Here is a 111,695-nt window from a genome sequence, read left to right as displayed (position 1 = left end):
AGGGGTCGAGCTTCTTGTCCTGCAACTGCATGATCTTGTACGCCTCGTTCAGCGATTGCAGCTGGCTGAAGCTGGTGCCGGCGCCGACATCGGTACCCAGCCCGACGCGCACGCCATGGGCTTCCAGCTTGTTCAGGTCGAACAGGCCGCTGCCGAGGAACAGGTTGGAGGTCGGGCAGAAGGCCACGGCCGAGCCGGTTTCGGCGAGGCGCTTGCACTCGTCGTCGCACAGGTGCACGCCATGGGCGAACACCGCGCGCGGGCCGATCAGCTTGTGGTGGTCGTAGACGTCGAGATAGCCCTTGCGCTCGGGAAACAGTTCCTTGACCCATTCGATTTCCTTGCGGTTCTCGGACAGGTGGGTGTGCATGTACAGGTCCGGGTATTCGCCCAGCAGCTTACCGGCCAGCTCCAGTTGCTCCGGTGTACTGGTCGGGGCGAAGCGCGGGGTGACCGCATAGTGCAGGCGGCCCTTGCCGTGCCAGCGTTCGATCAATGCCTTGCTCTCGGCGTAGCCGGACTCGGCGGTGTCGGTCAGGTAGTCCGGGGCGTTGCGATCCATCAGCACCTTGCCGGCGATCATGCGCAGGTTGAGCTTATCGGCCTGCTCGAAGAACGCGTCCACCGACTGTGGGTGCACGGTGCCGAACACCAGGGCGGTGGTGGTGCCATTGCGCAGCAGTTCCTTGAGGAAGATCGCCGCCACGTCGCTGGCATGGGCCTTGTCTTCGAACTGCCGCTCGGTGGGGAAGGTGTAGGTGTTGAGCCAGTCCAGCAGTTGCTCGCCGTAGGAGGCGATCATGCCGGTCTGCGGGTAGTGGATATGGGTGTCGATAAAGCCGGGGGTAATCAGCGCGTCGCGGTAATGCTGGATCTCGACGCCGGCCAGCTTCGGCAACAGCTCGGCGGCGGGGCCAACCTGGGCGACCTTGCCGTTTTCGATCAGCAGGATGCCGTCCTCGAAGTATTCGTAGGACTGCTCGACACCGACCTCGGCCGGATCGGCGAGGCTGTGCAGGATGGCGGCGCGGTAGGCTTTGGTATTGGTGGTCATCTGTTACGTCTCGATTGAGCGGGCAGTGCGGTGCGCCGTGCGCACCACGGATAATGCGGTGTTATTGGTGCGCGCGGCGCACCCTACTGGGCGCGGCGCGAATTCGTCGCGCCACGGCCCGGCCCGTAGGGTGCGCTGTGCGCACCTAGAGTCAGGACCGGCGCGAGGCCGGCAACAGCTTGGCGACGCTGGATTCGCCTTTCTTCACGTCCTGACCGAAGCTGGCGTTATAGGTGGCGATCACCTCGCCGGCGATGGACACGGCAATCTCCACCGGCAGCTTGCCTTTCACTTCGGGCAGGCCCATGGGGCAGCGCATGCGCGCCATCAGGGTGTCCGCGAAGCCGCGTTCGCGCAGGCGATGCTCGAACTTGACGCGCTTGGTCTTCGAGCCGATCAGGCCGTAGTAGGCGAAGTCGCCGCGTTTGAGGATGGCCGCGGTCAGCTCCAGGTCGAGCTGGTGGTTGTGAGTCATGACTATGTAGTAGCTGCCGGGCGGCATGTTCTCCACCTCGTCGACCACTTCGTCACCCACGATCTTCTCCACGCCGGCGGGGATGTGCTCGGGAAATTCGTTCTCACGCGAGTCGATCCAGCGCACCTTGCACGGCAGGCTGGCGAGCAGCGGCACCAGTGCGCGACCGACATGGCCGGCGCCGAACACGGCGATCTGCGCCTGGGGCTGACCCATGGGCTCGAACAGCAGCACGGTGGTACCGCCGCAGCACTGGCCCAGGCTGGCGCCGAGGGAGAAGCGCTCCAGGCGGGTGTCCTGGCTGCGGCTGGCGAGCATCTCGCGCGCCATTTCCATGGCCTTGTACTCCAGATGGCCGCCGCCGATGGTCTCGAAGATGCGCTCGGCGGTGACCACCATCTTCGAGCCGGCATTACGCGGCGTCGAGCCGCGTTCTTCGATGATGGTCACCAGAACGCAGGCTTCACCTTTTTGCTGCAGCTCGGCGAGGGCACTGATCCAGCTCATTTGCTCAGCCTCCAGGAAGGCGTGGTCTGTCCCGGGCGCGGCAGGCGCCAGTTGCTCGGCGACGGATCGAGAATCGGCTCCGGCGCCGGGCGAGCGGGGCGGTTATTCGGTTCGGTGTGTTTTGTCATTGTTCTACACCCATTCATCATTCATTCGCGGTTTGTGGGAGGCGCTTTAGCGGCGACAGTCGCGGCTAAAGCCCCTCCCACGGCGCCAGAGCCTTCAGTAGGGTGGGCTTCAGCCCACCAATACGGGCCGTCGATGTTGGTGGGCTGAAGCCCACCCTACGCTCCGACCGTTTCCATTTCGACGGCGCTTGTTCTGGCTTGCTTCAGCTTGCGCATCTGTTCCACACCCCAGAGCACGCGCTCAGGCGTGGCTGGTGCGTCGATCTGCGGTTGCACCTTGTAGTCCGCCAGGCTGGCCACGGCGTCCTTCAGCGCGCACCAGGCGGCGATGCCGAGCATGAAGGGCGGCTCGCCCACTGCCTTGGAGTGGAACACGGTGTCTTCCGGGTTCTTGCGGTTCTCCACCAGCTTCACGCGCAGGTCGATGGGCATGTCGGCGATGGCCGGGATCTTGTAGCTGGCCGGGCCGTTGGTCATCAGCTTGCCCTTGGCGTTCCACACCAGCTCCTCGGTGGTCAGCCAGCCCATGCCCTGGACGAAGGCACCTTCGACCTGGCCGATGTCGATGGCCGGGTTCAGCGAGTCGCCGACGTCATGCAGGATGTCGCCGCGCAGCATGCGGTATTCGCCGGTCAGGGTGTCCACCAGCACTTCCACGCAAGCCACGCCGTAGGCGTAGTAATAGAAGGGGCGGCCGGCCGCCTTGTCGCGGTCGTAATAGATCTTCGGCGTACGGTAGAAGCCGGTGGAAGACAGCGAGACCTGACCGAAGTAGGCCTTCTGGATCATCTCCTCGAAGGACAGGAAGTGGTCGCGCACGCGCACCTGGCCGTTGCGGAATTCCACATCTTCCGGGGTGACCTTGTACTCGCGCACCAGGAAGTCGACCAGGCGCTGCTTGATGGTCTCGGCCGCGTTCTTCGCCGCCATGCCGTTGAGATCGGCACCGCTGGAGGCTGCGGTCGGCGAGGTATTGGGCACCTTGTCGGTGTTGGTGGCGGTGATCTGGATGCGCGAGATATCGACCTGGAACACCTCGGCGACGACCTGCGCCACCTTGGTGTTGAGGCCCTGGCCCATCTCGGTGCCGCCGTGGTTAAGGTGGATCGAACCGTCGGTGTAGATGTGGATCAGTGCGCCGGCCTGATTGAGGAAGGTGGCGGTGAAGCTGATGCCGAATTTCACCGGGGTCATGGCCAGGCCTTTCTTCAACACAGGACTCTTGGCGTTGAAGGCGCGGATTTCTTCACGGCGCTTGGCGTACTCGCAGCTCTGCTCCAGCTCGGCGGTCATCTCGTGGATGACGTTGTGCTCGACGGTCTGGTGGTAGTGGGTGACGTTGCGCTCGGTCTTGCCGTAGTAGTTGAGCTTGCGTACTTCCAGCGGGTCCTTGCCGAGGTGGCGCGCCACGGCGTCCATCACTTCCTCGATGGCGACCATGCCCTGCGGGCCGCCGAAGCCGCGGTAGGCGGTGTTCGAGGCGGTGTTGGTCTTGCAGCGATGACCGTTGATGGTGGCGTTGCCGAGGAAGTAGGCATTGTCGGAGTGGAACATGGCGCGGTCGACGATGGAGCCGGACAGGTCCGGTGAGTAACCGCAGTTGCCGGCCAGGTCCATCTCGATGCCATGCAGCAGGCCGTCGTTATCGAAGCCGACGTCGTACTCGACATAGAAGGGGTGACGCTTGCCGGTCATGCTCATGTCTTCCATGCGCGGCAGACGCATCTTGGTCGGCCGGCCGGTGAGGTGCGCGATCACTGCGCACAGGCACGCCGGGCCGGCGGCCTGGGTTTCCTTGCCGCCGAAACCGCCGCCCATGCGGCGCATGTCGATGACGATCTTGTTCATCGGCACGCCGAGCACTTCGGCCACCAGCTTCTGTACCTCGGTGGGGTTCTGCGTCGAGGTGTAGACCAGCATGCCGCCGTCTTCGGTGGGCATCACCGAGGAAATCTGGGTTTCCAGGTAGAAGTGCTCCTGGCCGCCGATATGCAGGGTGCCCTGCAGGCGACGCGGGGCACTGGCCAGTTTGCTGGCCGAGTCGCCGATGCGATGGGTGTGGCTGGCGAGCACGAAATGCTTCTTGCGGTAGGCCTCGACGACGTCGAGCACCGGCTCCAGGTCTTCGTATTCGACGATGGCGGCCATGGCCGCCTTGCGCGCAGTTTCCAGGCTGTCGGCGGCCACCGCCAGCACCACCTGGCCAACGTACTCCACCTTGCCGTCGGCCAGCAGCGGGTCGCCGGCGACCACCGGGCCGATATCCAGCTGGCCCGGTACATCGTCCTTGGTGATGGCGATGGCCACGCCCGGAAACTCGTAGCAGGGGCGGGTGTCGATGCGCAGGATGCGCGCATGGGCGCGATCCGACTGGCGCGCATAGACGTGCAACTGGTTGGGGAATTCCAGACGGTCGTCGACATAGACCGCCTCGCCGGTGACATGCTTGTCCGCGCTCTCGTGCTTGACGCTGCGGCCGACGCCGCTGGTCATGCCGGCGCGGAACAGGGCGGCCAGCTCTTCCTGGGATTTGTGTTCGATATGACTGGACATCTTCGTCTCCAAAAAAATGCTGCGCGCTCAGGCGTAAGCCGTGACCCGGGTTTCGATTTCGGGTGACTGCTGTTCCAGGAAGAACTTGCGCAGCAGGTTCTGGGCAGTGAGCAGGCGGTATTCCTTGCTGGCGCGGAAATCCGACAGCGGGGTGAAGTCCTCGCCCAGCGCGTCGCAGGCGCGTTCGATCACACCCGGATACCAGGCCGAGCCGACCAGGGCCGCCTCGCAGGCGCTGGCGCGTTTGGGGATGGCGGCCATGCCGCCGAAGGCGATGCGCGCTTCGGTGACCACTCCGTCGACGATGGTCAGATTGAAGGCCGCGCAGACGGCGGAGATGTCGTCGTCCAGGCGCTTGGACACCTTGTAGGCGCGGAACGCCTGGTTGGCCTGCTTGCGCGGCACGATGATCTTCTCGATGAATTCGGCTTCCTGGCGGGCGGTCACCTTGTAGTCGAGGAAGTAGTCTTGCAGCGGCAGGATGCGCCGGGTGTTGCCCTGGCGCAGGGCGATCTGCGCGCCGAGGGCGATCAGCAGCGGCGGGGCGTCACCGATGGGCGAGGCGTTGCCGATATTGCCGCCCAAGGTACCCTGGTTGCGGATCTGCAGCGAGGCGAAGCGGTGCAGCAGCTCGCCGAAGTCCGGGTACTCGCGCGACAGGGCTTCGTAGCAGTCGGACAGGGCCGCGGCAGCGCCGATTTCGATGGCGCTGTCGGTCACTTCGATGCGCTTCATGTCCTCGATATGGCCGACGTAGATCATCACCGGCAGTTCACGGTGGAACTGGGTGACTTCCAGGGCCAGGTCGGTGCCGCCGGCGAGCAGGCGGGCTTCCGGGTTGGCGGTGTAGAGGTCGGCCAGGTCGGCGACTGTCAGCGGCACCAGGCAGCGCTTGTCGCCACTGTTGAGTTCGGCGGTCTCACGCGGGGCGATGGCCTTGAGTCGGGTCACGGTGTCGGCTTCGAAGGCGTCGAACTGGTCCGGCTGCTTCTGACAGCAGGCCTGCTCGGCGGCGTCGATGATCGGGCGGTAGCCGGTGCAGCGGCACAGGTTGCCGGCCAGGGCTTCCAGCGTGGCGCCCTTGTCGAAGCCGGTGGAGTTCTTCTGCAGGGCGAACAGCGACATGATGAAGCCGGGGGTGCAGAAGCCGCACTGCGAGCCGTGGCAGTCGACCATCGCCTGCTGCACGCTGTGCAGCTTGCCCTGGTGCTTGAGGTCTTCGACGGTGATCAGCTGCTTGCCGTGCAGGCTGGAGACGAAGGTCAGGCAGGAGTTGAGGGTGCGATAACGAACGCGCTCGCCATCGAGCTCGCCCACCACCACGGTGCAGGCACCGCAGTCGCCGGAGGCGCAGCCTTCCTTGGTTCCGGTCTTGCCAACGTGCTCACGCAGGTAGTTGAGCACGGTGACGTTGGGGTCCAGGGCATGCTCGGTGCGCAGCTCCCGGTTGAGTAAAAACTGGATCAAGGACGACCTCCAGGCACACTTTATTGTTATGACTCGGTTGGCTGGCCAGGTGATGCACGCACTGCAGGGCTCTGGCGCGGGCTGCCATGGGGCCAATCTAGAGTTTTCTGACTTCTGGGTCAACAAATATTTGACCCTGCGGTCAGTTGCTTGTCATGCAAATCGGTTATGAGCCTGCGGTCGGGAGTCATGAGGTCAGCGTAGCGACTTTCATGCCAGCGAAGGCGCTGCCAGGGAGTAGGGTGCGCCGTGCGCACCGCTGTTCACCTAAGCAGCAGGTGCGCACGGCGCACCCTACAAAGCCAAATCGCTGCATCAACAAGCAAATACGACATCGTTAAAACAAAACCCCGGGAGCCTGCGCTGCCGGGGTTGGCTGGGGAGGGTGGCTCAGGGCTTACGTCAGCTGCGATTCGCTCAGCTGATGTTCTTCGCCGGCATAGTAGGCACGCACCTTGGGGTCCATTACCGCGCGCCACAGCGGCGGGAAGAGGGCGAGTACGATCATCCCCGCATAACCATTGGGCAGCTGCGGGCTGTCATCGAAATGGCGCAGCACCTGATAGCGGCGTTTGGCGTAGGCGTGGTGATCGGAGTGACGCTGCAGGTGGAAGAGGAACAGGTTGGTCAGGAGGAAGTTGCTGTTCCACGAGTGATGCGGATTGGTGCGCTCGTAGCGGCCGTTGTCCAGTTTGCGCCGGTGCAGGCCGTAGTGTTCGACGTAGTTGACGATCTCCAGCAGGGTGAAGGCCATCACCGCCTGGCCGAGGAAGAACAGTGCGCCGAGCGCGCCGAAGGCTAGGGTGAAGCCGAGCAGGAACAGCGCGCTGATCGCGTACCACCAGATCAGTTCGTTGCGCCAGTGCAGGGCCGGCAGGCCGCGACGCCCCAGGCGCTCGGCCTCCAGCTTCCAGGCATTGAGGAAATTGTGCTTGTAGGCGTGCGGCAGGAAGGCGTACAGGCTCTGGCCGAAGCGCGAGGAGGAGGCGTCCTCGGGCGTGGATACGTGCACGTGGTGGCCGCGTACATGCTCGACCTTGAAGCCGGCGTAGCACACCGCCGCCAGCAGCAGGCCCCCGGTATTCTGCTCCAGGCGCGGGTCCTTGTGGATCAGCTCGTGGGACACGGTGATGCCGATGGCGCCCATCACCGTGCCGACCGACAGCACCCAGCCGAGCTGGCCGACCCAGCTCCAGGCCGGGTAGCTGACGAAAATCCAGCCGCTCCAGATCAGCATCGCCAGCAGCAGCGGCACCGTGGCCAGGCTCAGCAGGCGGTAGTAGCCCTGCGCCTCCAGCGCCGGTACTTCCTCACGCTCGTCCGGGTTGGCCGGGTCACGACCCACGACGAAATCCAGCAGCGGAATGACGCCAAACACCACCGTGATCACCAGCCAGGCCCAGGCATCGGCATGGGCGCTACCCAGCGACCAGTAGTAGCTGAGCGGTATGCCGAACACCGGGATCAGCCAGATCCAGTAGCCGACTTTCTTCAGGGCGATCATCCAGTGCGAGGGCAGGCGTTCGAACATGGGGGCTCCGCTTGATTCTTGTTATGAATGCGCTGGTATGATTGTAGGACAATCATGATTGGCGACTACCCTTGGTAGCCCGACCTTTCGAACGGAAAGCACCGCGTCCGGACGCTTGGCCCGGTAACACCCTGTGTTACACTCGCCGCCAGTTTTTCCTGCTCCCGCCCAGCCGTGGCGGGGCCCCCAGACTCGACCGCCTGCCCCTGGATCGACGCAAATAAGGAATGTCATGACGTTCAAGGCCCCGGACAGCCTCGCCGAGCAAATTGCCCATTACCTGGCCGAACGCATCATTCGCGGTGAGCTCAAGGAACGCGAGCGCATCCAGGAGCAGAAGGTCACCCAGGCACTCAACGTCAGCCGCGGTTCGGTGCGCGAGGCGCTGCTGATTCTCGAGCGCCGCCACCTGATCGTGATCCTGCCGCGCCGCGGCGCCCAGGTCAGCGAACTGACAGCGCATCACGTCGCCAGCCTCTACGCGCTGAGCATCGAGCTGTACGCCATGCTGGCCCGTGCGGTGATCGAGCGCTGGCAGGTGGAAGCCGATCTGGCGCCGTTCCTCGATATCCAGCGGCGTCTGCAGGACAGCCTCGAGCGTAGCGATATCGGTGCCTTCGTCGAGAGCAGCTTCGACGTGATGCGCGCCGCCTTCCCCTTCGCCGACAACCCCTACCTGCAGGAAACCCTGGAGAACCTGCTGCCGGCCATCAGTCGCACCTATCACCTGGCGCTGGAGCGGCGCAAAGGCGAGATGGGCCAGTTCATGAACACCTTCGCCAGCTTGCTGCAGGCGATCATCGCCCGCGATCACGCTCGCGCCCGCGAAGTGCTGCAGGCCTATGGCGAGCACAATTGCCAGCTGGTGCTGGCCACCCTGGCCGAGCGTTAACCCCAGATGCGCCTGAAAAGCATCAAGCTGGCCGGCTTCAAGTCCTTCGTCGATCCGACGACGGTGAGCTTTCCCAGCAACATGGCGGCGGTGGTCGGGCCCAACGGTTGCGGCAAGTCCAACATCATCGACGCCGTGCGCTGGGTGATGGGCGAAAGCTCGGCGAAGAACCTGCGCGGCGAGTCGATGACCGACGTCATCTTCAATGGCTCCAACACGCGCAAGCCGGTGACCCAGGCCTCCATCGAACTGATCTTCGATAACAGCGACAACTCGCTGGTGGGCGAGTACGCCGCCTTCGCCGAGATTTCCATCCGCCGCCGGGTCACCCGCGACGGGCAGAACACCTATTTCCTCAACGGCACCAAGTGCCGTCGCCGCGATATCACCGATATCTTCCTCGGCACGGGCCTTGGGCCGCGCAGCTACTCGATCATCGAGCAGGGCATGATCAGCAAGCTGATCGAGGCCAAGCCCGAGGAGCTGCGCAATTTCATCGAGGAAGCCGCCGGCATCTCCAAGTACAAGGAGCGCCGCCGCGAGACCGAGAACCGCATCCGCCGCACCCAGGAAAACCTGGCGCGCCTGACCGACCTGCGCGAGGAGCTGGAGCGCCAGCTCGAACGTCTGCACCGTCAGGCTCAGGCGGCGGAGAAGTACCAGGAATACAAGGCCGAGGAGCGTCAGCTCAAGGCCCAGCTGCTGGCCCTGCGCTGGCAGACGCTGAACCAGCAGGTCGGTAGCCGCGAGCAGGTGATCGGCGACCAGGAAGTCGCTTTCGAGGCGCTGGTGGCCGAGCAGCGCAGCGCCGATGCCGCCATCGAGCGCCTGCGCGATGGCCATCATGAACTCTCCGAGCGCTTCAACCTGGTACAGGGCCGCTTCTATTCCGTGGGCGGCGATATCGCCCGCGTCGAACAGAGCATCCAGCATGGCCAGCAGCGCCTGCGCCAGTTGCAGGACGACCTGCGCGAGGCGGAAAAGGCGCGCCTGGAAACCGAATCGCACCTGGGGCACGACCGCACCTTGCTCGCTACCCTGGGCGAAGAGCTGGAAATGCTCCTGCCCGAGCAGGAGCTGACCGCCGCTGCCGCCGAGGAGTCCGCCGCCGGCCTGGAAGAGGCCGAGGCCGCCATGCACGGCTGGCAGGAGCAGTGGGACGGCTTCAACCAGCGCAGCGCCGAACCGCGTCGCCAGGCTGAGGTGCAGCAGTCGCGCATCGCCCAGCTGGAGCAGAGCCTGGAGCGTCTGGCCGAACGCCAGCGCCGCCTGAACGAAGAATTGCAGCAGCTGGCGGCCGACCCCGAAGACGCCGCCATTCTCGAACTGAACGAACAGCTAGCCGCCGGCGAGCTGGAGCACGAAGCCCTGCAACTTGCCGAAGAGCAGCAGGCCGAGCGTCTGCAGCAACTGCGCGAAGAGCTGCAGCAGGCCGGTCAGGCCCAGCAGCAGGCTCAGGGTGAGCTACAGCGGCTGAACGGCCGTTTGGCGTCACTGGAAGCGCTGCAACAGGCCGCCCTCGATCCTGGGCAGGGGGCCGGCGACTGGCTGCGCGAGCAGAACCTGCTGCAGCGTCCGCGCCTGGCCGAAGGGCTGCGTGTGGAGACAGGCTGGGAGCTGGCGGTGGAAACCGTGCTCGGCGCCGACCTGCAGGCCGTGCTGCTGGACGATTTCGCCGGGCTGGATTTTGCCAGTCTGGAACAGGGTGAACTGCGTCTGGCCAGCCCCGCCAGTGGCGGCGCACGCCGTGCTGGCAGTCTGCTGGACAAGATCGAGTCGAGCCATGATCTGTCGCCCTGGCTGGCCAGTGTGCGCCCGGTGGAGTCGCTGGAGCAGGCTCTGGCGGCTCGCGCGCAGTTGGCCGAGGGCGAAAGCCTGATCAGCCGCGACGGCTACTGGGTCGGCCGGCATTTCCTGCGCGTGCGCCGTGCTGCCGAAGCTGATAGCGGCGTGCTGGCGCGCGGTCAGGAGCTGGAACGCCTACAGTCGGAGCGCGAGGAACGTGAAGCAGCCCTGGCGCAACTGGACGAACGCCTGACGGCGCTGCGCGACGAGCAGCGCCGTCAGGAAGAGCTGCGTGAGCAGCAGCGCCGTCAGGGGCAGGAACTGGCGCGGCAGTTGAGCGAGCTGAAGGCGCGCCTGTCCGCCAGTCAGGCCAAGGCCGAGCAGCTGGGCCTGCGTCGCCGCCGTCTGCAGGACGAACTGCAGGAAGCCGCCGAGCAGCGCGAGATCGAGCAGGAACAACTGGGCGAAGCGCGCCTGCAACTGCAGGACGCGCTGGATGCCATGGCGCTGGACAACGAGCAGCGCGAAAGTCTGCTGGCCAGCCGCGACAGCCTGCGCGAGCGCCTCGATCGGGTGCGTCAGGAAGCGCGGCAGCACAAGGATCACGCCCACCAGCTGGCGGTACGGGTCGGCTCGCTCAAGGCGCAGCACGACTCCACCCGCCAGGCGTTGGAGCGTCTGCAACTGCAGGCCGAGCGCCTGCACGAGCGGCGCGAGCAACTGTCGCTGAATCTGGAAGAGGGCGAGGCGCCGCTGGAGGAGCTGCGCATCAAGCTCGAAGAACTGCTCGAGCGGCGCATGGCAGTAGACGAGGAGCTGCGTCAGGCGCGTGTGGCGCTGGAAGATGCCGACCGCGAACTGCGCGACGCCGAGAAACGCCGCACTCAGGCCGAGCAGCAGGCGCAGATGCTGCGCAGTCAGCTGGAGCAGCAGCGCATGGACTGGCAGTCGCTCAACGTGCGGCGCAAGGCCCTGGCCGACCAGCTCGCCGAGGACAATTACGACCTGCACGGGGTGATCGCCACGCTGCCGGCCGAGGCCAGCGAGAGCGCCTGGGAAGAAGAGCTGGAGCGCATGGCCGCGCGTGTCGCCCGGCTCGGGCCGATCAACCTGGCAGCCATCGACGAGTATCAGCAGCAGTCCGAGCGCAAGCGCTACCTGGATGCGCAGGATGCCGACCTGGTCGAGGCACTGGAAACCCTGGAGAACGTCATCCGCAAGATCGACAAGGAAACGCGCAATCGTTTCAAGGACACCTTCGATCAGATCAATGGCGGTTTGCAGGCACTCTTTCCAAAAGTTTTCGGTGGCGGCAACGCTTATTTGGAACTCACCGGCGAAGATTTACTCGATACCGGTGTAACCATCATGGCGCGGCCCCCGGGCAAGAAGAACAGCACCATTCATTTGCTCTCCGGTGGAGAGAAGGCGTTGACCGCCTTGGCACTGGTGTTTTCCATCTTCCAGCTCAATCCGGCGCCGTTCTGCATGTTGGACGAAGTGGACGCACCGCTGGACGATGCCAACGTCGGACGCTATGCGCGGCTGGTCAAGGAGATGTCGGCGACGGTGCAGTTCATCTATATCACCCACAACAAGATCGCCATGGAAATGGCCGATCAGCTGATGGGGGTCACCATGCACGAGCCGGGCTGCTCGCGTCTGGTGGCAGTGGATGTCGAGGAGGCGCTGGCGATGGTGGAGGCGTGATGGCAGAGCGCCGTGGGATTAACCGAATATAGGCACAACCTTAATGTTGCTCCCTGTGTAAAGTTGCCTTTCGTCGTGCTAGCTTATTGCCCACTTTTGTTACACGCGGAAAACGTCAGACAGAACATGGAGTTGGCGCCGCGTTTTATAGTCGAGTTGTGATCCGGTTGATTGGATCTTTTTTTCACCAGAATTTTTAAGGGTCAGGTATTTCATGGAATTCGGTCTGCGCGAGTGGCTGATCGTTATTGGCATCATCGTTATCGCTGGCATTCTTTTCGACGGCTGGCGCCGTATGCGCGGTGGCAAGGGCAAACTCAAGTTCAAGCTCGATCGCAGCTTCGCCAATATGCCCGACGACGACAGCGATCCGGATCTTCTCAGCCCGCCACGGGTAGTGCAGCGCGACCACGATCCTCAACTGGACGAAGATGATCTGCCATCGATGAGTGCCAAGGACCTGCCGCGTCGCTCGCGTAACGAGCCGCAGCAGGGCGACCTCAACCTGGCGGTCGACGAGCCGGTTCCGACCCTGCTCAACCCGGTCGATGAAGTCGAGCCGAAAGAGCCCAAGAAGCCCGCCAAGCCCGCCGCTGATGCTGCCCCCGTGGAAGAGGTGCTGGTGATCAACGTGGTGGCCCGTGACGATTTCGGCTTCAAGGGCCCGGCGCTGCTGCAGAACATTCTGGAAAGCGGTCTGCGCTTCGGCGAAATGGACATCTTCCACCGTCATGAGAGCATGGCCGGTAACGGCGAGGTGCTGTTCTCCATGGCCAACGCGCTCAAGCCCGGTACCTTCGATCTCGACGATATCGAAGGCTTCAGCACTCGAGCGGTGAGCTTCTTCCTCAGCCTGCCTGGCCCGCGTCATCCCAAGCAGGCCTTCGACGTGATGGTCGCGGCTGCACGCAAGCTGGCCCACGAGCTGGGCGGCGAGCTGAAGGACGACCAGCGCAGCGTGATGACCGCGCAAACCATCGAACACTACCGCCAGCGCATCGTCGAGTTCGAGCGCCGGCAACTGACACAGAAACGTTAAAACGCAGCGGCAAGCTGCAAGCCTCAAGCTGCAAGCCACGCGCTTGGCTTGGGGCTTTTTATTTCGTTATGTCTGACGCTGCCCTGATTGCCGGATCGGGGCAGCGGCAGACCGTAGGGCGGGTGCAACCCGCCAGTTTCGCCATGGCGGGTTGCACCCGCCCTACGCGCCAACCCATTCCGAGTGAAACAAGTAGCGGATACCCGATCTTCTGTTTTCTTGTCGCTTGAGGCTTATTTGCAATGACCGACGTCGCCCAACGAATCGCCGAGCTGCGCAACGAACTGGATGCGCATAACTACCGCTACTACGTGCTGGACGAGCCGAGCGTGCCCGATGCCGAGTACGACCGCCTGTTCCGCGAGCTGCAGGCGCTGGAAGCCGAGCATCCGGAGCTGGTTACGCCCGAGTCGCCGACCCAGCGTGTCGGTGGTGAGGCGCTCAGCGCCTTCGGCGAGGTGCGCCATGAGGTGCCGATGCTCAGCCTGGGCAACGCCTTCGAGGAGGACGACCTGCGCGCTTTCGATCGCAGTGTGCAGCATGGCCTTGGCGTTTCGGGCGGCGATCTGTTCGGCGGCGGTGCCGAAATCGAGTACAGCTGCGAACCCAAACTCGACGGCCTGGCCGTCAGCCTGCGCTACGAGAATGGCCAACTGGTGCGCGGTGCCACGCGCGGCGACGGCAGCACCGGCGAGGACATCACCAGCAACGTGCGCACCATTCGCAACGTGCCGCTCAAGCTGCAGGGCAAAGGTTGGCCGCAGGTGCTGGAAGTGCGTGGCGAAGTGTTCATGCCCAAGTCGGGCTTCGAGGAGCTCAATGCACGCCAGGCCGAGAGCGGTGGCAAGACCTTCGCCAACCCGCGCAACGCCGCTGCCGGCAGCCTGCGCCAGCTCGACCCGAAGATCACCGCCAGCCGTCCGCTGGAATTTTGCTGCTACGGTGTCGGTCAGGTCAGCGGCGAGCTGCCGGGTACCCAGGTGGCCATGCTGCAGCAGCTCAAGGCATGGGGAGTGCCCATCAGCCGCGAGTTGAAACTGGCCAAGGGCGTCGAGGCCTGCCTGGACTACTACCGCGATATCGGTCAGCGGCGCATGAGCCTGGCCTATGACATCGATGGCGTGGTGTTCAAGGTCAACAATATCGAAGACCAGCAGCAGCTGGGCTTCCGCGCGCGCACGCCGCACTGGGCCATCGCCCACAAGTTCCCTGCGCAGGAAGAGCTCACCGAGCTGCTCGACGTGGAATTTCAGGTGGGCCGTACCGGCGCGGTGACCCCGGTTGCGCGCCTGAACCCGGTCAAGGTGGCGGGGGTGATGGTGGCCAACGCCACCCTGCACAACATGGACGAAGTGGCGCGCCTGGGTGTGATGATCGGCGACACGGTAATCATTCGCCGCGCCGGGGACGTGATCCCGCAGGTCATGGCGGTGGTGCCCGAGCGTCGCCCGAGAAACGCCCGCCCGGTGCACATTCCCGAGCAGTGCCCGGTGTGCGGCTCGGCGGTGGAGCGCACGCAACTGGTCAAGCGCAGCAAGGGCAAGGAGTCGGTCAGCGAAGGTTCGGTGTACCGCTGCGTCGGTCGCCTGAGCTGCCAGGCACAGCTCAAGCAGGCCATCATTCACTTCGTCTCGCGCCGCGCGATGGACATCGAGGGGCTCGGCGACAAGACCATCGAGCAACTGGTGGACGAGAAGCTGATCGGCTCGCCGGCCGACCTGTACAAGCTGAGCTTCGAGCAGATCATCGGTCTGGAAGGCTTTGCCGAGGTTTCCAGCAACAAGCTGCTGGCAGCCATCGAGAACAGCAAGCGGCCGAGCCTGGCGCGGTTCATCTATGCCCTGGGCATTCCCGACGTGGGCGAGGAAACCGCCAAGGTGCTGGCCCGCTCGCTGGCCTCGCTGGCGCGTGTGCGCCAGGCACTGCCGGAGGTGCTCACCTACCTGCCGGATATCGGCCTGGAAGTGGCCCACGAGATCCACAGCTTCTTCGAGGATGCGCATAACCAGCAGGTGATCAGCGCCTTGCTCGGCGAGTGCGGTCTCGAATTGCAGGACGAGGGTGAGCTGAGCGCCGAGTTCTCCGCCGTGGCCACGCTCGGCGGCATGCTCGACAAGCTGAACATTCCCACCGTCGGCCCAGGTGCCGCGCAGAAGCTGGCCGAGCGCTTCGGCAGCCTGGAAGGCGTGCTGAATGCGGACTGGCTGGACATGCGCCAGGCACTGCCCGAGAGGCAGGCCAAGGCGGTGCGCGAGTTCTTCGACCAGGCGGCCAACGCCCAGCGTGCCCGCGCCATCGAGCAGCAGTTGCGCGAGTTCGGCATGCACTGGCAAAGCGAGAAGAAAGTCGCCGAAGGTCTGCCCCTGGCCGGCCAGACCTGGGTGCTGACCGGCACCCTGGAAGTGATGAGCCGCGACGTCGCCAAGGAAAAGCTGGAAAGCCTGGGCGCCAAGGTGGCCGGCTCGGTGTCGGCCAAGACCCACTGCGTGGTCGCCGGCCCCGGCGCCGGCTCGAAGCTGGCCAAGGCCGGTGAGCTCGGGGTGAAGGTATTGGACGAGGCGCAGTTCCTCGACCAGCTCAAGGCTTACGGCATCGAGGCGTAGGACGGGTGAAACCCGCCATTGGCGCGCTGGCGGGTTTCACCCGCCCTACGTTCTACAGAGGCAGACGAAGGTCCGCCGATCTTGTAGGAGCGGCTTCAGCCGCGAAGCTGCCAGCGTGGGGCTAGCGAACGCCCCCGGATTGCACCCGGGCTACGATCCGCTGGGGGTGAAGGTATTGGACGAGGCGCAGTTCCTCGAGCAGCTCAAGGCTTGCGGCATCGAGGCGTAGGGCGGGTGAAACCCGCCATTGGCGTGCTGGCGGGTTTCACCCGCCCTACGTTCTACAGAGGCAGGCGAAGGTCCGCCGATCTTGTAGGAGCGGCTTCAGCCGCGAAGCTGCCAGCGTAGGGCTAGCGAACGCTCCCGGATTGCATCCGGGCTACGATCTGAGCGATGCGACCCGGTGCGCACGGCGCACCCTACCTCCGTCGACACCAACCGTAAGGTGCGCCATGCGCACCTTGGCCTCTGCGATCCTCAAGCGGCGAAGCGCTGATCCAGATAGGCGATGATCGCCTTGGACTCGTACAGCCAGGTGCTCTGGCCATTTTCCTCGATGCGCAGGCACGGCACCTTGATGCGGCCGCCTTGTTGCTCCAGGGCCTGGCGGTGCTCGCCGTCGTGTTTGGCGTCGCGCAGCTGCACCGGCAGGTTGAGGCGGTGCAGGGTGCGCCGTACCTTGACGCAGAACGGGCAGGCGTGGAACTGGTACAGCGCCAGGTTGGCCGTGGCTCGCTCGACTTCGGCTTGCGCCTCGGGGCTGCGCTTGAGCTTGCGCGGACGGCTGACCCAGTCGGCGAACACGACCAGCTGGCCCAGGCCGATACGAAGGGCTTTGATCAACATCTTTCTAACTCCTGAAATGCCGACGGCCGTTCACCAAAGTGAGCGGCCGTCGTCTTGAGCGGGAATCAGCGAACCAGATTGAGGAATTCGCCGCGGGTCGCCGGGTTGCTGCGAAATTCGCCGAGCATCACCGAAGTGACCATGGAGGAGTTCTGCTTCTCCACGCCGCGCATCATCATGCACATGTGCTGCGCTTCGATGACCACCGCCACGCCGAGGGCGCCGGTGACCTGCGCGACCGCTTCGGCGATCTGGCGGCTGAGGTTCTCCTGGATCTGCAGGCGCCGGGCGTACATGTCGACGATGCGTGCCACCTTGGACAGGCCGAGTACCTTGCCGTTGGGCAGGTAGGCTACGTGCGCCTTGCCGATGAACGGCAGCATGTGGTGCTCGCACAGCGAGTAGAGCTCGATGTTCTTGACCAGCACCATTTCGCTGTTGTCGGAGCTGAACAGCGCGCCATTGGTCACTTCCTCCAGCGTCTGCTGGTAGCCGCGGCAGAGGTACTGCATGGCCTTGGCGGCGCGCTTGGGCGTGTCCAGCAGGCCTTCGCGGGATACGTCCTCACCAAGCTGGCCGAGGATCGCGGTGTACTGTTGTTCCAGGGACATGGAAAATCCTGTTGGGTGTCGAATGGGCGCAGGGTAGGGCGCCGACAGGGGCCTGGCAAGAGTGCCAGGTTCTCTGATTACTCGTCGCGACCATCCATCATGGTGCGCTTGAGGATGATGTAAACCGCGCCGGTACCACCGTGTTTGGCCAGGCAGGAGCTGAAGCCCAGCACCTGCGGGTGTTGGCGCAACCAGGTATTGACGTGGCTCTTGATCATCGGTTTGCGCCCGTCCATGCGCACCGCCTTGCCGTGGGTGACGCGCACGCAGCGAATCTCCAGCTTGGTGGCCTCGGCGAGGAATTCCCACAGCGTGTCGCGCGCCTTCTCGACGCTCATGCCGTGCAGGTCGAGGCTGCCGTCGAAGGGAATCTGGCCAAGCTTGAGCTTGCGCATCTGGCCTTCCTGCATGCCATTGGCCGCCCAGTACAGGGCGTCCTCGGCGCCGACATCGATGACGAACTGGTCGGACAGGCCATCCACCTTGATCTCGCTCTGGCTGACGGTCGCAGCCTGGCGCAGGGTGTTGAACTGCTTGCGATCGGGTTTGGGTTTGCCGGTGTCGGCGCGGTCGTGCTTGAGCGGCTTGACGCCGCGCAGCTCGGCCTGGAACAGGGAAAAGTCGTCGTCTTGCATCGGTGGCTCCGCGAAACAGACGGGTATTTTACCCAAATGCCGGCCAGGTAAGCGCAGAAAGACGCAAGCGTAGCAGTCGCTCAGTCGCGCCTCTTCAACAACGATGGCGACAAGCTAAGGTCGCTGGGGCGGCGCAGACGCCTGCGGCAGCGCCGCCAGAAGGCGATGCCGGCCCACAGCAGGAACAGGCCGAGCAACAGCAGGGCGATGGCTTCGCCAATGGAGTCGTTGAGCCCCCCCAGGGCCGGCGCTCGCCCGACCAGCGAAGCGACGCCGGCCATCGCCAGGAGAATGCCGAAAGCGGCGAGCAGGGCGCCCAGCGCGGCACCTATGCGCAGGCGCCAGCTTCTCGGCTGGCGAGGGCGCAGACGGCGTGCATCGAAATCGTCGGACAGCTTCATTCCGATTTCCTTTGGCTTATCGGCGGTATGACCGGTCGGTTTCGCCGGGGTTCCGCTGCTCTGGCACGAGCTGGATCAGATCAGCGATTTGGCTTGCGGCACCAGGGTGGCGAAGTTGTCGCCAAGGGCGATCATCTCGATGCGATGCACTTCGGCAGCGGCGATCACGCTGCCGTCCGGCGCTGGCAGGTCGCGGGTGGCGCAGGCGGCATCGACCAGGGTGCAGCGATAACCATAGTCCTTGGCGGCGCGTACCGTGGTGCTGACGCTGGAGTGGGTCATGAAACCGCAGACGATCAGGTCGAGATGGCCGAGGGCCTGCAGGCGATCATGCAGCTCGGTGCCGGCAAAGGCATTGGGCAGGCGTTTCTCCACGATGATCTCGCCAGCCAGCGGTGCTGCTTCCGGCAGGTGGCGGCCGCGCGGGCCGCTGGGGTCGAGCAGGCCGCCGGGAATGCCCAGGTGCTTGACGTGAACGATGTCGCTGCCGGCTGCTCGGGCGGCGGCCAGCAGGCTGGCGATCTCCGCCAGTGCAGGGGCCAGGCCGGGAAGCGCCAGTACGCCGCTGCGGTACTCTTCCTGGGCATCGATGATCAGCAAGGTCGCATTGCTCAGGCTGGCCGGTGCGTGGCCACGACCGGTGAGCTGGAACATGGTTTGCGGATGGGACATCTCGGGCTCCTGGCTGATGGTGATGATGTGCCATTGTCCGCTTGCCAGCGCGGTCTGTGAACCTCTATCTGCGCCAATGCTTGCCCAGTGCCTTGCGCCGGAGCAGAATCGGAACTGCCCCGAAGGAGTTGGGGTCGTACGCAAAAGGAGTTGCCATGTCACTTTTTTCGCAGCTATCCCCGCATTTCTGGCTCTTGTTTTCCATCGCCGTGTCCGTGGCGGTGCTGCGCGAGTTGCGCCGCCCCGACGAAGGGGCGCCGCGGCGCAAGCGAAGAGGTTGATGAGCGCTCGTCAGGCGCTCGTTCATGCGCTGACCACCTGCACTGGGCTAAACTTCCGCACTTTTCATCCGGAGGCCGCCCGTGACCGCTCTCTCTACCCGTTTACGCACCCTGCGTGATTACATCCGTTGGGCCGTCAGCCGTTTTCAGGCCGAGCAGCTGTTCTTCGGCCATGGCACCGACAACGCCTGGGACGAGGCGCGCCAACTGGTGCTCGGCGCATTGCACCTGCCCTGGGAAATCTCCGACGCCTACCTCGATTGCCGCCTGGAAGACGACGAGCATGCCCACCTGCAGGCATTGCTCAAGCGCCGGATCGAAGAGCGCGTCCCGACCGCCTACCTGCTCGGCGAAGCCTGGTTCTGCGGCCTGCCGTTCGTGGTCGATGAGCGCGTGCTGGTACCGCGCTCGCCGATCGCCGAGCTGATCGACCGTCACTTCTCCCCGTGGCTGCCTGCAGAGCCTGCACGCATTCTCGACCTGTGCACTGGCTCCGGCTGCATCGGCATCGCCTGCGCCTACGAATTCCCCGAGGCAGAAGTGGTGCTCGGCGACCTGTCGTTCGATGCGCTGGAGGTGGCCAACCTCAATATCGAGCGCCACGGGCTGGAGGAGCGGGTCTACTGCGTGCAGGGCGATGGCTTTGCCGAGCTGCCGGGGCAGCGTTTCGACCTGATCGTCTCCAATCCGCCCTATGTCGATGCCGAGGATTTCGCCGACATGCCGGCCGAATACCAGCACGAGCCCGAGATGGGCCTGGCCTGTGGCGATGACGGGCTGGATCTGGTGCGACGCATGCTGGCCGAAGCGGCCGATCACCTGACCGAGCGTGGCGTACTGATCGTCGAAGTGGGCAACAGCCAGGTGCACGTCGAGGCGCTGTATCCGGAGGTGGACTTCACCTGGCTGGACTTCCAGCGCGGCGGGCATGGCGTGTTCCTGCTGGCGGCCAAGCAGTGCCGTGAGCATCAGGCGCTGTTTCGTTCGCGAGTGAAGGGCTGATCGATATTTTTCGCGGCTGAAGCCGCTCCTACAGGGGCGCGTAGTTGCGTAGGGCTGTAGGAGCGGCTTCAGCCGCGATGAATCAGCGCGTGGCGATCCAGATCAGCAGCCCCGCCTGAAACAGGCTGAACGCCACCAGGCAGGTGATGGTGAAGCGCAGGCCGCTGTCTTCGCGCTTGAGGCGCTCGAGCCGATCTTCCAGCTTGCGCAGCTTGACGTCCTGCTCCTGCAGCGTCTGGTCAGCCTGCTGCAGCATCGCCGCGGCGTCTAGCAATTCGACGATCTGCACCTTTTCGGCATGCCAGTCGCCGTGCAGCGAGCTGACCCGCGGCGCGCTGTAGAAGGGCTTGAGCTGCAACGGGTCGCTGTACTCAATGGTGAAACCCTGCGCCTTCAGCGCGTGATCACGACGGGCGCGAGCGGCCTCGTTGAAGTTGTCCTTGGTCGGCAGGGCGCCGCCCTCGACCTGATAGTGCGCGTACTGCTTGCGCGCCCAGGCGATGCCCTGCGCCATGAGAAAACGTCCCAGGCCGCGGTTGGCCGGCTCCACGCTCAGGCCCTTGTCCGGGCCGAAGCGAACTTCCTTGCGCTGATGATCGGCCCAGACTTCCAGCAGGTTGGTCTGACGATGCAGGCGCTGGCCAGGCACCTGGATGGTCAGACGCAACAGGCTGGTGTCCCTGGCGTGCCGCTCCACCCGGCCGAGCTGGACGAAGCGCAGCGGCCGCGGCCCGGTTTCCCGGTCCACGGGCAGCGGCGCCAGGCGCAGCAGGCTGAACTGCTCGGCTGGCAGGTCGGACCAGGGGTGCGCTGCTGCAGGGGTTTCGCCTGTGCCGGTTTCGGCGTCGGCGGTTTGCGCCTGCGGGGCTGGGTTCTCGCTCATGGGCGTCCTGTGTACGGGGCGGTGGCCTTCAATGCGTTATCGGCCATTTTCCTCGGCACTGGAGCGAATGAAGGCAACGATCCGCTCGCCCAGCGCACGGGCCAAGGGTAGCTGCGGATCGTCATAGGACGCCAGCTGTTCGTTCCAGGGCGCAGGCGTGATGCGCATGATGTGATTCATGTCGGGGATCAGCGCCAGTTCGGCATCGGGTTTGGCCTGCTTGAGCACCTCGGCGTTGTCCGGGCTGACCTGCGCGTCGTGGGTGCCCTGCACGATCAGGGCGGGCATTTGCAGCGCTGCGAAGTTCTCCGCCGGGTCCTGGCGCAGCAGGCTGATCAGGTAGGGCTGCACGCTGGGGCGATAGATCGCTTGCAGCTCTTTCGGGACCTGCGGCTGCAGTTTGCCGCGAATCAGGTTGGCGAGTATGTGGCGGCTCTCGGCCAGTAGCTGTGGCGGAAGGCGCATGGCCAGTTGCATGTCCAGCACCTGGCCGATGGGGTAGGCAGGGCCGGCGATGGAAACCAGTGCATCGGCCTGGCTGGCGGGCGCGGCCAGACTGGCGATCAGCGCGCCCTCGCTGTGGCCGATGAGAATCAGCCGGTCGAAGCGTGGATCGTCCCTGAGCAGCCTGGCCCAACCTTCGGCGTCGGCCACGTAGCGCTCGACGCTGAGGTCCTTTTCATCCGGCGTCGCGGCACGGCTGGCGGCCACGCCGCGCTTGTCGTAGCGCAGGCTGGCGATGCCATTGCGCGCCAGGACCTGGGCCAGCTTCTTCAGCGCATCGTTATGACCGCCCTCGGGATTGTTGCCGTCGCGGTCCGTGGGGCCGGAGCCGGCGATCAGCAGCGCCACCGGCAGCGGCTTGTCGCTTTGCGGAACGAGCAGGCTGCCGTACAGGGTGCCCTGGTCGGTATCGAGGCTGATGGGCTGTTGGCGGGTGGTGCTGGCCTGGGCCAGGCCGGTGATCAGGGTGAGGGACAAGAGCAGGGCTCGCAGCATGATGAGGGTAGGGTAGTGGCAGGTTGGCATTGGACGCATCCGAACGAGCAAGGTTCGGGGTGAACTGCAAGTAGGTGGCAGGTATACTCGCCCACCTTGTGATTCGGGCCTGCGCAGTGCCGGGCCTGAGCTGAATCTCGCGGAGCGTCTTCCCATGTCCGGCAATACCTACGGCAAGCTGTTCACCGTCACCACCGCTGGCGAAAGCCATGGCCCGGCGCTGGTCGCCATCGTCGACGGTTGCCCGCCCGGTGTCGAGATTTCCCTGGAAGACCTGCAGCGCGACCTCGACCGCCGCAAGCCCGGCACCAGTCGCCACACCACGCAGCGCCAGGAAGCCGACGAGGTGGAAATCCTTTCCGGCGTGTTCGAGGGCAAGACCACCGGTTGCGCCATCGGTCTGCTGATCCGCAATACCGACCAGAAGTCCAAGGACTATTCGGCGATCAAGGATCTGTTCCGTCCGGCGCATGCCGACTACACCTACCACCACAAGTACGGCATCCGCGACTACCGTGGCGGTGGCCGTAGTTCGGCGCGCGAGACCGCCATGCGCGTGGCGGCCGGTGCCATCGCCAAGAAGTACCTGGCCAGCCAGGGTATCGTCATCCGCGGCTACATGAGCCAGCTCGGCCCCATCGAAATCCCGTTCAAGACCTGGGATTCGGTGGAGCAGAACGCCTTCTTCAGCCCTGACCCGGACAAGGTACCGGAACTCGAGGCCTACATGGATCAGCTGCGCCGTGACCAGGATTCGGTCGGCGCGAAGATCACCGTGGTTGCCGAAGGAGTGACGCCGGGGCTCGGCGAGCCGATCTTCGACCGCCTCGACGCCGAACTGGCCCATGCGCTGATGAGCATCAACGCGGTCAAGGGCGTGGAAATCGGCGCCGGCTTCGCCTGCGTCGCCCAGCGCGGCACCGAGCACCGCGACGAACTGACCCCGGAAGGTTTCCTCTCCAACAACGCCGGCGGCATTCTCGGTGGCATCTCCAGCGGCCAGCCGATCGTCGCCCGCCTGGCGCTCAAGCCAACCTCCAGCATCACCACACCGGGGCGCTCGATCGATGTCGACGGCAATCCGGTGGACGTCATCACCAAGGGCCGTCACGACCCTTGCGTGGGTATCCGCGCCACCCCGATCGCCGAGGCAATGATGGCCATCGTGCTGATGGATCACCTGCTGCGTCACCGCGCGCAGAACGCCGACGTGCGCGTCACCACGCCGGTGCTGCCGCAGCTATGAGTGGCAAGCTGCAAGCTGCAAGCTACAGGCCGTCATCCCGGCTTCCTGAAGCCTGCGGCCTGTAGCCTGTGGCTGCTCTTCCTTACTGGCGGCTGTCCGCTTTCTACTTCTTCTACTTCGCCCTGCTCGGAGGGACGGCGCCCTTTCTGGCGCTGTACTTCGATCACCTGGGCTTTTCCCCGGCGCGCATCGGCGAGCTGATCGCCATTCCCATGCTGATGCGCTGCGTGGCGCCGAATCTGTGGGGCTGGCTGGGCGACCATACCGGCCAGCGTCTGCTGATCGTGCGTCTCGGTGCGCTGTGCACGCTGCTGTGCTTTGCCGGCATCTTCCTCGAGCAGAGCTACGCCTGGCTAGCGCTGATCATGGCCACCCATGCCTTCTTCTGGCACGCGGTGCTGCCGCAGTTCGAGGTCATCACCCTGGCCCATCTGCGCGAGCAGGCGGCGCGCTACAGCCAGATTCGCCTATGGGGCAGCATCGGTTTCATCGTCGCCGTGGTCGGTCTCGGCCTGCTGTTCGAATGGCTCAGCCTGGACGCCTATCCGGCAGCGCTGGTGGCGATCATGGCCGGCATCGTCGTCGGCAGTTTCTGGGTGCCCAACGCCCAGCCGCTGCAGCGGCCGAATGTGCCGGAGCAGGGTGGTTTCCTGCAGCAACTGCGCCGTCCCGGCATTCTCGCGTTCTACCTTTGCGTTGCGCTGATGCAACTGAGCAACGGGCCTTACTACACCTTTCTCACCCTGCACCTGGAGGGCGTCGGCTACAGCCGCGGCGCCATCGGTCTGTTCTGGGCGCTGGGGGTGGTGGCGGAGATTCTGCTGTTTCTGCTCATGGCGCGGCTGCTGCAACGTTACTCGCTGCGTGTCGTGCTGCTGGCCAGCTTCCTGATCACTGCGCTGCGCTGGCTGCTGCTGGGCAATCTGGCGCAGTACCTGCCGGTGCTGCTGCTGGCGCAGTGCATGCACGCGGCCACTTTCGGCGCTTTCCATGCCGCCTGCATCCACTTCGTGCAGCGCAGTTTCGCCGATCGTCAGCAAGGCCAGGGGCAGGCGCTGTACGCCAGCCTGGCCGGTATCGGCGGCGCCCTTGGGGCGCTGTACGCCGGTTACAGCTGGAAGGGGCTGGGCCCGGCCTGGACCTTCGCCATCGCCAGTCTGGTAGCCTTGCTCGCAGCCTTCGTCATTGCCACCCGTCTGCCGCCCGAGCGGCCCTGAATCGAGTGAACCGTCATGAGCAGCCTCGCCGTCCACCTGCACACCTCACCGGAACTGCCGAACAAGGTCCTCAACCATGCCGCCGACATCGCCAGCACCCTGGCGGCGGTGGGCCTCGACTATCGCCAGGTGGAGCTGCCGGCTGCATTGCGCCCGGGCTGCGAGCAGGCCGAGTTCGACCAAGCCTATGGCCTGTGGCTGCAGGCGTTCATGGGCAATGAGGGGCATGTGCAGCAGGAGCTGTTCAACCTGCAACGCAACCATCCGCAGAAGCTGGAGCTACGTGCGCGCTACCTGGACGAACAGGTGCAGGCTTCGACCTGCGCCTGGCTGTTCATCGGCGGTTTCGCTCAGCTCAGCGTGCATCTGGATGGCTACGTCTACCGGCTGAAAGGCGAGCGTGGCGATCTGCTGACCTTGCCGGCCGGCACCCGCCATTGGTTCGATCTGGGCGAGGAGCCGCATGCGCTGGTGCTGCGCCTGAGCCAGAGCGAGGAGACGCCGGAGCGCACCGGGGACGATATCGCCAGCCGTTTCCCTCGGCTGGAGGCGTGAGGGAACCGGCGTAACGCCAGCTATCCTGGGAAGGCAACCTTTCGGACAGGAGCTTCGTCATGGGTTCTACCTTCAACGGGCTGATCGGCCTGATCATCCTGGCCCTGGATATCTGGGCGATCGTCAACGTGATCAAGAGCAACGCCGAGAGCGGAATCAAGATTCTGTGGATTCTGCTGATCGTGCTGCTGCCCGTGATCGGCCTGATCATCTGGGCGCTGATGGGCCCGCGCGGGAGCGTCAGGCTATGAGCCGCCTGTGGCTGCTGGCCCTGGCGCTGCTGCCTCTCTGGGGGGCTGCGGCAGAGACTGCCGATGCCTGGCAGGCATTGCGCGAAGGTCGCGCAGTGCTGCTCATGCGCCATGCCATGGCACCGGGTACCGGCGATCCGGCCAATTTTCGCCTCGGGCAATGCGAAACCCAGCGCAACCTCAACGCTCAGGGCCGCGCCGAGGCCCGGCGCTGGGGTGAACTGCTGGCCAGCCAGGGGATCGAGCAACCACGTTTGCTCAGCAGTCGCTGGTGCCGCGCGCTGGACACCGCCAGCGGCATGCAGCGCGGCCCGGTGCAACCCCTGGCCGCGCTGGATTCGTTTTTCGGGCGACCTGAAGACGGTGCCGAGCAGACCGCCGAGCTGATTCGCAGCATCAACGCACTGCCGGCCGGTGAGCCTCTGGTGCTGGTGTCCCATCAGGTCAATATCACCGCCTTGACCGGGATCTTCCCCGCCTCGGGCGAGGGTTTGATCCTGCCTTTACCGCTGCGCCCGCAGGTTCAGCCTCTGGCGCGCGTGCCCGCGCCATGATTACCAGGGCAGTCGTGCCTGCACGGGCTGCAACACGCCTTCAAGTTCCAGCAACTGCTGCTTGCGCGGCAGGCCGCCGGCATAACCGGTCAGGCTGCCGTCGCGGCCGATCAGGCGGTGGCAGGGCACGATGATGGAGATCGGGTTGGCGCCGTTGGCCGTGCCTACCGCGCGTACGGCCTGTGGCTTGCCGATGACGCCGGCCAGCTCGGAATAGCTGCAGGTACGGCCGTAGGGAATGGCCTGCAAGGCCTGCCAGACCGCCTGCTGAAAGGCCGTGCCTCTGGGCGCCAGGCGCAGTTCGAACTGACGGCGCTTGCCGGCGAAGTATTCGTCGAGCTGGCGGCACACGGCATCCAGCTCACGGCTGGCAGGCTGCCAGCCTGCCTCGATGCGCCAGGGCCGACTGTCCAGCTCCATCAGCAGCAACTGCAGGCCGCTTTCGTCACCTGCGATGAACAGCGGCCCGATGGGGCTGTCGTGGTGGCGGTAATGCATGCTCAGCCTCCCGAGTAACAGTGCCAGAGATGCGCAGCAGCGTACGCCCGCCAGGGGCGCCAGGCTTCGGCGCGGATTTTCAGACGGCGCGCATCGATGCCGCCGGCTCCCCAGACCGGCGCCTTGAGCAGGCCCAGATCGCTGGCGGGAAAGGCATCCGCCTCACCGAAGGCGCGCAGGGCGATGTACTCCGCGGTCCACGGGCCGATGCCGGGCAGGGCGCACAATCGCTCGATCAGCGCTGCGCTGCCTTCTTGCAGATCGAGCTTGAGGCTGCCATCGGCAATTCGTGCAGCGAAATGCTGCAGGCACTGCACGCGCTTGCCGGGCATGCCGATGCCGGTCAGATCGGCCTCGGCAAGCGCCTGCGGCGTCGGGAACAGGCGGTTGATGCCCAGCGCTTGCGGCGTCTCGATCGGCGTGCCGACACGCTGCACCAGGCGCCCGACTATGGTGACTGCCGCCTTGACCGTGACCTGCTGGCCAACGATGGCGCGTACTGCCTGCTCGAACGGATCGAAGGCCACGGGCAGGCGCAGGCCGGGGTTGCGCAGCAGCAGCGGTGCCAGCAGTTCGTCGGCGCTCAGGTGGCGGGCAATGGTTGCGGGCTCGCTGTCGAGATCGAACATGCGCCGTACGCGCTGCTCCAGTTGATCGAGATGCGCGGGTGATGCGATACGGCAGCGCAGTTCCAGTGCATTCTGCCCAGGCAGCGGCGTCACCCGCAGCCAGCCGGGCACACCGTCGATGCTGAAGCCGCGGCTATAGCTATCCGCGTCCAGCGACTCCAGGCCGGGAATCGCGCGCAGTGCGAAGTGACCGTGGAATTGTTGCCAGTTCCACGGCGGTTGATAGGGCAGAAGCAGGGTAATGATGTTCATGGCTGGCACCCTAGCGCGGCGTTCGGGTGTTGTCAGCGTGAAGATGACTTTCAAACTGCGACGATCTTGCCTGTGTGCGGGGGCGCGGTGCGCACGGCGCACCCTACATGAAGCGCGTTCCAGGCGCACGGGCTTGACGTGGGGTGCGCCGCGCGCACCAGGGGAGCCAGCTGCGATACATGGCAGCACGGCTCAACGGCACCCTAGGAGCCACGTTGATAACGCCCCGGCGTGATGCCTTTCCAGCGCTTGAAGGCGTGGATGAAATTGGACAGCTCGCCATAGCCCAGGCGTTCGGCGATTTCCTCCAGGCTCAGGCCGCCTGCTGCGAGCAGTTCCTCGGCCAGGGCCTGGCGCACTTCGTCCTGCAGGGCACGGAAGCTGGTGCCTTCCTCGGTCAGGCGGCGTCGCAGGGTGCGGCTGCTCAGATGCAGGCGGCCTGAGACCTGCTCCATGTCGGCGATCTGTCCTGGAGATTGCAGCAGCAACTGACGTACGCGCCCGGCCAGGCCCTGGTGCCATTGATGGCGCGCCAGCAACGCCTGGCATTGCTGCTCGCAGGCGCTGACCAGGTGCGGGTTGGCCCGCGGCAAGGGGTTGTCCAGCAGATCGGCGGCAAAGCCCATTCGATTGCCCGGTGCGCCGAAGCGCGGCACCTGGCCGAAGGCTGCGAAAGGTGAGACGTCAGCCGGTGCAGGCTGGCGCAGCTCCAGCGCGAGCAATGGCAGCGCACTGCCCAGCAGTTCGCGCACGACCACCAGGGCACCGAGCATGTCGCGCTGCACGATGAAATCATGCAGCGCCGGGGGCAGGGCGCTGTCGTCGAAGTGCAGGCTGGCGATGGCGTCATCCAGGCTCAGGCTGATGCGGGTGAAGGCATAGGTCAGGCCGTGGTAGCGCAGCCCCAGGTCGGCCGCCTGGCGTACCGTGGCGCTGCTGAGAATGGCGTAGCCCCAGGCGCCGTAGGTGGTCAGGTGGTAGCGCCGGCCGGCCTGCAGGCCCAGATCGTCGACGTCGGGCAGTGCCTCGATCAGGTTGGCGATCAGCTGCAGTTCACGCTGCGCCTCGACTTCGCCATTCAGGCTGGCGAGTTGCACGGGGCTGAGCCCCGTATCGTGCAGGCAGCTGTCCAGGCTCAGGCCGAGGTCGAGCCCCAGTTGGGTCAGCAGCTGGATGCTGGTGATGCTGCGGCGGGCGGGCCAGGGTACTGACATCGATTGTCCGAAAATCACAATATCCTGGCCGACTATGCCATAACTCAGGCTTGGCGGGGCAAGTAGCATCTGCTCATCGCTCACCAAGGTCGGGGAGACCACAATGCACAACAACCCCCGTACGAAGGCGCCCTGGCGCGTAGTGATCATCGGCAGTGGCTTTGCCGGCCTGGGCCTGGCCATGCAGCTGCGCAAGGCCGGTGAGGACGACTTCCTGTTGCTGGAAAAGGCCGGCGAGGTCGGCGGTACCTGGCGCGACAACAGCTATCCGGGCGCCGCCTGCGATGTGCCTTCGCACCTGTATTCCTTCTCCTTCGAACCCAAGCACGACTGGTCGCGCAAGTTCGCCCCGCAGGCGGAAATCCACGCCTACATCCTGCAGTGCGTGGAAAAGCACCGGCTACGCCCGCATATCCGCCTGAACAGCGAAGTGCAGGGCGCCGAGTTCGACGCCGTGCGCGGCATCTGGCGGGTCGAGCTGGCAGGTGGCGAGGTGATCGAGGCGCAGGCCCTGGTCAGTGCCTGCGGCCAGCTCAATCGCCCGGCCTATCCGAAGTTGCCCGGGCTGGAGAACTTTCGTGGCGAGGCCTTTCATTCGGCGCGCTGGCGGCATGATCTCGACCTGAGCGGCAAACGCGTGGCGGTGATCGGCACCGGCGCGTCGGCGATCCAGTTCGTGCCGCAGATCCAGCCGAAAGTCGCCAGCCTGAGCCTGTTCCAGCGCTCGGCCGCTTATGTGCTGGCCAAGCCGGATCGCCGTTATCGCCCCTGGGAAATCGTCTTGAAACAGCGTCTGCCCCTGCTGCAACGCGCTGACCGCCTGCTGCAGTACCTGCACCATGAGGCGCGGGCAGTCGCCTTCATCCGCTTTCCCTGGCTGATGCGCCTGTTCCGTCACAGCTTCACCCGCCACCTGCGGCGGCAGATGCCCGATGCCGGCAAGCGTGCCCAGTTGCAGCCGGACTACCCCATGGGCTGCAAGCGCATCCTGATCAGCAACGACTACTTCCCGGCGCTGGCAAAGGCGAATGTCGAGATCGTCGACGCGGCGATCCGCGAGGTGCGCGAGCATTCGCTGGTGACGGCCGATGGCCGCGAGCATCCCTGCGATGTGCTGATCTACGGCACTGGTTTCACCGCCACCGATTTTCTCGCGCCGATGCGCATTCGCGGCCTCGATGGCGTGGACCTGAACCAGGCCTGGCGCGATGGCGCCGAGGCCTACAAGGGCATCAGCGTCAGCGGCTTTCCCAACCTGTTCCTGCTCTACGGGCCGAACACCAACCTCGGCCACAACTCCATTCTCTATATGCTGGAGAGCCAGTACGCCTACGTGATGGGCTGCCTGCAGGCGCTGCGCGAACAGGGGCTACGCTATCTCGACCTGCGCCCGACGCTGCAGCGTAGTTACAACGCAGAGCTGCAGCAGGCGACTCATCGAACGATATGGGAGCAGGGGTGCGACAGCTGGTACAAGACCGCTACCGGCAAGAACACCAACAACTGGCCGGGCTTCACCTTCACCTATCGCCTCATGACCCGTACACCGGAGCTTGCCGACTATGACTGCGTCCGCTGACTTCAAAGCCCCAGCCGCCGAGCAGATGCTGCTGCGTGGCCTGTTGCGCGGCTTTCTGCGCCTGTTCTTCCGCGGCCTGGTGCGGCCGCCGATGCCGGTGGCCGGGCAGCGGCGGGTGCTGCGTGCACTCACCACCATCACCCTGACGCCACGCGGCGTAACGCGCAGTGCCGATACCCTGGCCGGGCGCCGCTGCGAATGGCATTGGCCGCCTGCCAGCAACGGCGGCGTGCTGCTCTATCTGCATGGCGGCGCCTTCATGATCGGCGGGCCGGACACGCATCGGGGCATCTGTGCCAGCCTGGCCAAGCGCGGCGCCCTGGAGGTCTGTGCGCTGGATTACCGTCTGGCCCCGGAGCATCCCTATCCGGCGGCGCGCGATGATGTGGTGGCGGCCTATCAGGCGTTGCTGGAGGCAGGCTATAGGCCCCAACAGATCGCCATTGGCGGCGACTCGGCGGGAGGCAACCTGAGCCTGGTCGGCTGCCTGCGCATCATCGAGCTCGGCCTGCCGGCGCCTGCCGCACTGGTGTGCTTTTCGCCCGCCACCGATTTCACCGGCGAGCAGATGCACGAGCCGCCGGCCGGCGACCCGTTGATCCACCCGCGCTGGATCGAACAGGCTGCCGAGCTGTATTGCCCCGCCGACCTGCCGCGCGACGATCCGGGTTTGTCGCCGCTGTTCGCCGACCTCAGCCCACTGCCGCCGACGTTGATCCAGGTGGGCGAAGACGAGTTGTTGCTGAATGACAGCCTGCGCCTGGCCGAACGCGCCAAGGCGGCCGCAGTGGATGTGCGCCTGGAGCGCTATCCAGGGTTGTGGCATGTGTTTCAGGCACATGTCGGCATGTTGCGCGCTGCGGATTACGCCATCGCCCGCGTGGTGGCCTTTCTTCGTGAGCAGGGTGTGTGATGAACAACATGCTCATCAGCGGCGCTGCATCGGGCATTGGGGCCGCCACCGCGCGGCTGTTCCATGCGCGCGGCTGGCGCGTCGGCTTGCTCGACGTCGATGAAAGGGCGCTGACAGCCTTGGCCGCCGAGCTGGGCGGCGCCTGGCATGCGCCGCTGGATGTGGTCGATGGCGCAGCGGTGAAAACCGCGCTGGCCGACTTCTGCGCGCAAAGTGGCGGTCGCTTGCGCCTGTTGTTCAACGGCGCCGGCATTCTGCGCACCGGTGCTTTCGCTGATATCGAGCTGGAGCAGCATGCACGCCTGGTAGAGATCAATGTGCTCGGCGTGCTCAATCTTTGCCATGCGGCCTATCCCTATCTCAAAGTCACGCCAGAGGCGCAAGTGATCAATATGGGCTCGGCCTCGGCGCTCTATGGCGTACCACAGCTGGCCAGCTACTCGGCCAGCAAGTTCGCCGTACGCGGGCTGACCGAGGCGCTGGAGCTGGAATGGCGCGAGCACGGCATTCGCGTCGGCGACCTGATACCGCCGTTCGTCAACACACCGATGGTTCGTAGCCAGGCGCAGCGTCCTGCGGTGATGCAGCGACTGGGCGTGCGCCTGGAGGCCGAGCAGATCGCCGAGGCAGCCTGGAAACAGGCCCACGCCCGTCGCGTGCATCGCCCGGTGGGCCTGCAGTTCGGGTTGCTGTTCAATCTCGGGCAGATCACGCCGGGCTGGGTCAACCGGCTGTTGATGGGCTGGCTAAGCCGCCGCTAGTTCGTTGCGCCTCCTCTGGGCTGGCCAATTGCCGCTGGTCGCCGGCTTTGTCACAAAGGCTTTCTGCATGACGCGAAACCCTCGCTCACCGGCTATCCTCGAAGAGACGGTTTCAGTCCGGCGCTCTGCCGGGCAGTCGTCGATACGCTTGCAGTAGACACGTCGAGCAGCTGCTCGATTCTCGGGGCGGCGCCGTCCGGGTGTTTCTAAGTTCCATTTTTAGAGACGTTCGGCAGGGCCGCGACACCGTCCTTGGGACGGTTGCATTGGGAAAGCGGTTAATCCATCCATAGCCTGAGAGGGGGTCGTTTATGAGCACAGCCTTCCACGAAGACTCCAGCACTTCTGTGCTGCGTCGGATGAAAGAAGGGGGATTCGACTTCGCCCAGTTTCACCCGATCGAGTTCTACGCCATTTTCCCCGATGAAGAACGGGCCAGAATGGCAGCCAGAAACTTTCGCGGCGAGTCGCTCAACGCTCAGATATCCGCCCGCGAGGACGGCGTCTGGCACCTGCAGATCAGCAAAGTGATGTACGCCACCCATGCCGGTATCGGCGAGTTCGAACATGACCTGGAATCCATCGTCGTCCCGCTGGGCGGCAAGATGGATGGCTGGGGCGTCACGCAGGAGGTGAAAGCGTCAGCCATGCGTTAAAGGTGAATGCAGCGGCATTCGTCGACACAGACCATCGGCCGGCTGTCCGGCCGGTGGCTTCAACTCCCAGCCCACCTCGACTTGCCAATCCTTCCCGCGCAGACTGCGCGGCGGAGGTAGCCATGGCCGATGTTCTGATCCTGACTCATATCGATTATTGCCCGCCAGCCCACCTGGCGCAGGTGCTGCAGGCCCGCGGTTGTAGCTTCGACGTGCTGCGCGTCGATCTGGGCGAACTGCACGGTTACGACCTGGAACGACCCAAGGCGGTCGCGGTGATGGGCGGGCCGATGAGCGTCAACGACCCGCTGCCCTGGATAGCCGACGAAGTGGCTGCGCTGCAGCGTTTCATCGCGCGTGACATTCCCATCATCGGCCACTGCCTGGGCGGCCAACTGCTGGCCAAGGCGCTCGGCGTTGCGGTCCAGCGTATGCCTTACACCGAAGCTGGCTGGCAGTGCATGCAGCGGCGTGCGGAGTCCTCCGGCAGCCCCTGGCTGGCGCACCTTCGCGCTGCCTGACGGTGCCCAGCCTTTGCTGAGCAGCCGCTGGTGTGACAACCAGGCGTTCGCCTGGGGCGACAAGGTACTGGCCCTGCAAGGCCATCCGGAAATGACTGAAGAGTTGGTCGAATTGTGGCTCGACGACTGGGCGCATCTGCTCGATGCCAGCCAGCCCAGCCAGCAGAGCGTCGCCGAAATGCGCGAAGGCCTGAACGAGAAGGTCAGCGCGCTGAACCGCGTCGCTGAAGGTTTCTACGCGCACTGGCTGGAGCTGGCGGGGCTTTGAGGCTGGAGAAGGCCAAGGCGCGATAGGCGCTTGGCCAGCGCTCAAAGCTCGTCAGGGATCAACGCCAGCAGGTCGGTTACCCCAACATCTGATCCCCGTGATTGATTGAACGCTTGGCTCCCGCTGCGCGAACTACAGAATGGCCAAGGCGATGTCCAATGAAACGCCGGATATACGAATGTAACCGCGCCGACGACAGGTGCGGAAGCAACGCTTTGCTCACTACTTGTGTGGAGAGTCCATATACAGTTGTTATGCGCACTACCACGCACAGCCGTTACAGCCTTTTCTGAAATTGTAACTTTCTAGCTGCTCAAGTCTGTCAAGTGTTCTGCGTGTAAGGCAGATGCTGCGACCAGAAGAAACTAAATTGTCGCTTTCTTTTCGTGGTTCGTAAAAAGCACAGTCAGCGTCTCGGAACTTTACCCATAGCCGCTGTGCGGCCACTAAATTTTTTCTATTCTCAAGGTCAAGAGAGTTGCTCAAATTTGAGTATTGGTCATTTAGCTCTTGATCCGCTTTTTTGTAAAGGGTAGAGAAGCAGCTAGATATCTCTTTATAAGACATGCGTTCGCCACACTCTTTTTCTTCTGATCTAAGGTCTTGTGAGTCAGCAAAAGAAAACTGGCTGAAAATTACTGTCAGGATGAAAACTAGAGCTGCGCGCACGCTGAGTCCTTGGTGTGCATAACGTTTGGTTAAGGGGCGGGCTTTAGCCCGTCCCAGCGAGCGGAGCGAGTGATTTGAATGCTGTAATGGACTCTCCCCGCGCCGCAGTTCTATACCGAGAACGGTGGTGACTGAAATTGGGAGTTTCGTCATGAAGCGCATCGCAGTTGATCTGGCCAAGTCCGTTTACCAAGTTGCCGAGTGTGTCCGTTCCGGCCAGGTGGTGCAGCGCAAGCGGCTGAACCGAGAGGCGTTACGGCGATATATACAGGAGCAGGTCGAACCGGTCGAGTGGGTGATGGAAGCCTGTGGCACAGCGCACTATTGGGGGCGGCTGGCGCAATCGCTCGGTCATCACGTGAAGCTGCTGCATCCTCGCTACGTGCGACCCTATCGCCGTCGCAACAAAACCGACCGCAATGACTGCGACGCCATGCTGGAAGCGGCGCGCTGCACCGATATTCATCCCGTGTCGGTAAAGAGCCACGATCAGCAACAGCTTCAGCAACTGCACGGGCTACGTGAAACCTGGAAGAAGAGTCGCACCCAGCGAATCAACCTGCTGCGCGGCGTGCTTCGTGAAGCGGGTATCGAAGCGCCGGCCTCGACCGCAGCCTTCATCCAGGCTGCCAGTGAGCTGGTTGACCAGCCTGAACTCACGTCCCTGAATCGTCTGCTGCATATCGTTCTGGCCGAGATCAACCTGTATGAACAGTGCATGGCCGAATGCGAACAGCAGCTTCAGCGCTGGCATGCTGACGATGACATCGTGCGCAAACTGGATGAGGTCAGTGGTATTGGCCTGCTGACCGCCAGTGCCCTGACCGCCACTGTCGGTAAGCCCGAACGGTTCGCCAGTGGTCGCCAGCTCAGCGCTTGGCTGGGCATGACGCCGCGCGAGTTCAGCAGTGGCAATAGCCGCAAGCTCGGCCATATCAGCCGACAGGGCAATGTCTATGTGCGCACTTTGTTTATCCATGGATCCCGCGCGGCCTTGCTGGCGGCACAGCGCTGCCAGGCCCGTACACCTGAAAAGCTGACGCAGTTACAGCGATGGGCCGTGGAGACGGCAGCACGGATCGGCCACAACAAGGCGGCGGTGGCGCTGGCCAGCAAACTGGTGCGGATCTGCTGGGCGGTGTGGTGCCACGAGCGGCGGTTCAATGGCAATTGGCAGAGCGTAAAGCCCGCCTGACGGCGGGGGTGATCAGTAAAGGTGTGATGGTTTTCTTGTGGTTGTGGTGAGTAGCAGCACTGTCGGAACAGGCGAGTCCTGCAGCGGAACAAGGCCGATAACAATGATGATCCTCGTGATCGATTGAACGCTTGGTCCCCGCTGCGCGAACTACAGAATGGCCAGGGCGGTAGCGCCCAGAACAGGCCGGATATACGAATGCAACCGCGCTGACGACAGGTGCAAAAGCAAAGCTTTACTCACTACTTGTGGGGAGAGTCCATATACAATTGTTATGCTGCGCACGATGCCATCGCTTTTAGTCTGGGGTGTATAGGTAGTCTAGATAGCGTTTTTGATAAAAAACATCTAGCGAGTCGTAAGACTCAAAAAGCTCTGACCATACCTCATGCCCTTGTATTAAAACTCCTGGATCGAGCTTGTAGCAAACTTGCTCGCTATGGCTAACAAAGTTAGTTGACTCTACGTACTCCTCGGACTCTGCTTCTGCTAATTCATGTGCTGCATCTTCTGACTCGGCAGAAAAGCATACGACTCTTTCCTCAAAGATATTCTTGCCATCTTCCTTTGTACCGAAGTGATATACATTTCTTATTGCGTACCAAGGCATCGATGACCACCTAATGCATAACTATAAATAGCCACCAAATGGTGCATAACCTGCGGGAGGTTTTGGTGGATAACCTTCCTGGCCATTTTCAAGATCCCTCTCTAGCTCGCGGGAGGTAGCGAGGCGATGGGGTGTTTGGAAGGTTATACACCATGTCGGATAACCGCTGGCAAGTGGCAATTACGCGAAAGCGGGGATGGTTGGGAAGGGCGTAGGGAGATCGCGAGCAAGCTCGCTCCTACAAAAGCGGGGCGGGGAGGGGAAGGCGCAGCGGTGAGGCGCTGCGCCTTTTGTTTCAGCGGTTGAAGCGTTCGACCAGGGCGTATTGGCCCTGTGCGGTTTTGGTCAGGGCTTCGCTGAGTTTGGCGGTGCTTTGCGCTTCGCCTGCGGTCTGGTCGGCCAGTTGGGCGATGGTGGTGATGTTCTGATTGATCTCGTCGGCCACGGCGCTTTGTTCTTCCGCCGCCGCCGCGATCTGGTTGGCCATGTCGGCGATGTTGGCGACCGAGTCGCTGATGCCGGACAGCGCCTGGTCGGCCTTGAGCACTCGTTCGACGCCTTCGTCGGCCTGCTTGCGGCCAATTTCCATGGTCAGCACGGCCTCTTCGGCGGTGCGTTGCAGCTTGGCGATCAGGGCGTGGATCTGTTCGGTGGACTCGGCGGTGCGCTGGGCCAGCGAGCGAACTTCGTCGGCGACCACGGCGAAGCCGCGACCCATTTCGCCAGCGCGGGCGGCTTCGATGGCGGCGTTCAGGGCCAGCAGGTTGGTCTGGTCGGCGATGCCCTTGATCACGTCGACTACACCACCGATCTCGCTGCTGTCCTGGGCCAGGCGGGTGACGGTCTCGCCGGTATCGCCCACCGATTGCGACAGGCGCTGGATGGCTTCGCGGGTTTCTGCGGCGATGGTGCGGCCTTCGCTGGTCAGGCGGTTGGCTTCCTGGGTGGCGATGGCGGTGCGGGCGACGTTGCTGGCCACTTCCAGAGTCGTGGCGGCCATTTCGTTGACGGCGGTGGCGACCTGTTCGGTCTCGCTGCGCTGGCGCTCGAGGCCGGCCGAGCTGTTGTGCGCCAGCTTGTCGGCTTCACGCGCTTGCTGGGTCAGCTGTTCGGCGGTGTCCTGCAGGCGGGTCAGGCAGGTTTTCAGGCGCGCATCCTGGCTGAGCATGGCCATTTCCAGGCGCGCTTCGGCGCCGCGGCTATCGGTGTACATCTGCGCGATCAGCGGGTCGGAGGTGGTCTGATCAGCAATGTGCAGCAGGCGCTTGATGCCGCGGGTCTGCCAGGCGATGCCGGCCAGGCCCAGCGGCACGGAGAGCAGGGCGGCGAGGATGAAGCCCCAGTTGCTGCCCATCCAGTGGCCGATCAGAAAACCGATCTGGCTGACCAGGATGAAGGGCATCCAGGCCTGCACCACCGGCAGCCAATGGTTGCTGGCCGGGACGGCCGATTTGCCGGCGTTGATGCGGGCGTACAGCGCTTCGGCGCGGCGCACCTGTTCGGTAGTGGGTTTGACGCGGACGGATTCGTAGCCGACGACCTGGTTGTTTTCGGTTACCGGCGTGACGTAGGCATTGACCCAGTAATGGTCGCCATTCTTGCAGCGGTTCTTGACGATCCCCATCCACGGCCGGCCCTTTTTCAGGGTCGTCCACATGTGGTCGAACACCGCTGGCGGCACGTCCGGATGGCGCACGATGTTGTGCGGCGCGCGCAGCAGCTCTTCGCGGGAGAAACCGCTGATTTCGACGAAGGCGTCGTTGCAGTAGGTGATCTGGCCCTTGAGGTCGGTAGTGGAAATCAGGCGCTGCTGAGTGGGGAAGGTGCGTTCGCGCTGAGTGACCGGCTGGTTGTTACGCATGGCAGGTATCCGTCGTTGTAATGCCCTGTCATCGGCCGGCAAGCGGCAAAGTTGAGGGCTGAATCAGTTTTTGGCGAGTGTAATCGCTTTATGACGGACGTCACATTTCTGTCGCGACATTGGCCATCCCTGGCTCGACGCAAAGCCCTGCCGCTCGGGGCGGCAGGGCTGGGGCATCAGCTGGCGATCATCTGCCGGAGCACGTAGTGCAGGATGCCGCCGGCCTTGAAGTACTCGACTTCGTTGAGGGTGTCGATACGGCATAGCAATTCGACCTCCTCGTGCTGGCCGTCTTCGCGGGTGATGACCAGTGTCAGCGGCATCTGCGGGCGCAGCTCCACGCCTTCCAGCCCTTCGATGGCCAGCACTTCCTTGCCGGTCAGTTTCAGGCTGTTGCGGTCGGTACCGGGATTGAACTGCAGCGGCAGCACGCCCATGCCCACCAGGTTGGAGCGGTGGATGCGCTCGAAGCTCTCGGCGATCACTGCCTTGACCCCCAGCAGGTTGGTGCCCTTGGCCGCCCAGTCGCGGCTGGAGCCGGTGCCGTATTCCTTGCCGGCGATGATCACCAGCGGCGTGCCTTCGGCCTGATAGCGCATGGCGGCGTCATAGATCGCCAGTTTCTCGCCGCTGGGCACGTGCAGGGTGTTGCCGCCTTCTTCGCCGCCGAGCATTTCGTTGCGGATGCGGATGTTGGCGAAGGTGCCGCGCATCATCACTTCATGGTTGCCGCGGCGTGAGCCGTAGGAGTTGAAGTCGGCCTTGTCCACGCCATGCTCGCGCAGGTAGCGCCCGGCCGGGCTGTCGGCCTTGATGTTGCCGGCCGGCGAGATGTGGTCGGTGGTCACCGAGTCGCCGAGCAGGGCGAGGATGCGTGCCTTGCGGATATCGGTGATGCGTGGCGGGTCGCCGGCAATGTTCTCGAAGAACGGCGGATGCTGGATATAGGTGGAGTCGCCCTGCCAGGCATAGGTGTCGGCCTTGGGCACGTCGATCGCCTGCCACTTTTCGTCGCCGGCGAAGACCTCGGCGTATTCCTTGCGGAACATGGCGGTGTCGACCTGGGCGATGGCCTGGGCGATCTCGCTTTGGGTCGGCCAGATGTCCTTCAGATAGACCGGCTGACCGTCCTTGCCGGTGCCAAGGGCGTCGCGGGTCAGGTCGAGGCGCACGCTGCCGGCCAGGGCATAGGCCACCACCAGAGGTGGCGAGGCCAGCCAGTTGGTTTTCACCAGCGGGTGCACCCGGCCCTCGAAGTTGCGGTTGCCGGACAATACCGAGGCGACGGTCAGGTCGGCCTGGGTGATGGCCTTCTCGATGGGCTCGCGCAGCGGGCCGGAGTTGCCGATGCAGGTGGTGCAGCCGTAGCCCACCAGGTCGAAGCCGAGTTTCTCCAGGTAGGGCGTCAGGCCGGCGGCATTGAAGTATTCGGTGACCACCTTGGAGCCGGGGGCCAGTGAGCTCTTCACCCAGGGTTGGCGCTGCAGGCCTTTTTCCACCGCCTTCTTGGCCAGCAGGCCGGCGGCCATCATCACGCTGGGGTTGGAGGTATTGGTGCAGGAGGTGATGGCGGCGATCACCACGGCGCCATCTTTCAGGCGATGGGTCTGACCCTCGTCCTCATAGTCGATTTCGCCGCTCTGCTTGTCGCCGCCCACGGCGGTACCGCCGCCGCCTTCGCTGAGCATACGGCCTTCTTCCTTGGCGCTCGGCTTGAGCTGCAGGCCGACGAAGTCGTCGAAGGCCTGGCCAACCTGGCCCAGCGAGACGCGATCCTGTGGGCGCTTGGGCCCGGCCAGGCTGGCTTCGACGCTGCCCATGTCCAGGCTCAGGCTGTCGGTGAACAGGGGCTCGTCGCCGGGTTCGCGCCACAGGCCTTGGGCCTTGCTATAGGCCTCGACCAGCTGCACGGTGGCATCCGGGCGGCCGGACAGGCGCAGGTAGCCGAGGGTGATTTCGTCCACCGGGAAGAAGCCGCAGGTGGCGCCATATTCCGGGGCCATGTTGGCGATGGTGGCGCGGTCGGCCAGCGGCAGGTCGGCCAGGCCGTCACCGTAGAACTCGACGAATTTGCCCACCACGCCCTTCTTGCGCAGCATCTGGGTGACGGTGAGCACCAGGTCGGTGGCGGTGATGCCTTCCTTGAGTTTGCCGCTGAGCTTGAAGCCGATCACCTCGGGAATCAGCATCGACACCGGCTGGCCGAGCATGGCCGCTTCCGCCTCGATGCCGCCGACGCCCCAGCCGAGCACGCCGAGGCCGTTGATCATGGTGGTGTGGGAGTCGGTGCCGACCAGGGTGTCGGGGAAGGCGAGGGTGGTGCCGTCTTCTTCCTTCGTCCATACGGTGCGCGCCAGGTATTCCAGATTGACCTGGTGGCAGATGCCGGTGCCCGGTGGCACCACGCTGAAGTTGTCGAAGGCGTGCTGACCCCAGCGCAGGAAGGCGTAGCGCTCGCCGTTGCGCTGCATTTCCAGCTCGACGTTGTCGGTAAAGGCGCTGGAGGAGGCGTAGCGGTCGACCATCACCGAGTGGTCGATGACCAGATCCACCGGTGACAGCGGGTTGATGCGCTGCGGGTCGCCGCCGGCCTTGGCCATGGCGTCGCGCATGGCGGCCAGGTCGACCACCGCTGGCACGCCGGTGAAGTCCTGCATCAGCACGCGCGCCGGGCGGTACTGGATCTCGCGGTCGGAGGCGCGCTTGTCCAGCCAGTCGACCATGGCTTGCAGATCCTGCGGCTGTACGGTCTTGCCGTCTTCGTTGCGCAGCAGGTTTTCCAGCAGCACCTTGAGCGACTTGGGCAGGCGGTCGATGTTGCCGAGGCGCTGGGCGGCTTCGGGAAGGCTGAAGTAGTGGTAGGTGGCGTCGCCGACTTTCAGTTCGCGGCGGCAGTTCAGGCTATCGAGGGAGGGCATTGCACATCTCCTTGGGCCCGCACGGTTCGGGCTGTGTCTGATGGCGGCAGACCTTCAAGCTAGTTCGGCTTGGGCGGTCTGGCTAGCGCATATCCTTTCGGTTGTTATGCGCTGCCTGTCTGTTGCGACGACGCGGGGCGGCCAGCTTGCCGGTCCGTAGCTGCAGACAGCGCATATGTAGCTGGACAGGTTTAGCGGCTCGGGGTTCCGGTCTCGGGTATCATGCGCGCCTCGAGGAGACCCTTTGATGAATACCCTGTTTCTGCATTGCCGCCCCGGTTTCGAAGGGGAGGTTTGCGCCGAGATCAGCGACCTTGCGGCGCGTCTGGATGTGCCGGGCTACTCCAGGGCCAAGCCCGGCAGCGCCTGCGCCGAGTTCGTCTGCAGCGAGGCGGCTGATAGCGAGCGGCTGATGCGCAGCGTGCGCTTCAATCAGCTGATCTTCCCCCGACAGTGGGCGCGCGGCGCCTTCGTCAGCCTGCCGGAAAGCGATCGTATCAGCGTGTTGCTCGACGCCCTGGTTGACTATCCGGTGTGCGGCAGCCTGTGGCTGGAAGTGGTCGATACCAACGAGGGCAAGGAAGTCTCGACCTTCTGCAAGAAGTTCGAAGCCCCGCTGCGCAAGGCGCTGCTCAAGGCCGGCAAGCTGGTGGACGACGCGAAGAAGCCGCGCCTGCTGCTGACCTTCAAGAGCGGCCGTGAGGTGTTCGCCGGCATCGCCGAGGCGGACAACCAGGCGATGTGGCCGATGGGCATTCCGCGTCTGAAGTTTCCGCGCGAGGCGCCGAGCCGTTCCACGCTCAAGCTGGAGGAGGCCTGGCACCATTTTATCCCGCGTGAACAGTGGGATCAGCGCCTGGCGCCGGGCATGACCGCCGTCGACCTGGGCGCGGCCCCCGGTGGCTGGACCTGGCAGCTGGTCAATCGGGAGATTCGCGTGACTGCCGTGGACAACGGGCCGATGGCCGAGAGCCTGATGTATTCCGGCTTCGTCGTGCACCAGCGCGCCGATGGCTTTACCTTCCGTCCGCGCCATCCGGTGCACTGGATGGTCTGCGACATCGTCGAGAAGCCGGCGCGCACGGCGGCGATGATCGAGACCTGGCTGGGCGAAGGGCTGTGTCGCGAGGCGGTAGTCAATCTCAAGCTGCCGATGAAGCAGCGTTACGCCGAAGTGCGGCGCCTGCTCGATCGCATCGAGTCGGGGCTGGCCGAGCGCGGTCTGAAGGTCGGCATCGGCTGCAAGCAGCTGTATCACGACCGTGAGGAAGTGACCTGTCATCTGCGTCGTCACGGCAAATAACGAGCGAACCGGGCGCGGACATGCGTCCGGCCCGGACTCCCGCGTCGCTTTGGGCTCCACCCGAAGCTGGCGTGCGAACCCTCCATGATTCGCCGGAGCGCAGGCACTTTGCCGCAGTCGGCAGGCATGCGCTGCCCATCCAAGGTTGTGCGCGCAGGGTGACCTGGAGGTCAGCTTTGCGCGACAATGCGCGCCTGCCTGTGGAGCCCCCTATGTCCGAAGCCCTGACCCTCAACCACGATGACCTGCTCGACGCCAGCGGCCTGAATTGTCCGGAGCCGGTGATGATGCTGCACAACAAGGTGCGCGACCTGTCGCCGGGCGGCCTGCTCAAGGTGATCGCCACCGACCCCTCGACTCGCCGTGACATCCCCAAGTTCTGCGTGTTTCTCGGCCATGAACTGCTCGGTCAGGCCGAGGAAGACGGCACCTACCTGTACTGGATTCGCAAGAAGGCCGACTAGACAGTTATCTCGTAGGGCGGGTGCAACCCGCCAAATAGCGGATGTTGTCGGTCGCGATGGCGGGTTACACCCGCCCTACGGTTTGCTAGCTTTCGCTGTTCCATCCCGCCTGTCCCGGTGCCAGACCGCAGCTGTTCAGCAGCGTCTGCCAGGCCCTGACGTGCCGTGCCGTGGCCGTACGGAAATCCTGCCATAGCGAATTCTGCTCGCCAGCCAGCCGCTGCAGATGTTCGCCGGTAGCAGGCGGAATGCCCTCTATACGCTGCAGTTGCAGCAGCACCGCCTGCCATTGCTGGCCGCGCTGGTCGACCTGTGCCAGATAAGGCTGCAGGCCGCCGGCGTAGAACTTGATGAAGATGTTCTGCAGGATGCGCCCGCGTGGCGTGGCCTGGCCCAGCGGGCAAAGCGGGCGATTTTGTTGGCGTTGCTCGAGCATTTCGCTGCCGGCATCGAGCGTGTGGCGCAGGCTGGCCAGGCTGGTGATCAGCTGGCCGCCCTGTTCGCTGGCATAGAGGGCGAAGAACAGCGGTTCCAACTCCCCGGCGCTCGGTGGTAACTGTGCCGGTATGCCGGCGCCGATGTTGGCCAGCCGCTGCAAGGCGTCCAGTGCCGCGCTGTCTTCCTGGCTGTCGACCGGCAAGGCCGGGTCGGCAAAACGCAGGTAGTTCTCGAACTCCGGACTGCCGTTCAGGGCATTCCAGAACACCGCTGGCAGTTGCTGGCGCTTGTCGCTGGCCAGGCGCTGCAGAGTGGCCTTGAGGCTGGAGTCGTCCTGCAGATGTGGCAGGCAGTCATCGATGGCGCGCAGCAGGTCGCCTTCGTAGCCCAGGCGCTGGCTGGGCATCAGCTGCTTGCCCAGGCTGCTGTTGCGCTGGCTGATCAACTGTTGCAGATGCGGACAGCGCCGCGCATCGATGACCAGATCGAGCAGGCCTATGCGCAGTTCCGGCAATGCCAGCAGGCGCTCGCGGCGTGGCGGCAAACGATATTGGCTGGCGCTGCGGCTGTCGAAAGTGGGTGCGTCGGCCGCATCGAGCGAGCGCTGCAGACGTGCGAGGTAATCGTTCTGCAGGGCCAGGCCGTCGTTGGCCGGGCCGCAGCCAGCGATCAGAAGGAAGCAGAGGAGCAGGGCAGGTCGGATCATCTGCTCAGTCTAGAGAGGATGCCCGACCTATCCAATCTCAACCGGCCCGGCGAATGCGCTTGCGCGCGCTGCGTGCCAGGCGCACGGTGAGCATCGCTGCGGCGCAGGTCAGCCCGACCACCAGGCCCTGCCACAGGCCGCTGGGGCCGCTCGGCTCGCCCAGCCAGTCGGACAGCCCGAGCGCATAGCCCACCGGCAGACCGATGCCCCAGTAGGCGAACAGGGTCAGCAGCATGGTGATGCGGGTGTCCTGGTAGCCGCGCAGGGCGCCGGCGGCGGTGACCTGGATGGCGTCGGAGAACTGGAACAGGGCCGAGTACACGATCAGCGTCGCTGCCACCGCGATTACCGCCTGGTCCGGGGTATAGATCTGCGCGATCTGTTCGCGCAGCAGGAGCATCAGGCTGGCCGATATGCAGGCGTAACCCAGTGCCACGCCCATGCTCACCCCGGCGGCGAAGCGCGCTTCGCGCGGCCGGCCGCGTCCCAGCGCCTGGCCGACGCGCACCGTCGCGGCCATGGCCAGCGAGTAGGGAATCATGAACACCATGGAGCTGAAATTCAGGGCGATCTGATGCCCGGCGACCACGGTGGCGCCGAGGCCGCCGATCAGCAGGGCGATCACCGAGAAGATGCTCGATTCGGCAAATACCGCGATGCCGATCGGCACGCCAATGCTCAGCAGGCGCTTGATCACCGGCCACTGTGGCCACTCGAAATGGGTGAACAGCGCGCTGGCACGGTAGTAGGGCGCCCACTTCACCCAGACCAGCATGCCGATCAGCATGAAGCCCATCACCAGTGCGGTGGCCCAGCCGCAGCCGACGCCGCCCATGGCTGGCAGGCCGAACTTGCCGTAGATGAAGATGTAGTTGGCCGGAATGTTCAGCAGCAGGCCGAGAATGCCCAGCACCATGCTCGGGCGGGTGTGACCCAGGCCATCGCTGAAGCAGCGCAGCACGTGATACAGCGCTACCGCGGGGAAGCCGCAGGCCACCGCGCGCAGGTAGCCCATGGCCGGAGCGATCAGCGCCGGGTCGACGTTCATGGTGCGCAGGATGAACTCGGCGTTCCACAGCAGCGTTGCGGCACTGCCACCCACGGCCAGTGCCAGCCACAAGGCCTGACGCACCAGCGGGCCGATCTCTGCTTCCTCGCCGGCACCGAAGCGCTGCGCCACCTTGGGCGTGGTGGCCAGCAGGATGCCGGTCATCAGCAGGAATATCGGCACCCAGATCGAGTTGCCCAGCGCCACGGCGGCCAGGTCCTGCGGGCTGACGCGCCCGGCCATCAAGGTATCGACGAAGCCCATGGCGGTGTGCGCCAGCTGGGCGATGATGATGGGCGTGGCCAGGATGAGCAGATTGCGCAGTTCCGTGCGCACGCGGCCAAGGCGGGTGTCGGTGGACATTTCGACTCTTCGGGATAGCAGGAAACCGCGTAGTCTACGCCTTGACGCAGCGGTCAGGAAAGTGCGGCGTGAGGCTCTGTTCGGCGCTCTGCAGGGCGACGCTGGCGATCACGCTGGCATAGAATGGCGGCCTGCCCGATGGAGCCCGCCATGCATATAGTCGCCGACGAAAACATTCCCCTGCTCGATGAGTTCTTCGCCGCGTTCGGCAGCATCAGCCGTCTGCCGGGGCGGGGCATCAGCGCAGCCGACGTGCGCGACGCCGATCTGCTGCTGGTGCGTTCGGTGACGCAGGTGAACCGGGCACTGCTCGAAGGCAGCCGCGTGCGCTTCGTCGGTACCTGCACCATCGGCACCGACCACCTGGATCTCGATTACTTCGCCGAGGCGGGCATCGCCTGGAGCAGCGCGCCGGGCTGCAACGCCCGCGGCGTGGTGGATTACGTGCTGGGCAGCGTGCTGACCCTGGCCGAGCGCGAGGGCGTTGACCCGGCTGCGCGTGTCTATGGCGTGGTCGGGGCGGGGCAGGTCGGTGGGCGTCTGGTCAGTCTTTTGCAGGGCTTGGGCTGGCAGGTACGGGTGTGCGACCCGCCGCGCCAGGCCGCCGAGGGTGGCGACTTCGTCAGCCTGGAGCAGATCATCGACGAATGCGACGTAATCAGTCTGCACACGCCGCTGGACGCCTCGACGCGCCATCTGTTCGATGCGACTCGCCTGGCGACGCTGAAGCCGGGAACCTGGCTTATCAATGCCAGCCGCGGTGCGGTGGTGGACAACGCGGCGCTGCGCACGCTGCTGCCGCAGCGCCCGGATCTCAAGGCCGTGCTGGACGTCTGGGAAGGCGAGCCGCAGGTCGACGTCGAGCTGGCCAGCCTGTGCCAGCTGGCCACGCCGCATATCGCCGGCTATAGCCTGGACGGCAAGCTGCGCGGCACCGCGCAGATCTACCAGGCCTGCTGCCGCGTGCTGGGCGTGGCCGAGCAGGTGAGTCTGGCCGACTTGCTGCCGGCGCCCTGGCTCAGCGAAGTGAGCATCGACAGCAGCGCCGACCCGGCCTGGGCTTTGGCCAGCCTGTGCCGCGCGGTATACGACCCGCGCCGCGACGATGCGGATTTCCGTCGCAGCCTGGTGGGCGATGCCGAGGCGCGTCGTGCGGCATTCGACCGCTTGCGTAAGCATTACCCGATGCGCCGCGAAACAGATGGCTTGCGCGTACGAATTCAGGGTGATGCGCCTCAATTGGCAGCGCTGGTCCGGGCGTTGGGCGCCGCTGCAATGTAGGGTGCGCCGTGCGCACCGACCGATATCGTAAGGGCCCGCGGTGCGCACAGCGCACCCTACGATAATGCGCTATGGCTTGCGCGTGCGTATTCAGGGCGATGCGCCCCAGCTGGCCGCGCTGGTCCGGGCCTTGGGCGCCGCCACAATGTAGGGTGCGCCGTGCGCACCAGCCGATATCGTAGGGGGCCGCGGTGCGCACAGCGCACCCTACGATAATGCGCTATGGCTTGCGCGTACGAATTCAGGGCGATGCGCCACAGTTGGCCGGTCTGGTGCAGGCCTTGGGCGCCGCCACAATGTAGGGTGCGCCGTGCGCACCGACCGATATGGTGGGGGCCTGCGGTGCGCACAGCGCACCCTACGATAATGCGCTATGGCTTGTGCGTGCGTATTCAGGGCGATGCGCCACAGTTGGCCGGTCTGGTGCAGGCCTTGGGCGCCGCCACAATGTAGGGTGCGCCGTGCGCACCGACCGATATGGTGGGGGGCGCGGTGCGCACAGCGCACCCTACGAATAGTGCGATATCTGCTCACCTTATCTTGCAGCAATTAAATTGCATGCAATTTAATTGCTCGCTACTTTATTCGTCACTTCCAGCCAATTCAGGACGATTCCCATGAGCAACGCACTTTTCGATATCCCGATCACCACCATCAAGGGCGAGCAGAAGACCCTGGCCGACTTCGGCGGCAAGGCCGTGCTGGTGGTCAACACAGCCAGCAAGTGCGGTTTCACCCCGCAGTACAAGGGCCTGGAAAGCGTCTGGCAGCAATACAAGGACAAGGGCCTGGTGGTGCTGGGTTTTCCCTGCAACCAGTTCGGCAAGCAGGAGCCGGGTGACGAGGGCGCCATTTCGGAATTCTGCGAGCTGAACTTCGGCGTCAGCTTCCCGCTGTTCAAGAAGGTCGACGTCAACGGCGCCGATGCCCATCCGCTGTTCGTGCAGCTGAAAAAGCGCGCGCCGGGCCTGCTGGGCAGCCAGGGCATCAAGTGGAACTTCACCAAATTCCTGATCGGCAAGGATGGCCAGGTGGTCAAGCGCTTTGCTCCGACCACCAAGCCGGAGGAGCTCTCCAGCGAGATCGAAGCCCTGCTGAAATGACCGCTTTCGATACCGCCGGGCTGCAGCTGGACAACCAGCTGTGCTTCAAGCTCTACGCCGCCTCGCGCGCGGTGATCCGCGCCTACAAGCCGATGCTCGATGCCCTTGGCCTGACCTACCCGCAGTACCTGGCGATGCTGGTGCTGTGGGAGTGGCAGGAGCGGGCGCCCGAACAGCCGACGCTGAAGGCGCTTGGGCAACGCCTGCAATTGGACTCGGGCACCCTGACCCCGCTGCTCAAGCGTCTGGAGCAGATGGGCCTGGTGCAGCGCCGTCGTGCGCAGGCGGACGAGCGTGAGGTGCATCTGGCGCTGAGCGCGGCCGGTGTGGCGCTGCAGGCGCAGGTCACGCCGCTGAAGGCGCAGTTGCTCTGCCAGTTTGGCGATCAGGATCTGCTGGAGCTTCAAGGGCTGCGGCGCAGCCTGGATCGGTTGCTGGCCCGGCTCAGCGGCTGACCTCGCTAGGCAGCCAGGTGTCGAGCATGGCTGCCAGCTCTTCGCGGCGGAAGGGTTTGGCCAGGTAGTCGTTCATCCCGGCGGCGCGGCAGCGTTCGCGCTCGTCGGACAGCGCATTGGCGGTAAGGGCGACGATGGGCAGCTCCGGCCAGCGGCCGTTGCTGCGGATGCGCCGGCTGGCCTCGTAGCCATCCATCACCGGCATGTTGCAATCCATCAGGACCAGGTCGACGGCTTCCCGTTCCAGCGCTTCCAGCGCTTCGCCGCCGTGGCCGGCGACCAGCACCTGGCAACCCAGCTTGGCCAGCATGCCCTTGGCCACCATCTGGTTGACAGGGTTGTCTTCGACCAGCAGCACGCGTGCCTTGCTTTCCCGGCTGGGTTGCGCCTGGGCAGCGTCGTGCACGTTGCCCTCGTCCCGCTGCAGGATATGTCGCAGGACCTGCAGCAACCCGCTGCGCGCCACCGGGCGGGCGATCTGCAGCAGCGGCATGAGGCGCTGCGCCTGGTCATGCGGCAGGAAGTTGCCATAGGCCGTGACCAGCAGCACCGGCGTGGTGATCGCCGGGCGAATGCCCAGCAGGCATTCGGGGCAGTCGCTGATCAGCAGGTCGGCCTCCACGCCAAGCAGGCTGGCATCGGTGTCCAGGCGTCGGTAGCTCAGGCCCCAGGCCGGCAGCCACTGGCTGAGCATCTGTTGCAGGCCGCTGCCGGCAGGCGTCATGGCCACGATTTGACCCTGCAGGGAAGGCTGCGCGGCTGGCTGGGCATGGGCCGGCAGCGGCAGCTCGGCGCAGAACTCGCTGCCGAAGCCTTCCTTCGATTGCAGGGTCAGCTTGCCGTGCATCGCCTGGCAAAGACGCCGCGTCAGCGCCAGGCCCAGCCCCGTGCCGCCGTACTCGCGGGTAATGCCCACCTCGGCCTGGGCGAAGGGCTGGAAGATACGCGCCTGGGCGTCTTCGGCGATGCCGATGCCGGTATCGCGCACGCGAATGCTGATGCCGTCCGCGCTGCAGGCAACGATCAGGTCGACGCGGCCGAAACGGGTGAACTTGAGGGCATTGGACAGCAGGTTGCTGACGATCTGGCGAACCCGCGTCGGATCGCCCAGCACCTGCGCCGGCAGTGCAGGATCGATCAGGCAGGTCAGCTCCACGGCGCTGGAGGCATTCTGCGACAGCAGGCTGGCGGTTTCCTCGGCCAGGACGCCGAGGTCGAAGGGGATTTCTTCCAGCTCCAGCTGGCCGGCCTCGAACTTGGAGAGGTCGAGTATGTCGTTGAGCAGTTCCACCAGCACCTTGCCCGAGTCATGGGCGATGCCCAGCTGCTGACGCTGTTCGGCGCTGAGCGGGCCGTCCAGGGCCAATGCCAGCATGCCCAGCAGGCCGTTGAGAGGGGTGCGGATCTCGTGGCTCATGTTGGCCAGGAAGGCCGAGCGCGCCTGCGCCATGTTCAGCGCGGTGGTGCGCGCCACCTCCAGTTCCCTGTTGGACTGGCTGAGGCGCGCGTTGGTGGCCTTGAGCTCGGCAGTACGCGCCGAGACGATGTTTTCCAGTTCGCTGAGGTACTGAGTCAGGCGGTCCTCGGCGTTGCGTCGCTGCTCGATTTCCTGGGCGATGCTCGACAGCTGGCGGTTGGTGACCTCGACCAGGATGCCGATCTCGTCGCGCTCGTGGCCCTTGGGGCAGGGCACCGGGCGGTGTTGCGGGTCCTGCGGGTTGCGTTCGCTGAGCGCGCGAATAACCCCGGTCAGGGGCTTGGTCAGCATGAAATAGAACAGTACCAGCAGGATCAGCGACAGCAGCAGGCTGCGTGCGAAACCGGTGAGCAGGGTCAGCAGCGAGCGCCTGAGAAAATGGCTGCCGAAGGCGTAGGTGTCGATTTCCAGACGCAGAACACCAAGTGCCTCTTCGGGCGCGTGGCTGACGTAGAGCGGATCCTGGAATTCGCGCTTGGCGCCGAACAGGCTGTCGCTGAACACCCGGTAGCGGCTTTCGCTGCGCGGGCGGCTGACGCTGGCCAGCATCAGGCCACTGTTGTCGATCAGCTCGGCGCGGGTCACGGCCGGCGAGCGCAGCAGGCCCAGGACCAGTTCCTGGGCCAGTTCGGCGTCGATGTTGTAGGCGATGCGGGCGGCGGGGTTGTGGCTGATTTCCAGCAGCGCGCGAATCTCGCGGTTGATGGAGGCCTCTTCGCTGGCATAATCGATCGCCACCTGGGTGACGCTCAACAAGGTGCCGAGGATGAACGCCACCAGCACGGTCAGGCCGGCCTGTTTGTACGACAGGCGATTGGTGAGCGAGATATCCATAAATGCGTGCGTAGTCTCTGATCCTTGGCGCCTGCCAAGCATAGCTGATCGCGACCCAGTACCGGCAGAGCCTGCAACGTGCGGCTTTGCGCAAAAGGAGTAGTAGACCGTGGATTCCCGATTGCTGGATTTTCTCGCCCGCGCCGAGCAGGTGCTGGAGCGTCTCGAGCCGTTGCTGCCAGCGCTGCGTCCGCAGCTGGACTGGCAGGCATGCATGGCGGCGCGCTGGGTGCGTGATGGTCGCAGCGGCTACCTGATGCCGCTGGCGGTCAGCCTCGATCTGTCGTTGAGCGACCTGCTGGGCGTGGACGCCCAGCGTGAGCAACTGGCGCGCAACACGCGGCAGTTCGTCAGCGGCCTGCCAGCCAACCACGCCTTGCTCTGGGGCGCGCGTGGCACCGGCAAGTCCTCGCTGGTACGTGCGCTGCTCGCCGAACACGCCAGGGCCGGCCTGCGCCTGATCGAGATCGAGCGTGATCATCTGGCCGACCTGCCGCGTGTGGTCGAGCTGCTGGCCGGATTGCCGCAACGCTTCGTGCTGTTCTGCGACGACCTCTCGTTCGAGGCGGGCGAGGGCGACTACCGGGTTCTCAAGAGCGTGCTCGACGGCTCGCTGGAACAGGCGCCGGACAACGTGTTGCTGTACGCCACCTCGAACCGCCGGCATCTGGTGCCCGAGCATCAGAGCGATAACGAGAACTGGAAGAGAGTCGACGGCGAGCTGCACCCCAGCGAGGCGGTGGAGGACAAGATCGCGCTGTCCGACCGTTTTGGCCTGTGGCTGTCGTTCTATCCCTTCAGCCAGGAGCACTTCCTGATCGTGGTGCGCCACTGGGTGGACGTGCAGGCGCGTCAGGTGGGGCTCAACTGGAGCTGGGACGAGGCACTGGAGAAAGCCGCCATTCGCTGGGCGCTGGGCCGCGGCAACCGCAATGGCCGCTGCGCCTATCAATTCGCCCGTCACTGGGTCGGGCTGCAACTGCTGGAGCAACAGACATGATCGATCTTTCCCAGGCCGGGGCTGACCTCAACGGCTACCCGCTGCTGAGTGCGCAGCTGCAGGCGCTACTGTCCGGCGAGCGTGATTTCATCGCCAACGCCGCGCAGTTTTCCGCCTTCCTGTTTCACGAACTGGCCGACCTGAACTGGGCTGGCTTCTATCTGGTCAAGGATGGCGAGCTGGTGCTCGGTCCATTCCAGGGCAAGGTGGCCTGCGTACGCATTCCCTTCGGTCGTGGCGTATGCGGCGCTGCCGCGGCCAGCCTGCAAACGCAGCGAGTCGAGGACGTGCATGCCTTCGCCGGGCACATCGCCTGCGACAGTGCGTCGAACAGCGAGCTGGTGGTGCCGCTGGTCAAGGACGGTCGCCTGATCGGCGTGCTGGATCTCGACAGCCCGTCGGTCGGGCGTTTCACCGAGTCGGATCAGGCCGGGATCGAAGCGCTGGCGGCGATCTTCCTGGCCGCCAGCGACTGCTGAATACGCCTTTGGCGATACGGGGAGGCTCGATACGGTAGGGTGCGCCGCGCGCACCGCTGGCTTGAGACGTCGCCGAAGCTGATTTTGCAATAGGTGCACACGGCGCACCCTACGAAGCAGGCGTGTTCAGCGCTTGGCGCCGATCTTTTCCAGGGTGCGCAGCTCGCGCGGCAGCAGCCGCTGCATCGACTCGCCGGCCTTGATGCGCTGATAGTGGGCCGTCAGCTTCGGCCAGCGTGCGGCGTCGAGCATTTCACCGCCGTGCTCCATGTTGACCAGTTGGCTGGCCAGCGCCAGATCGGCCATCGATAGCTGCTCACCGAGGAAGTAGGGCGCCTCACCGAGCGTGGCCTCGAAATAGTCGAAGTGGCTGGGCAGCTTGTCCTTGAGCGCCTGCTGTACCTTTTCCTCGTCGCACGGCTGGCCCATGCCGGCCTTAAGTACGCGGTTGCGAAACACCGTGAAGGTGCACCAGGGCGCCAGCTCGTAATCGGCGTATTTCTCCAGCCAGCGCACCTTGGCGCGTTGTTCCGCTCCCTCACCATACAGCGGCTTGTGCTCGGGGTAGCGTTCTTCGAGGTACTGACAGATCACGCTGGAGTCCGCCAGTTTGAGGTCGCCGTCGCGAAAGGCGGGAATCCGGCCCAGCGGGTTGAGCTCGCGATACCAGTCCGGCTGAGCGAAGGGCATCACCACCTCTAGCTCGTAATCCAGGCCTTTCTCGATCAGGCACAGACAGACTTTACGGACGAAGGGGGACAACGGTGCCCCGTAAACGGTCATGCTCATGGCAGCTCCTGATGCGCGGTCAGCCTGTTCGGCCGTGCGAGGGCGATCGATGTTCTACCGCCGCTCAGTCGTAGATGTTCTTCTTTTTCCAGTCGTCTTCCAGGTCTTTCAGGCCTTCGGTCAACTGGCTCGGTTCTTCCGCCGCGGGTGCGTTCTTGTCGAGGACCATGGCATTGGCGCGCGCCAGTTGTTCCTCGAAGCGCTTGAGTTGCGCCTGGTAAGGGGTCGGGTCGGGTTGCTTGCGCAGGTACTGCACGCCGCGCTCGAAGGCCAGGCGGGCCTGGCCGGGCTGGTTCTGCTGCAGGGCCGTCTGGCCCAGCGCGCTGAAGAACTCGATATGTACCAGCACCAGCATCTGACGGATCTGCCCGATCCACTGTTTGCCCTCGTTGGCGGGCAGCAGACCGCTCTGCACCGAACCGGTGATCAGAGCATGAAGATTTTCCAGGACAAAGCGCACCTCCTTGGCCTTGGCTTCGTTGGCGATGGGCTGTGGCGGGTTCTTCACCGGGATGGATTCGCCCTGGGCGATCTGGGTGCGCAGCGTTTCGATGTCGGCCTTGAGCGTCGCGCTCTGCTTGTCCAGCGCCAGCAGGCGTTCGCTGACCTGCAGCTGCAGCTGGGCCAGTAGCAGCTTGAGCTGGGGCGTCATCAGCTGGCCAGGCATGCGTTCGGAGATATCCTGGCAGCGACGAATGCGGTCGAGCAGGTCGGCACGCTGGCGGGCTTTCTCCAGTTTGCTGTTCTCGACGGCATGGTTGACGTAGGCAATCACCATCAACAGGGCGATGCCGCCGACTATCAGCAGGGTTATCACGAGTGCGGACACTGCTTGGGACCTCTCGAGAATCATCTTTTCAACCGAGTGTAGTGGCTTGCTCGCATCGCTCCTAGTGGTACGTCAATTTCTGGGCTGAAGTCTTTGATTTTAAAAATTTTTTAGAGAGTGGTTGACGACCTCCCAAAGCCTCCATAGAATGCGCGCCACTTCCAGCGCAAAGCTCTGAAGCAGAGCGAAGGAAGCCGGAAAGTTGCTTGATGTTCCGGGGTGTGTCCCCTTCGTCTAGTGGCCTAGGACACCGCCCTTTCACGGCGGTAACAGGGGTTCGAGTCCCCTAGGGGACGCCACTTTCAAGCTGTTATGCGGGAATAGCTCAGTTGGTAGAGCACGACCTTGCCAAGGTCGGGGTCGCGAGTTCGAGTCTCGTTTCCCGCTCCAAAATTGCGAAATGCTGCCTCGGCAGGGTTTCAAACGAAGTTCCAGGTCCCCTTCGTCTAGTGGCCTAGGACACCGCCCTTTCACGGCGGTAACAGGGGTTCGAGTCCCCTAGGGGACGCCACTTTCAAGCTGTTATGCGGGAATAGCTCAGTTGGTAGAGCACGACCTTGCCAAGGTCGGGGTCGCGAGTTCGAGTCTCGTTTCCCGCTCCAAATAAACGAAAACGCCGCTCAATAGAGCGGCGTTTTCGTTTCCGTCGTTTGTACAGGCACAAAACAGAAGGCCCGCCGGTTTACCGTGCGGGCCTTTTGTTTATTGGCAGATCAGTGCTTGGAGCTGTCGGTGGGCAGGGCCAGCAGTTGCTTTTCCTGATTCCAGTCGAAGGGTTCGTCGTTCTCTTCGGCCTCGAAGCGACGCTCGTCGAGAGCCTGGTACAGGGCGATTTCCTCGTCCGGCATGAAGTGCAGGCAGTCGCCGCCGAAGAACCACATCAGATCGCGCGGTACCAGATGGGCGATCTGCGGGTAGCGGTGGAACACCTGGCTGATCAGGTCCTGGCCCAGGTACTGGCTGGAAACCGGATCGCGCGGCAGTTCGGCGAGCAGCTCGTCGTAACGCTCGAGGAACAGGGCGTGGCTGTCGTCGAGCACCTGTTCGGCTTCGCCCAGCGCGACGAGGATACCGCGCAGGTGATTGAGCAGGGCGAGGTGATGTTCGAGATGGCTGGCCATGGTGCAGTGTCCTGAAAGGTAAAACGGGCGCAGGAGTATAGAGTTCCTGGCGCCCGCTGTCCTGCATGGCTGGCCTTCGTGGGTGAGGCTTTCGGCTCGGGCATCCTGCTTCGCTCTACCTCCTGCATCCCTGCAGTCGTAGCGGCGAGCTTCTTGAGTCGCGGCTAAAGCCCCTGCCACTGGCCGCTTGCATCAGCGCACCGTGCCGCGACTCAGCTTGAGTTCTTCCTTGGCGAAATCGTCGACATCGATCACCCGCCGCCGCGCCGCCTCGGCCGCCTGCAGGCGTTGACCCTGTTCGGCGTCGAGGATGCCGGCAGCGATCCCCGCCTCGATGGCATCCTGGCCCGGTGCCGGTTGCAGGCTGCCGTCCTTGAGTGCCTGGTGCAGACGCTTGCGGGCGTCGTGGCTGGCCTGTACCAGGTTCAGCGCATGCTGCAGGGCGCCGACCGAGTCCTGGTCGGCTTGTGGGCGATAGCAGCCTTCCAGCACCGATTCCAGCGCCGGGTCGCCGGCCTGGCGGCCGATGATCGCGGCCACTTCGGCGTCCAGCACGTCGCTCGGGCCGTGGTGACGACGGCCCAGCGGGAACACCAGTACCTTCAGCAGGCAACCGAACAGGCGATTGGGGAAGTTGCTCAGCAGGGCATCGAGCGCCTGCTCGGCGCGGTAGAGGTTTTCCTCCATGGCCCAGCGCAGCAGCGGTCTGACGGCTTCCTGATAGTCCAGGTCGTGGTAGCGCTTGAGTGCCGCCGAGCCCAGGTAGAGATAGCTGAGCACATCCCCCAGGCGCGCAGACAGACGTTCGCGACGCTTCAGGTCGCCGCCGAGCAGCATCATGCTGCTGTCGGCGCACAGGGCGAAGGCCGCGGCCAGGCGGTTGAGGGCGCGGTAGTAGGGCTGGCTGAGGTCGTCACCCGGCACCGTGCCCAGACGGCCCAGGGTCAGGCCGAGAAGGAAGCTGCTGGCCGCGTTGCTCACGGCGAAACCGATATGGCGCATCAGCAGCGAGTCGAACTCGAGCTGCGCCTCGTCCTTGTCTTCGCGGTCAGCCAGGGCCATTTCCTTGAGCACGTAGGGATGGCAGCGGATGGCGCCCTGGCCGAAGATCATCAGGTTGCGCGAGAGGATGTTGGCGCCCTCGACGGTGATGAAGATCGGTGCGCCCTGCCAGGAGCGGGCCAGGTAGTTGTTCGGCCCCATGATGATGCCCTTGCCGCCGTGCACGTCCATGGCGTGGCCGATGCATTCGCGGCCGCGCTCGGTCAGGTGGTACTTGAGAATCGCCGAGAGTACCGAGGGTTTTTCGCCCAGGTCGACGGCATTGGCGGTGAGGATGCGCGCGCTGTCCATCAGCCAGGCGTTGCCGCCGATGCGCGCCAGCGCTTCCTGAATGCCCTCGAAGGCGGACAGCGGTACGTTGAACTGCTCACGCAACTGGGCGTACTGGCCGGTGGCGAGGCTGGTGAACTTGGCCGCGCCGGTGCCGACGGCAGGCAGCGAGATGGAGCGGCCGACCGACAGGCAGTTCATCAGCATCATCCAGCCCTTGCCGAGGTACTCCTGGCCACCGATCAGGTAGTCGAGTGGAATGAACACGTCCTTGCCCGAGTTCGGCCCGTTCATGAAGGCTGCGCCCAGCGGCAGGTGGCGACGGCCGATTTCCACGCCGGGGGTATCAGTGGGAATCAGCGCCAGGCTGATGCCGAGGTCTTCCTTGTCGCCCAGCAGGTGGTCCGGGTCGTAGGCCTTGAAGGCCAGGCCGAGCAGGGTGGCCACAGGGCCGAGGGTGATGTAGCGCTTCTCCCAGTTCAGGCGCAGGCCGATCACTTCCTCGCCGTTGAACTGGCCCTTGCAGATGACGCCGGTGTCCGGCATGGCGCCGGCGTCGGAGCCGGCCAGCGGGCCGGTAAGGGCGAAACAGGGGATGTCCTCACCGCGCGCCAGGCGTGGCAGGTAATGGTTGCGCTGTTCTTCGGTGCCGTAATGCAGCAGCAGCTCGGCCGGGCCGAGGGAGTTGGGCACCATCACGGTGGAGGCCAGGTCGCCGCTGCGCGTGGCCAGCTTCATCGCCACCTGCGAGTGGGCGTAGGCGGAGAAGCCCTTGCCGCCATATTCCTTGGGAATGATCAGGGCGAAGAAGCCGTGCTGCTTGATGTGCTCCCAGGCTTTCTCCGGCAGGTCCATCTCCTGGCCGACCTGCCAGTCGCTGATCATCGCGCAGAGTTCTTCGGTGGGGCCGTCGATAAAGGCCTGTTCCTCTTCGGTCAGCCTGGCCTTGGGGTAGGCCAAGAGCTTGTCCCAGTCCGGTTTGCCACTGAACAGCTCACCGTCCCACCACACCGTGCCGGCTTCGATGGCATCGCGCTCGGTGGCCGACATCGGCGGCAACACGCGCTGGAACCAGGCGAACAAGGGGCGGGTGAACAGCTGCCGGCGAAGGTCGTCGAGCAGGATGAAGGCGGCGACTGCGCCGGTGACTATCCATAGCAGCAGTTGCAGCCAGCCGGGTACCGGGCTGAACAGGGCCATGGCCACCAGGTAGGCCGCGGTGATGCCGAGGGCGGGGCGGGCGGCGGTGCGACTATGGGCCAGGTAGATGACCCCGAGCAGCAGCACCAGCAACCAGATGACGAGCATGTGCATTCCTCCATGATTCGAGCGGGCGACGCCCCGAGCATAGCCACAAATGGCAACGGGGGCGGTGAGCTTGGCCGGATCGTCGTGAACGTCGGGCAATTGGCAGGTTTAGACTGAAGCGAACTTCAGGAGCCCCATCATGCAGAACTGTCTACGCCCCGGCCGCTTCATTGACAGTGACCATCCATTGGTAATCGAGTTCGCCGAACGTTGCCGTGGCGCCTCACGAGAACCGCGCAGTCAGGCCATCGCGCTCTATCTCGCGGTGCGCGACGAGATTCGCTACAACCCCTATTCATTCAGCCTCGATGCGCAGGCGCTGAAGGCCAGCCACGCGCTGACGGCCGGGGAGTCCTACTGCGTGCCCAAGGCCAATCTGCTCGCCGCATGCGCACGGCATTGCGGCATTCCTGCGCGTATCGGCCTGGCCGATGTGCGCAATCACCTGTCGACGCCGCGCCTGCTGGAGCTGCTGCGCAGCGAGGTGTTCGCCATGCACGGCTATACCGAGCTGTATCTGGGCGGGCGTTGGGTCAAGGCCACGCCGGCGTTCAACGAGGCGCTGTGCCGCGTATTCAAGGTGGCGCCGCTGGAGTTCGATGGCGTGCACGATAGCGTCTTTCATCCCTACAACGAGCGCGGCGAGCGCTACATGGAATACCTGCAGGACCACGGCCAGTTCGAGGATCTGCCGCAGCAGCTGTTCTTCGAGCACCTGCGCGGTTGCTATCCGCATCTGTTCGAGGCCGGCGCGCTGGAATTGAGCGGCGACATGCAGCGTGAGGCGGCAGCTATCGACTGAGTCGATAGTCAAGATCGTCAGGACGGCCTTTTCTCCGCGCGTCAGGGTCGGTAGGGTGCATGCCAGCACGGAATGGGCGAAACACGCGGTTGCAATCGAGCGCCTTCGCCCTCATCTACCCTGACTCCACTCTCGCGCGGGAAACCCCATCTTCATGAGCTCCGCCCTGACCATCCGCCAGTTGACCAAGACCTACGGAAACGGCTTCCAGGCCCTGCACGGTATCGATCTGGACGTCGCCGAAGGTGATTTCTTCGCCTTGCTCGGCCCCAATGGCGCCGGTAAATCCACCACCATCGGCATCCTTTCCACGCTGGTGAACAAGAGCAGCGGCACGGTCAGCGTGTTCGGCCACGACCTCGATCGCGAACCCTACGCGCTCAAGCGCTGCCTGGGCGTGGTGCCGCAGGAATTCAACTTCAACCAGTTCGAGAAGGTGTTCGACATCGTCGTCACCCAGGCCGGCTACTACGGCATTCCGCGCTCGATCGCCAAGGAGAGGGCCGAGCAGTACCTGACCCAGCTCGGCCTGTGGGAAAAGCGCGACGTCGCTTCGCGCGAGCTGTCCGGCGGCATGAAACGCCGCCTGATGATCGCCCGCGCCCTGGTGCATCAGCCGCGCCTGCTGATTCTCGACGAGCCCACTGCCGGGGTGGACATCGAGCTGCGCCGCTCGATGTGGAGCTTTCTCACCGAGCTGAACCAGCAGGGTATCACCATCATCCTCACCACCCATTACCTGGAAGAGGCCGAGCAGCTGTGCCGCAACATCGGCATCATCGACCACGGCCGCATCGTCGAGCTGAGCAGCATGAAGAACCTGCTCAAGAAGCTGCACGTCGAGACCTTCCTGCTCGATCTGAAGGACTCCTACAGCGAGGCGCCGAGGCTGACGGGCTATCCGGCGCGCCTGGTCGATCACCACACCCTGGAGGTGCAGGTGGAGAAGAGCCAGGGCCTCAATGCGCTGTTCCAGCAACTGGCGCAGCAGCAGGTGCAGGTGCTGAGCCTGCGCAACAAGAGCAATCGCCTGGAGGAGCTGTTCGTCTCCCTGGTGGAAAAGAACCTGGCCAAGGTGGCGCAATGAATACCCAGTATCTGAACAGCGAATTTGCCGCCAACCTGGTGGCCCTGCGTACCATCGTTCATCGCGAGGTGCGCCGTTTCCTGCGTATCTGGCCGCAGACCCTGTTGCCGCCGGCGATCACCATGGTTCTGTACTTCGTCATCTTCGGTAACCTGATCGGCCGGCAGATCGGCGACATGGGCGGCTTCAGCTACATGGAGTACATCGTGCCGGGGCTGATCATGATGTCGGTGATCACCAACAGCTACGGCAACGTGGTGTCGAGCTTCTTCGGCAGCAAGTTCCAGCGCAACGTCGAGGAACTGCTGGTCTCGCCGGTATCGCCGCACACCATCCTCATCGGCTTCGTCATCGGTGGCGTGCTGCGCGGGCTGGCGGTGGGTGTGATCGTCACCATCCTGTCGCTGTTCTTCACCCACCTGCAGGTGCATCACCTGGGTGTGACCGTGCTGGTGGTGCTGCTGACGGCGACCATCTTTTCTCTTGGCGGCTTCGTCAACGCGGTGTTCGCACGCAACTTCGACGACATTTCGATCGTGCCTACCTTCGTGCTGACGCCGCTGACCTACCTGGGCGGGGTGTTCTATTCCATCACTCTGTTGCCGCCGTTCTGGCAGGCGGTGTCGCTGGGCAATCCGATCCTGCATATGGTCAACGCCTTCCGCTACGGCATTCTCGGCGTGTCGGACATCCGTATCGGCGTGGCCATCGGCTTCATGCTGCTGGCCACCGCCGTGCTCTATGCGCTGTGCATTCGCCTGCTGGTCAGCGGCCGCGGCATGCGTCAGTGACGTTGCCACTCATGTAGGAGCGGATTTATCCGCGATTTTCGCGGCGCAGGCCGCGCCGGTAGCCCCGGATGAAATCCGGGGTATGGCTGCCGGCTCCCCGGATTTCATCCGGGCTACCGTTGAATGCTCGCGGCTGAAGCCGCTCCTACAGACTGTGGCGGCGCCAGAAAAAACATAGCGAAATAACTTGCGCTCCTGTCAGTAACGCAGCGGCCGGTTAGACTCCGCCTCTACCGAGAAAAAGGGGCTGATCATGACCGTGCTGTTACGTGCTCTTCCATGGTTGTTGCTGGGTGCATTCGCTCTGCCTGCGAGCGCAGCCGAGGGGCCAATGGTCGAGGTGGTGGCGGTACGGCAGATGGAGGTGCGCGACGAGCTGATCACCTTCGGATCGCTGCGCTCCGATGAATCGGTGATGATTCGTCCGGAGGTGGAGGGGCGCCTGGCAACCCTGCATTTTCGTGAAGGCCAGGCGGTGACCGCCGGCGACCTGCTGATCAGCCTCGACGACGCCATTGCCCGCGCCGAATTCGCCCAGGCCCGGGCCAATCTCGATCTCGCCGAGAAGAACCACCAGCGCGCGCAGATGCTGTTCCAGCGTGGCGCCAGCAATGCCCAGGCGCTGGACGAGGCGCAGAGCCAGCTGCAGGCCGCCCGTGCCAGCCAGGCCCTGGCCCAGGCGCGACTGGACAAGACCCAGATCAAGGCCCCCTACGACGGCACGCTCGGCCTGCGCCAGGCCAGCGTCGGCGACTACCTGAGCGCCGGGCAGAACATCGTCAACCTGGAGGTGCTCGACCCGCTCAAGGTCGACTTCCGCATTCCGCAGAAGGCCGTGTCCCAGGTGCGTCTTGGCCAGACCGTGGAAATCACCCTCGACACCTACCCGAACGAGCGCTTTCGTGGCGAGATCTACGCCATCAACCCGCGCCTGGACGAAGCCGGGCGTAGCCAGGCCATTCGCGCGCATATCGGCAACGACGATCGTCGCCTGCGCCCGGGCCAGTTCGTCCGGGTCTCGGTGATTCTCGAAGAACGGTCCAATGCCCTGGTGATTCCCGAGGAAGCGGTGATGCCGCAGGGCGACAAGCTGCTGGTCAATCTGGTGGTCGACGGCAAGGTCGAGCGCCGCGAGGTGACGCTGGGCAAGCGCTTCGATGGCCTGGTCGAGGTGCGCGAAGGCCTGCAGGGCGACGAAACGCTTATCAGCGCCGGCTGGCAGCGAGTACGCGAAGGGCTGGCGGTACGCACCAAGAGCGGGGAGCGCCAGCTGTGACACTTTCCGATGTCTGCATTCGCCGGCCGGTATTCGCCGCCGTTCTGTCGCTGATCGTGGTGCTCTTGGGGCTGATGGCCTACGACCGCCTCAACGTGCGCGAATACCCCAATATCGACGTGCCCATCGTCACCGTGCAGGTCACCTATCCCGGCGCCAGCCCGGAAATCATGGAGTCGCAGGTGGCGCAGCCGGTGGAGGACGTGCTCTCCGGCATCGAGGGGCTGGATTTCGTCACCTCCATCAGTCGTGCGGAAAACACCCAGATCACCGCGCAGTTCCGTCTCGGGCGCAGCGCCGACGAGGCGGCCAACGACGTGCGCGACCGCCTGGGGCGGGTGCGCAACCTGCTGCCGGACGAGGTGGACGAGCCCATCGTGCAGAAGGTCGAGGCCGATGCCCAGCCGGTGGTCTGGATCGCCTTCCATAGCCAGCAGCACAGTGCCATGGAAATCACCGATGTGCTGGAGCGGGTGATCAAGGACCGCCTGCAGACCATTCCCGGTGTGTCCGAGGTGCAGGTGCGCGGTGCGCGGACGTTTTCCATGCGTATCTGGCTCGACCCGGAGAAGCTCGCCGCGCACAACCTCACCGTGCAGGACGTGGAGGATGCCCTGCGCCGGCAGAACGTGGAGATTCCGGCCGGGCGCATCGAGTCGCGCGAGCGCGAATTCAGCGTGCTGTCGGAAACCGATCTGCGCACCCCGGAGCAGTTCAACGAGCTGATCCTCGATGATTCGCAGGGTTACCTGCTGCGTCTGTCCGATGTCGGTCGCGCCGAAGTGGGGCCGCGTGACGAACGTACCGTGGTGCGCTTCAATGGCCTGCCGGCGGTGACCCTGGGGCTGGTCAAGCAGGCCACGGCCAACCCGCTGGATATCTCCGATGGCCTCGAGGCGGCCTGGGACGATGTCAGGGCGCTGTTGCCCGACGGCATGAACATGACCGTGGCCAACGACAACTCGCAGTTCATCCGCGAATCCATCGACAACGTCTTCACCACTATCTGGGAAGCCGTGGCGCTGGTCATTCTGATCATCTTCATCTTCCTGCGCTCGCTGCGTGCGACGCTGATCCCGCTGGTGACCATCCCGGTGTCGCTGATCGGCGCCTTCGCCCTGATGTCGCTGATGGGCTTCACCATCAATACCCTGACGCTGCTGGCCATGGTCCTGGCCATCGGTCTGGTGGTGGACGACGCCATCGTCATGCTGGAGAACATCCATCGCCATATCGAGGCGGGGATGAAGCCGGTGCAGGCCGCCTTCAAGGGCAGCCGCGAGATCGCCTTCGCGGTGATCGCCATGACGCTGACCCTGGCCGCCGTGTTCGCCCCGATCGGCTTCATGCAGGGCACCACCGGCAAGCTGTTCACCGAGTTCGCCTGGACGCTGGCCGGCTCGGTGCTGGTGTCCGGTTTCGTCGCCCTGACGCTGACACCGATGATGTGCGCGGTGATGCTCAAGCCGCACCAGCACGAGCAGCGCCACGGCCGTGTATACAACCTGATCGAGGGCTTTCTCAACGGCCTCACCTATAGCTACAAGCACAGCCTGGATCGTGCCCTGCGTGCCTGGCCGCTGGTGATCGGTGTGCTGCTGGCGGCCTTCGTGCTGTGTGCGTGGCTGTTCAGCGGCCTGCGTTCGGAGCTGGCGCCCACCGAGGACACCGGAACCATCGTTGGCGTGTTCAATGGCCCGGACGGCGCCACCATCGACTACACCGCGCGCTACGCCCGCGAGGTGGAGGCGGCCTACGCCAGCATTCCCGAAACCAATCGCTACCTGGTCATCGCGGGCTTCCCGACCGTGGCCCAGGGCATTTCCTTCATGAAGCTGGAGGACTGGGGCGACCGTGCGCGCAGCCAGTTCGAGATCCGCAACGAGCTGCTGCCGAAACTGCAGGACATTGCCGGCATGCGCGTCACCCCGGTCAACCGCCCGCCGCTGGGGCAGAGCGCGCGCAACCAGCCGATCAATTTCGTCATCCGCTCGTCGATGGAGTACGCCGAGCTGCAGGGCTATGTCGACCAGCTGATGGAGCGCATGCGCGACTATCCGGGCCTGGAGGGGCTGGACAGCGACCTCAAGCTCAACTCGCCGCAGCTCAAGATCACCGTCAACCGCGAGCAGGCGGTGGCGGTCGGTACCGACGTATCGGTGATCGGCCGCAGCCTGGAGAGCCTGTTCGGCAGCCGCCAGGTGACCCGCTTCAAGCAGAATGGCGAGCAGTACGACGTGCTGGTGCAGCTGCAGGATATCGACCGCAGCAATCCGCAGGACCTGGATCGCGTCTACGTGCGTGATCGCGACGGCGGCATGGTGCAGCTGTCCAACCTGATCGAGGTGCGCGAAACCGTGGCACCGCGCGAACTCAACCACTTCAACCAGCTGCGCGCGGTGACCATCAGCGCCAACGTCGGCGCCGGCTATACCCTGGGCGAGGCGCTGGACTACCTGGAGGCCGGCGCGCGTGCGGTATTCCCGCCGGAGACGCAGTACGACTACACCGGCACCTCGCGCGACTTCAAGGAATCCAGCTCGGGCATCCTGCTGATCTTCGCCCTGGCCCTGGCGTTCATCTTCCTGGTGCTGGCCGCGCAGTTCGAAAGTTTCAGTGACCCGCTGATCATCCTGTTCAGTGTGCCCTTGTCGATGGCCGGCGCCTTGCTGGCGCTGAAGCTGTTCGGCGGCACCTGGAACATCTACTCGCAGATCGGCCTGGTGACCCTGATCGGCCTGATCACCAAGCACGGCATCCTCATCGTCGAGTTCGCCAACCAGTTGCTGCGTGAGGGCAGGGCGTTGCGTGAGGCGGTGATCGAGGCCTCGGTGCAGCGTCTGCGACCGATCCTGATGACCACCGGCGCCATGGTCCTGGGCTCGCTGCCGCTGGCCATCGCCACCGGTGCCGGCGCCGAGAGTCGCCAGCAGATCGGCCTGGTGATCGTTGGCGGGCTGCTGGTGGGCACTTTCTTCACCCTTTACGTGATCCCCACGCTGTACCTGCTGCTGCGCCGCTGGGCACCGCTGCGGATGATCGAGGAGGAGCCCGCCGCGGCATGAGCCTGTCAGGAGCATTCTGGTGCGCACGGCGCACCCTACGTTTACTAGGGCGCCCTTGGCCTGACGTAGGGTGCGCCGTGCGCACCGAGCAAACCTGGAGCTCGCTGCGGGTGCGGCTGGGCGGTCAACCCGGTAAACTCGCCCGGTTTTTCGCCAACCCGGATCCCGCCCCATGCAACACCCCGCCGAACATTCCCCGCTGGGTAAGTCCAGCCAGTACATCGCCGAATACAGCCCAGAGCTGCTGTTCCCCATCTCGCGCACCACCAAGTGGGCGGAGCTGAGCCTCGACGGCGCCAACCTGCCGTATCGGGGCGTGGACTACTGGAACTGCTACGAGCTGTCCTGGCTGCTGCCGTCCGGCAAGCCGGTGGTGGCCATCGGCGAGTTCGCCATTCCTGCCGATTCGCCGAACATCATCGAGTCCAAATCCTTCAAGCTCTATCTCAACTCGCTGAACCAGACCGCGTTCGCCAGTTGGGATGAGGTGCAGGCCACCCTGGCGCGCGATCTGTCGGCCGTGGCCGGCAAGCCGGTGGCGGTGCGCCTGCGTGCGCTGGCCGAGGTAGCTGCCGAGGGCGTGGCGACGCTGCCGGGGCAGTGCATCGATGAGCTGGACGTCAGCGTCAGCCAGTACGCCCATCCGCAGCCGGAGCTCTTGCGTTGCGACGCGAGCCGCGTGGTGGAGGAGAGCCTGCACAGCCATCTGCTGAAATCCAACTGTCCGGTCACCGGCCAGCCGGACTGGGGCAGTCTGGTGGTCGAGTACCGCGGCGCGGCGCTGGATCACGCCAGCCTGCTGGCTTATCTGGTGAGCTTCCGCCAGCATGCCGACTTCCACGAGCAGTGCGTGGAGCGCATCTTCCTCGATCTGCAGCGCCTGCTGCAGCCGCAGACCTTGACCGTCTATGCGCGCTACGTGCGCCGCGGCGGGCTGGATATCAACCCGTACCGCAGCACCGAGGCGACCACCGCGGACAACACCCGCCTGGCCCGCCAGTAGGTCAGGCCCACGGACACCCCAGCTGGCTCGCCTTTAGCCTGAGGCTCAGATACCCATATTGGCCAGGCTCTGCATGATGTTGCGCAGGGTGCCGGCGAGCGTGGGGTGGCTGGCTTCGAAACGTTCCACCGCCAGGTTGACGCCATCGACCAGTGTGGCGTCGGGAGCGGCCGCGGCCTGGCGCGCCAGTTGCACTTCGATTTCCTGAATCAGCAGGTAAAGCGATGCCCGTTCTTCCTCGCTGAGCGGCGTGCCCTGAGCCAGTTGCTCATGAAGGGCTTCCAGTTGCTGCTGCAGGTCATTGGCTGGCATAGGGTTCTCCCTTGTCGAATTGGCATAGGCATTGACCGTGATCGGTAGCCGAAGGTTTCTGCCTGCTTCAAGGGTAATCCAAGCGCGTCGGCTTTGCCTGACCGGGGTCAAGCCGTTTCAGGGCTTTTCGCCCTTGTGCCGGCGCATGCCGATATCGTCGAGGCTGGCCTCGATCTCGCCCAGGTGATCGACCACTGAATGCACGCCCAAACGGTAGAGCTGCAACGTGGCTTCGGCGCGCAAACGCTCCTGCTCGCCTGCACCGAGCGCCAGCCAGTCGGCCGGGGCCTGGCCGCACAGCGGGCCGCAGGCGGCCAGACCGATGGTCCAGCAGCCGGCATTGAGCCCGGCCTGCAGCAGCAGGGGGTTGCCGCTGACGACGATACAGCCGTCAAGACGCTCGACGCCCAGTTGGCTCAACGCCTGCCAGCAGCTGTCCGGGGCAGGCCATGGCCGGGCCTGGCGAGTGGTCACCGCTTGCACCGGGGTCGGCAGCGCCTGAGCCAGACGCAGGCTGGCATCGGCTGGCAGGTCGTCCAGCCAGGCGCAGGGCGTGCCGTTGCCATGCAGAACTTGCAGCAGCGCTGATGCGCCAGGGGTCAGCTCGGCATGTTCGCTCGCGACCTGGCCGAGCATCTGCTCCAGCGCCTGCAGCTGCGCTGCCGTGGCCGGTTTGTCGAGCAGGGCTTCCAGTGCCTGTCGAGGTGTGCCCGCGATGGGCTGGGGGGCGCGCTCGGGGTGCAAGCGCTGCAATGCGACGGGCAGTGTGCGTGCGCCGAAGTCGACCAGGCAGCCGGACAGTTGAAAGATCAGGGCGGTGCAGGGGGAGGGCATGGGATCATCCGTGGCAATGGCCCAGGCCAAGTTAGCGGCAGCGGATGACCGGAATATGACCGTCAGGTGACGGCGAACAGGGCGCGTACGGTCTCGGGCAGTGGCACCGACTGGCCGCTGCCATGGTCGATCCATACCAGCTTGCAGTAGCCTTCGCCGTAGAGCGTCAGCGGGTCCTCCAGGGTGCTCAGGCGGTGCTCGATGACCAGGCTGCTGCGGCCCATGGCACCGGCCCTCAGCTCCACCACCACGGTGGCGGGGTGCACCACGGGCTTCAGGTAAGTGTGCTGGGTCTGCAGTATCACCGGGCCGAACGGCACGTTGCTCATGGCCACGCCGGCCAGTTCGAACCAGGCGACACGGGCTTCCTCCAGATACTGCATGTAGATGATGTTGTTGACGTGCCCATAGCTGTCCATGTCGCCCCAGCGTACGGGAATGTGTGCGGTGTGCAGCAAGGTTTCATCGGTCATCGCTTTTCTTCGCTATGCTGCCCAATGAGGGCTCCAGGCTTTATACTACGCGGCCTTCCGGCCGCTGGCGGTGGCCACACCATTTCCCTCAAGGAGAGATTTCAATGCATGTGATCGGTGCTCGCTGGTTCGCGCGCCTGGGCGGCCTGATGGCCCTCGTCGGCCTGAGCCTGTTGCCTGCCATGAGCCAGGCCGCTTCGGAAGAGGACCCTTGGGAAGGTTTCAACCGAGCCATGTTCCGCTTCAACGATACCCTCGACACCTATGCGCTCAAACCCGTGGCGCAGGGTTACCGAGCCGTTACGCCGCAGTTTCTCGAAGATGGCGTGCACAATGTCTTCGGTAATGTCGGCGATGTCGGCAACCTGGCCAACAACCTGCTGCAGGGCAAGCTGCACAACGCCGGTGTGGACACCGGCCGTCTGATCTTCAATACCACCTTCGGCCTGTTGGGCTTCTTCGACGTGGCCAAGCACATGGGCCTGCGCAAGAACGACGAGGATTTCGGTCAGACCCTCGGGGTCTGGGGCCTGGACAGTGGCCCGTACCTGGTCATTCCGTTCCTCGGCCCGAGCACCGTGCGCGATGCCACGGGGCGAGTACCGGACAGCTTCCTGACGCCCTATCCGTACATCGACCATGTGCCGACCCGCAACGTCACTCGCGGCGTCCAGGTCGTCGATACGCGTGCCAACCTGCTGCAGGCCGAGCGCCTGATCAGCGGCGACAAGTACGTCTTCATTCGCAATGCCTACCTGCAGAGCCGCGAATTCAAGATCAAGGATGGGCAGGTCGAAGACGACTTCTGAGCATCGGAAGCAGTCTGTAGAGACGAAAAAGGCGGCCCACAGGCCGCCTTTTTCGTAAAAGCAGATTTCAGCTCATGGAGATGATCGCCAGCCCGAGCGACTGCCGGCCATCGCCCAGGTCACTTATCCGGACCACCTCGGCCTGGGCATCGAGACCGGCCAGTTCGCTGTGTTCGGAGGGGATGTGGACCTTGACCTTGTCACCCATGCTCAGGGCGACTTCGGCCTCGATCTGCATGCCGGTACTGGAGAGATCCAGGCACAGTGCAGGGATTTCCCGGCCAGCATGATGGAGGACGACTGCTGCTTCCAGTCGCATGCGGATGTAGTCGCGTTTCTCGCTGTAGGCTCGATCATTCTGACTCATGGACCCTGTCCTCTTCTTATGAGCTCTTCCGCGGCTCTTATAACCCCCGCCGATTTGACCTGTAAAGCCGCCGAACGACGACCGGTCCCGGCTTGAATCGGCCGGCAGATGGGAGTACCGTCTGCCCCTTGAAATCGCCCTGGCGCCAATGATGCGGCGCCGCGCTACGGGCAGTGACTCCAATTGCCCTGGCGCAGTTTGCCTGGATACCCCATGCACAAAACCAGTGCCACTCTGCTGATCATCGACGACGACGATGTCGTACGTGCAAGCCTCGCGGCCTACCTCGAGGACAGCGGCTTCAAGGTGTTGCAGGCCAACAACGGTTTGCAGGGGCTGGAAGTGTTCCAGCAGGAAGGCCCCGACCTGATGATCTGTGACCTGCGCATGCCGCAGGTCGATGGTCTCGAACTGATTCGACGCATCAACGCGCTCGGCGTGGAAGTCCCGGTGATCGTGGTTTCCGGTGCCGGCGTGATGAACGATGCCGTCGAGGCCCTGCGTCTGGGCGCTGCCGACTACCTGATCAAACCCCTCGAAGACCTCGCCGTGCTGGAGCACTCGGTGCGCCGCGCGCTGGATCGTTCCCGCCTGCGCGTCGAGAACCAGCGCTATCGCGAGAAGCTGGAGGCGACCAACCGCGAGCTGCAGGCCAGCCTGCACCTGCTGCAGGAAGATCAGAACGCCGGCCGCCAGGTGCAGATGAACATGCTGCCGGTGACGCCCTGGCAGGTCGATGGCCTGACCTTCGCTCACCAGATCATTCCGTCGCTGTACCTGTCCGGTGATTTCGTCGATTACTTCCGTATCGACGAGCGGCGCATCGCCTTCTATCTGGCCGACGTTTCCGGTCATGGCGCGTCCTCGGCATTCGTCACCGTGCTGCTCAAGTTCATGACCACGCGCCTGCTCTACGAGTGGCGGCGTGGCGGCACGCTGCCCGAGTTCAAACCCTCCGATGTGCTCGGTCACATCAACCGCGGCCTGATCAACTGCAAGCTGGGCAAGCACGTGACCATGCTCGGTGGGGTGATCGACGAGCAGAGCGGCCAGCTCACCTACAGCATCGGCGGGCATCTCCCGCTTCCGGTGCTGTTCGAGAACGGCCAGGCGCGTTACCTGGAGGGGCGTGGGCTGCCGGTCGGCCTGTTCGCAGAGGCCGAATATGGCGACCTGGTGATGGAGCTGCCGGAGTCTTTCAGCCTGACCCTGCTTTCGGACGGCATTCTCGACCTGTTGCCGGGCGACACGCTGAAAGAGAAGGAATTGGCGTTGCCACAACTGGTTAGTCAGGCTGGCGGAACCTTGAGCGGTTTGCGTCAAGTTCTCGGTCTGGCCAATCTGGGCGAGATGCCGGATGATATCGCCTTGCTGGTGTTGAGCAGGAACCTTGCATGAATCCTGGGATAAGCCCCGGTCGTATCCAATTCGCCGAGCAGGATGGCACCTTCGTCCTCAAGTTCGTCGGTGAAGTCCGTCTGACGCTGTGTTCAGCACTGGATGCCACGATTGAAAAGATTTTCACCGCGCTGAATTTTTCGGCGATCGTCATTGACCTGACCGAGACTCGCAGTATCGACAGCACCACGCTCGGTTTGCTGGCGAAATTGTCCATCCTGTCGCGGCAGAAGGTGGGTCTGTTGCCGACCGTTGTCACCACTCATGACGACATCACCCGCCTGCTGGAGTCCATGGGGTTCGATCAGGTGTTCAATATCGTTGATCGGCCGATTCCGTGTCCGGAATGCCTGGACGATCTGCCGTCGCAGGACCAGTCCGAAGAAGTGGTCAAGGCCAAGGTGCTGGAAGCGCACCGCATCCTGATGGGGCTCAACGACTCCAACCGCGAGGCGTTCCACGATCTGGTCAGCGCGCTCGAGCGGCACTGACCTGCCGCCGTTGTTATTTCCGTAGGGCGCGCTGTGCGCACCGACTGATTCAAAGAAAGCCTCAGGTGCGCAAGGGCGCACCCTACTTATTTATCTCGTCGTATTCGAAAGGGGCGTCAGCTTGGCTGGCGCCCCTTTTGGGTTCAGGCCTTGGCGGCCAGCAGGGCTTCGAGCGCTTCCTGATCGCGGGCGAACAGGCGAATGCCCTCGGCCAGTTTCTCGGTGGCCATGGCGTCCTCATTCAGGGCCCAGCGGAAGGCACCTTCGTCGAGGCTCTGGCGAGGTTCGCCGGTTGCGCCGGGCTGTAGCTGACGGCTCAGTTGGCCATCGTCCTCGGCCAGTTTCTGCAGCAGCTCGGGGCTGATGGTCAGGCGGTCGCAGCCGGCCAGCGCCTCGATCTGACCGAGGTTGCGGAAGCTCGCGCCCATAACCACGGTGTCGTAGCCGTTGGCCTTGTAGTAGTCGTAGATGCGCGTGACCGACTGCACCCCGGGGTCTTCGCTGCCCGCGAAATCGCGGCCCTCGGCCTTCTTGTACCAGTCGTAGATGCGCCCGACGAACGGCGAGATGAGGAACACCCCGGCATCGGCGCAGGCCTGGGCCTGGGCGAAGGCGAACAGCAGGGTCAGGTTGGTCTGCACCCCGGCTTTTTCCAGTTGCTCGGCGGCGCGGATGCCTTCCCAGGTCGAGGCGATCTTGATCAGCACGCGGTCGCGGCCGATGCCGGCCTTTTCATACAGACCGATCAGGCGCTCGGCGCGGCGCAGGGTGGCGTCGGTGTCGAATGACAGACGCGCATCGACCTCGGTGGAAATCCGCCCCGGGATCACCTTGAGAATCTCCTGGCCGACGGCCACCGCAAACTGGTCGCAGGCCAGGCCCAGGTCACCCTGGCCGGCGCTCACCGCCTGGTTCAGCAGGTCGGCGTAGCGGGGCAGGGCGGCGGCCTTGAGCAGCAGCGAGGGGTTGGTGGTGGCATCCACCGGTTGCAGGCGGGCGATGGCGTCGAGGTCGCCGGTGTCGGCGACTACGGTGGTGAACTGCTTGAGTTGTTCCAGCTTGGAGGTCATGACGAGGCCTTGTCGTTGCAGATGGCATGACCTTACCCGAGGCGCCGCGGGCGCTCAACGGGCGGGTCACTGACAAAATTTACCTTTTTGGGGCTGTGGTTTTCGTCGGTTCGTTCGTCTCTATCCATGACGGTGCGTCAGAACGCATCGAAGTCGGTGGAGTCCGACTGTAGACGAGCCGCCAAGGAGCCCAGTATGTCGACCCAAACCCAGCCTTCTCGTTCAGTTTCCGCAGGACCGGATACACGCCAGTGTCGTGAATGGCTGCAGGCTGCCGGGCTGCGCTTCAGCATGCCGCGGCTCAAGGTGGTGGAGGCGTTGTACAGCGCCAATGACGAACAGGGCATATCGGCGCGCGAGCTACACCGGCAACTGAGCGAGGCCGGCGAGCCGCTTTCGCTGGTCAGCGTACGACAGGTGTTGCGCCGCATGGAGGAGAACGGCCTGGTACAGGCCACCGGGCGCAGCCGTTATCGCCTCAGTGCGCCCGATTAATGCCCGCGCAGCAGTTCGGCGGCCTGGTCGAGCAGTCCCAGCGGGTCCTGCACCTTGTGAATGTCCACCGACAGCAGCTGGCGGAAGCGCCGCGCTCCGGGGAAGCCCTGGGCCAGGCCGAGCACATGGCGGCTGACGTGATGCAGGGTGCCGCCCTCGCGCAGGTGCTGCTCGACGTAGGGTTTCAGGGCGAGCAGGGCGTCCATGCGGGTGATGCCGGCGTGCGCGGCGCCGAACAGACGGCTGTCCACCTGCGCCAGCAGGTAGGGGTTGTGATAGGCCTCGCGGCCGAGCATCACGCCATCGAAGGTCTGCAGGTGCTGCTCGCATTCTTCCAGCGTCTTGATGCCGCCATTGAGGATGATTTCCAGGTCGGGGAAGTCCTGCTTGAGCTGCGCGGCAACGTCGTAGCGCAGCGGCGGAATCTCGCGGTTTTCCTTCGGTGACAGGCCCTCGAGGATGGCGATGCGGGCATGCACGGTGAAGCTGCGGCAGCCGGCCTCGCGCACCTGGCCGACGAAGTCGCACAGCTCGGCGTAGCTGTCGCGGCCATTGATGCCGATGCGATGCTTGACCGTCACCGGGATGTTCACGGCGTCCTGCATGGCCTTGACGCAGTCGGCCACCAGCGCCGGATGGCCCATCAGGCAGGCACCGATCATATTGTTCTGCACCCGGTCGCTGGGGCAGCCGACGTTCAGGTTCACCTCGTCGTAGCCATGTGCTTCGGCCATCTTCGCGCAGGCGGCCAGGTCCTGCGGGTTGCTGCCGCCCAACTGCAGGGCGATGGGGTGTTCGCACTCGCTGTAACGCAGGAAACGCTCGCGATCGCCATGGATCAGCGCGCCGGTGGTGACCATCTCGGTATAGAGCAGGGCGTGACGCGACAGCTGACGCAGGAAGAAGCGGCAGTGGCGATCGGTCCAATCCATCATCGGCGCGACGGAAAAGCGGCGGGACAGGGCGGGGCGGGTGGTGTTCTCTGGTTGCATAGACGTTCGGCTGAGTGGCGTTGTCCCGAGCACCGACAGGCTGGTCTGCAGGCGTTGGCGACAAAAAGGGCCGATAGTCTATCAAGAATGCCGGCTGGCCTGGGTCAGTGAAAATCCCGGCTCTTCACGTCGAGCCCGGTCAGCAGCGAGCTCAGGTCGACCAGGCGCCCGGCGATGACGTGGCGCACGCCGTCGGCGCTTTCCAGGTGGCCGTCGATGCGCAGCAGGCGTGATTGCAGCAGTACCCGGCGCTGGCGCTCGGCCAGGTCATGCCAGACCACCACGTTGATCATGCCGAACTCGTCTTCCAGGGTGACGAAGATCACCCCGCTGGCGGTCTGCGGGCGCTGGCGGCCGATCACCAGGCCGGCGACGCTGACCGGGCGGCCGTGCTCGACCGCGCCCAGTTCGCGCGAGCTGCGGCAGCGTTTGGCCTTCAGCCGCTGCCGCAGCAGCGCCAGCGGGTGCGGGCCGAGTGTGGTGCCGAAGGTGGCGTAATCCGTCAGCAGGTCTTCGCCGACCGTGGGCCGTGGCAGCGCCACGGGTTCTTCACGGCTGGAATGGCCGGCGAACAGCGGCAGCTGCGGTTCCACCCCGGCCACCGCCCAGCGGGCGCGGTAACGGTCGCCAGCCAGGCCGCCCAGGGCGCCAGCGTCCGCCAGGCATTCACGGGCGCGGGCATCCAGGGCGGCGCGGCGGCACAGGTCGGCCACATCAGTGAAGGGTGCCGTCTGCCGCGCCGCCTCGATGCGCAGGGCATCCTCCTCGCGAAAGCCGCGCAGCAGGCGCAGCCCCAGGCGGATTGCCGGCTGCTCGCCGCCACTTGGCTCCAGGCTGCAGTCCCAGGCGCTGTGGCGTACGTCCACCGGGCGCACCTCGATGCCGTGGCGGCGGGCGTCCTGCAGCACCTGGTCGGGGCTGTAGAAGCCCATCGGCCAGCTGTTGACCAGGGCGCAGGCGTAGGCGGCCGGCTCGTGGCATTTCAGCCAGCAGCTGGCGTAGGTGAGCAGGGCGAAGCTGGCGGCGTGGGATTCGGGGAAGCCGTAGCTGCCGAAGCCCTCGATCTGGCGGAAGATGCGCGCGGTGAATTCCGCCGTGTAGCCTTTTTCCAGCATGCGCGAGGTCAGCCGCTGGCGATGCGGCTCCAGCCCGCCGTGGCGCTTCCAGGCGGCCATCGAGCGACGCAGTTCGTCGGCCTCGCCGGGGCTGTAATCGGCGGCGACCATGGCCAGCTCCATCACCTGCTCCTGAAACAGCGGCACGCCGAGGGTGCGTGCGAACACCGGTCGTAATTCGTCTGAAGGATATTCCACCGGCTCCTCGTCGTTGCGCCGGCGCAGATAGGGATGAACCATGTCGCCCTGGATCGGCCCGGGGCGGACGATGGCCACCTGGATCACCAGGTCGTAGAAGGTCTTTGGGCGCAGGCGCGGCAGCATGGCCATCTGCGCGCGCGACTCGATCTGGAACACGCCGACGGTGTCGGCGCGGCTGATCATGGCGTAGGTCGCCGCATCCTCCTGCGGCAGGCTGGCCAGGGTCCAGCGCGTGCCGCGGTAGCGCTCGATCAGGGCGAAGCAGCGGCGCAGCGCGCTGAGCATGCCGAGGGCGAGGATATCGACCTTGAGCAGGCCGACCAGGTCAAGGTCGTCCTTGTCCCACTGAATCACGGTGCGCTCGGCCATGCTGGCGTTCTCCACCGGCACCAGGGTCTGCAGCGGGTGTTCGGAGATGACGAAGCCGCCCGGGTGCTGCGACAGGTGACGGGGAAAGCCGATCAGCTCGCCAGCCAGGGTCAGGATGCGGTGCAGCGACGGGCTGTCCGGGTCGAAGCCGGCCTCGCGCAGGCGCTCGGCGTCCGGTATGCGGTCGCTCCAGCGTCCGCAGCAGTCGGCCAGGGCGCCAACCTGGTCGGGCGGCAGGCCGAGCGCCTTGGCCACGTCGCGCAGTGCGCCGGCGCCGTGGTAGGTGCTGGCCACTGCTGTGAGCGCCGCGCGCTGGCGGCCATAGCGGCGAAACACGTACTGGATGACTTCCTCGCGGCGTTCGTGCTCGAAGTCGACGTCGATATCCGGCGGCTCGTTGCGCTCGCGCGAGAGAAAGCGCTCGAACAGCAGACGGCTGCCCGAATTGTCCGGGTTCAGTTCGGTGATGCCGAGAACGAAGCACACGGTCGAGTTGGCCGCCGAGCCACGGCCCTGGCAGAGGATGTGCTGCTCGCGGGCCCAGCGGACGATGTCGTGCACGGTGAGAAAATAGCTCTCGTACTCCAGCTCAGTGATCAGCTGCAGCTCATGCTCGACCTGCGCCCGCACCTTGGCGCTGGCGCCATCCGGCCAGCGCCAGCGCAGGCCTTGTTCGACCCGGTGACGCAACCAGGAGGCGGCATTGTGGCCGGCCGGCACCAGCTCGTGCGGGTATTGATATTTCAGCTGGTCGAGCTCGAAGTGGCAGCGCTCGGCGACTCGTAGCGTCTCGTCGAGCAATTCCTGCGGATACAGCTCGGCCAGTTCCTCGCGGCGGCGCAGGTGGCGCTCGCCGTTGGGAAACAGCCAGGCGCCTGCTTCGGCCACCGGCAGGTGCTGGCGGATGGCGGTCATGCAGTCCTGCAGGGCGCGGCGGCCGCGGGCGTGCATATGCACGTCGCCGCAGGCCAGGGCGGGAATGCCCAAGCTCGCGGCCAGGGCCTGCAACTGGCGCAGGCGGGCGGCATCGTCGGCGCCGCGGTGCAGTTCGATGCCCAGCCACAGGCGGTCGGCAAAACGCTGGCGCAACCAGCTGCCCTCGCTGTCGCTGGCCTGCGGTTCGGCCAGCCAGATCGCCAGCAGGCCGGCCAGCGGCGTGTCGAAGTCCTCGCGCAGCAGGCGGTAGCGACCCTTCTCGGCGCGGCGCCGGGCGACGGTGATCAGCCGGCACAGCGCCTGGTAGCCGGCCAGATCCTCGGCCAGCAGCACCAGCTTGGGGCCGCCTTCGATGGGCATCTCGCTGCCGACGATCAGCGCCAGGCCGGTCTCCCTGGCCGCCTGCCAGGCGCGCACGATGCCGGCGAGCGTGCATTCGTCGGTGATCGCCAGGGCCCGGTAGCCGAGGCGCGCGGCGCGCTCGAACAGCTCGCGGGCGCTGGAGGCTCCTCGTTGAAAGCTGAAATTGGACAGGCAGTGCAGCTCGGCGTAGTCGGGCGTCATGCGAACCAGCCATGCAACTGCAGCGGCCCTCTGCCGCCGACCGGGCGAAAGGCCCAGGCGCGCTGGCCGCTGCGGGTTTGCACCAGGTAATAGTCGCGGCGCAGGTCGCCGCCGTCCCACCAGCCCGATTCGATGCGCTCGGGCCCGGCGAGGATCAGCAGGCCGGCCTCGGCCAGCGGCTGCGGTTCGCCCAGCAGCCAGGCGGGACGCGGCCCGACGCTGGGCAGCGGCGGCGTGCGCCGGTCGCTTTCGGCCTGCCAGCTCTGCTCCGGGCGATGATCGGCGCGGACGCCAAGGCCCTGTACCGCCTCGTCGCCGAGGCGCGCACGTAGGCGTTCGCGCAGTTGCTCCCAGGGCAGCGACTGCTGCGGTCGCTCGTCGAACAGCTGACGGTGCTGCGGAGCGAAAGCGGGTAGCTCGCGGGCCTCCAGGCGCAGCGCCAGCACCGGCGCCGGCAGTTGCAGCTGCTCCAGGCGGCCGCGGGTCAGCTCCAGCAGCATGGCCGGATCGCGCTCGGCGCTGAGCAGACCCACCACGAGTTGGCTGGCCGGGCGATTGCGGTGCTCTAGATGCAGGGTGAAGCGCTGCACGCCGCTGTCGCGTCCGGCCAGGTAGGCGGCCAGATCGGCGGTCAGGCGGCGCAGCGGAAACAGCAGCGCCTGGTGCGACTCGACCTCGAAGTTGAGCTCGATACGCGCATCGAAGCGATCCGGCGGGCGGTAGAACTCCAGGGCCAGCGCCCGTTCGCCGAGCAGGCTGTCGAGGTGGCGCAGCAGCTCGGCCGGAAAGCGCCGCGCCAGGCCGTCACGCGGCAGGGCGAGCAACTGCTGCAGGCTGCGCAGGCCCATGCGGGCGAGGGCCGAGGCGGTCTCGCGGGGCAGGCCGATACGGTCGACAGGCAGGGGCTCGAGCGCGGCGCGCAGTTCGGCCGCGTCGCCGATTGCCAGGCCGTCGTGGACGTTGGCCAGCACGCGCGCGGCGACCGGATTGGGCGCCAGGGTGATGCGCTGCTGGAAACCCAGCTCGCCCAGCTCCCGGCGCAGGCGTGCCTCGAAGTGCGGCCAGGGGCCGAACAGGCCGAGGCTGGAACCCACTTCCAGCAACAGGCAGCGCGGGTAGTGCAGGCTGACCTGGGCGCTGAAACCATAGGCCCAGGCAGCGAGAAACTGCTGCCAGCGTTCGATGGCGGCAAGGTCATAGTCGGCGCTGGCGAAGCCACGGGTCAGCGCCTGCGCTGCGCTGAGCAACTGCCCGGGCTTGAGGCCCAGCGCCCGCGCCGCCGGGTTGACCGCCTGCAGCACGCGCCGCTGCGGCGGGCCGCCGAGCAGCACCAGCGGCTCGGTCGGCTCGATGCGCTGACGCATGACGCCATCGAGCGCCAGCTGCGGCAGCAGGATGCAGGCCCAGAGCGGGTTCATCTCAGGACCAGGCCGCGGCCGGCAGCGGCTGCGCCGGAGCCAGGCCGCCGCGGCACTTGAGCACGCGCAGCTGCGCCGGCCGGGCCTCGATGGCCAGGCGCAGGGCCGCCGGCGACGGGTTGATCGCCTCGCCCAATGGGCGGTAGGCGAAGGCCAGGGTCTGCCCGGTCTCGGCCGCCACCTGCAGGCGGCGCAGGGCGCGATCATCGGCCTGCTGCGGCCAGCACAGCACCGCGCCGCAACTGCCCGAACGCAGACATTGCTCGGCTGCCCACAGCGTGTCGCGGCCCTTAGCGTGGACGATGCTCAGTTGGCGCAGATCGACCTGCGCCGCCAACCAGGCCTGGGGGTAGGGCAGATGAGGCGGGGCGATGAGCACCACGCGCTCGCCGGCCTGGGTCAGCCGCGCCAGGGTCGGCCACAGCAGGCGCAGTTCGCCGATACCGGGAGCGGCCACCAGCAGCTCGCTCAGCGCCGAGTCGGGCCAGCCGCCGCCGGGCAGCAGGGCGTCCAACGCGGCATGCCCGGTCGCTTGGCGACTGGGCGCGCGGGCAACGTCCTGGGCACGCCAGAGGCGGCGACTGTCGAAGAGGTGCTCGAGGGCGACCACGGCAGACATGGCGGTGAAAGCTCCAAATGCTGTCTATATATACAGTATTTGGTTTGCCCGGTTGCTGGTCAAGCCACCGATCGTCGTCCTGTCGTTCCAAAGCAGCATTGCCTGGCTCGGTCGTTTAGGCTGAAGCTGCTGGCCTGTCTTCCGAGAATGATCGATGTCGCATCTAGCTTCCGTCCCCTTACAGCGGCTGCGCCTGGCCAACGGCACCGAGCTGTGCGTGGCGCAGCAGCCCTGGGCCGAGCGCGTGGGCATCTGCCTGCGGGTGGCGGCGGGCAGTCACGACGAGCCGGCCGCGTATCCGGGGCTGGCGCACTTTCTCGAACATCTGCTGTTTCTCGGCAGCCGCGGCTATGGCGTCGAGCAGGGACTGATGGCCTATGCCCAGGGCTGCGGCGGGCAGGTCAACGCCTCGACCCAGGCGCGCCACACCGATTTCGTCTGCGCGCTGCCGGCCGAGCGCCTGCAGCCGGCGCTGGCGCGCCTGCTCGATATGCTGCGTTGGCCGCTGCTCGATGGCGCGGCGCAGCGGCGTGAACGCGAGGTGCTGGATGCCGAATACCAGGCGCGCCGCCAGGACGCCGACAGCCGCATCGATCATGCCCTCGGCCAGGCGCTGGCCGCGGGGCATCGCTGCGGCGACTTCCTGGCCGGCGATCGCACCAGCCTGGCCGTGGAACAGGCCGCGTTCCAGGACGCGCTGCAGGGCTATCACCGCCGCCATTACCAGGCCGGCAACATGCGCCTGACACTGGTCGGGCCGCAGCCGCTGGCTGAGCTGCTGGACATTGGCCGGGGCCTGCTGGAAGAGCTGCCGGCGGGTGAGGCGGTGGCGCGCGAAGCGCCGCCGTCCATGCTGCCGCTGCGGGCGCCGCGCCTGGGCCTGCAGCATGCTGTCGAAGCGCTATACCTGGGTTACGCCGTGCAGCTGGATGAACCCGGGCTGATGCCTGCGCTGGAGCTGCTGCTGGACGTGTTGCAGGACCCGGCACCCGGCGAACTGCTCGCCGGCCTGCGCGCGGCGCGGTTGTGCCGACAGCTGCAGGCGCGGGTGCTGTACCGGCATGCCGGACAGTGTCTGCTGCGCCTGGACTTCGCCGGCGCCGAGGTAGAGCGGGGCGGACAACTGATCGCCGAGCTGCAGGGCTGGCTCGCCCGGGTGCGGGTGGATGCGCTCTGGCCGGTGCGTCTGGCCGACTGGCGCCAGGCCCAGGCGTTGCGCCAGCTCGGAGCGGGGCCGCTGGCATTGGCGCGCAGCCTGCAGGAGCCCGATACGGACGACGCCAGCCTGTTGCTCACGCTCGATGCCTTGCTTGTACAGCTGGCCGAAGGCGCCGGACTGATCGAACTCGTTTGCGACAAGCAGCAGAGGCCAGCGTGGCCGGCCATTGGCCTGGCGCTGCCGCTGGCTGCATTGCCGGCGCGCGAACTGCCCGCAGCGCAGCTGAGCGGGGGGCTGGCAGCGGTCGAATCGCTGCTGGCGCTGACCGATGCGGCGTCGCCCAGCCTACCGCCTGCCCGCTTGCGTCACCATCCCGGCGCGGCCGCTGGTGGGCCGGCGGCGTTGCACTGGCGCGGCGAGATTGCCGGGCAGCATTCGCTGCCCCAGTTGCAGGCGATGCTGCAGGCGCGTATCGCCGATGTGCAACGCGCCTGCGAACGCCAGGGCGTCGCCTTGCAGCTGGGCGTCGAGGCGGGCGCCTGGAGCCTGGCGCTGCAGGGAGCCGCGGCCCTGATGCCGGCCTGCAGCGCGCGGCTGTTGCCGCTGTTGCTGGCGCCGCTGACCGAGGTGGCCGAGTCGGCAGCGGAAGGCCTGCTGCTGCGCCAATTGCTGCAGCGCCTGCCGGAGTTGGGCGGTGCCCGGGGCGGCTTGGGTCTGCAGGGGCTCAGCGTCGGCCTGGGGGAGGGCGAGCGGGCACAGCTGGAGGCGCTGTTCGCCGCGGTCGAGCCCTTGGCCGCCTGGCAGCCGCCGGCGGCGTCAAACCACGAGCTGCTGTGGCGTGAGGTGGCGCAGCCGGGCAGTGATGCGGCGCTGGTGCTGCTATGCCCGCTGGCGGATGTCGAGCCGCGCTGCGAGGCGGCCTGGCGCCTGCTCGGGCAACTGCTGCAGGGGGCCTTCTATCGCCGTCTGCGCGGCGAGCTGCAACTGAGCTATGCGCTGTTTGCCGGCTACCGCCAGGTGCAGGGCGAGCGCGCGCTGCTGTTCGCCCTGCAGTCGCCGGTGTGTGATGCGGCCGGCATCTTCGCGCATATCCGCAGCTTTCTCGACCAGCAGCGCCAGCGCATCGCCGAGCTGCCGGATGCGGAGTTCGAGCGCTGCCGCGAGGAACTGGCGCAGGCTCTGCGAACGCCCAGGGGCAATGTGGCGCGTGCCGAACAGCTGTGGCAATTGCAGCTGGCCGGACTGAATGAAGAACACCCGCAACGGGTGCGCCGGGCATTGGCCGAGTTGAGGCCGGGCGAATTGCAGGCCGCTTATGCGCAGTTGACGCAATCCAGCCGGTGGCGCGTGCTGGCCAGCGGACCGCGTTCCAACACCTGAGGACATTCTGCAAAGGCCATCTACCGTCACTCCCGCGAAGGCGGGAGCCCAGGTACTACGGAGTATTCCCCTTCGGACCGGCACAAGGGCTGTTCAGCCTTGTAGTGTGGGCCGGGCGGCGATCCGCTTTAGCCCACGCCCAACCATCGTTGGTGGGCTAAAGCCCACCCTACGGCCCTGAATGAAGAACACCCGCAACGGGTGCGCCGGGCATTGGCCGAGTTGAGGCCGGGCGAATTGCAGGCCGCTTATGCGCAGTTGACGCAATCCAGCCGGTGGCGCGGCTGGCCAGCGGGCCGCGTTCCAACACCTGAGGACATTCTGCAAAGGCCATCTACCGTCACTCCCGCGAAGGCGGGAGCCCAGGTAATACGGAGTACTCCCCTTCGGACCGATGCAAGGGCTGTTCAGCCTTGTAGGGTGGGCCGGGCGGCGATCCGCTTTAGCCCACGCCCAACCATCGTTGGTGGGCTAAAGCCCACCCTACGGGACTGGGCCGCACGTTTAAGCGCGATTTTTCTTCTCTCACGATTGCTCGGCGGCCTGTGGTGCGCGCAGCGCACCCCACGGGATGGACGCGCCGTGCGTGTCTACGCCCAAGGATTACTCGGTACTACGACCTTTCGCCCGCTACCGGTAGCGGCCCGGTCGCGGGTCGCCTGGGGCAAGCCGGGCCGGGCGCGCCAAAGCAGCAGCGAATCGCTGCCAAGGCAGCGTATGGCCGCTCAAGGCGCCTTTCGATAATCGCCTCCGACACGACTGCCCTGGCGGTCGCCACTCAAGCGGAGAGCGTTATGCACAACAACAAGATCGCCATCACTCGATTTCTGCCCCTGACTCTGGCCACTGCCGTCGCCCTGGCGACTGCGCAGCAGGCCACCGCCGAGATCGTCCTGTACGACAAGGACGACACCACTTTCTCCACCGACGGCTATATCAACGCCTTCTACGTCAACAGCGACGTGGACCGTGACGGCGAGCAGTTCGACCGTCGCCAGTCGCGGGTGAAGATGGGTTTTCTGCCCAACTGGATCGGCTTCAACTTCGGCAAGCAGATCGATGATCTGAAGCTGAGCGGTCGCTCGTCCTTCTGGGTCACCATCAACGACAGCGAAACCAATGGCACCGACACCGCCATCGACGTCCGTCAGTTCTACGGCACCGTTTCCAGCCCGGAGTGGGGTGAGGTGCTGGTGGGCAAGGACTTCGGTCTGTTCTCGCGCTCCAACATCTTCCTCGACGAGCTGCTTGCCGGGTACGGCAACGTGTCCGACACCCTTGGCCTGGTGGATGGCAACGGCGTGTCCTTCGGCAATATCGGTACCGGCTATCCGTACCCGTTCCCGACCTCGCAGATCACTTACCGCAACAACAATCTGGCTGAAGGGCTGCGCGTCGCAGTGGGCATCATGGACCCGGTCGACACCAACGACGACAGCGCCACCGGCAAGGCCTACCAGGAAAACCCGCGCTTCGAATCGGAAGTCAGCTACCAGTTCGATCTGGGCGGCTCGACCATCTACACCTGGGTCAACGGCGCCTACCAGACCTCCGAAAACACCGACGACACCGTCGACAAGGTCACCTCCAAAGGCCTGGGTTATGGCGTGCAGGCCAAGTTCGGCGGCTTGTCGCTGACCGGTTCGGGCTTCCAGGCCAAGGGCATCAACCCGTTCTTCACCAACAACCTGGGCGAGCCGACCCTGCGCGATATCGACAGCGACGGCTACCTGCTGCAGGGCTCCTACACCTGGGGCAAGAATCGTGTGGCGCTCTCCTACGGCAAGACCGAGGACGACGGCAACGGCCTGGGCGTGGCGGCGGACTACGAGACCCGCGGCATCGCCTATTTCCGCACCATCAACGACAACCTCAAGCTGGTCGCCGAGTACAACCAGTACCAGATCGACGCCGCCGCAGGCAGCGGTCTGAACGAGGACACCGACACCTTCGCCGTGGGTGCCGTGCTCAGCTGGTAAGCCACGTGGCTTGCGGACAACGGGAGGCCTGGGGCCTCCCGTTCTTTTAGGGATCGAAAGAGAAAAACCTGACGTCAGCCCGGTTCTGTAAGAACGCTGGTGCGCACGGCGCACCCTACACAGGCATGACGCCGTTTCAGGTAGGGGGTGCCATGCTCGCCAGCTTGTAGGGCAGGTGCAACCCGCCGTTTCCCCGTTGGCGGGTTGCACCCGCCCTACCTGTTTAACCATGTACGCCGGTCCGTAGGGCGCCGTCCCGGGTAGGGTGCGCCGCGCGCACCAGCGATTACCGCCCCAGCCCACCAGCCTCGCGCACGGCACACCCTACCTAGGAAGGCCCGACCCAGTACTCAAGTAGCATGGGGCGTCTGCGGCCTCCTTCGTAGAATTTCCCCATGATCAGCAGGTGCATTTGGGGCGTGATATGGCCTTGGAACAGTCGGAGGGCGTGCTTAGCGCCGTCTCCAGCACGAAGGATGTGGAATTGGCCGCCCAGGAACTGGCACGTCAGCTGATCCATCCCTATCTCGGCTTCGTGCTGTTCTTCTGCTCGGCCGAATACGATCTCGACGGCCTCGGCCAGGCGCTGGAGGCGCACTTTGGTGGCGTCAGCCTGGTGGGCTGTACCAGCGCCGGCGAGATTACCCCGCAGGGCTACGGTCGTGGCTGCGTGGTGGCGCTGGGCTTCGATCTGCGCTGCTTCTCCATCGCCAGCGTGCTAATCGACGAGATGGAGCGCTTCAATCTGCTCGATGCGCAGCAACTGGTCGATGGTCTGGTCAAGGATTGCCGCAGCAACGAGCTGGCCTCGATCAAGGGCCACAGCTTCGCCCTGACCCTGCTCGATGGGCTTTCCAGCCGCGAGGAACTGGTGCTCGGCGCGCTCAGCGCGGCGCTGGGCAGCATCCCGCACTTCGGCGGCTCGGCCGGCGACGACAACCACCTGACCCACACCCACGTCTATCACGGTGGCCGTTTCCACAGCGGTGCGGCCGTTGTGGTGCTGTTCAACACCTGGCTGGAATTCGAGGTATTCAGCACCCATCACATCCAGCCCAGTGCCGAGAAGCTGGTGGTGACCCGTGCCGACAGTGCCACGCGGCGGGTGTTTGAGCTCAATGCCGCGCCGGCCGCGCAGGAATATGCCGAGCTGATCGGCGTGCCGGTCGAGGCCCTGGATCTGCACGCGTTCGCTGCCTATCCGCTGGCAGTGCGGATCAGCGATCACTACTACGTGCGCTCGATCCAGCAGGTGCATGACGACCTCAGCCTGACCTTCTACTGCGCGGTGGAGAACGGCATCGTCCTCACCGCCATGCGCCCGGGCCCCCTGCTGCCGAACCTTGCGCAGCTGTTCGCCGGGCTGGAGCAGCGCCTCGGTCCGCTGCTGCTGACCATCGGTTGCGACTGCTTTCTGCGTCGCCTGGAGATCGAGAACGATGGCGGCGTCGAGTCGGTCGCCACACTGCTGCGCCAGCAGCGGGTGATCGGCTTCAACACCTACGGAGAGCAGTTCAATGGCATGCACATCAACCAGACTTTCACCGGTGTCGCCATTGGCCGACCTATTGGGCGCGGCGAGCGCTGAGCTGCAGGCACGCTGTGCGGCGCTGGAGCAGGAAAACGCCAAGCTCAAGCGCATCAACGCCGCGCTGATCGAGCGGGTCGAGTCGATCCATTCCCGTGGCGATGATGCCTACGCGGCCTTCCAACATTCGGTGGTGCTGTCCGAGCAGGTGCGCGAGCGCACCGACGCGCTGAACCAGGCGATGGCCGAACTGAAATCCAGCAACCAGTTGCTCAGTGATGCGCGGTTGCGCGCCGAGACTGCCCACCAGCACCTGATTGACGCCATCGAGAGTATTTCCGATGCCTTCGTGCTGTTCGACAATCGCCAGCGCATCGTCCTCTTCAACAGCCGCTTCAAGGCATTGTGGGCGCGCAGCCGCGCGCGCATCGGCACGGGCACGCGGCTGGAGGAGATCAAGCGCCTGAGCCGCAGCACCGGGCTGGTGGTGGAGGCACAGCTGGGCAAGGAGGGCGAGCCGAGCCTGTTCCGTCTGCAGGATGGGCGCTGGGTGCAGGTCAGCGAGCGGCCGACCCGCGAAGGCGGGCTGGTGATCCTCTACACCGACATCACCGAGGTGAAGCAGAGCGAGGCGCTGCGCCGCGAGCAGGCCCTGGCGCAGAAGTCGCGCCTGCTGCAGCGCGCGGTCGACAACCTGTCGCAGGGCATGGCCATGGTCAATGCCGAGGGCGCGCTGGAGTTGTGGAACCACCGTTTCCTCGAACTCTGCGGGCTGGCGCCGATCAGCGCGCATCGGCCCTTCGCCGACGTGATGGCCGAGAGCGAGCTGGAGCCGCTGACCCCGGACAGCCGCGATGCCGCTGGCAAGCCAATGCGTCAGGTGGAGGTGCGTCTGTTCGACGGACGCATGCTGGAAGTGCGCACCCATCCGCTGCCTACCGGCGGCTTCGTCAATACCTTCACCGATATCACCGAGCGTCATCGCCAGGCCCAGGCGCTGAGCGACAGCGAGCGCTGGATCCGCCTGATCACCGACCACGTGCCGGCGCTGATCGCCTATCTGTCGGCCGATCTGGTCTACGAATTCACCAACAAGGTCTACGAGGAATGGTACTGCTGGCCGCGCGGCGCCATGCTCGGCCAGAGCCTGCGCGAAGTGCACAGCGAGGAGCATTGCCAGCGCCTGGAGCCCTACGTCGAGCTGGCGCTGTCCGGCGAGAGCGTGACCTTCGAATTCGCCGAAACCAACCACAACGGCCAGGAGCGCTACATGCTGCGTTCCTACGTGCCCAATCGCCAGGCCAGTGGCGAGGTGGTCGGCATCTTCGTGCTGATCCGCGATATCACCGAGCGCCGCCGCACTGCCGAGGCGCTGCACCAGGCCTACCAGCATCTGGAGCAGCGCGTGCGCGAGCGTACCGCCGAGCTGACCACGGTGAACGACCAGCTGCGCCGCGAGATCGACGAGCGCACGCAGATGGAGGCACGCCTGCGTGAGGCCAAGGGCGAGGCCGAGCAGGCCAACCTGTCCAAGACCAAGTTCCTCGCCGCGGTCAGCCACGATCTGCTGCAGCCGCTCAACGCCGCGCGGTTGTTCACCAGTGCGCTGCTGGAGAAGAAGGACCTGTCCGGCTGCGCACCGCTGGTGCGCAACGTCAGCAACTCGCTGGAAGACGTCGAGAGCCTGCTCGGTACGCTGGTGGACATCTCCAAGCTCGATGCCGGGGTGATCAAGCCGGATATCGCGCCGTTCGCCGTCAGCGAGCTGCTGGAAAACCTGGCTGCCGAGTACCACCAGATCGCCCGCAGCGAGGGCCTGCGTCTGGACTACCTGCCCAGCTCGGCGCTGGTACGCAGCGACGTGCAGCTGCTGGCGCGGATTCTGCGCAACTTCCTTAGCAACGCCATTCGCTACACCGCCAGCGGGCGCATCCTGCTGGGCTGCCGGCGGCGCGGCAACAGCCTGTCCATCGAGGTCTGGGACACCGGCATCGGCATCGCCCAGGACAAGCTCGGCGAGATTTTCCAGGAGTTCAAACGCGGCGATAACGTGCAGCGCAAGCAGGACCGCGGCCTGGGCCTGGGCCTGGCGATCGTCGAGAAGATCGCACGCATGCTTGGCCACCGCATTCGCGTGGCGTCGCAGCAGGGCAGGGGCTCGATGTTCGCCGTCGAGGTGCCGCTGACCCGCCGTGCACCCCGCGCGCGCAGGGTGCAGGACAGCCCGGATCAGTTGCTCGAACGCCTCAGCGGCGCGCGGGTCTGGGTGCTGGATAACGACGCGGCGATCTGCGCCGGCATGCGCACCCTGCTCGAAGGCTGGGGCTGCCGCGTGGTTACTGCGCTGTCCGAAGAAGACCTGGCGCGCCAGGTGGACAACTACCACGCCGAGGCCGACCTGCTGATCGCCGACTATCACCTGGACGACGAGCGCAATGGTGTCGACGCCGTGGCGCAGATCAACGCCCGACGCAGCACGCCGCTACCGGCGCTGATGATCACCGCCAACTACAGCAACGAGCTCAAGCAGCAGATGCGCGAACTCGGCCACAGCCTGCTGCACAAACCGGTGCGGCCGATGAAACTGAAGGCGGCGATGAGTCATTTGATGGAGCGTGGGGCGGGGGGGGTGAGATCGCTATAAGTCCAGGTGCGCACGGCGCACCCTACGCGGGATTGAGGCAGCCGATGCGTCTGGCGTAGTGCAGGATCATCGTAGGGTGCGCCATGCGCACCGAGCGTACGGGGACTTGGTGCGCACGGCACACCCTACGGATTCGCCGCCCGTATCGGCAACCCGTCAATCATCCGCAATCAGCCGCTTACCGAGGCTGACCGAGGCGTCGATCTTGTAGCCAAGCCGCTCGTAGAAGGCCAAGGCCGCGGTGTTGGTGTCGCGCACCTGCAGGCTGAGTTTGGGACAGCCCATGGCCAGCAACTGTTCTTCGATATACGCCATCAACTGACGGGCCAGGCCCTGCTGGCGCCGCTGCGGGCACACCGCCAGGTAGTTGACCCAGCCACGATGGCCTTCGTAGCCAGCCATGGCCGAGGCCACCAGTTTGCCGTCGATTTCCCCAACCAGAAACAGCTCAGGCTGCACCTTGAGCTTGCGCTGGATGTCCTTGTGCGGATCGTTCCACGGGCGGGTCAGGCCGCAGCGTTGCCAGAGGTCGACGACGGCGGCTTCGTCGGAGAGCTGGAAGGGGCGGATGTGCATGGTGGGCTCCAATCGGTGAGGCCGCCGTTTTAGCACGGGTTGATGGCAGGAGTCAGGACAACCTCGTGCGTCACTCCCGCGAAGGCGGGAGCCCAGAGGTTGCGCGCGGGATCGACGCTCACTCTTGCGCAGCTAGCGCCGCAGATAGGAGGCGAAGTCGATATCGCCGGCCGAGAGAATCGCCTGCACACGGTTATGCACGCCCAGCTTGCGCAGGATGGCCGAAACGTGGGCTTTGACGGTGGTTTCGGCGATATCCAGGCTGTAGGCGATCTGCTTGTTCGACTCGCCCTTGGTCATGCGCTCGAGCACCAGCAGTTGCTTGCGCGTCAGCGCCTGCAGCAGCTCCGGCGGAATGCTGTGGGTGTCGTGGTGCGGGCGCGAGCTGCCGCTCTTCTGTGAGCGGATGATGTCCGGCGGCAGGTAGACGTTGCCGTCGAGGATCTGCGCGATGGCGTCGGTCATCTGCGTCCGCGGCGAGGATTTGGTGATGAAACCCACCGCGCCATAGGTGATGGCCTGCAGCACGATCTGCTTGTCCTGCTCGGCGGAGACGATCACTACCGGGATGGTCGGCGCCTCGTTGCGCAGGTTCATCAACCCGCCCAGGCCGTGCATGCCGGGCATGTTCAGGTCGAGCAGGATCAGATCCAGGTCGTCGTGGCTCTGGGTCAGCTCCAGGGCGCTGTCCAGGTCGGCGGTTTCCATGATCTCGCTGCCGGGAAACCCGTCGGCGATGACGTTATGGATGGCTTCGCGAAACAGCGGGTGGTCGTCGGCAATCAGAATCTTGTACATGGCCTTGCACCTCGTTGTTGTGATTATGGTGTGGCGGTGGGCGTGAGGAAAGCAGCAGGCAGTTCGGCAGGTTGAGCGGGCACCAGCGGCAGGCCGGCCTGCTCCCAGGCATCGACGCCATCACGGTACCAGTACAGCTGGCGATAACCCAGAGTGTAGGCACGGCGTGCGGCGTTCCAGCTCAGCCAGCAGTCGGAGCGGCAGTAGAAGACGAAGGGATGGCGCAGATCGCCACCGCTGGCCTGGTGCAGGTAATGAGCCAGGTAGCGCTGCCATAGCGCTGCGAGATTGCCGTTACCGGTGTTGGCCAGCCACAGGCTGCCGGGCAGGTTGGCGTGGGGCTCGTCGTCGATGAATCGCTCGTTCAGCCAGGTGCGCCGGTAGACGTCGATCAGGTGGGTTTCCGGGCGCTCGGCCAGGAGTTGCTGCAGGGCGCGGGTGTCCAGGGTTTGCACGCCGTCCAGGCTGGCCGGCGTCGGGCTGCGGTATTGGCTGCTGCGGTAGCCTTCGGCATCGAAAAGCTCTTCTGACTGCACGGCACAGACCAGCAGCAGCGAGACGAACATCAGGCCTGCGCGCAGGGGCAGACGGTACTTCATGGCGAGGTCTCTACTTATTGTTGTGGTGGTATTACAGGCCATGGTCGCAGGCTTGGGAATTCTACGTTGGAGAGGAAAACCAGTACCAAAGTAGTAGGGCGGTCAGTGGGTAGGGCGGGTTGCACCCGCCGCCGCGCCATTGGCGGGTTGCACCCGCCCTACGGATACGTTGATGCTCCCACGCTTTGCGTGGGAACGATCATGTTCAGCCCGCCTTGCGCAGCGCCGCGTGCTGCGGGTTGAAGGTGACCACGGCGAGCAGGGTGAGCAGCAGCGTCAGGCCGATACATACTGCCAGCGCCTCGACATGCAGGCGCAGGTACAGCGCGTTGCGCACCAGCTCAACGGCATGGGTGAAGGGGTTGGCCGCGCACAGCCAGTACAGCCACTCGCTGGACTCGCGCATCTTCCACAACGGGTACAGCGCCGACGACAGGAAGAACATGGGGAAGATGACGAAATTCATCACCCCGGCGAAGTTCTCCAGTTGCCGTATGCCGTTGGACAGCAGCAAGCCCAGTGCGCTGAGCAGCAGCGCCACCAGCAGCAGCGCCGGCAGTGCGGCGAGCAGGCCCCATGCCGGCGGTTGCACACCATAGACCCAGGCGATGGCGAGGAAGGCATAGACCTGCAGCAGCGAGATCAGCGCCGTGGCCAGCAGCTTGGCTACCAGCAGGAAGGCGCGCGGCAGCGGGCTGGTGAGCAGCACGCGCATGCTGCCCATCTCGCGGTCGTAGACCATCGACAGCGAGCCCTGCATACCGTTGAACAGCAGGATCATGCAGGCCAGGCCCGGCACGATGTAGGTGTCGTAGGTGATGTAGGTGTCGTACGGCTCGATGATGGCGATGCCCAGCGCGGCGCGAAAGCCGGCGGCGAACACCAGCAGCCACAGCAGCGGGCGCACCAGGGCGCTGAGAAAGCGCGAGCGCTGCAGGACGAAGCGCAGCCATTCGCGCAGGACGATGCCGCGCAGGCATTCCCAGTAGGCGCTCATGGTTGCGGCTCCTTTGCGGAATCTGTGGGTGGTGTGGACTGAGTGGGAGGGGCTTTAGCCGCGATACCCTCGATATTGGAAATTTCGCGGCTAAAGCCCCTCCCACCACTGGGCCGCAGCGCCTCGCGCACATGGCCGCGGCCGAGGGCCTCGTCGCCGGTCAGGCGGGCGAAACTGATGGCCAGGTCGTCGCCGAACTGGCTGGCCTTGCCCCAGGCCACGCGCTCGCCGCGGTGCAGGATCAGCAGGTCGTCGCTGGGCTCGATCTCATCCAGCAGATGGGTGGTCCACAGCACGCACAACCCCTGCTCGCGGCACAGGTTGCGCACGTGCCGGCCCAGCGCCAGGCGGCTGGCCGGGTCGAGCCCGGCGCTGGCCTCGTCGAGCAGCAGCAGGCGTGGTTGATGGAGCAGGGCGCGGGCGATTTCCACGCGGCGGCGGTGGCCGCCGTTGAGCGTGCGCACCTTGTCATGACGGCGCTCAGCGAGATCCTGACGCAGCAGTTCCTCGTCGATACGTGCCTGCGCCTCGCGGCGCGGCATTCCGTGCAGCGCGGCGTGATAGGCGAGGTTCTGCTGCACCGACAGGTCGAGATCCAGCGTGCTCTGCTGGAACACCACGCCGAGCTGGCGCAGCGCCTGGCGCGGTTCGTCGCGCAGGCTGTGGCCGAAGATGCGGATGTCGCCCTGCTGCAGGTCGTACAGGCGAGTGAGCAGGGCGATCAGCGTGGACTTGCCGGCGCCGTTGGGGCCGAGCAGGGTGCCGAAACGCCCTGGCGCCAGCTCGAAGGTCAGGTCTTTGAGCGCCTGGCGGGCGCCATAGGCGAAACCGACGCTGCTCACCTGAAGCGCATTCATGGCGTTACCACCACGCCCCAGGGGTAGCGACCGACCTTGATCGACTTGGTCACCTTGAGCGCATCGACGTCGATCACCGACACATCGCCGCTGACGCCGTTGGTGGTCAGCAGGCGCTTCTGATCCGGGGTGAACGCCAGGTGCCAGACACGCCGGCCGACCAGCAGGTAGTCGAGAATCTCGAAGGTCCTGGCGTCCACCACCGCCACATGGTTGGCCGGGCCGAGGGCGACGAAGGCGTACTTGCCGTCGTCGGTGAGCTTGACTCCGACCGGCTGCACCTTGTCCGGGTGCACGCCCTTGATGGCGAAGTTGAGCACCTTGAGTACCTGGCGCGAGTCCACGTCCAGCACCGTCACCGTGCCGCCGATCTCGGCCGATGCCCACAGGCGCTTGCCGTCCTTGTCGAACTCGACGTGACGCGGGCGCTGGTCGACCAGCGTGTTGTCCACCAGTTGCTGGGTGCTGGTGTCGATCCAGTGCAGCATGTTGGTGGTTTCGCTGGTGTTGACCGCCCACTTGCCGTCCGGGCTCACCGCCATGCCTTCGGGCTCCACGCCCACTTCGATCTGCGCCAGCACCTCGTCGCTCTGGGTGTCGACCACGGTGACCAGCGCATCGTCCTCGTTGGAGATGTACAGCCAGCGGTCGTTGGGGTGCAGGGCGAATTGCTCGGGGTCGGCGCCGGAGGGCAGTTCCTTGATGATCTTGCGTGTGGCCAGGTCCATTACCTGTACCCGGTCCGAATCGCTGGCGCAGATGTACAGCAGCTTGTTGTCGGAGGACAGCAGCAGGCCGCGCGGGCGCATGCCGACGGCCAGGGTGTCGGTGACCTCCAGCGTGTTCAGGTCGATCACGCTGATGCTGTCGTCCTTCTCGTTGGACACGTAGGCAGTGGCGGCCAGGGCCGAGTGGCAGGCCAGGCCGAAGGCGACGGCGCAGGCGAGACGGGTAAGGCGCATGGGGTTGATCCTCTTGTTATGGTCGTTTGCGGCCGTGTTATGGCCGGTGCGCACGGCGCACCCTACGGTCGGCGTGCTGTAGGGTGCGCCGCGCGCACCATTAACCAGCCTCTCCCGCTAGATCGCACTTCACCTCAGGCCGGTCGTAGCCGAGGCTGTCCATCTCGTTGCTGGGATGCAGGAAGCCGTCCTGCGGCGAGGTGCTGACCAGGGCGCGCGGGTGTACCAGCGGGATCGGTTGGCGCAGCTCGCCGTTCCACGGGCGGAAGCTCAGCTTGCGCCCCTTGAAACCATCCAGCGGCAGTTGTTCGTTCAGCAGCAGGTGGCGGATGGCCTGCGGGTCGGCGGCGCGCAGCTTGGTCACGGCGGCGGCGACGCTGCGTACGGCCATCCAGGCGGCGAAGTCGCGGTCGTTCATCCAGCGCCCGGCCAGCTCTTCGAAGCGCTTCTGCAACTGCGCGGCGCCGAAGGTTTCCACCGTCTTGTGCCAGGCGGTAGGGGTCAGGCCCTGAGTGCCGGCTACGGGGCGTGGATACCAGGTGTTGTAGGGCAGGTATTCGCCGAAGTCGCCGCGCTCGTCGGCCACCAGCACCACGTCGTACTCGCTGGCCTGGGTGAACAGCGGCATCTCGGCCTGGGCGCTGCGGCGCTGATCGGTGTCGAAGCTCCACGGCTTCTCGGCGACGATCCTGTGGCCGAAGCGTTTGGCGGCGCGTTTGAGGGCGTCGGCGTAGGCGATGTCGTCCTCGGTGCTGCCGGTTACCAGCAGCCAGCGTGTCCATTTGCGTACGGCGAGGAACTGCGCCAGGGCGTCGGCCAGCATGGCGCGGCTGGGCAGGGTGTGCAGCACGTTGCCCAGGCAGTGTGCGCGGCGCAGGCCGTCGTCGGCACTGCCGGCATTGAACAGCAGGCTGTCCGGCAGGCGCTGGCTGAGCTGGCGCAGGGTGGCGGCCGGGGCGTTGACCACGAACAGGCGGATGCCGGCCTGATGCTGGCGCTCGGCGGCGGCGAGCAGCTCGTCAGCCTGGTCGCTCTCGGCGCTCTGCAACTCGAATTGCTGCTTGAGGAAGCGCCCGGTGCTGTTGCTGTCGATGATCGCCAGCTCGGCGCCACGGCGGCCGGCGTCGCTCGGCTCGGGAATGACGTTGGACAGCAGCGGCCCGCGTGGCGGCAGATGCGCCAGATAGCCAATGCGCACCTGCAGCTCGTTCGCGCTGGAGCCGGCCGCCACACCGAACGCGGCGGCGAGGCAGAACAACAGGCGGCAACTGATCCGGTGCATCGGGCGACTCCTGCAGAGGGTGTCGCCAGCATAGGAAGCGCTTACGGCTCGGGAAATATGCCCAAGGTAGCGCCGGACACGTACGAAGGTCGTAGTCCGTCACGCCAATTGGCGCGCCAAACCTGCCCAAAGTACCAGCGTGTCAGTACCAAGGTAGTAACCCGGTGCGCGCCTTTACTTCCTAGCATGGCAGGCAACGTCCAATAACAAGAACGGGTGAACGCCATGCGTATTCTCAAGGCCCTGCTGCTGCCCTTGCTGCTGATCATCAGCCTGCTCGGCGTCGATCAACTGCACGCCGCCGGTGACATGACCCGCCGCCCGCTGGCATTGCCTGACCTGGTGCTGGGTAACGAGGACAGCGACTACTTCATGTCGCAGACCGAGTACCAGCTGGAAACCGGCCAGGCCTACCAGCTCAAGATCATCGCCAGCGGCCAGAAGGAATACGCCTTCCAGGCGCCGGAGTTCGCCACTTCCATTTACTTGCGCAAGGTCGAGGCCGGCGGCGTGGAGATAAAGGCGGTCACCCTGACCGAACTGGAATTCGAGGATGCCGGCGAAGCGGAGATCTTCTTCCTGCCGGTCAAGCCGGGCAAATACCGCTTCTACGCCAAGGGTCTGGAAGGCAAGGGCATGCTCGGGTACTTCGTGGTCAAGTAGCGTGGTCAGGTAGATGACTGCTCTGGGCCGCATCAACCTCGGCGTCAGCCTGCTGTTCGGGCTGGTGACCCTGGCCGGGCTTGCCAGTGATGGATGAAAAAGCTTCGTCCACCGATTCATCTCAAAGCCTGCGAGAAATTTCCTCCCAAAAGTAGGCGTAGTTGAATTTAAGCCAGGCAACCAGAGCTTTATCGGCTTGCCGGCGAATCCAGCTGTTCTTCCTTGCTATCAGCCTCTGTTCGATCATGGCGTTGAGTGATTCAGGCTCAAAACCCGTCCAGACGGAGGGTACGGCGGCAGCGATATTCGTAAAGCATACCGGCGCTACTTCTGAGTAGAGAATCTCATAGAGAATGTCCGGCTCGATATCTTTTACTTCTTGGACTATGGCGTCGTAGTCTACCGGGAAGTCATTGAATAGGTCGGATAGCGCGACTCTAGCGGCGGTACGTTTTGACTGGCTTAAAAGATATCCCAATGCGAAAACTCCTCAAGCTCCTCATCTAGTGAGTCTGCAACTGCGCCACCTGCAACTCCGCCTGCGATCGAGCCTGCCAATACAACAGCGATTGCGCAAACAGGAGCCCCTGGGCCACAAAGTGCGCTGACTCCGAGGCCGGCGAGAACACCTCCGATTGCGCCGCCACTGATAATGATGCCTTGGCGTGCTGTTTCTTTTACTTTGTTGTCTGCATTCAATATTTGATAGGTCGCCAAGGCTGCCGTTATTAGGACGCCCAATTTGCCCATGATGAGCATTTTTTTCGTGCCCTTGGTGAACTTGGCATCATCTCGGCCAGCGGCTTCCAGAATGCTGTAGTGTACTTTCGCCTGTTCTGCACTGGAAAGGGTATGGTAAGGCTTTTTAAAAAGACGCTCTGAGTAGCGATCAAAAAGCGATTGAAGCGTTCGACCATCTGATTTTTTCTTTTGAACAATTGCCAGGCCTTGAGCGGAAGTGAATTTTCGATGTTCCATCATGATCTTGTTTCTCATCTCATGACTGAACTGAACGCCGTCCATGGCGCTAATCTTCCCTGCTTTTACATCATCCAGAACTTGTTGTGACATACGCTTGATGTTTCTCAGGTAGCTGGCTCTGACCTTTTCGTCAGAGATCGCATCCATGGAGAATCGAAATGCAGCGCCCTCCATGAGTTCCAACGCCCTGTCAAGGGGGGAGTCATTGAGCGCGTATTCACGTTGGACGACATAGCTACCAGTGACAAGGTAGGGCTCTGTCATAGGATCATCCTTATCCTAAAATGGAATTCAAAAGTTTTTCTGTAAGTGAGGCGGATTCAGCAGGCGGCTCGACAGCTAGTTTGAGGGCTACGCAGGTTTTTCCTGATGGATTCAGAAATTTAACGGAGTTATCCATATCGAACACGCCTTGGAGTATGGATCCGTCTTCAAAGTGTGCGCTGCAGACTAAACCCTCATAGCTTTCTTCGGCAGGAATTTTAAAACCGATCCATATAGTATGGCCGGGTAGTAGTGAAGGTTTGACAAAATTGGCAGGTGTGTGCGAGTCGCCAATAATCACTGTCCCCGAACCTCCGATTACGACGCTACCATGAGCGCCTCCCGTATCGATGGTGGCGGCGTTCTTGCCGTTTATGAATACCGTTGAAGACAGGCCGGAAGTCAGTGCACTGCCGCAGGTGCAAGTATCACCTTGTCTTGCGGCTGGCAGAGCATCGAACAGTACGTTCGGTGATCCTGTTGCTATGGGATTTGTGCCATGCCCTGGAATAGGGCAGCTAGATGGGTCGCTCAAGCGTGCTGCTGGTTTAGCCATGGTGGCCTCCTTAAATCCTTTTAGGTGGCTCAGCCTATCATTACCTTCGCGCTGCTTTTTGCTCTCTGCCCCATATTTGTGAGCATTCCCACGCTCCGCGCCCGCTTGTATGACGTAGTGCAGCGCAGACCGCTGGCGACGCAGGGCGTCACAGGCTGGCTCCCACGCAGAGCGTGGGAACCATGCAACTTCACAGCCTCACTCGCCGCCTTCGCGCACCACCCGCCAAACCGTATTGGCCAGATCATCGGCCACGATCAGTGCGCCGCGCGGATCGACCGTCACGCCCACCGGGCGGCCACGGGTCCTGCCGTCTTCAGTGCGAAAGCCAGTGACGAAGTCGATGGGGTCGGCTGAAGGACGGCCGTTTTCGAAGGGCACGAAGATCACCTTGTAGCCCACCGGGTTCTTGCGGTTCCAGCTGCCGTGCTCGCCAACGAATACGCCGTCGGCATATCGCTCGCCCATTACCTCGCTGGAAAAGTCCAGGCCCAGGGCGGCGACGTGTGCGCCCAAGGCGTAGTCCGGTTCGATGGCGGCGGCGACCTTGTCCGGGTCCTGCGGTTTCACCCGTGGGTCGATGTGCTGGCCGAAGTAGCTGTAGGGCCAGCCGTAGAAGCCGCCTTCCTGCACCGAGGTCAGGTAGTCGGGCACCAGGTCCTCGCCCAGCTCGTCACGCTCGTTGACCACCGCCCACAGGGTGCCGGTGCCCGGCTGAATGGCCAGTGCGGTGGGGTTGCGCAGGCCGGTGGCGTAGGGCTTGTAGGCGCCGGTTTCGGCGTCCACCTGCCAGACCATGGCGCGGTCGACTTCGGCCTCCATGCCACGTTCGGTGATGTTGCTGTTGGAGCCGATGCCGACGTACAGGTAGCGGCCGTCCTCGCTGATGGTCAGCGCCTTGGTCCAGTGGTGGTTGATCTCCGATGGCAGGTCGGCGACCTTGCTCGGCGGGCTGCTGGCCTTGGTCTGGCCTTCCTGGTAGTCGAAGCGCACCAGCTCGTCCTGGTTGGCCACGTAGAGGTTGCCCTCGTGCAGGGCCAGGCCGTAGGGCGCGTTGAGGTCTTCGGCGAACACCGTCTGCAGCTCGTAGGTGCCGTCGCCATCGGCATCGCGCAGCAGGGTCAGGCGGTTGCCGCTTTCCACCGAGGTGGTGCCGCGCGCCTTGATCACGCCGGCGATCATGTCCTTGGGCTTGAGCTTGGGTGCATTGCCGCCACGGCCCTCGGCAACGAGGATGTCGCCGTTGGGTAGTACCAGGGTTTGCCGGGGAATCTTCAGGTCGGTGGCGATGGCGCTGACGCTGAAGCCTTCGGGCACGGTCGGTCGCTGATCGCCCCAGGGCGTCGGCTCGGCGATGGTCATGCTCGGCAGCAGGCCGCGTTCGGGCTTGGGCAGGTCGGGCTGGACGCCGTAGAACTGCTGGTCGCTGCCCGGCTCTTCACCGCACGCGGTCAGCAGCAGGGCCAGGGGCAGGGCGGTCAGTGCGATGGCAGCTTTCATCGGGCTTCTCCTGTGCGTGGCTGGGCCAGGCCGACCCAAGTGGCGGCAGCGGCCAGCAGGGTGACGATCAGCGATAGCGCCAGGCCTATGGGCATGACGGCCCAGGCGTCCTTGGCGTGCTCCAGCGCGTTGATGAAACCCAGCACCCAGGTGGCCAGTAGCAACAGGGGATAGGTGATCGACTGGCGCCTGGCGCGTTCACGGAGCTGTCCGATCAGGGCGAACAGCAGCGCCAGGCCGGCGGATACCAGGGCGCCGGCGATCAACCAGGAGGCGAAGTTGCTCCATTGGATCTGGTAGCTGCGGTAGTAGGCGATGTCGGCGATCAGGGCGCCGAGAAACAGCGGCATCTGGCTGCACAGCACGATGGCATGCAGGCGGCTGGGTGGGCTCGTATGGACGGTGGGTGCGACGGTGGTCACGGCAGGTCCCTCCTGGGTCGATGGCGGATGGCGGCTCGGCGGCGGCCGCTTCGATCTGGCAGTTCCTAGGAAAGGATTGCCCGGAAGCCGGCTTGGTTCAGTCTGTTTTGCCCGGCGCGGTACGAGCCAGCCGACGCCGATTGCCTCGCCGAGGGTTGGCAAAAGCCCCGGCATGGCATCCCTGATACCCCCGACCCAAGCCCTACTACCAAGGGACTAGAACGCGACCACCAAAGCAGCATTCGGCGCGTTGCGCGGCCTTTCTAAGATGATCGCCACAAGCTCTGAACGGGCTGTCTTGCGTGCATTAGATGAGGTCCTAGCCATGAACAAGAAGATCCAATCCACCCTGGCGTTGCTGCTGCTCGCCGCGTCGACCAACCTCTGGGCGCACGGCGATGTGGTACCGCAGGCAGTGAACACCGACGGCCTGGAGCCACTGGGTGAGGAGTGGCTGGACGAAAACCCCTATCGCGACAATCCACGCGCCATCGAGATCGGCTCCTCTGCCTACAACCAGAACTGCGCCGCCTGCCATGGTCTGGAAGCCAAGTCCGGCGGTATCGCTCCGGACCTGCGCCTGCTGGAGCTGGGCGCCAGCGGTGACGAATGGTTCAAGGAGCGGGTGATTCACGGCGCGGTGCGCGATGGGCGTGTGTACATGCCGAAGATGGCCGACTACCTGAGCCAGGAAGCCCTGTGGGCGGTGCGTACCTATCTGGAGAGTGTGCACGTCGAGGAGTAAGCGCTTGATGATAAATCTGCTGCGCTCGGCATCTCGCGTTTCGGCGGTGCTCGCAATGCTCATGTACTTCAATACATTCCGCTTGCTGCGCTCCTGCGAAGCGCGACCTGCCATCGCTCGCGACGATTTCTTCATAAGCGCTCGCGTCATGCGCCGGCTGATCCACCTGTGTGGCCTGCTGCTTTGCCTGGGCACAGCCCAGGCGCAGGTGCGTGATTTCGACCGCATCATCGAGTCGGGCACTCTGCGTGTGGCGCTGTACCAGAACTTCCCGCCCTACAGTTACGAGGAGGGCGGTCAGCCGCGCGGTGTCGACTACGAGCTGGCCAAGGCACTGGCAGAAGGGCTTGGCCTCCAGCTGCAACTGATGTGGGCGCCGCCGGGTGAGAAGCTGGACGACGACCTGCGCGACTACATCTGGCGTGGCCGGGTGACCGCGCAGGGCCAGTTGGCCGATGTGATGCTGCGTGTGCCTTACGACCGTGACTATGCGCAGTTGCGCAACGAGTTGGGCGAACTGGTCAACGAGCGCGTGGTGATGTTCGGCCCCTATCAGCGCGAGCGCTGGCAGCTGGCCTTCGATCGTCGGCGCCTGCCCGAGGTGCCGAGTATCCATGCCTTGCGTCAGCACCCGGTCGGGGTGGAGGTCGAGAGCGTGCCCTCGTTCTACCTGAGCTCGGTGCACGGCGGCATGCTCAGCCAGGAAACCCGACACTACCCGACGCCCAAGCAGGCATTTGCCGCCATGCAGGGTGGTGAGGTGGATGCAGTGATGGCGCTGCGTGGCGAGGTGGACTGGCTGGTGCACGAGGCCAATGACCCGCAACTGGCGTTGGCCGAGAACGCCTACCCGGACATGGGCCGGCAGATCTGGGAAATCGGCATGGCGGTGCACGAGACCAATCGTCAGCTCGCCTATGCCCTGGAAGAACAGCTGGAAAGCCTGATTCTCGATGGTTCGCTCGAGCGCCTGTACGCACGCTACGGGCTGCGCTTCGAGAGGCCTGAACAATACCAATAAGAGTCGAGCCGGAGGTGGGCGATGGATTGGCGTAGCCTGATGTTGCTGGCCCTGTTTGCCTGGGCCTGGGAAGCGCGGGCGGCCGCGCCCGATCCGGTCGCTTCGGTAATGTGGGATTACTACCACCAGCGTCTGCTGAGCGGTGAGGCTTTCGTTTTCGACGACAGGATTCGCCTCGAGGTGCCACCATTCGCCGAGGATGCGCGCCAGGTGCCGATCCAGATCGACGCCAGCGCCTACCGCGGCAAGGTCAAACGTATTCTGGCCTGGGCCGAACTCAACCCCATCCCGCGTATTCTCGATTTCACCCCCGGCGCCGAGCTTGAGCCGAGCCTGGCCATCCGTATCCGCGTCGAGCAGGCCACGCCGATTCGTGCTGCGGTGCTCACCGACGATGGCGTCTGGCATATCGGCTCGGCTCGCGTCGAGGCGGCAGGCGGCGGTTGCACTGCGCCCAGCGTGGTGCGTGCCGAGGCTGGCTGGGAAGAGCGCCTGGGCCAGGTGCTGGGCAAGCGCTTCGTACGCGGCGAGGACAGCCGCCTGCGCCTGCAGGTGTCGCACCCGATGGACAACGGCCTGGTCGGTGGCATCCCCGAGTTCTACATCGAGGAAGCCGAGCTGCGCGATGCCGAGGGCCAGGTGCTGGGGCGTATCGAATTGTTCCCGGCGGTCAGCGAGAACCCGACGCTGACCTTCGACCTGCGTGGCGATCAGCAGGCCGAAGTCTGGCTGCGCGACAACAACGGCAACGAATTCCAGGCCGCGTTCTGAACGCGGCCCGCCGGTAGGGTGCGCCGCGCGCACCAATCCCATCTAGGAGGCCTCCATGCGTTGGGTGCTACTGCTGACCTGCCTGTTCGCCAGCCTGGCGCAGGCGCTCGATTACCAGCTGCAACCCCGGCAGATCGCTGACGGCGTCTGGCTGCTGGAAGGCAGCACCGACAATTTCGCGGCGAAAAATGGCGGCAATATCGTCAACCTCGGCTTCATCGAAACCGCGGACGGTGTGGTGGTGATCGACACCGGGCCGTCGCGGCGCTACGGCGAGGCGCTGCGCCAGAGCATCGAGAAGGCCACCGGCAAACAGGTGGTGCGCGTACTGCTGACTCACCATCATCCCGATCATGTGCTGGGCAACCAGGCCTTCGCCGGCGTACCCATCGCTGCGTTACCCGAGACCACGCGATTGCTGGCCGAACAGGGCGACGCCATGGCAGAGAACATGTACCGCCTGGTCGGCGACTGGATGCGCGGCACCGAGGTGGTGTTGCCCAGTGAGGAGGTGCAGGAGGGCACGCTGGAAATTGGCGGCAGGCGCCTGCAATTGCTGGCGCTGCGCGGCCACACCGGCGCCGATCTGGCGATACTGGATGAGCGTACGGGCGTGTTGTTCGCTGGCGATATCCTGTTCTACCAGCGCGCGCTGACCACACCGAACAGCCCCGGGCTGGACGTGTGGCTGGCCGATCTGGATCGGCTCGAAGCGATGCCATGGAAGCAAATCGTGCCCGGCCATGGCCCGGTGACCACGGACGCGGCGCCCTTTGCGCAGATGCGCGATTACCTGGGCTGGCTCGATGGCTTGCTGCGTCAGGGAGCAGAGCAGGGCGCGGAGATGAACGAATTGATCCGCGCGCCCATCCCCGCGCGCTTCGCCCAGGTCAATCTGTCGCGTTATGAGCTGATCCGCAGCGTCAGCCATCTCTACCCGCGCTACGAGCGCAACGCCATGACGCGGGTGGATCGTCAGGATTAGAGACTTGCGGAGTCATCGGTGCGCACGGCGCACCCTACGCGAACGTCGCCACGGCTCCGTTGTGCGGCGTGCGGTGCTGTATGGGGTATTGCGCTGTGGGAGGGGCTTCAGCCGCGACCTGTGCAGGAAGATATCGCCGCTAAAGCGCCTCCCACTCTTATGCCGGCTTCGTAGCCCGGATGAAATCCAGGAGAGATTTGCTATCCCCGGATTTCATCCGGGCTACAGGCTGCTCTTGTGGGAGGGGCTTTAGCCGCGACCAGACATCGCTGCTGAAGCGCCTCCCACAGTGCGTCTGGGCCTAGAGCTCTTCGTCATCACGAATCAGCACGTAATGACGGCCATGCTCGGTCTCTTCGTGGTCATAGACGTAATACATCACCACTTCGCCCTGGTTGGACTGCACGGCCACATAGTCACCGCTCTCGGGCATGAAGAAATCCCGAGTCGCCGGCTTGGCCAGGCATTCGATATGGGCCGTGACGAAGTGGGTGGGATCTTCTTCGCCGTAGTAGTCCTCGCGTTGGTGCGCGTCCCAGTCCTGCGGCGGCTCGAAGGCGCCGGTGATCAGGACCTTGCCGTCGCCCAGGTCCTGCTCTTCGGCATCCGGGTCCTGCTCGTCGGGACGATAGACAGTGCAGTCCAGTGCATCGGGATGGTTGAGAATTTCCTGGCGAGGATGGGGCACGGGCGTCTCCGATCAGAATGTGCAGGCGGCCAAGTGTCCGGCAAAGCTGGGGCCGCCGCAATCGTCATGATCGCAGGCTGTGGAGCAGGTATTGCTACCAAGGAACGAGGAAAATCGGCTGGGGGTGCAATTGTTGGGTGGCCTGTGCGAGCCAAGAATTTGCGGCAGACCGGGAAAAATTCCCGGCAATAACAATGAACCCGCAGAGGTAGCCGCAATGAAACACGCCGGTCTTCGCCAGCCTTTCCTCCTCACCGCACTCTGTGCCGCCATGCTGTTGCCGTCCGCCGCCGCGCTGGCGGTCACCGACGCCGAGATTCTCAAGGACGCCACCACCACCAACGAGATCGTCACCAACGGCCTCGGTCTGCAGGGCCAACGCTACAGCCCGCTGAACATCCTCAACGATCAGAACGTCAAGGAGCTGCGCCCGGTGTGGACCATGTCCTTCGGCGGTGAGAAGCAGCGCGGCCAGCAGGCGCAGCCGCTGATCAAGGACGGCGTGATGTACGTCACCGCCTCCTATTCACGAGTGTTCGCCGTCGATGCGCGCACCGGGCGTGAGCTGTGGCAGTACGAAGCCCGCTTGCCGGACGACATTCGCCCTTGCTGCGACGTGATCAACCGTGGTGTCGCCCTGTACGACGATCTGGTGATCTTCGGCACCCTGGACGCCAAGCTGGTGGCGCTGAACAAGGACAGCGGCAAGGTGGTGTGGAGCAAGCGCGTGGCTGATCACAAGGCCGGTTATTCGATCACAGCAGCGCCGCTGGTGGTGGGTGGCAAGCTGATCACCGGCGTCTCCGGTGGCGAGTTCGGCGTGGTCGGCAAGATCGAAGCCTATGATCCGAAGAATGGCGACCTGCTGTGGAGTCGTCCGACCGTCGAAGGCCACATGGGCTACGTCTACAAGGACGGCAAGGCCGTCGAGAACGGTATCAGCGGCGGCGAGGCCGGCAAGACCTGGCCGGGCGACCTTTGGAAGACCGGCGGCGCCGCGCCCTGGCTGGGCGGCTACTACGACGCTGACACCAACCTGCTGTTCTTCGGCACCGGCAACCCGGCGCCGTGGAACTCGCACCTGCGCCCGGGTGACAACCTCTACTCGTCCTCGCGCCTGGCCCTGAACCCGGACGATGGCAGCATCAAGTGGCACTTCCAGACCACCCCGCACGACGGCTGGGACTTTGACGGCGTCAACGAGCTGGTCTCCTTCGACTATCAGGAAGGCGGCAAGACCGTGAAGGCGGCGGCCACCGCTGACCGTAACGGCTTCTTCTACGTGCTTGACCGCACCAACGGCAAGTTCATCCGCGGCTTCCCCTTCGTCGACAAGATCACCTGGGCCAAGGGCCTGGACAAGAATGGCCGGCCGATCTACGACGATAGCAACCGCCCGGGTTCGCCGAGCGCGGCAGAGAAGGGCAAGAGCGTGTTCGCCGCGCCGGCTTTCCTCGGCGCGAAGAACTGGATGCCCATGGCCTACAGCCAGGACACCGGCCTGTTCTATGTGCCGTCCAACGAATGGGGCATGGACATCTGGAACGAGGACATCGCCTACAAGAAGGGCGCGGCCTACCTGGGCGCCGGCTTCACCATCAAGCCGCTGAACGAGGACTACATCGGTGTCCTGCGTGCCATCGATCCGAAGACCGGCAAGGAAGTCTGGCGCCACAAGAACTACGCGCCGCTGTGGGGCGGGGTGCTGACCACCAAGGGCAACCTGGTGTTCACCGGTAACCCGGAAGGCTACCTGCAGGCGTTCAACGCCAAGACCGGCGAGAAGGTCTGGGAGTTCCAGACCGGCTCGGGGGTGATCGGCTCGCCCGTGACCTGGGAGATGGACGGCGAGCAGTATGTCTCGGTGCTGTCCGGCTGGGGTGGTGCGGTACCGCTGTGGGGCGGCGAGGTGGCCAAACGCGTCAAGCACCTGAACCAGGGCGGCATGCTGTGGACTTTCAAGCTGCCGAAGGAGCTGGTCGCCAAGCGCTGATCGGTTGATGTGGCAGACGATGGCCGGACTTTGTCCGGCCATCGTCGTTTCCGGCTCCCACTGGCCCGTTGCGAGCTGCTTCGAAATGTCACGGGGCGAATTTTCGTATCCGGGAACGCAAGGCGAAGCGAACGGGTCTAGCCTTTAGCCTTCGCAGCCCTGCCACCTTGCTGCCAAATGACCCGTGCCAGACCGCTCGCCGCTCTACTACCAAATGACGAGACGATCTGTGCCATGGGCGCATACCGAGGTCGCGGGGGCCTTCCTAAGATCGAAGCATGACTCGCTTCCCCGATTGGCAGCGGGCTCCGACAACAAGAGAGGTCAGCATCATGATTTACGCGAAACCGGGTACTCCAGGCGCCGTCGTCACCCTCAAGCCGCGCTATGGCAACTACATCAATGGCGAATTCGTCGCTCCGCTCAGTGGCCAGTACTTCAGCAACACCAGCCCGGTCGACGCTTCGGTGATCGCCGAATTCCCCCGTTCCAACGCTGCCGATATCGACAAGGCGCTGGATGCCGCGCATGCCGCCGCCGATGCCTGGGGCCGCACCAGCGTGCAGGAGCGTTCGCACATCCTGCTGAAGATCGCTGATCGCATCGAAGCCAACCTCGAGCTGCTGGCCGTGGCCGAAACCTGGGACAACGGCAAGGCCGTGCGCGAGACCCTCAACGCCGACGTGCCGCTGGCCGCCGACCATTTCCGCTACTTCGCCGGCTGCATCCGCGCGCAGGAAGGCAGCACCGCCGAGATCAACGACGGCACCGTGGCCTACCACTTCCACGAGCCGCTGGGCGTGGTCGGGCAGATCATCCCGTGGAACTTCCCGCTGCTGATGGCCGCCTGGAAACTCGCCCCGGCCCTGGCTGCCGGCAACTGCATCGTGCTCAAGCCCGCCGAGCAGACCCCGCTGTCGATCACCCTGCTGGTGGAAATCATCGGCGACCTGCTTGCGGCCGGCGTGCTCAACATCGTCCAGGGCTTCGGCCGCGAGGCCGGTGAAGCGTTGGCCACCAGCAAGCGCATCGCCAAGATCGCCTTCACCGGTTCCACCCCGGTGGGCTCGCACATCCTCAAGTGCGCCGCCGAGAACATCATCCCGTCCACCGTCGAGCTGGGCGGCAAGTCGCCGAACATCTTCTTCGCCGACATCATGAACGCCGAGCCGGCCTTCATCGAGAAGGCTGCCGAAGGTCTGGTGCTGGGCTTCTTCAACCAGGGCGAGGTGTGCACCTGCCCGTCGCGCGCACTGGTGCAGGAGTCGATCTACGACGCCTTCATGGCTGAGGTGATGAAGAAGGTCAAGCAGATCAAGCGCGGCAACCCGCTGGACACCGAGACCATGGTCGGCGCCCAGGCCTCGCAGCAGCAGTTCGACAAGATCCTCAGCTACCTCGAGATCGCCCAGCAGGAAGGCGCTCAAGTGCTCACCGGTGGCGCGGCCGAGCGTCTGGACGGTGACCTGGCCAGCGGTTACTACATCCAGCCGACCCTGCTCAAGGGCACCAACCAGATGCGCGTGTTCCAGGAAGAGATCTTCGGCCCGGTGATCGGTGTAACCACCTTCAAGGACGAGGCCGAGGCCCTGGCCATTGCCAACGACACCGAGTTCGGCCTGGGTGCCGGCGTGTGGAGCCGCGACATCAATGTCGCCTACCGCATGGGCCGTGCGATCAAGGCCGGTCGCGTCTGGACCAACTGCTACCACCTGTACCCGGCGCATGCCGCGTTCGGTGGTTACAAGAAGTCCGGTGTCGGCCGTGAAACCCACAAGATGATGCTCGACCACTACCAGCAGACCAAGAACCTGCTGGTGAGCTATGACATCAATCCGCTGGGCTTCTTCTGATTACTGATGCATGAGGCCGCATGTTCGCTCCGGCGTGCGGTCTTCTTGAAAGCGTAGGGTGCGCTGTGCGCACCGCTGGTGCCCTGCTGGAAGAATGATCCCTCGGTGCGCGCAGCGTACCCTGCCCGAAGCACGGCAGCAGACCCTTATCGCGACGCGGCTTCGGCCGCGTTTTTTATTGGCACATGTTTCAGGGGCGGCGATGACCGGAACCTTCGCGGGGCGATCCATGCCTATTGATAGCGTCACCTACCAATGCCAGTGCCGATTCATCCCAAAGTACCATTTGGCCTCTTGCCTGGCGGGGGCTTAATGAGGGTGCCGGAATGCCCCGGCGCCATAAAAAGAGGACCGCACCATGTGGACTAAACCCGCCTACACCGACCTGCGTATTGGCTTCGAAGTGACCATGTATTTCGCCAACCGCTGATCGCTCCTGGCCCCGGCCCGTCCGGGGCATCCCCCTGGTAATCCGCCATGCATATCCAGATTCTCGGTTCCGCCGCCGGTGGCGGTTTTCCCCAGTGGAACTGCAACTGCCGCAACTGCCGCGGCGTGCGCGCCGGTACCCTGCGCGCGCAGCCGCGTACGCAGTCGTCCATCGCCATATCCGACGAAGGCGAGCAGTGGATCCTGTGCAACGCCTCGCCTGACATTCGCGCGCAGATCGAAGCCTTTCCGGCGCTGCAGCCTGCGCGCAAACTGCGCGACACGGCGATTGCCGGCATCGTCCTGCTCGACAGCCAGATCGACCATTGCACGGGCCTGTTGACCCTGCGCGAAGGCTGCCCGCATCAGGTCTGGTGCACCGAGATGGTCCATCAAGACCTGACCACCGGCTTTCCCCTGTTCAACATGCTCAGCCACTGGAACGGCGGCCTGCAGCACCGGCTGATCGAGCTGGATGCCAAGCCGTTCACCATCCCCGCCTGTCCTGGGCTGAGCATCACCGCCATTGCCCTGCGCAGCAGCGCGCCGCCGTATTCGCCGCATCGCGGCAATCCGCATCCGGGCGACAACATCGGCCTGTTCATCGAGGACTTGCGCACGGGCGGAACCTTGTTCTACGCCCCCGGCCTGGGCCAGGTGGACGAGCAACTGCTGGGCTGGATGCGCCGCGCCGACTGCCTGCTGGTGGACGGCACGCTGTGGCGCGACGACGAGATGCGCGTATGCGAGGTGGGCGACAAGCTCGGTAGCGAGATGGGCCACCTCTGCCAGAGCGGTCCCGGCGGGATGATCGAGTTGCTCGACGGTCTGCCGACCGCACGCAAGATCCTTATCCATATCAACAACACCAACCCGATTCTCGACCTGGATTCGCCCGAGCGTGCCGAGCTGGACGCCCACGGCATCGAGGTCGCGTTCGATGGCATGAGCATCGTTTTGTAGGCTGTGCGCACCGGGGAGTTCTGATGAGCCAAGCTGCCATGACACCTGCCGAGTTCGAGCAGGCGCTGCGCGCCAAGGGCGCGCTGTACCACATCCATCATCCGTTTCATCGCGCCATGTACGAAGGGCGCGCCACCCGCGAGCAGATCCAGGGCTGGGTGGCCAACCGCTTCTACTATCAGGTCAATATCCCGCTCAAGGATGCGGCGATCCTCGCCAACTGTCCGGATCGCGAAACGCGGCGCGAGTGGATTCAGCGCATCCTCGACCATGACGGTGCACCGGGTGAGGATGGCGGTATCGAAGCCTGGCTGCGCCTGGCCGAGTCGGTCGGCCTTGACCGCGAGCAGGTGCTGTCGCAGGAGCTGGTGCTGCCCGGCGTGCGCTTCGCCGTCGACGCCTACGTCAACTTCGCCCGCCGCGCCAGCTGGCAGGAAGCGGCCAGCAGCTCGCTGACCGAGCTGTTCGCGCCGACCATCCACCAGTCGCGCCTGGACGCCTGGCCGCAGCACTACCCGTGGATCGATGCGGCCGGTTACGACTACTTCCGCAATCGTCTGAGCCAGGCGCGGCGCGACGTCGAGCATGGCCTGCGCATTACCTTGGAGCACTACCGCACCCGTGATGCGCAGGAACGCATGCTGAACATCCTGCAGTTCAAGCTGGATGTGCTGTGGAGCATGCTCGACGCCATTAGCATGGCCTACGAGCTGGAGCGCCCGCCGTATCACACGGTGACGGCCGAGCGTGTCTGGCATCGGGGGATAGCGTTATGAGCCGCAAGACACTGGTGCGCACGGCGCACCCTACGGACGAGTTCTTTGTAGGGTGCGCCGCGCGCACCATCACGGAGCCGCAACCATGACCTCGACCATCCTGCCCAATGTCCCCGCCATCCGCCGCGGCTTCCGCCTGCAGTTCGAACCGGCCCAGGGTTGCCATGTATTGCTTTACCCGGAAGGCATGATCAAGCTCAACGACAGCGCCGGTGAGATTCTCCAGCAGGTCGATGGCAAGCGTTCGGTGGCCGAGATCATCGACAACCTGCACCAGCGCTTCCCCGATGTGCCCGGCATCGACGAAGACATCCTGGCCTTTATCGAGGTGGCCCATGCACAGTTCTGGATCGAGCTTCGCTAAAGCAGGTCATGAACCAGGGCCACCGCTTTGGCTCCTGGCCGAGCTGACTTATCGTTGCCCGCTGCAGTGCCCGTACTGCTCCAATCCCCTGGACTTCGCCAAGCAGGGCGCCGAACTCAGCACTGCCGAGTGGATCGAGGTATTTCGCCAGGCCCGTGAGCTGGGCGCGGCGCAGCTGGGCTTTTCCGGCGGCGAGCCGCTGGTGCGTCAGGATCTGGCCGAGCTGATCGCGGCGGCGCGGGGCCTGGGCTACTACACCAACCTGATCACCTCCGGTATCGGCCTGACCGAAGCACGTATCGCCGAGTTTGCCGATGCCGGGCTGGACCATATCCAGATCAGCTTTCAGGCCGCCGACGAGGAGGTGAACAACCTGCTGGCCGGCTCGCAGAAGGCCTTCGCGCAGAAGCTGGCCATGGCCCGCGCGGTCAAGGCCCACGGCTACCCGATGGTGCTCAACTTCGTCACCCACCGGCACAACATCGACAATATCGAGCGCATCATCGAGCTGTGCCTGGAGCTGGAGGCTGACTTCGTCGAACTCGCCACCTGCCAGTTCTACGGCTGGGCCGAGCTCAATCGCGCCGGCCTGCTGCCAACCCGTGCGCAGCTGGAGCGCGCCGAGCGCATCACCAACCAGTGGCGCGACAAGCTGGCGGCGGAGAACCACCCGTGCAAGCTGATCTTCGTCACTCCCGACTACTACGAGGAACGGCCCAAGGCCTGCATGAACGGCTGGGGCAACTTGTTTCTCGACATCACCCCGGACGGCACCGCGCTGCCGTGCCATAGCGCGCGGCAGCTGCCGGTGCAGTTCCCGAACGTGCGCGAGCACAGCGTCGAACATATCTGGCGGCATTCCTTCGGCTTCAACCGCTTTCGTGGCGACGACTGGATGCCCGAGCCGTGCCGCAGCTGCGATGAGAAGCACAAGGATTTCGGCGGCTGTCGCTGCCAGGCCTTCATGCTCACCGGCGATGCCAGCAACGCCGACCCGGTGTGTGGCAAGTCGGCGCACCATGAGGTGATTCTTGCCGCACGCCGCCAGGCCGATGAGGCGCCGCTGGGGCTGGATGCCCTGCAGTATCGCAACGAGAAGGCCTCGCGGATCATATGCAAGGCATGACTGACCCGGACTCGATCTGGAGCGCCGAACAGGCCGCAGCCGCCAGCGCCGATTTCGCCGAGCTGCACGCTGCTCATGGTGGCGTGCTGTGGGTGGCATTCGATCCCGGGCTGGCGCGGTGTGGACTGTTCTTCTGTCGCGACGGCGTGGTGTGCGAGCTGACGCCGCCGGGGTTTTCCGCGCGCAGCCGCGTCTATGAGTACGGCGGCGGCGCCTGCTGCGCCACGGAGCAGGGCGTGGCCTTCGTCAATGAGCGTGATCAGCAGGTCTATCGCATCGATATTGGCCTGGACGGCGGTGCGCACGGCGCACCCTACCCAAGTACCGATCAGCCTCACTGCCGCTACGGCGACTTGTCCTTCGTGCCCGCCTGGCAGGCGCTGCTGGCGGTGGAGGAAAGCCACGAAGGCGGCGCAGTGGTGCATCGCCTGGTGCGTATCGGCCTCACCGGCCATCGCCAGGTGTTGATCGAGGGCGCGGACTTTTATGCCGCACCGGTGGCCGACCCCACTGGCCAGCGTCTGGCCTGGATCGAATGGGATCGCCCCTACCAGCCCTGGGTCGCCACGCGCCTGTGCCAGCGCGAGTCTGGCGAACGCACCCGCATACTGGCCGGGCAGGGCAGCGATCAGGCCCTGCAGCAGCCGCGTTTCGATGCGCAGGGCCGGCTCTGGGTACTGAGCGACAAAGCCGGCTGGTGGCAACCCTGGTGTGTCGATGGGCAAGCGCAACCTCAGGGCGCTTCCTGCGATCACGTCCCCGCGCCCTGGCAACTGGGCGGCCGAACCTATCTGCCGCTGGAAAGCGATGAGTTTCTGCTGACCCGTTTCGAGCAGGGGAGAGCAGTTCTCGTAGGGTGCGCCATGCGCACCAACCCTCTCGCCTCCATGGCCAATGGTGCGCACGGCCTAGGCGGCCCCGCGACACCCTACGAGCGGCGGCTGGCTGGAGATTTCACCCGCTTCCGCTCGCTGACCGCCGATGCCGAGCATTTCTATTGCATCGCCGCTGCGCCGGACCGTCTACCAACGGTGCTCGCCATTCGCCGCAGCGATGGCGCACCGCGAATACTTGCTGGGGGTGAGGCGCCCCTGAGCGAGAATCATCTGGCCCGGCCGCAGCCGTTTAGCTGCACAGTGGGCGAGGATGAGCACTGCCATGGCTTTTTCTACTCGCCGGTTTTCACCAAGGAACGCCCGCCACTGGTGATCTTCCTGCACGGCGGGCCCACTTCAGCCTGCTACCCGGTGTTCGATCCGCGCATCGCCTTCTGGACGCTGCGCGGCTTCGCCGTGCTCGATCTCAACTACCGTGGCAGCAGTGGCTACGGCCGCGCCTATCGCCTGCGTCTGGCGGGCGGGTGGGGCGAGCTGGAGGTCGAGGACATTCGTGCAGCCATCGAAGCACTGGCCGGCGAGGGCCGTATCGACCCGCAGCGAGTCTTCGTGCGCGGCGGCAGCGCTGGCGGTTTCAGCGCGTTGCGGGCGCTCGCCGAACTGCCGCAGCTGCGTGGCGGCGCCAGTCTCTATGGCGTCAGCGACCCGCTGGCGCTACGCCGGGTCACCCACAAGTTCGAGGCGGATTATCTGGACTGGCTGATCGGCGACCCACAGCAGGATGCCGAGCGGTATCGAAGTCGTACGCCGCTGTTGCAGGCCGACAGGATCAGGGCGCCGGTGATTTTCTTCCAGGGCGCGCTGGACGCCGTGGTGGTGCCAAGCCAGACCGAAACCATGGTCGAGGCGCTGCGCCGTCGAGATTTACCGGTGGAATATCACCTGTTCGCCGAAGAACGCCATGGTTTCCGTCAGGCCGCCAATCTGGCCGAGGCCTTGCGCGCCGAACACGCCTTCTATCGGTGGCTGATCTGAACGGAGGTCGCATTGCATAAACCGGGCGATGCAGTAGGCTGAGCGCAATTCCATAACAACAAGATCCAGGCCGTTGTATGAGCCATGATTTGAGTCAGCTGCGTAAGTTCGTATCGCCGGAAATCATCTTTGGCGCCGGCTCCCGGCATAACGTCGGCAATTACGCCAAGACCTTCGGCGCGCGCAAGGTGCTGATCGTCTCCGATCCCGGTGTGGTCGCTGCTGGTTGGGCCGGTGACGTCGAAGCCAGCCTCCAGGCTCAGGGCATCGCCTACTGCCTGTACACCAGGGTCTCACCCAACCCGCGTGTGGAAGAGGTGATGGAAGGCGCCGAGCTGTATCGCAGCGAAGGCTGCAACGTCATCGTTGCGGTCGGTGGCGGCAGCCCGATGGACTGCGCCAAGGGCATCGGCATCGTCGTTGCCCATGGTCGCAGCATTCTCGAATTCGAAGGTGTGGACACCATTCGCGTGCCCAGCCCGCCGCTGATCCTGATTCCGACCACTGCCGGCACTTCAGCCGATGTCTCGCAGTTCGTGATCATCTCCAATCAGCAGGAGCGGATGAAGTTCTCCATCGTCAGCAAGGCGGTGGTGCCGGACGTGTCTCTGATCGACCCGGAAACCACGCTGAGCATGGATCCGTTCCTCTCGGCCTGCACCGGCATCGATGCGATGGTGCATGCCATCGAGGCGTTCGTTTCCACCGGCCACGGCCCGCTGACCGACCCGCACGCGCTGGAAGCCATGCGCCTGATCAATGGCAACCTGGTGCAGATGATCGCCAACCCAGGCGATATCGCTCTGCGCGAGAAGATCATGCTCGGCAGCATGCAGGCCGGCCTGGCCTTCTCCAACGCGATCCTCGGCGCGGTGCATGCCATGAGCCACAGCCTCGGCGGCTTCCTCGATCTGCCGCATGGTCTGTGCAATGCGGTGCTGGTCGAGCATGTCGTGGCGTTCAACTACAGCGCGGCGCCGGAGCGTTTCAAGGTCATCGCCGAAACCCTCGGCATCGACTGTCGCGGCCTGAATCACGCACAGATTCGTCAGCGTCTGGTCGAGCATCTGATCGCCTTCAAACATGCCGTTGGCTTCAGTGAAACCCTCGGTTTGCATGGCGTCGGCACTTCGGACATTCCGTTCTTGTCCAGTCATGCCATGGACGACCCTTGCATCCTCACCAACCCGCGCGAATCGACCCAGCGCGACGTCGAGGTGGTCTATGGCGAGGCGCTCTGACGAAGCGCTGGCCGGGCTGCTCGGTCTCGGTAGCCAGTCGGCGCGCAAGAGTCACTATCCCGAGCTGCTGGCGCGCCTGGAAGAGCTGGAAACCGAGCGCAACCGCTACAAGTGGCTGTTCGAGCACGCAGTACACGGCATCATCCAGGCCAGCCTGCAGGACGGCGTGCTGGCGGCCAATCCGGCGATGGCGCGCATGCTTGGTTATGACGATCCGCAGCAGGTGCTCTGGGCACCGGACGACCTGGCCCGGCACCTGTTCGTTGGCGGCTTCGATGAGCTGACGCTGATTCGTGAGCGCCTGAGCCAGGGGCAGGCGCTGCTCGGCTACGAAACGCGCCTGCGCCGGCGCGATGGCAGCACCATCGACGTGCTGATGAATTTGCTGCTCAAGCCTGAGGGCGATGGCGTCTTCGAGGGCTTCGTCGCCGACATCACCGAGCGCAAGCAGGCGCAGAAACGCC

At 64.7% G+C, this 111,695-nt stretch carries 100 protein-coding genes, 4 tRNA genes and 1 pseudogene (2 of these 105 running past the window's edge); 57 read left to right on the top strand and 48 right to left on the bottom strand.

Annotated features, from left to right (window positions below; genetic code table 11):
• The 5 genes from guaD to BLS61_RS11050 form a co-directional block, all read right to left on the bottom strand.
• Positions 1–1,054, bottom strand: the 5' portion of a protein-coding gene (guaD, locus tag BLS61_RS11070) for a guanine deaminase (protein ID WP_090430752.1). It extends 248 nt beyond the left edge of the window; only the first 1,054 of its 1,302 coding nucleotides appear in the window; the start codon lies at positions 1,052–1,054; its stop codon lies beyond the left edge, outside the window.
• A gap of 151 nt (positions 1,055–1,205) precedes the next feature.
• On the bottom strand, positions 1,206–2,036 hold the full coding sequence (xdhC, locus tag BLS61_RS11065) for a xanthine dehydrogenase accessory protein XdhC (RefSeq protein WP_090430750.1): 831 nt from the start codon (positions 2,034–2,036) through the stop codon (positions 1,206–1,208).
• Positions 2,037–2,320: 284 nt separating this feature from the next.
• Entirely contained in the window at positions 2,321–4,717 is a 2,397-nt protein-coding gene (gene xdhB, locus BLS61_RS11060; protein ID WP_090430748.1) for a xanthine dehydrogenase molybdopterin binding subunit, read from the bottom strand.
• 27 nt (positions 4,718–4,744) lie between these two features.
• Complete coding sequence (xdhA, locus tag BLS61_RS11055) at positions 4,745–6,184, bottom strand: xanthine dehydrogenase small subunit (protein WP_090430746.1); 1,440 nt, start codon at positions 6,182–6,184, stop codon at positions 4,745–4,747.
• A gap of 397 nt (positions 6,185–6,581) precedes the next feature.
• Positions 6,582–7,715, bottom strand: coding sequence for an alkane 1-monooxygenase (locus BLS61_RS11050; protein WP_090430745.1), 1,134 nt, complete (start codon positions 7,713–7,715; stop codon positions 6,582–6,584).
• A gap of 232 nt (positions 7,716–7,947) precedes the next feature.
• On the opposite strand from BLS61_RS11050, the gene BLS61_RS11045 reads away from it, so the two are divergent.
• The 4 genes from BLS61_RS11045 to ligA all read left to right on the top strand — a co-directional run bounded on the left by BLS61_RS11045 (position 7,948) and on the right by ligA (position 15,744).
• A complete protein-coding gene (locus BLS61_RS11045; RefSeq protein WP_090430743.1) occupies positions 7,948–8,607 on the top strand; it encodes a GntR family transcriptional regulator in 660 nt (219 codons plus the stop codon).
• 6 nt (positions 8,608–8,613) lie between these two features.
• Complete coding sequence (gene smc, locus BLS61_RS11040) at positions 8,614–12,102, top strand: chromosome segregation protein SMC (RefSeq protein ID WP_090430741.1); 3,489 nt, start codon at positions 8,614–8,616, stop codon at positions 12,100–12,102.
• Between the two features lie 214 nt (positions 12,103–12,316).
• Positions 12,317–13,141 carry a cell division protein ZipA gene (gene zipA / locus BLS61_RS11035; RefSeq protein ID WP_024307775.1) on the top strand — a complete coding sequence of 275 codons (825 nt, stop codon included), beginning with the start codon at positions 12,317–12,319 and terminating at the stop codon, positions 13,139–13,141.
• 242 nt (positions 13,142–13,383) lie between these two features.
• Positions 13,384–15,744 carry an NAD-dependent DNA ligase LigA gene (ligA, locus tag BLS61_RS11030; protein ID WP_090430739.1) on the top strand — a complete coding sequence of 787 codons (2,361 nt, stop codon included), beginning with the start codon at positions 13,384–13,386 and terminating at the stop codon, positions 15,742–15,744.
• A gap of 477 nt (positions 15,745–16,221) precedes the next feature.
• Here ligA and BLS61_RS11025 read toward each other — a convergent pair whose 3' ends face one another.
• The 5 genes from BLS61_RS11025 to BLS61_RS11005 form a co-directional block, all read right to left on the bottom strand.
• Positions 16,222–16,590, bottom strand: a complete 369-nt coding sequence (locus tag BLS61_RS11025) for a glutathione S-transferase N-terminal domain-containing protein (RefSeq protein WP_090430737.1) — start codon at positions 16,588–16,590, stop codon at positions 16,222–16,224.
• A 65-nt stretch (positions 16,591–16,655) separates the two neighbouring features.
• Positions 16,656–17,201, bottom strand: coding sequence for a GTP cyclohydrolase I FolE (gene folE, locus BLS61_RS11020; RefSeq protein WP_024307778.1), 546 nt, complete (start codon positions 17,199–17,201; stop codon positions 16,656–16,658).
• A 77-nt stretch (positions 17,202–17,278) separates the two neighbouring features.
• Positions 17,279–17,836 (bottom strand): Smr/MutS family protein, encoded by a 558-nt coding sequence (locus BLS61_RS11015; RefSeq protein WP_090430735.1) that lies wholly within the window; start codon positions 17,834–17,836, stop codon positions 17,279–17,281.
• Positions 17,837–17,916: 80 nt separating this feature from the next.
• Positions 17,917–18,237 carry a hypothetical protein gene (locus BLS61_RS11010; protein ID WP_090430733.1) on the bottom strand — a complete coding sequence of 107 codons (321 nt, stop codon included), beginning with the start codon at positions 18,235–18,237 and terminating at the stop codon, positions 17,917–17,919.
• A gap of 75 nt (positions 18,238–18,312) precedes the next feature.
• A complete protein-coding gene (locus BLS61_RS11005) occupies positions 18,313–18,909 on the bottom strand; it encodes a cysteine hydrolase family protein (protein ID WP_090430731.1) in 597 nt (198 codons plus the stop codon).
• Between the two features lie 155 nt (positions 18,910–19,064).
• Here BLS61_RS11005 and BLS61_RS23995 point away from each other — a divergent pair, with 155 nt between their 5' ends.
• Entirely contained in the window at positions 19,065–19,190 is a 126-nt protein-coding gene (locus BLS61_RS23995) for a hypothetical protein (RefSeq protein WP_273255924.1), read from the top strand.
• An 81-nt stretch (positions 19,191–19,271) separates the two neighbouring features.
• A complete protein-coding gene (gene prmB, locus BLS61_RS11000; RefSeq protein ID WP_090430729.1) occupies positions 19,272–20,192 on the top strand; it encodes a 50S ribosomal protein L3 N(5)-glutamine methyltransferase in 921 nt (306 codons plus the stop codon).
• Between the two features lie 82 nt (positions 20,193–20,274).
• Here prmB and BLS61_RS10995 read toward each other — a convergent pair whose 3' ends face one another.
• Both BLS61_RS10995 and BLS61_RS10990 read right to left on the bottom strand, forming a co-directional pair.
• A complete protein-coding gene (locus tag BLS61_RS10995; protein WP_090430727.1) occupies positions 20,275–21,075 on the bottom strand; it encodes a hypothetical protein in 801 nt (266 codons plus the stop codon).
• A gap of 36 nt (positions 21,076–21,111) precedes the next feature.
• On the bottom strand, positions 21,112–22,104 hold the full coding sequence (locus BLS61_RS10990; protein WP_090430725.1) for an alpha/beta hydrolase family protein: 993 nt from the start codon (positions 22,102–22,104) through the stop codon (positions 21,112–21,114).
• Positions 22,105–22,228: 124 nt separating this feature from the next.
• Here BLS61_RS10990 and aroC point away from each other — a divergent pair, with 124 nt between their 5' ends.
• The 5 genes from aroC (at position 22,229) to BLS61_RS10965 (ending at position 25,897) form a co-directional block, all read left to right on the top strand.
• Positions 22,229–23,320, top strand: a complete 1,092-nt coding sequence (gene aroC, locus BLS61_RS10985; RefSeq protein WP_090430723.1) for a chorismate synthase — start codon at positions 22,229–22,231, stop codon at positions 23,318–23,320.
• A gap of 68 nt (positions 23,321–23,388) precedes the next feature.
• A complete protein-coding gene (locus BLS61_RS10980; protein WP_090430721.1) occupies positions 23,389–24,537 on the top strand; it encodes an MFS transporter in 1,149 nt (382 codons plus the stop codon).
• A gap of 15 nt (positions 24,538–24,552) precedes the next feature.
• Positions 24,553–25,092, top strand: coding sequence for an acireductone dioxygenase (locus BLS61_RS10975; RefSeq protein WP_090430719.1), 540 nt, complete (start codon positions 24,553–24,555; stop codon positions 25,090–25,092).
• A 59-nt stretch (positions 25,093–25,151) separates the two neighbouring features.
• On the top strand, positions 25,152–25,343 hold the full coding sequence (locus BLS61_RS10970; RefSeq protein ID WP_090430716.1) for a PLDc N-terminal domain-containing protein: 192 nt from the start codon (positions 25,152–25,154) through the stop codon (positions 25,341–25,343).
• Positions 25,340–25,897, top strand: coding sequence for a histidine phosphatase family protein (locus tag BLS61_RS10965; protein WP_090430714.1), 558 nt, complete (start codon positions 25,340–25,342; stop codon positions 25,895–25,897). The genes BLS61_RS10970 and BLS61_RS10965 overlap by 4 nt, the downstream gene beginning before the upstream one ends.
• Here the strand turns inward: BLS61_RS10965 and BLS61_RS10960 are convergent, their stop codons facing one another.
• The 3 genes from BLS61_RS10960 to BLS61_RS10950 all read right to left on the bottom strand — a co-directional run bounded on the left by BLS61_RS10960 (position 25,898) and on the right by BLS61_RS10950 (position 28,490).
• Positions 25,898–26,395 carry a methylated-DNA--[protein]-cysteine S-methyltransferase gene (locus tag BLS61_RS10960; protein ID WP_090430712.1) on the bottom strand — a complete coding sequence of 166 codons (498 nt, stop codon included), beginning with the start codon at positions 26,393–26,395 and terminating at the stop codon, positions 25,898–25,900.
• A 2-nt stretch (positions 26,396–26,397) separates the two neighbouring features.
• Positions 26,398–27,276 carry a DNA-3-methyladenine glycosylase family protein gene (locus BLS61_RS10955; protein WP_090430710.1) on the bottom strand — a complete coding sequence of 293 codons (879 nt, stop codon included), beginning with the start codon at positions 27,274–27,276 and terminating at the stop codon, positions 26,398–26,400.
• Positions 27,277–27,479: 203 nt separating this feature from the next.
• The gene (locus tag BLS61_RS10950; protein WP_208598794.1) at positions 27,480–28,490 is read right to left on the bottom strand and encodes an AraC family transcriptional regulator; all 1,011 of its coding nucleotides are present in this window, start codon (positions 28,488–28,490) and stop codon (positions 27,480–27,482) included.
• 103 nt (positions 28,491–28,593) lie between these two features.
• Between BLS61_RS10950 and BLS61_RS10945 the strand changes: the two genes are divergently transcribed.
• The 5 genes and pseudogenes from BLS61_RS10945 to BLS61_RS10925 all read left to right on the top strand — a co-directional run bounded on the left by BLS61_RS10945 (position 28,594) and on the right by BLS61_RS10925 (position 33,188).
• Complete coding sequence (locus tag BLS61_RS10945; protein WP_090430706.1) at positions 28,594–30,069, top strand: flavin-containing monooxygenase; 1,476 nt, start codon at positions 28,594–28,596, stop codon at positions 30,067–30,069.
• A complete protein-coding gene (locus tag BLS61_RS10940) occupies positions 30,053–30,982 on the top strand; it encodes an alpha/beta hydrolase (RefSeq protein WP_090430704.1) in 930 nt (309 codons plus the stop codon). The genes BLS61_RS10945 and BLS61_RS10940 overlap by 17 nt, the downstream gene beginning before the upstream one ends.
• Positions 30,982–31,743, top strand: a complete 762-nt coding sequence (locus BLS61_RS10935; RefSeq protein ID WP_090430702.1) for an SDR family oxidoreductase — start codon at positions 30,982–30,984, stop codon at positions 31,741–31,743. Before BLS61_RS10940 ends, BLS61_RS10935 begins: the two co-directional genes overlap by 1 nt.
• 311 nt (positions 31,744–32,054) lie before the next feature.
• Complete coding sequence (locus BLS61_RS10930; RefSeq protein WP_024307795.1) at positions 32,055–32,399, top strand: ribonuclease E inhibitor RraB; 345 nt, start codon at positions 32,055–32,057, stop codon at positions 32,397–32,399.
• A 122-nt stretch (positions 32,400–32,521) separates the two neighbouring features.
• Positions 32,522–33,188 (top strand): annotated as a pseudogene (locus tag BLS61_RS10925) (type 1 glutamine amidotransferase).
• 261 nt (positions 33,189–33,449) lie between these two features.
• Here the strand turns inward: BLS61_RS10925 and BLS61_RS10920 are convergent.
• Entirely contained in the window at positions 33,450–34,010 is a 561-nt protein-coding gene (locus BLS61_RS10920) for a lysozyme inhibitor LprI family protein (protein ID WP_167358715.1), read from the bottom strand.
• Here BLS61_RS10920 and BLS61_RS10915 point away from each other — a divergent pair.
• Positions 34,009–35,052, top strand: coding sequence for an IS110 family RNA-guided transposase (locus tag BLS61_RS10915; protein WP_090430700.1), 1,044 nt, complete (start codon positions 34,009–34,011; stop codon positions 35,050–35,052). The genes BLS61_RS10920 and BLS61_RS10915 overlap by 2 nt on opposite strands.
• A 298-nt stretch (positions 35,053–35,350) precedes the next feature.
• Here the strand turns inward: BLS61_RS10915 and BLS61_RS23420 are convergent, their stop codons facing one another.
• From BLS61_RS23420 to acnA, 3 genes are all read right to left on the bottom strand, one after another.
• On the bottom strand, positions 35,351–35,662 hold the full coding sequence (locus BLS61_RS23420) for a DUF4288 domain-containing protein (RefSeq protein ID WP_139205548.1): 312 nt from the start codon (positions 35,660–35,662) through the stop codon (positions 35,351–35,353).
• 295 nt (positions 35,663–35,957) lie between these two features.
• Complete coding sequence (locus BLS61_RS10910) at positions 35,958–37,523, bottom strand: methyl-accepting chemotaxis protein (RefSeq protein ID WP_090430698.1); 1,566 nt, start codon at positions 37,521–37,523, stop codon at positions 35,958–35,960.
• Between the two features lie 176 nt (positions 37,524–37,699).
• Positions 37,700–40,441 carry an aconitate hydratase AcnA gene (gene acnA, locus BLS61_RS10905; protein WP_090430696.1) on the bottom strand — a complete coding sequence of 914 codons (2,742 nt, stop codon included), beginning with the start codon at positions 40,439–40,441 and terminating at the stop codon, positions 37,700–37,702.
• A 247-nt stretch (positions 40,442–40,688) separates the two neighbouring features.
• On the opposite strand from acnA, the gene rlmM reads away from it, so the two are divergent.
• A complete protein-coding gene (gene rlmM, locus BLS61_RS10900; RefSeq protein WP_090430694.1) occupies positions 40,689–41,744 on the top strand; it encodes a 23S rRNA (cytidine(2498)-2'-O)-methyltransferase RlmM in 1,056 nt (351 codons plus the stop codon).
• A 212-nt stretch (positions 41,745–41,956) separates the two neighbouring features.
• A complete protein-coding gene (gene tusA / locus BLS61_RS10895) occupies positions 41,957–42,208 on the top strand; it encodes a sulfurtransferase TusA (RefSeq protein WP_003460892.1) in 252 nt (83 codons plus the stop codon).
• A gap of 85 nt (positions 42,209–42,293) precedes the next feature.
• On the opposite strand, the gene BLS61_RS10890 is transcribed toward tusA, so the two are convergent.
• Positions 42,294–43,352 (bottom strand): DUF3080 domain-containing protein, encoded by a 1,059-nt coding sequence (locus tag BLS61_RS10890; RefSeq protein WP_090430692.1) that lies wholly within the window; start codon positions 43,350–43,352, stop codon positions 42,294–42,296.
• Between the two features lie 37 nt (positions 43,353–43,389).
• Complete coding sequence (locus tag BLS61_RS10885; RefSeq protein WP_090430690.1) at positions 43,390–44,763, bottom strand: MATE family efflux transporter; 1,374 nt, start codon at positions 44,761–44,763, stop codon at positions 43,390–43,392.
• 150 nt (positions 44,764–44,913) lie between these two features.
• On the opposite strand from BLS61_RS10885, the gene pdxB reads away from it, so the two are divergent.
• The 3 genes from pdxB to BLS61_RS10870 all read left to right on the top strand — a co-directional run bounded on the left by pdxB (position 44,914) and on the right by BLS61_RS10870 (position 47,602).
• Positions 44,914–46,044 (top strand): 4-phosphoerythronate dehydrogenase PdxB, encoded by a 1,131-nt coding sequence (gene pdxB / locus BLS61_RS10880; protein WP_090430688.1) that lies wholly within the window; start codon positions 44,914–44,916, stop codon positions 46,042–46,044.
• A 617-nt stretch (positions 46,045–46,661) separates the two neighbouring features.
• Entirely contained in the window at positions 46,662–47,147 is a 486-nt protein-coding gene (locus BLS61_RS10875) for a glutathione peroxidase (RefSeq protein WP_090430686.1), read from the top strand.
• A complete protein-coding gene (locus BLS61_RS10870) occupies positions 47,144–47,602 on the top strand; it encodes a MarR family winged helix-turn-helix transcriptional regulator (RefSeq protein WP_090430684.1) in 459 nt (152 codons plus the stop codon). The genes BLS61_RS10875 and BLS61_RS10870 overlap by 4 nt, the downstream gene beginning before the upstream one ends.
• On the opposite strand, the gene BLS61_RS10865 is transcribed toward BLS61_RS10870, so the two are convergent.
• Entirely contained in the window at positions 47,592–49,955 is a 2,364-nt protein-coding gene (locus BLS61_RS10865) for a response regulator (RefSeq protein ID WP_376782576.1), read from the bottom strand. The genes BLS61_RS10870 and BLS61_RS10865 overlap by 11 nt on opposite strands.
• A 67-nt stretch (positions 49,956–50,022) precedes the next feature.
• Here BLS61_RS10865 and BLS61_RS10860 point away from each other — a divergent pair, with 67 nt between their 5' ends.
• Both BLS61_RS10860 and BLS61_RS10855 read left to right on the top strand, forming a co-directional pair.
• Positions 50,023–50,913 (top strand): ATP-binding protein, encoded by an 891-nt coding sequence (locus BLS61_RS10860; RefSeq protein ID WP_090430679.1) that lies wholly within the window; start codon positions 50,023–50,025, stop codon positions 50,911–50,913.
• On the top strand, positions 50,910–51,392 hold the full coding sequence (locus BLS61_RS10855; RefSeq protein ID WP_090430678.1) for a GAF domain-containing protein: 483 nt from the start codon (positions 50,910–50,912) through the stop codon (positions 51,390–51,392). The genes BLS61_RS10860 and BLS61_RS10855 overlap by 4 nt, the downstream gene beginning before the upstream one ends.
• 126 nt (positions 51,393–51,518) lie before the next feature.
• On the opposite strand, the gene BLS61_RS10850 is transcribed toward BLS61_RS10855, so the two are convergent.
• Together BLS61_RS10850 and BLS61_RS10845 are read right to left on the bottom strand one after the other, a co-directional pair.
• Positions 51,519–52,181 (bottom strand): glutathione S-transferase family protein, encoded by a 663-nt coding sequence (locus BLS61_RS10850; protein ID WP_090430676.1) that lies wholly within the window; start codon positions 52,179–52,181, stop codon positions 51,519–51,521.
• Between the two features lie 64 nt (positions 52,182–52,245).
• Positions 52,246–53,010, bottom strand: coding sequence for a hypothetical protein (locus BLS61_RS10845; RefSeq protein WP_208598793.1), 765 nt, complete (start codon positions 53,008–53,010; stop codon positions 52,246–52,248).
• Between the two features lie 223 nt (positions 53,011–53,233).
• Here BLS61_RS10845 and BLS61_RS10840 point away from each other — a divergent pair.
• The 4 genes from BLS61_RS10840 to BLS61_RS10825 all read left to right on the top strand — a co-directional run bounded on the left by BLS61_RS10840 (position 53,234) and on the right by BLS61_RS10825 (position 53,612).
• Positions 53,234–53,309: transfer RNA gene (locus BLS61_RS10840), tRNA-Glu, on the top strand.
• Between the two features lie 15 nt (positions 53,310–53,324).
• Positions 53,325–53,400, top strand: a tRNA-Gly gene (locus BLS61_RS10835).
• A gap of 45 nt (positions 53,401–53,445) precedes the next feature.
• Positions 53,446–53,521 (top strand) — tRNA-Glu (locus tag BLS61_RS10830).
• Between the two features lie 15 nt (positions 53,522–53,536).
• A tRNA-Gly gene (locus BLS61_RS10825) sits at positions 53,537–53,612 on the top strand.
• Between the two features lie 111 nt (positions 53,613–53,723).
• Here the strand turns inward: BLS61_RS10825 and BLS61_RS10820 are convergent.
• Together BLS61_RS10820 and BLS61_RS10815 are read right to left on the bottom strand one after the other, a co-directional pair.
• Positions 53,724–54,131: a PA2817 family protein gene (locus BLS61_RS10820; RefSeq protein ID WP_090430674.1), complete on the bottom strand. Its 408-nt coding sequence runs from the start codon at positions 54,129–54,131 to the stop codon at positions 53,724–53,726.
• Positions 54,132–54,323: 192 nt separating this feature from the next.
• Entirely contained in the window at positions 54,324–56,771 is a 2,448-nt protein-coding gene (locus BLS61_RS10815; RefSeq protein ID WP_090430672.1) for an acyl-CoA dehydrogenase, read from the bottom strand.
• A gap of 139 nt (positions 56,772–56,910) precedes the next feature.
• Between BLS61_RS10815 and BLS61_RS10810 the strand changes: the two genes are divergently transcribed.
• The 6 genes from BLS61_RS10810 to queF all read left to right on the top strand — a co-directional run bounded on the left by BLS61_RS10810 (position 56,911) and on the right by queF (position 64,795).
• Positions 56,911–57,573 carry a transglutaminase-like domain-containing protein gene (locus tag BLS61_RS10810; RefSeq protein ID WP_090430669.1) on the top strand — a complete coding sequence of 221 codons (663 nt, stop codon included), beginning with the start codon at positions 56,911–56,913 and terminating at the stop codon, positions 57,571–57,573.
• A 154-nt stretch (positions 57,574–57,727) separates the two neighbouring features.
• Complete coding sequence (locus BLS61_RS10805; protein ID WP_090430667.1) at positions 57,728–58,660, top strand: ABC transporter ATP-binding protein; 933 nt, start codon at positions 57,728–57,730, stop codon at positions 58,658–58,660.
• Between the two features lie 11 nt (positions 58,661–58,671).
• Positions 58,672–59,451: an ABC transporter permease gene (locus BLS61_RS10800; protein ID WP_090430878.1), complete on the top strand. Its 780-nt coding sequence runs from the start codon at positions 58,672–58,674 to the stop codon at positions 59,449–59,451.
• Positions 59,452–59,704: 253 nt separating this feature from the next.
• On the top strand, positions 59,705–60,727 hold the full coding sequence (locus BLS61_RS10795) for an efflux RND transporter periplasmic adaptor subunit (protein WP_090430666.1): 1,023 nt from the start codon (positions 59,705–59,707) through the stop codon (positions 60,725–60,727).
• Entirely contained in the window at positions 60,724–63,792 is a 3,069-nt protein-coding gene (locus BLS61_RS10790; RefSeq protein ID WP_090430664.1) for an efflux RND transporter permease subunit, read from the top strand. Before BLS61_RS10795 ends, BLS61_RS10790 begins: the two co-directional genes overlap by 4 nt.
• Before the next feature lie 172 nt (positions 63,793–63,964).
• Positions 63,965–64,795, top strand: a complete 831-nt coding sequence (gene queF / locus BLS61_RS10785; protein WP_090430662.1) for an NADPH-dependent 7-cyano-7-deazaguanine reductase QueF — start codon at positions 63,965–63,967, stop codon at positions 64,793–64,795.
• Positions 64,796–64,840: 45 nt separating this feature from the next.
• Here the strand turns inward: queF and BLS61_RS10780 are convergent, their stop codons facing one another.
• The 3 genes from BLS61_RS10780 to BLS61_RS10770 all read right to left on the bottom strand — a co-directional run bounded on the left by BLS61_RS10780 (position 64,841) and on the right by BLS61_RS10770 (position 66,414).
• Positions 64,841–65,107, bottom strand: a complete 267-nt coding sequence (locus BLS61_RS10780; RefSeq protein WP_090430659.1) for a DUF4404 family protein — start codon at positions 65,105–65,107, stop codon at positions 64,841–64,843.
• A 117-nt stretch (positions 65,108–65,224) separates the two neighbouring features.
• Entirely contained in the window at positions 65,225–65,941 is a 717-nt protein-coding gene (pcrP, locus tag BLS61_RS10775) for an HAD superfamily inactivated hydrolase PcrP (protein WP_090430657.1), read from the bottom strand.
• A 62-nt stretch (positions 65,942–66,003) separates the two neighbouring features.
• Positions 66,004–66,414 carry an acyl-CoA thioesterase gene (locus BLS61_RS10770; protein WP_090430655.1) on the bottom strand — a complete coding sequence of 137 codons (411 nt, stop codon included), beginning with the start codon at positions 66,412–66,414 and terminating at the stop codon, positions 66,004–66,006.
• Positions 66,415–66,518: 104 nt separating this feature from the next.
• Here BLS61_RS10770 and BLS61_RS10765 point away from each other — a divergent pair, with 104 nt between their 5' ends.
• Positions 66,519–67,223, top strand: a complete 705-nt coding sequence (locus tag BLS61_RS10765; RefSeq protein WP_090430654.1) for an MlaA family lipoprotein — start codon at positions 66,519–66,521, stop codon at positions 67,221–67,223.
• 67 nt (positions 67,224–67,290) lie between these two features.
• Here the strand turns inward: BLS61_RS10765 and BLS61_RS10760 are convergent, their stop codons facing one another.
• Positions 67,291–67,590 carry a PilZ domain-containing protein gene (locus BLS61_RS10760; RefSeq protein ID WP_090430652.1) on the bottom strand — a complete coding sequence of 100 codons (300 nt, stop codon included), beginning with the start codon at positions 67,588–67,590 and terminating at the stop codon, positions 67,291–67,293.
• A gap of 213 nt (positions 67,591–67,803) precedes the next feature.
• Between BLS61_RS10760 and rssB the strand changes: the two genes are divergently transcribed.
• Positions 67,804–68,988, top strand: a complete 1,185-nt coding sequence (rssB, locus tag BLS61_RS10755) for a two-component system response regulator RssB (RefSeq protein ID WP_090430650.1) — start codon at positions 67,804–67,806, stop codon at positions 68,986–68,988.
• A gap of 8 nt (positions 68,989–68,996) precedes the next feature.
• A complete protein-coding gene (gene rssC / locus BLS61_RS10750; protein WP_024308595.1) occupies positions 68,997–69,479 on the top strand; it encodes an anti-sigma factor antagonist RssC in 483 nt (160 codons plus the stop codon).
• A 143-nt stretch (positions 69,480–69,622) separates the two neighbouring features.
• Here rssC and tal read toward each other — a convergent pair whose 3' ends face one another.
• Entirely contained in the window at positions 69,623–70,549 is a 927-nt protein-coding gene (gene tal / locus BLS61_RS10745; RefSeq protein WP_090430647.1) for a transaldolase, read from the bottom strand.
• A gap of 195 nt (positions 70,550–70,744) precedes the next feature.
• Between tal and BLS61_RS10740 the strand changes: the two genes are divergently transcribed.
• Complete coding sequence (locus BLS61_RS10740; protein ID WP_090430646.1) at positions 70,745–71,044, top strand: Fur family transcriptional regulator; 300 nt, start codon at positions 70,745–70,747, stop codon at positions 71,042–71,044.
• Here BLS61_RS10740 and dusA read toward each other — a convergent pair.
• The 4 genes from dusA to imuA form a co-directional block, all read right to left on the bottom strand.
• Entirely contained in the window at positions 71,041–72,036 is a 996-nt protein-coding gene (gene dusA / locus BLS61_RS10735; RefSeq protein WP_090430644.1) for a tRNA dihydrouridine(20/20a) synthase DusA, read from the bottom strand. The genes BLS61_RS10740 and dusA overlap by 4 nt on opposite strands.
• A 104-nt stretch (positions 72,037–72,140) precedes the next feature.
• On the bottom strand, positions 72,141–75,221 hold the full coding sequence (locus BLS61_RS10730) for an error-prone DNA polymerase (protein WP_090430642.1): 3,081 nt from the start codon (positions 75,219–75,221) through the stop codon (positions 72,141–72,143).
• A complete protein-coding gene (locus BLS61_RS10725) occupies positions 75,218–76,639 on the bottom strand; it encodes a Y-family DNA polymerase (RefSeq protein WP_090430640.1) in 1,422 nt (473 codons plus the stop codon). The genes BLS61_RS10730 and BLS61_RS10725 overlap by 4 nt, the downstream gene beginning before the upstream one ends.
• A gap of 1 nt (position 76,640) precedes the next feature.
• Positions 76,641–77,258, bottom strand: coding sequence for a translesion DNA synthesis-associated protein ImuA (imuA, locus tag BLS61_RS10720; protein WP_090430638.1), 618 nt, complete (start codon positions 77,256–77,258; stop codon positions 76,641–76,643).
• A gap of 154 nt (positions 77,259–77,412) precedes the next feature.
• Between imuA and pqqF the strand changes: the two genes are divergently transcribed.
• From pqqF to nahK, 4 genes are all read left to right on the top strand, one after another.
• Entirely contained in the window at positions 77,413–79,797 is a 2,385-nt protein-coding gene (pqqF, locus tag BLS61_RS10715) for a pyrroloquinoline quinone biosynthesis protein PqqF (protein WP_090430636.1), read from the top strand.
• A gap of 794 nt (positions 79,798–80,591) precedes the next feature.
• On the top strand, positions 80,592–81,776 hold the full coding sequence (locus BLS61_RS10710) for a porin (RefSeq protein ID WP_090430633.1): 1,185 nt from the start codon (positions 80,592–80,594) through the stop codon (positions 81,774–81,776).
• 424 nt (positions 81,777–82,200) lie between these two features.
• Positions 82,201–83,364 carry a nitric oxide-sensing protein NosP gene (nosP, locus tag BLS61_RS10705; protein ID WP_090430631.1) on the top strand — a complete coding sequence of 388 codons (1,164 nt, stop codon included), beginning with the start codon at positions 82,201–82,203 and terminating at the stop codon, positions 83,362–83,364.
• The gene (gene nahK / locus BLS61_RS10700) at positions 83,333–85,948 is read left to right on the top strand and encodes a hybrid sensor histidine kinase/response regulator NahK/ErcS' (protein ID WP_090430630.1); all 2,616 of its coding nucleotides are present in this window, start codon (positions 83,333–83,335) and stop codon (positions 85,946–85,948) included. Before nosP ends, nahK begins: the two co-directional genes overlap by 32 nt.
• A 156-nt stretch (positions 85,949–86,104) precedes the next feature.
• Here nahK and BLS61_RS10695 read toward each other — a convergent pair whose 3' ends face one another.
• The 7 genes from BLS61_RS10695 to BLS61_RS10665 all read right to left on the bottom strand — a co-directional run bounded on the left by BLS61_RS10695 (position 86,105) and on the right by BLS61_RS10665 (position 92,019).
• Positions 86,105–86,524, bottom strand: a complete 420-nt coding sequence (locus BLS61_RS10695; RefSeq protein WP_090430628.1) for a GNAT family acetyltransferase — start codon at positions 86,522–86,524, stop codon at positions 86,105–86,107.
• 132 nt (positions 86,525–86,656) lie between these two features.
• A complete protein-coding gene (locus BLS61_RS10690) occupies positions 86,657–87,322 on the bottom strand; it encodes a response regulator transcription factor (protein WP_090430626.1) in 666 nt (221 codons plus the stop codon).
• A gap of 23 nt (positions 87,323–87,345) precedes the next feature.
• On the bottom strand, positions 87,346–87,921 hold the full coding sequence (locus tag BLS61_RS10685; protein ID WP_090430624.1) for a PQQ-dependent catabolism-associated CXXCW motif protein: 576 nt from the start codon (positions 87,919–87,921) through the stop codon (positions 87,346–87,348).
• Between the two features lie 205 nt (positions 87,922–88,126).
• Complete coding sequence (locus BLS61_RS10680) at positions 88,127–88,918, bottom strand: ABC transporter permease (protein ID WP_090430622.1); 792 nt, start codon at positions 88,916–88,918, stop codon at positions 88,127–88,129.
• Positions 88,915–89,775: an ABC transporter ATP-binding protein gene (locus tag BLS61_RS10675; protein WP_090430621.1), complete on the bottom strand. Its 861-nt coding sequence runs from the start codon at positions 89,773–89,775 to the stop codon at positions 88,915–88,917. The genes BLS61_RS10680 and BLS61_RS10675 overlap by 4 nt, the downstream gene beginning before the upstream one ends.
• Complete coding sequence (locus tag BLS61_RS10670) at positions 89,772–90,737, bottom strand: YVTN family beta-propeller repeat protein (protein WP_090430619.1); 966 nt, start codon at positions 90,735–90,737, stop codon at positions 89,772–89,774. The genes BLS61_RS10675 and BLS61_RS10670 overlap by 4 nt, the downstream gene beginning before the upstream one ends.
• A gap of 100 nt (positions 90,738–90,837) precedes the next feature.
• Entirely contained in the window at positions 90,838–92,019 is a 1,182-nt protein-coding gene (locus tag BLS61_RS10665; RefSeq protein ID WP_090430617.1) for an ABC transporter substrate-binding protein, read from the bottom strand.
• Between the two features lie 225 nt (positions 92,020–92,244).
• Between BLS61_RS10665 and BLS61_RS10660 the strand changes: the two genes are divergently transcribed.
• Positions 92,245–92,682, top strand: coding sequence for a cupredoxin domain-containing protein (locus BLS61_RS10660; RefSeq protein ID WP_090430615.1), 438 nt, complete (start codon positions 92,245–92,247; stop codon positions 92,680–92,682).
• A 121-nt stretch (positions 92,683–92,803) separates the two neighbouring features.
• On the opposite strand, the gene BLS61_RS10655 is transcribed toward BLS61_RS10660, so the two are convergent.
• The 5 genes from BLS61_RS10655 to BLS61_RS10635 all read right to left on the bottom strand — a co-directional run bounded on the left by BLS61_RS10655 (position 92,804) and on the right by BLS61_RS10635 (position 96,405).
• On the bottom strand, positions 92,804–93,160 hold the full coding sequence (locus tag BLS61_RS10655; protein ID WP_090430613.1) for a DUF7079 family protein: 357 nt from the start codon (positions 93,158–93,160) through the stop codon (positions 92,804–92,806).
• Complete coding sequence (locus tag BLS61_RS10650) at positions 93,145–93,927, bottom strand: hypothetical protein (RefSeq protein WP_090430611.1); 783 nt, start codon at positions 93,925–93,927, stop codon at positions 93,145–93,147. The genes BLS61_RS10655 and BLS61_RS10650 overlap by 16 nt, the downstream gene beginning before the upstream one ends.
• A 10-nt stretch (positions 93,928–93,937) precedes the next feature.
• Complete coding sequence (locus tag BLS61_RS10645; RefSeq protein ID WP_090430609.1) at positions 93,938–94,483, bottom strand: PAAR domain-containing protein; 546 nt, start codon at positions 94,481–94,483, stop codon at positions 93,938–93,940.
• 198 nt (positions 94,484–94,681) lie between these two features.
• A complete protein-coding gene (locus BLS61_RS10640; protein ID WP_090430607.1) occupies positions 94,682–95,983 on the bottom strand; it encodes a PQQ-dependent sugar dehydrogenase in 1,302 nt (433 codons plus the stop codon).
• Positions 95,980–96,405 carry a DUF2231 domain-containing protein gene (locus BLS61_RS10635; protein WP_090430605.1) on the bottom strand — a complete coding sequence of 142 codons (426 nt, stop codon included), beginning with the start codon at positions 96,403–96,405 and terminating at the stop codon, positions 95,980–95,982. The genes BLS61_RS10640 and BLS61_RS10635 overlap by 4 nt, the downstream gene beginning before the upstream one ends.
• A gap of 325 nt (positions 96,406–96,730) precedes the next feature.
• Between BLS61_RS10635 and pedF the strand changes: the two genes are divergently transcribed.
• The 4 genes from pedF to BLS61_RS10615 all read left to right on the top strand — a co-directional run bounded on the left by pedF (position 96,731) and on the right by BLS61_RS10615 (position 99,927).
• Positions 96,731–97,150, top strand: coding sequence for a cytochrome c-550 PedF (pedF, locus tag BLS61_RS10630; RefSeq protein WP_012018414.1), 420 nt, complete (start codon positions 96,731–96,733; stop codon positions 97,148–97,150).
• A gap of 148 nt (positions 97,151–97,298) precedes the next feature.
• Complete coding sequence (locus BLS61_RS10625) at positions 97,299–98,171, top strand: substrate-binding periplasmic protein (RefSeq protein WP_090430877.1); 873 nt, start codon at positions 97,299–97,301, stop codon at positions 98,169–98,171.
• Positions 98,172–98,192: 21 nt separating this feature from the next.
• Positions 98,193–98,942: a quinoprotein dehydrogenase-associated SoxYZ-like carrier gene (locus tag BLS61_RS10620; RefSeq protein ID WP_090430603.1), complete on the top strand. Its 750-nt coding sequence runs from the start codon at positions 98,193–98,195 to the stop codon at positions 98,940–98,942.
• 55 nt (positions 98,943–98,997) lie between these two features.
• Entirely contained in the window at positions 98,998–99,927 is a 930-nt protein-coding gene (locus tag BLS61_RS10615; RefSeq protein ID WP_090430601.1) for a quinoprotein relay system zinc metallohydrolase 1, read from the top strand.
• Positions 99,928–100,228: 301 nt separating this feature from the next.
• Here the strand turns inward: BLS61_RS10615 and BLS61_RS10610 are convergent, their stop codons facing one another.
• The gene (locus BLS61_RS10610; RefSeq protein WP_090430599.1) at positions 100,229–100,615 is read right to left on the bottom strand and encodes a hypothetical protein; all 387 of its coding nucleotides are present in this window, start codon (positions 100,613–100,615) and stop codon (positions 100,229–100,231) included.
• A 217-nt stretch (positions 100,616–100,832) separates the two neighbouring features.
• On the opposite strand from BLS61_RS10610, the gene BLS61_RS10605 reads away from it, so the two are divergent.
• From BLS61_RS10605 to BLS61_RS10560, 10 genes are all read left to right on the top strand, one after another.
• A complete protein-coding gene (locus BLS61_RS10605; protein WP_090430597.1) occupies positions 100,833–102,608 on the top strand; it encodes a methanol/ethanol family PQQ-dependent dehydrogenase in 1,776 nt (591 codons plus the stop codon).
• A gap of 332 nt (positions 102,609–102,940) precedes the next feature.
• Positions 102,941–104,461 carry an acetaldehyde dehydrogenase ExaC gene (gene exaC / locus BLS61_RS10600; RefSeq protein ID WP_090430595.1) on the top strand — a complete coding sequence of 507 codons (1,521 nt, stop codon included), beginning with the start codon at positions 102,941–102,943 and terminating at the stop codon, positions 104,459–104,461.
• Positions 104,462–104,819: 358 nt separating this feature from the next.
• Positions 104,820–104,891 (top strand): pyrroloquinoline quinone precursor peptide PqqA, encoded by a 72-nt coding sequence (gene pqqA / locus BLS61_RS10595; RefSeq protein WP_003243383.1) that lies wholly within the window; start codon positions 104,820–104,822, stop codon positions 104,889–104,891.
• Between the two features lie 47 nt (positions 104,892–104,938).
• A complete protein-coding gene (gene pqqB / locus BLS61_RS10590; protein WP_090430593.1) occupies positions 104,939–105,853 on the top strand; it encodes a pyrroloquinoline quinone biosynthesis protein PqqB in 915 nt (304 codons plus the stop codon).
• A 23-nt stretch (positions 105,854–105,876) separates the two neighbouring features.
• Positions 105,877–106,629: a pyrroloquinoline-quinone synthase PqqC gene (gene pqqC, locus BLS61_RS10585; protein WP_090430591.1), complete on the top strand. Its 753-nt coding sequence runs from the start codon at positions 105,877–105,879 to the stop codon at positions 106,627–106,629.
• An 85-nt stretch (positions 106,630–106,714) separates the two neighbouring features.
• Positions 106,715–106,993 (top strand): pyrroloquinoline quinone biosynthesis peptide chaperone PqqD, encoded by a 279-nt coding sequence (gene pqqD, locus BLS61_RS10580; RefSeq protein WP_090430589.1) that lies wholly within the window; start codon positions 106,715–106,717, stop codon positions 106,991–106,993.
• A complete protein-coding gene (gene pqqE, locus BLS61_RS10575) occupies positions 106,965–108,119 on the top strand; it encodes a pyrroloquinoline quinone biosynthesis protein PqqE (protein ID WP_090430587.1) in 1,155 nt (384 codons plus the stop codon). Before pqqD ends, pqqE begins: the two co-directional genes overlap by 29 nt.
• Entirely contained in the window at positions 108,107–109,990 is a 1,884-nt protein-coding gene (locus BLS61_RS10570; RefSeq protein ID WP_090430585.1) for an alpha/beta hydrolase family protein, read from the top strand. Before pqqE ends, BLS61_RS10570 begins: the two co-directional genes overlap by 13 nt.
• 77 nt (positions 109,991–110,067) lie before the next feature.
• Entirely contained in the window at positions 110,068–111,231 is a 1,164-nt protein-coding gene (gene ercA / locus BLS61_RS10565; protein WP_090430583.1) for an alcohol dehydrogenase-like regulatory protein ErcA, read from the top strand.
• On the top strand, positions 111,215–111,695 hold the start of the coding sequence (locus tag BLS61_RS10560) for a hybrid sensor histidine kinase/response regulator (protein WP_090430581.1). Its footprint extends 1,241 nt past the window's final position; the window shows 481 of its 1,722 coding nt (coding positions 1–481); the start codon lies at positions 111,215–111,217; the stop codon falls past the right edge of the window. Before ercA ends, BLS61_RS10560 begins: the two co-directional genes overlap by 17 nt.

It is taken from the genome of Ectopseudomonas guguanensis (genome assembly GCF_900104265.1).
Classification (GTDB): Bacteria; Pseudomonadota; Gammaproteobacteria; order Pseudomonadales; family Pseudomonadaceae; genus Aquipseudomonas; species Aquipseudomonas guguanensis.
This window is presented reverse-complemented; position numbering and strand designations above follow the sequence as displayed.

What these genes read in the sequence shown, in the direction of transcription:
- xdhC (WP_090430750.1), bottom strand. Translation starts at nt 2,036, where the DNA reads ATGAGCTGGATCAGTGCCCTCGCCGAGCTGCAGCAAAAAGGTGAAGCC.
- xdhB (WP_090430748.1), bottom strand. Translation starts at nt 4,717, where the DNA reads ATGTCCAGTCATATCGAACACAAATCCCAGGAAGAGCTGGCCGCCCTG.
- BLS61_RS11050 (WP_090430745.1), bottom strand. Translation starts at nt 7,715, where the DNA reads ATGTTCGAACGCCTGCCCTCGCACTGGATGATCGCCCTGAAGAAAGTC.
- BLS61_RS11045 (WP_090430743.1), top strand. Translation starts at nt 7,948, where the DNA reads ATGACGTTCAAGGCCCCGGACAGCCTCGCCGAGCAAATTGCCCATTAC.
- smc (WP_090430741.1), top strand. Translation starts at nt 8,614, where the DNA reads ATGCGCCTGAAAAGCATCAAGCTGGCCGGCTTCAAGTCCTTCGTCGAT.
- zipA (WP_024307775.1), top strand. Translation starts at nt 12,317, where the DNA reads ATGGAATTCGGTCTGCGCGAGTGGCTGATCGTTATTGGCATCATCGTT.
- ligA (WP_090430739.1), top strand. Translation starts at nt 13,384, where the DNA reads ATGACCGACGTCGCCCAACGAATCGCCGAGCTGCGCAACGAACTGGAT.
- BLS61_RS11025 (WP_090430737.1), bottom strand. Translation starts at nt 16,590, where the DNA reads ATGTTGATCAAAGCCCTTCGTATCGGCCTGGGCCAGCTGGTCGTGTTC.
- folE (WP_024307778.1), bottom strand. Translation starts at nt 17,201, where the DNA reads ATGTCCCTGGAACAACAGTACACCGCGATCCTCGGCCAGCTTGGTGAG.
- BLS61_RS11015 (WP_090430735.1), bottom strand. Translation starts at nt 17,836, where the DNA reads ATGCAAGACGACGACTTTTCCCTGTTCCAGGCCGAGCTGCGCGGCGTC.
- BLS61_RS11010 (WP_090430733.1), bottom strand. Translation starts at nt 18,237, where the DNA reads ATGAAGCTGTCCGACGATTTCGATGCACGCCGTCTGCGCCCTCGCCAG.
- BLS61_RS11005 (WP_090430731.1), bottom strand. Translation starts at nt 18,909, where the DNA reads ATGTCCCATCCGCAAACCATGTTCCAGCTCACCGGTCGTGGCCACGCA.
- BLS61_RS23995 (WP_273255924.1), top strand. Translation starts at nt 19,065, where the DNA reads ATGTCACTTTTTTCGCAGCTATCCCCGCATTTCTGGCTCTTGTTTTCC.
- BLS61_RS10995 (WP_090430727.1), bottom strand. Translation starts at nt 21,075, where the DNA reads ATGAGCGAGAACCCAGCCCCGCAGGCGCAAACCGCCGACGCCGAAACC.
- BLS61_RS10990 (WP_090430725.1), bottom strand. Translation starts at nt 22,104, where the DNA reads ATGCCAACCTGCCACTACCCTACCCTCATCATGCTGCGAGCCCTGCTC.
- aroC (WP_090430723.1), top strand. Translation starts at nt 22,229, where the DNA reads ATGTCCGGCAATACCTACGGCAAGCTGTTCACCGTCACCACCGCTGGC.
- BLS61_RS10975 (WP_090430719.1), top strand. Translation starts at nt 24,553, where the DNA reads ATGAGCAGCCTCGCCGTCCACCTGCACACCTCACCGGAACTGCCGAAC.
- BLS61_RS10970 (WP_090430716.1), top strand. Translation starts at nt 25,152, where the DNA reads ATGGGTTCTACCTTCAACGGGCTGATCGGCCTGATCATCCTGGCCCTG.
- BLS61_RS10965 (WP_090430714.1), top strand. Translation starts at nt 25,340, where the DNA reads ATGAGCCGCCTGTGGCTGCTGGCCCTGGCGCTGCTGCCTCTCTGGGGG.
- BLS61_RS10960 (WP_090430712.1), bottom strand. Translation starts at nt 26,395, where the DNA reads ATGCATTACCGCCACCACGACAGCCCCATCGGGCCGCTGTTCATCGCA.
- BLS61_RS10955 (WP_090430710.1), bottom strand. Translation starts at nt 27,276, where the DNA reads ATGAACATCATTACCCTGCTTCTGCCCTATCAACCGCCGTGGAACTGG.
- BLS61_RS10950 (WP_208598794.1), bottom strand. Translation starts at nt 28,490, where the DNA reads ATGTCAGTACCCTGGCCCGCCCGCCGCAGCATCACCAGCATCCAGCTG.
- BLS61_RS10945 (WP_090430706.1), top strand. Translation starts at nt 28,594, where the DNA reads ATGCACAACAACCCCCGTACGAAGGCGCCCTGGCGCGTAGTGATCATC.
- BLS61_RS10940 (WP_090430704.1), top strand. Translation starts at nt 30,053, where the DNA reads ATGACTGCGTCCGCTGACTTCAAAGCCCCAGCCGCCGAGCAGATGCTG.
- BLS61_RS10935 (WP_090430702.1), top strand. Translation starts at nt 30,982, where the DNA reads ATGAACAACATGCTCATCAGCGGCGCTGCATCGGGCATTGGGGCCGCC.
- BLS61_RS10930 (WP_024307795.1), top strand. Translation starts at nt 32,055, where the DNA reads ATGAGCACAGCCTTCCACGAAGACTCCAGCACTTCTGTGCTGCGTCGG.
- BLS61_RS10915 (WP_090430700.1), top strand. Translation starts at nt 34,009, where the DNA reads ATGAAGCGCATCGCAGTTGATCTGGCCAAGTCCGTTTACCAAGTTGCC.
- BLS61_RS10920 (WP_167358715.1), bottom strand. Translation starts at nt 34,010, where the DNA reads ATGACGAAACTCCCAATTTCAGTCACCACCGTTCTCGGTATAGAACTG.
- BLS61_RS23420 (WP_139205548.1), bottom strand. Translation starts at nt 35,662, where the DNA reads ATGCCTTGGTACGCAATAAGAAATGTATATCACTTCGGTACAAAGGAA.
- BLS61_RS10910 (WP_090430698.1), bottom strand. Translation starts at nt 37,523, where the DNA reads ATGCGTAACAACCAGCCGGTCACTCAGCGCGAACGCACCTTCCCCACT.
- acnA (WP_090430696.1), bottom strand. Translation starts at nt 40,441, where the DNA reads ATGCCCTCCCTCGATAGCCTGAACTGCCGCCGCGAACTGAAAGTCGGC.
- rlmM (WP_090430694.1), top strand. Translation starts at nt 40,689, where the DNA reads ATGAATACCCTGTTTCTGCATTGCCGCCCCGGTTTCGAAGGGGAGGTT.
- tusA (WP_003460892.1), top strand. Translation starts at nt 41,957, where the DNA reads ATGTCCGAAGCCCTGACCCTCAACCACGATGACCTGCTCGACGCCAGC.
- BLS61_RS10890 (WP_090430692.1), bottom strand. Translation starts at nt 43,352, where the DNA reads ATGATCCGACCTGCCCTGCTCCTCTGCTTCCTTCTGATCGCTGGCTGC.
- BLS61_RS10885 (WP_090430690.1), bottom strand. Translation starts at nt 44,763, where the DNA reads ATGTCCACCGACACCCGCCTTGGCCGCGTGCGCACGGAACTGCGCAAT.
- pdxB (WP_090430688.1), top strand. Translation starts at nt 44,914, where the DNA reads ATGCATATAGTCGCCGACGAAAACATTCCCCTGCTCGATGAGTTCTTC.
- BLS61_RS10875 (WP_090430686.1), top strand. Translation starts at nt 46,662, where the DNA reads ATGAGCAACGCACTTTTCGATATCCCGATCACCACCATCAAGGGCGAG.
- BLS61_RS10870 (WP_090430684.1), top strand. Translation starts at nt 47,144, where the DNA reads ATGACCGCTTTCGATACCGCCGGGCTGCAGCTGGACAACCAGCTGTGC.
- BLS61_RS10865 (WP_376782576.1), bottom strand. Translation starts at nt 49,955, where the DNA reads ATGCTTGGCAGGCGCCAAGGATCAGAGACTACGCACGCATTTATGGAT.
- BLS61_RS10855 (WP_090430678.1), top strand. Translation starts at nt 50,910, where the DNA reads ATGATCGATCTTTCCCAGGCCGGGGCTGACCTCAACGGCTACCCGCTG.
- BLS61_RS10850 (WP_090430676.1), bottom strand. Translation starts at nt 52,181, where the DNA reads ATGAGCATGACCGTTTACGGGGCACCGTTGTCCCCCTTCGTCCGTAAA.
- BLS61_RS10820 (WP_090430674.1), bottom strand. Translation starts at nt 54,131, where the DNA reads ATGGCCAGCCATCTCGAACATCACCTCGCCCTGCTCAATCACCTGCGC.
- BLS61_RS10815 (WP_090430672.1), bottom strand. Translation starts at nt 56,771, where the DNA reads ATGCTCGTCATCTGGTTGCTGGTGCTGCTGCTCGGGGTCATCTACCTG.
- BLS61_RS10810 (WP_090430669.1), top strand. Translation starts at nt 56,911, where the DNA reads ATGCAGAACTGTCTACGCCCCGGCCGCTTCATTGACAGTGACCATCCA.
- BLS61_RS10805 (WP_090430667.1), top strand. Translation starts at nt 57,728, where the DNA reads ATGAGCTCCGCCCTGACCATCCGCCAGTTGACCAAGACCTACGGAAAC.
- BLS61_RS10795 (WP_090430666.1), top strand. Translation starts at nt 59,705, where the DNA reads ATGACCGTGCTGTTACGTGCTCTTCCATGGTTGTTGCTGGGTGCATTC.
- queF (WP_090430662.1), top strand. Translation starts at nt 63,965, where the DNA reads ATGCAACACCCCGCCGAACATTCCCCGCTGGGTAAGTCCAGCCAGTAC.
- BLS61_RS10780 (WP_090430659.1), bottom strand. Translation starts at nt 65,107, where the DNA reads ATGCCAGCCAATGACCTGCAGCAGCAACTGGAAGCCCTTCATGAGCAA.
- pcrP (WP_090430657.1), bottom strand. Translation starts at nt 65,941, where the DNA reads ATGCCCTCCCCCTGCACCGCCCTGATCTTTCAACTGTCCGGCTGCCTG.
- BLS61_RS10770 (WP_090430655.1), bottom strand. Translation starts at nt 66,414, where the DNA reads ATGACCGATGAAACCTTGCTGCACACCGCACACATTCCCGTACGCTGG.
- BLS61_RS10765 (WP_090430654.1), top strand. Translation starts at nt 66,519, where the DNA reads ATGCATGTGATCGGTGCTCGCTGGTTCGCGCGCCTGGGCGGCCTGATG.
- BLS61_RS10760 (WP_090430652.1), bottom strand. Translation starts at nt 67,590, where the DNA reads ATGAGTCAGAATGATCGAGCCTACAGCGAGAAACGCGACTACATCCGC.
- rssB (WP_090430650.1), top strand. Translation starts at nt 67,804, where the DNA reads ATGCACAAAACCAGTGCCACTCTGCTGATCATCGACGACGACGATGTC.
- tal (WP_090430647.1), bottom strand. Translation starts at nt 70,549, where the DNA reads ATGACCTCCAAGCTGGAACAACTCAAGCAGTTCACCACCGTAGTCGCC.
- BLS61_RS10740 (WP_090430646.1), top strand. Translation starts at nt 70,745, where the DNA reads ATGTCGACCCAAACCCAGCCTTCTCGTTCAGTTTCCGCAGGACCGGAT.
- dusA (WP_090430644.1), bottom strand. Translation starts at nt 72,036, where the DNA reads ATGCAACCAGAGAACACCACCCGCCCCGCCCTGTCCCGCCGCTTTTCC.
- BLS61_RS10730 (WP_090430642.1), bottom strand. Translation starts at nt 75,221, where the DNA reads ATGACGCCCGACTACGCCGAGCTGCACTGCCTGTCCAATTTCAGCTTT.
- BLS61_RS10725 (WP_090430640.1), bottom strand. Translation starts at nt 76,639, where the DNA reads ATGAACCCGCTCTGGGCCTGCATCCTGCTGCCGCAGCTGGCGCTCGAT.
- imuA (WP_090430638.1), bottom strand. Translation starts at nt 77,258, where the DNA reads ATGTCTGCCGTGGTCGCCCTCGAGCACCTCTTCGACAGTCGCCGCCTC.
- pqqF (WP_090430636.1), top strand. Translation starts at nt 77,413, where the DNA reads ATGTCGCATCTAGCTTCCGTCCCCTTACAGCGGCTGCGCCTGGCCAAC.
- BLS61_RS10710 (WP_090430633.1), top strand. Translation starts at nt 80,592, where the DNA reads ATGCACAACAACAAGATCGCCATCACTCGATTTCTGCCCCTGACTCTG.
- nosP (WP_090430631.1), top strand. Translation starts at nt 82,201, where the DNA reads ATGGCCTTGGAACAGTCGGAGGGCGTGCTTAGCGCCGTCTCCAGCACG.
- BLS61_RS10695 (WP_090430628.1), bottom strand. Translation starts at nt 86,524, where the DNA reads ATGCACATCCGCCCCTTCCAGCTCTCCGACGAAGCCGCCGTCGTCGAC.
- BLS61_RS10690 (WP_090430626.1), bottom strand. Translation starts at nt 87,322, where the DNA reads ATGTACAAGATTCTGATTGCCGACGACCACCCGCTGTTTCGCGAAGCC.
- BLS61_RS10685 (WP_090430624.1), bottom strand. Translation starts at nt 87,921, where the DNA reads ATGAAGTACCGTCTGCCCCTGCGCGCAGGCCTGATGTTCGTCTCGCTG.
- BLS61_RS10680 (WP_090430622.1), bottom strand. Translation starts at nt 88,918, where the DNA reads ATGAGCGCCTACTGGGAATGCCTGCGCGGCATCGTCCTGCGCGAATGG.
- BLS61_RS10675 (WP_090430621.1), bottom strand. Translation starts at nt 89,775, where the DNA reads ATGAATGCGCTTCAGGTGAGCAGCGTCGGTTTCGCCTATGGCGCCCGC.
- BLS61_RS10670 (WP_090430619.1), bottom strand. Translation starts at nt 90,737, where the DNA reads ATGCGCCTTACCCGTCTCGCCTGCGCCGTCGCCTTCGGCCTGGCCTGC.
- BLS61_RS10665 (WP_090430617.1), bottom strand. Translation starts at nt 92,019, where the DNA reads ATGCACCGGATCAGTTGCCGCCTGTTGTTCTGCCTCGCCGCCGCGTTC.
- BLS61_RS10660 (WP_090430615.1), top strand. Translation starts at nt 92,245, where the DNA reads ATGCGTATTCTCAAGGCCCTGCTGCTGCCCTTGCTGCTGATCATCAGC.
- BLS61_RS10650 (WP_090430611.1), bottom strand. Translation starts at nt 93,927, where the DNA reads ATGACAGAGCCCTACCTTGTCACTGGTAGCTATGTCGTCCAACGTGAA.
- BLS61_RS10645 (WP_090430609.1), bottom strand. Translation starts at nt 94,483, where the DNA reads ATGGCTAAACCAGCAGCACGCTTGAGCGACCCATCTAGCTGCCCTATT.
- BLS61_RS10640 (WP_090430607.1), bottom strand. Translation starts at nt 95,983, where the DNA reads ATGAAAGCTGCCATCGCACTGACCGCCCTGCCCCTGGCCCTGCTGCTG.
- pedF (WP_012018414.1), top strand. Translation starts at nt 96,731, where the DNA reads ATGAACAAGAAGATCCAATCCACCCTGGCGTTGCTGCTGCTCGCCGCG.
- BLS61_RS10625 (WP_090430877.1), top strand. Translation starts at nt 97,299, where the DNA reads ATGCGCCGGCTGATCCACCTGTGTGGCCTGCTGCTTTGCCTGGGCACA.
- BLS61_RS10620 (WP_090430603.1), top strand. Translation starts at nt 98,193, where the DNA reads ATGGATTGGCGTAGCCTGATGTTGCTGGCCCTGTTTGCCTGGGCCTGG.
- BLS61_RS10615 (WP_090430601.1), top strand. Translation starts at nt 98,998, where the DNA reads ATGCGTTGGGTGCTACTGCTGACCTGCCTGTTCGCCAGCCTGGCGCAG.
- BLS61_RS10605 (WP_090430597.1), top strand. Translation starts at nt 100,833, where the DNA reads ATGAAACACGCCGGTCTTCGCCAGCCTTTCCTCCTCACCGCACTCTGT.
- exaC (WP_090430595.1), top strand. Translation starts at nt 102,941, where the DNA reads ATGATTTACGCGAAACCGGGTACTCCAGGCGCCGTCGTCACCCTCAAG.
- pqqB (WP_090430593.1), top strand. Translation starts at nt 104,939, where the DNA reads ATGCATATCCAGATTCTCGGTTCCGCCGCCGGTGGCGGTTTTCCCCAG.
- pqqC (WP_090430591.1), top strand. Translation starts at nt 105,877, where the DNA reads ATGAGCCAAGCTGCCATGACACCTGCCGAGTTCGAGCAGGCGCTGCGC.
- pqqD (WP_090430589.1), top strand. Translation starts at nt 106,715, where the DNA reads ATGACCTCGACCATCCTGCCCAATGTCCCCGCCATCCGCCGCGGCTTC.
- pqqE (WP_090430587.1), top strand. Translation starts at nt 106,965, where the DNA reads ATGCACAGTTCTGGATCGAGCTTCGCTAAAGCAGGTCATGAACCAGGG.
- BLS61_RS10570 (WP_090430585.1), top strand. Translation starts at nt 108,107, where the DNA reads ATGCAAGGCATGACTGACCCGGACTCGATCTGGAGCGCCGAACAGGCC.
- ercA (WP_090430583.1), top strand. Translation starts at nt 110,068, where the DNA reads ATGAGCCATGATTTGAGTCAGCTGCGTAAGTTCGTATCGCCGGAAATC.